The organism is Desulfobaccales bacterium, from assembly GCA_041648175.1.
GTDB lineage: Bacteria > Desulfobacterota > Desulfobaccia > Desulfobaccales > 0-14-0-80-60-11 > 0-14-0-80-60-11.
This window is the reverse complement of sequence record JBAZPO010000003.1, coordinates 115343-230685: the sequence shown is the minus strand read 5'-3', so window position 1 is coordinate 230685 and position 115343 is coordinate 115343. Positions and strand designations below refer to the sequence as shown.

The 115343-nt window shown below is 54.3% G+C and carries 85 protein-coding genes (2 of these 85 running past the window's edge); 37 read left to right on the top strand and 48 right to left on the bottom strand.

Annotated features, from left to right (window positions below; genetic code table 11):
• Window positions 1–267, top strand: partial view of an outer membrane protein transport protein gene (locus WC600_04515; protein MFA4901990.1) — the final stretch only. Its footprint begins 957 nt before the window's first position; the window shows 267 of its 1224 coding nt (coding positions 958–1224); its start codon lies beyond the left edge, outside the window; it ends in the stop codon at window positions 265–267.
• 147 nt (window positions 268–414) lie between these two features.
• Window positions 415–3183 carry a DUF362 domain-containing protein gene (locus WC600_04510; protein ID MFA4901989.1) on the top strand — a complete coding sequence of 923 codons (2769 nt, stop codon included), beginning with the start codon at window positions 415–417 and terminating at the stop codon, window positions 3181–3183.
• A 159-nt stretch (window positions 3184–3342) separates the two neighbouring features.
• Here the strand turns inward: WC600_04510 and WC600_04505 are convergent, their stop codons facing one another.
• The 23 genes from WC600_04505 to WC600_04395 form a co-directional block, all read right to left on the bottom strand.
• Window positions 3343–4659 carry a nucleotide sugar dehydrogenase gene (locus tag WC600_04505; GenBank protein MFA4901988.1) on the bottom strand — a complete coding sequence of 439 codons (1317 nt, stop codon included), beginning with the start codon at window positions 4657–4659 and terminating at the stop codon, window positions 3343–3345.
• 120 nt (window positions 4660–4779) lie between these two features.
• Window positions 4780–6954, bottom strand: a complete 2175-nt coding sequence (locus WC600_04500) for a bi-domain-containing oxidoreductase (GenBank protein MFA4901987.1) — start codon at window positions 6952–6954, stop codon at window positions 4780–4782.
• 80 nt (window positions 6955–7034) lie between these two features.
• Window positions 7035–7889, bottom strand: coding sequence for an XrtA system polysaccharide deacetylase (locus WC600_04495; protein MFA4901986.1), 855 nt, complete (start codon window positions 7887–7889; stop codon window positions 7035–7037).
• A 60-nt stretch (window positions 7890–7949) separates the two neighbouring features.
• Complete coding sequence (locus tag WC600_04490; protein MFA4901985.1) at window positions 7950–9146, bottom strand: ATP-grasp domain-containing protein; 1197 nt, start codon at window positions 9144–9146, stop codon at window positions 7950–7952.
• Window position 9147: 1 nt separating this feature from the next.
• Complete coding sequence (locus WC600_04485; GenBank protein ID MFA4901984.1) at window positions 9148–10074, bottom strand: hypothetical protein; 927 nt, start codon at window positions 10072–10074, stop codon at window positions 9148–9150.
• Window positions 10075–10260: 186 nt separating this feature from the next.
• Window positions 10261–11493, bottom strand: a complete 1233-nt coding sequence (locus WC600_04480; protein MFA4901983.1) for a glycosyltransferase family 4 protein — start codon at window positions 11491–11493, stop codon at window positions 10261–10263.
• Window positions 11494–11584: 91 nt separating this feature from the next.
• Window positions 11585–12733 carry a glycosyltransferase family 1 protein gene (locus WC600_04475; protein MFA4901982.1) on the bottom strand — a complete coding sequence of 383 codons (1149 nt, stop codon included), beginning with the start codon at window positions 12731–12733 and terminating at the stop codon, window positions 11585–11587.
• Window positions 12734–12811: 78 nt separating this feature from the next.
• Window positions 12812–13984, bottom strand: a complete 1173-nt coding sequence (locus WC600_04470; GenBank protein MFA4901981.1) for a glycosyltransferase family 4 protein — start codon at window positions 13982–13984, stop codon at window positions 12812–12814.
• A complete protein-coding gene (locus WC600_04465; GenBank protein ID MFA4901980.1) occupies window positions 13981–15000 on the bottom strand; it encodes a glycosyltransferase family 4 protein in 1020 nt (339 codons plus the stop codon). Before WC600_04465 ends, WC600_04470 begins: the two co-directional genes overlap by 4 nt.
• Window positions 15001–15136: 136 nt before the next feature.
• Window positions 15137–16450 (bottom strand): glycosyltransferase, encoded by a 1314-nt coding sequence (locus WC600_04460; protein MFA4901979.1) that lies wholly within the window; start codon window positions 16448–16450, stop codon window positions 15137–15139.
• Window positions 16451–16475: 25 nt separating this feature from the next.
• Entirely contained in the window at window positions 16476–17309 is an 834-nt protein-coding gene (locus WC600_04455; GenBank protein ID MFA4901978.1) for a hypothetical protein, read from the bottom strand.
• Window positions 17303–18079 carry a hypothetical protein gene (locus WC600_04450; protein ID MFA4901977.1) on the bottom strand — a complete coding sequence of 259 codons (777 nt, stop codon included), beginning with the start codon at window positions 18077–18079 and terminating at the stop codon, window positions 17303–17305. The genes WC600_04455 and WC600_04450 overlap by 7 nt, the downstream gene beginning before the upstream one ends.
• Before the next feature lie 769 nt (window positions 18080–18848).
• Window positions 18849–20177 carry an O-antigen ligase family protein gene (locus tag WC600_04445; GenBank protein ID MFA4901976.1) on the bottom strand — a complete coding sequence of 443 codons (1329 nt, stop codon included), beginning with the start codon at window positions 20175–20177 and terminating at the stop codon, window positions 18849–18851.
• Window positions 20178–20500: 323 nt separating this feature from the next.
• Window positions 20501–21256 (bottom strand): class I SAM-dependent methyltransferase, encoded by a 756-nt coding sequence (locus WC600_04440; GenBank protein MFA4901975.1) that lies wholly within the window; start codon window positions 21254–21256, stop codon window positions 20501–20503.
• A gap of 219 nt (window positions 21257–21475) precedes the next feature.
• Window positions 21476–22333, bottom strand: a complete 858-nt coding sequence (locus tag WC600_04435; protein ID MFA4901974.1) for an FkbM family methyltransferase — start codon at window positions 22331–22333, stop codon at window positions 21476–21478.
• Window positions 22305–23204 (bottom strand): glycosyltransferase, encoded by a 900-nt coding sequence (locus tag WC600_04430; protein ID MFA4901973.1) that lies wholly within the window; start codon window positions 23202–23204, stop codon window positions 22305–22307. Before WC600_04430 ends, WC600_04435 begins: the two co-directional genes overlap by 29 nt.
• A 44-nt stretch (window positions 23205–23248) precedes the next feature.
• Window positions 23249–23968 (bottom strand): FkbM family methyltransferase, encoded by a 720-nt coding sequence (locus tag WC600_04425; protein MFA4901972.1) that lies wholly within the window; start codon window positions 23966–23968, stop codon window positions 23249–23251.
• Window positions 23955–25262, bottom strand: a complete 1308-nt coding sequence (locus WC600_04420) for a flippase (GenBank protein MFA4901971.1) — start codon at window positions 25260–25262, stop codon at window positions 23955–23957. The genes WC600_04425 and WC600_04420 overlap by 14 nt, the downstream gene beginning before the upstream one ends.
• Before the next feature lie 241 nt (window positions 25263–25503).
• The gene (locus WC600_04415; protein ID MFA4901970.1) at window positions 25504–28365 is read right to left on the bottom strand and encodes a hypothetical protein; all 2862 of its coding nucleotides are present in this window, start codon (window positions 28363–28365) and stop codon (window positions 25504–25506) included.
• Between the two features lie 89 nt (window positions 28366–28454).
• A complete protein-coding gene (locus tag WC600_04410) occupies window positions 28455–29246 on the bottom strand; it encodes a class I SAM-dependent methyltransferase (protein ID MFA4901969.1) in 792 nt (263 codons plus the stop codon).
• Window positions 29218–30177, bottom strand: a complete 960-nt coding sequence (locus WC600_04405; protein MFA4901968.1) for a glycosyltransferase family 2 protein — start codon at window positions 30175–30177, stop codon at window positions 29218–29220. The genes WC600_04410 and WC600_04405 overlap by 29 nt, the downstream gene beginning before the upstream one ends.
• 47 nt (window positions 30178–30224) lie before the next feature.
• Entirely contained in the window at window positions 30225–31532 is a 1308-nt protein-coding gene (locus WC600_04400) for a hypothetical protein (protein MFA4901967.1), read from the bottom strand.
• Between the two features lie 162 nt (window positions 31533–31694).
• Window positions 31695–33218, bottom strand: a complete 1524-nt coding sequence (locus tag WC600_04395) for an exosortase C-terminal domain/associated protein EpsI (protein MFA4901966.1) — start codon at window positions 33216–33218, stop codon at window positions 31695–31697.
• 1088 nt (window positions 33219–34306) lie between these two features.
• On the opposite strand from WC600_04395, the gene WC600_04390 reads away from it, so the two are divergent.
• Both WC600_04390 and WC600_04385 read left to right on the top strand, forming a co-directional pair.
• Entirely contained in the window at window positions 34307–34711 is a 405-nt protein-coding gene (locus tag WC600_04390) for a hypothetical protein (GenBank protein ID MFA4901965.1), read from the top strand.
• A gap of 9 nt (window positions 34712–34720) precedes the next feature.
• A complete protein-coding gene (locus tag WC600_04385; GenBank protein ID MFA4901964.1) occupies window positions 34721–39223 on the top strand; it encodes a hypothetical protein in 4503 nt (1500 codons plus the stop codon).
• Window positions 39224–39553: 330 nt separating this feature from the next.
• On the opposite strand, the gene WC600_04380 is transcribed toward WC600_04385, so the two are convergent.
• The 9 genes from WC600_04380 to WC600_04340 form a co-directional block, all read right to left on the bottom strand.
• Complete coding sequence (locus WC600_04380; protein ID MFA4901963.1) at window positions 39554–40708, bottom strand: AAA family ATPase; 1155 nt, start codon at window positions 40706–40708, stop codon at window positions 39554–39556.
• Window positions 40709–40712: 4 nt separating this feature from the next.
• A complete protein-coding gene (locus WC600_04375; protein ID MFA4901962.1) occupies window positions 40713–41618 on the bottom strand; it encodes a CpsD/CapB family tyrosine-protein kinase in 906 nt (301 codons plus the stop codon).
• 69 nt (window positions 41619–41687) lie between these two features.
• Window positions 41688–43439: a GNVR domain-containing protein gene (locus tag WC600_04370; GenBank protein ID MFA4901961.1), complete on the bottom strand. Its 1752-nt coding sequence runs from the start codon at window positions 43437–43439 to the stop codon at window positions 41688–41690.
• A gap of 69 nt (window positions 43440–43508) precedes the next feature.
• The gene (locus WC600_04365) at window positions 43509–44513 is read right to left on the bottom strand and encodes a KpsF/GutQ family sugar-phosphate isomerase (protein MFA4901960.1); all 1005 of its coding nucleotides are present in this window, start codon (window positions 44511–44513) and stop codon (window positions 43509–43511) included.
• Window positions 44514–44588: 75 nt separating this feature from the next.
• Window positions 44589–45800 (bottom strand): outer membrane beta-barrel protein, encoded by a 1212-nt coding sequence (locus tag WC600_04360; GenBank protein MFA4901959.1) that lies wholly within the window; start codon window positions 45798–45800, stop codon window positions 44589–44591.
• A gap of 24 nt (window positions 45801–45824) precedes the next feature.
• A complete protein-coding gene (locus WC600_04355) occupies window positions 45825–46478 on the bottom strand; it encodes a polysaccharide biosynthesis/export family protein (GenBank protein ID MFA4901958.1) in 654 nt (217 codons plus the stop codon).
• Window positions 46479–46976: 498 nt separating this feature from the next.
• Window positions 46977–47261, bottom strand: coding sequence for a hypothetical protein (locus tag WC600_04350; protein MFA4901957.1), 285 nt, complete (start codon window positions 47259–47261; stop codon window positions 46977–46979).
• 277 nt (window positions 47262–47538) lie between these two features.
• Complete coding sequence (locus WC600_04345) at window positions 47539–48129, bottom strand: ABC transporter substrate-binding protein (protein MFA4901956.1); 591 nt, start codon at window positions 48127–48129, stop codon at window positions 47539–47541.
• Entirely contained in the window at window positions 48104–50869 is a 2766-nt protein-coding gene (locus tag WC600_04340) for an MMPL family transporter (protein ID MFA4901955.1), read from the bottom strand. The genes WC600_04345 and WC600_04340 overlap by 26 nt, the downstream gene beginning before the upstream one ends.
• Before the next feature lie 476 nt (window positions 50870–51345).
• Here WC600_04340 and WC600_04335 point away from each other — a divergent pair, with 476 nt between their 5' ends.
• From WC600_04335 to WC600_04230, 22 genes are all read left to right on the top strand, one after another.
• Complete coding sequence (locus WC600_04335; GenBank protein ID MFA4901954.1) at window positions 51346–51729, top strand: LysR family transcriptional regulator; 384 nt, start codon at window positions 51346–51348, stop codon at window positions 51727–51729.
• A 90-nt stretch (window positions 51730–51819) separates the two neighbouring features.
• Window positions 51820–52686 (top strand): substrate-binding domain-containing protein, encoded by an 867-nt coding sequence (locus WC600_04330; protein MFA4901953.1) that lies wholly within the window; start codon window positions 51820–51822, stop codon window positions 52684–52686.
• Window positions 52687–52746: 60 nt separating this feature from the next.
• A complete protein-coding gene (locus tag WC600_04325) occupies window positions 52747–54840 on the top strand; it encodes a molybdopterin-dependent oxidoreductase (GenBank protein MFA4901952.1) in 2094 nt (697 codons plus the stop codon).
• 72 nt (window positions 54841–54912) lie between these two features.
• Window positions 54913–55728 carry an extracellular solute-binding protein gene (locus WC600_04320; GenBank protein MFA4901951.1) on the top strand — a complete coding sequence of 272 codons (816 nt, stop codon included), beginning with the start codon at window positions 54913–54915 and terminating at the stop codon, window positions 55726–55728.
• A 56-nt stretch (window positions 55729–55784) separates the two neighbouring features.
• The gene (locus WC600_04315; protein ID MFA4901950.1) at window positions 55785–56504 is read left to right on the top strand and encodes an ABC transporter permease; all 720 of its coding nucleotides are present in this window, start codon (window positions 55785–55787) and stop codon (window positions 56502–56504) included.
• Window positions 56495–57148, top strand: coding sequence for an ATP-binding cassette domain-containing protein (locus WC600_04310; protein MFA4901949.1), 654 nt, complete (start codon window positions 56495–56497; stop codon window positions 57146–57148). Before WC600_04315 ends, WC600_04310 begins: the two co-directional genes overlap by 10 nt.
• Window positions 57126–58064: a phosphatidylglycerol lysyltransferase domain-containing protein gene (locus WC600_04305; GenBank protein ID MFA4901948.1), complete on the top strand. Its 939-nt coding sequence runs from the start codon at window positions 57126–57128 to the stop codon at window positions 58062–58064. Before WC600_04310 ends, WC600_04305 begins: the two co-directional genes overlap by 23 nt.
• A 98-nt stretch (window positions 58065–58162) precedes the next feature.
• The gene (locus tag WC600_04300) at window positions 58163–60319 is read left to right on the top strand and encodes an adenylate/guanylate cyclase domain-containing protein (GenBank protein ID MFA4901947.1); all 2157 of its coding nucleotides are present in this window, start codon (window positions 58163–58165) and stop codon (window positions 60317–60319) included.
• A 68-nt stretch (window positions 60320–60387) separates the two neighbouring features.
• Window positions 60388–62070: a PAS domain-containing protein gene (locus tag WC600_04295; GenBank protein MFA4901946.1), complete on the top strand. Its 1683-nt coding sequence runs from the start codon at window positions 60388–60390 to the stop codon at window positions 62068–62070.
• Window positions 62071–62074: 4 nt separating this feature from the next.
• Window positions 62075–62713: a response regulator transcription factor gene (locus WC600_04290; protein MFA4901945.1), complete on the top strand. Its 639-nt coding sequence runs from the start codon at window positions 62075–62077 to the stop codon at window positions 62711–62713.
• Window positions 62714–63169: 456 nt separating this feature from the next.
• Window positions 63170–63841: a CerR family C-terminal domain-containing protein gene (locus WC600_04285; GenBank protein MFA4901944.1), complete on the top strand. Its 672-nt coding sequence runs from the start codon at window positions 63170–63172 to the stop codon at window positions 63839–63841.
• Between the two features lie 195 nt (window positions 63842–64036).
• Window positions 64037–65203 (top strand): ABC transporter permease, encoded by a 1167-nt coding sequence (locus tag WC600_04280; GenBank protein MFA4901943.1) that lies wholly within the window; start codon window positions 64037–64039, stop codon window positions 65201–65203.
• Window positions 65203–65490, top strand: a complete 288-nt coding sequence (locus WC600_04275; protein MFA4901942.1) for an ATP-binding cassette domain-containing protein — start codon at window positions 65203–65205, stop codon at window positions 65488–65490. The genes WC600_04280 and WC600_04275 overlap by 1 nt, the downstream gene beginning before the upstream one ends.
• Window positions 65491–66154: 664 nt before the next feature.
• Window positions 66155–66718 (top strand): hypothetical protein, encoded by a 564-nt coding sequence (locus WC600_04270; protein ID MFA4901941.1) that lies wholly within the window; start codon window positions 66155–66157, stop codon window positions 66716–66718.
• Between the two features lie 61 nt (window positions 66719–66779).
• The gene (locus WC600_04265) at window positions 66780–67988 is read left to right on the top strand and encodes a hypothetical protein (protein ID MFA4901940.1); all 1209 of its coding nucleotides are present in this window, start codon (window positions 66780–66782) and stop codon (window positions 67986–67988) included.
• Between the two features lie 112 nt (window positions 67989–68100).
• Complete coding sequence (locus tag WC600_04260; GenBank protein MFA4901939.1) at window positions 68101–68493, top strand: hypothetical protein; 393 nt, start codon at window positions 68101–68103, stop codon at window positions 68491–68493.
• Between the two features lie 57 nt (window positions 68494–68550).
• On the top strand, window positions 68551–70173 hold the full coding sequence (locus tag WC600_04255) for a GMC family oxidoreductase (protein MFA4901938.1): 1623 nt from the start codon (window positions 68551–68553) through the stop codon (window positions 70171–70173).
• Between the two features lie 82 nt (window positions 70174–70255).
• Complete coding sequence (locus WC600_04250) at window positions 70256–73657, top strand: alpha/beta fold hydrolase (GenBank protein MFA4901937.1); 3402 nt, start codon at window positions 70256–70258, stop codon at window positions 73655–73657.
• A 101-nt stretch (window positions 73658–73758) separates the two neighbouring features.
• On the top strand, window positions 73759–75198 hold the full coding sequence (locus WC600_04245; protein MFA4901936.1) for a hypothetical protein: 1440 nt from the start codon (window positions 73759–73761) through the stop codon (window positions 75196–75198).
• A gap of 526 nt (window positions 75199–75724) precedes the next feature.
• Window positions 75725–77278, top strand: coding sequence for a carboxyl transferase domain-containing protein (locus WC600_04240; GenBank protein ID MFA4901935.1), 1554 nt, complete (start codon window positions 75725–75727; stop codon window positions 77276–77278).
• A gap of 52 nt (window positions 77279–77330) precedes the next feature.
• Entirely contained in the window at window positions 77331–77531 is a 201-nt protein-coding gene (locus tag WC600_04235; GenBank protein ID MFA4901934.1) for a hypothetical protein, read from the top strand.
• 102 nt (window positions 77532–77633) lie between these two features.
• Window positions 77634–79577, top strand: coding sequence for a pyruvate carboxylase subunit B (locus tag WC600_04230; protein ID MFA4901933.1), 1944 nt, complete (start codon window positions 77634–77636; stop codon window positions 79575–79577).
• 291 nt (window positions 79578–79868) lie between these two features.
• Here WC600_04230 and WC600_04225 read toward each other — a convergent pair whose 3' ends face one another.
• Complete coding sequence (locus WC600_04225; GenBank protein MFA4901932.1) at window positions 79869–80774, bottom strand: hypothetical protein; 906 nt, start codon at window positions 80772–80774, stop codon at window positions 79869–79871.
• An 11-nt stretch (window positions 80775–80785) separates the two neighbouring features.
• Entirely contained in the window at window positions 80786–81508 is a 723-nt protein-coding gene (pyrF, locus tag WC600_04220) for an orotidine-5'-phosphate decarboxylase (GenBank protein MFA4901931.1), read from the bottom strand.
• Between the two features lie 345 nt (window positions 81509–81853).
• Between pyrF and WC600_04215 the strand changes: the two genes are divergently transcribed.
• Window positions 81854–82936 (top strand): SGNH/GDSL hydrolase family protein, encoded by a 1083-nt coding sequence (locus WC600_04215; protein ID MFA4901930.1) that lies wholly within the window; start codon window positions 81854–81856, stop codon window positions 82934–82936.
• A gap of 106 nt (window positions 82937–83042) precedes the next feature.
• Here WC600_04215 and kdsB read toward each other — a convergent pair whose 3' ends face one another.
• Window positions 83043–83774, bottom strand: coding sequence for a 3-deoxy-manno-octulosonate cytidylyltransferase (kdsB, locus tag WC600_04210; protein ID MFA4901929.1), 732 nt, complete (start codon window positions 83772–83774; stop codon window positions 83043–83045).
• A 146-nt stretch (window positions 83775–83920) separates the two neighbouring features.
• Between kdsB and clpB the strand changes: the two genes are divergently transcribed.
• Window positions 83921–86524 (top strand): ATP-dependent chaperone ClpB, encoded by a 2604-nt coding sequence (gene clpB / locus WC600_04205; GenBank protein MFA4901928.1) that lies wholly within the window; start codon window positions 83921–83923, stop codon window positions 86522–86524.
• Between the two features lie 202 nt (window positions 86525–86726).
• Here the strand turns inward: clpB and WC600_04200 are convergent, their stop codons facing one another.
• The 6 genes from WC600_04200 to WC600_04175 form a co-directional block, all read right to left on the bottom strand.
• The gene (locus tag WC600_04200; GenBank protein ID MFA4901927.1) at window positions 86727–87335 is read right to left on the bottom strand and encodes an adenylate/guanylate cyclase domain-containing protein; all 609 of its coding nucleotides are present in this window, start codon (window positions 87333–87335) and stop codon (window positions 86727–86729) included.
• 248 nt (window positions 87336–87583) lie between these two features.
• Window positions 87584–88534 carry an aldose 1-epimerase gene (locus WC600_04195; GenBank protein ID MFA4901926.1) on the bottom strand — a complete coding sequence of 317 codons (951 nt, stop codon included), beginning with the start codon at window positions 88532–88534 and terminating at the stop codon, window positions 87584–87586.
• A 123-nt stretch (window positions 88535–88657) separates the two neighbouring features.
• Window positions 88658–89677, bottom strand: a complete 1020-nt coding sequence (gnd, locus tag WC600_04190; GenBank protein MFA4901925.1) for a decarboxylating 6-phosphogluconate dehydrogenase — start codon at window positions 89675–89677, stop codon at window positions 88658–88660.
• Between the two features lie 20 nt (window positions 89678–89697).
• Entirely contained in the window at window positions 89698–91341 is a 1644-nt protein-coding gene (gene pgi, locus WC600_04185; GenBank protein ID MFA4901924.1) for a glucose-6-phosphate isomerase, read from the bottom strand.
• 66 nt (window positions 91342–91407) lie between these two features.
• Complete coding sequence (pgm, locus tag WC600_04180; protein ID MFA4901923.1) at window positions 91408–93054, bottom strand: phosphoglucomutase (alpha-D-glucose-1,6-bisphosphate-dependent); 1647 nt, start codon at window positions 93052–93054, stop codon at window positions 91408–91410.
• 37 nt (window positions 93055–93091) lie between these two features.
• The gene (locus WC600_04175) at window positions 93092–95608 is read right to left on the bottom strand and encodes a glycogen/starch/alpha-glucan phosphorylase (GenBank protein ID MFA4901922.1); all 2517 of its coding nucleotides are present in this window, start codon (window positions 95606–95608) and stop codon (window positions 93092–93094) included.
• Window positions 95609–95958: 350 nt separating this feature from the next.
• Here WC600_04175 and WC600_04170 point away from each other — a divergent pair, with 350 nt between their 5' ends.
• Both WC600_04170 and WC600_04165 read left to right on the top strand, forming a co-directional pair.
• Complete coding sequence (locus WC600_04170) at window positions 95959–96093, top strand: thioredoxin family protein (GenBank protein ID MFA4901921.1); 135 nt, start codon at window positions 95959–95961, stop codon at window positions 96091–96093.
• Window positions 96094–96114: 21 nt separating this feature from the next.
• A complete protein-coding gene (locus tag WC600_04165; GenBank protein ID MFA4901920.1) occupies window positions 96115–96528 on the top strand; it encodes an arsenate reductase ArsC in 414 nt (137 codons plus the stop codon).
• Between the two features lie 107 nt (window positions 96529–96635).
• On the opposite strand, the gene WC600_04160 is transcribed toward WC600_04165, so the two are convergent.
• Entirely contained in the window at window positions 96636–99017 is a 2382-nt protein-coding gene (locus WC600_04160; GenBank protein ID MFA4901919.1) for a VIT domain-containing protein, read from the bottom strand.
• A 221-nt stretch (window positions 99018–99238) separates the two neighbouring features.
• Here WC600_04160 and WC600_04155 point away from each other — a divergent pair, with 221 nt between their 5' ends.
• Both WC600_04155 and WC600_04150 read left to right on the top strand, forming a co-directional pair.
• On the top strand, window positions 99239–101179 hold the full coding sequence (locus tag WC600_04155) for an adenylate/guanylate cyclase domain-containing protein (protein ID MFA4901918.1): 1941 nt from the start codon (window positions 99239–99241) through the stop codon (window positions 101177–101179).
• Window positions 101180–101192: 13 nt separating this feature from the next.
• Window positions 101193–101558 carry a hypothetical protein gene (locus WC600_04150; protein MFA4901917.1) on the top strand — a complete coding sequence of 122 codons (366 nt, stop codon included), beginning with the start codon at window positions 101193–101195 and terminating at the stop codon, window positions 101556–101558.
• A 76-nt stretch (window positions 101559–101634) separates the two neighbouring features.
• Here WC600_04150 and WC600_04145 read toward each other — a convergent pair whose 3' ends face one another.
• Window positions 101635–102111 carry a transglycosylase SLT domain-containing protein gene (locus WC600_04145; protein MFA4901916.1) on the bottom strand — a complete coding sequence of 159 codons (477 nt, stop codon included), beginning with the start codon at window positions 102109–102111 and terminating at the stop codon, window positions 101635–101637.
• A gap of 437 nt (window positions 102112–102548) precedes the next feature.
• On the opposite strand from WC600_04145, the gene WC600_04140 reads away from it, so the two are divergent.
• Entirely contained in the window at window positions 102549–103823 is a 1275-nt protein-coding gene (locus WC600_04140; GenBank protein MFA4901915.1) for a hypothetical protein, read from the top strand.
• A gap of 137 nt (window positions 103824–103960) precedes the next feature.
• Here the strand turns inward: WC600_04140 and WC600_04135 are convergent, their stop codons facing one another.
• Entirely contained in the window at window positions 103961–106705 is a 2745-nt protein-coding gene (locus tag WC600_04135; protein ID MFA4901914.1) for a tetratricopeptide repeat protein, read from the bottom strand.
• Between the two features lie 389 nt (window positions 106706–107094).
• On the opposite strand from WC600_04135, the gene WC600_04130 reads away from it, so the two are divergent.
• Window positions 107095–107379 carry a hypothetical protein gene (locus tag WC600_04130; GenBank protein MFA4901913.1) on the top strand — a complete coding sequence of 95 codons (285 nt, stop codon included), beginning with the start codon at window positions 107095–107097 and terminating at the stop codon, window positions 107377–107379.
• A 75-nt stretch (window positions 107380–107454) separates the two neighbouring features.
• On the opposite strand, the gene WC600_04125 is transcribed toward WC600_04130, so the two are convergent.
• The 4 genes from WC600_04125 to WC600_04110 all read right to left on the bottom strand — a co-directional run bounded on the left by WC600_04125 (window position 107455) and on the right by WC600_04110 (window position 111801).
• A complete protein-coding gene (locus tag WC600_04125) occupies window positions 107455–107850 on the bottom strand; it encodes a hypothetical protein (GenBank protein ID MFA4901912.1) in 396 nt (131 codons plus the stop codon).
• A 241-nt stretch (window positions 107851–108091) separates the two neighbouring features.
• Complete coding sequence (locus tag WC600_04120; protein MFA4901911.1) at window positions 108092–109399, bottom strand: (Fe-S)-binding protein; 1308 nt, start codon at window positions 109397–109399, stop codon at window positions 108092–108094.
• Window positions 109400–109506: 107 nt separating this feature from the next.
• Window positions 109507–110889 carry an FAD-linked oxidase C-terminal domain-containing protein gene (locus WC600_04115; protein ID MFA4901910.1) on the bottom strand — a complete coding sequence of 461 codons (1383 nt, stop codon included), beginning with the start codon at window positions 110887–110889 and terminating at the stop codon, window positions 109507–109509.
• Between the two features lie 153 nt (window positions 110890–111042).
• Window positions 111043–111801, bottom strand: a complete 759-nt coding sequence (locus WC600_04110) for a FadR/GntR family transcriptional regulator (GenBank protein ID MFA4901909.1) — start codon at window positions 111799–111801, stop codon at window positions 111043–111045.
• A gap of 203 nt (window positions 111802–112004) precedes the next feature.
• On the opposite strand from WC600_04110, the gene WC600_04105 reads away from it, so the two are divergent.
• The 3 genes from WC600_04105 to WC600_04095 all read left to right on the top strand — a co-directional run.
• Entirely contained in the window at window positions 112005–112562 is a 558-nt protein-coding gene (locus WC600_04105) for a lactate utilization protein (protein ID MFA4901908.1), read from the top strand.
• Window positions 112559–114724: an L-lactate dehydrogenase (quinone) large subunit LdhH gene (gene ldhH, locus WC600_04100; GenBank protein MFA4901907.1), complete on the top strand. Its 2166-nt coding sequence runs from the start codon at window positions 112559–112561 to the stop codon at window positions 114722–114724. Before WC600_04105 ends, ldhH begins: the two co-directional genes overlap by 4 nt.
• Before the next feature lie 82 nt (window positions 114725–114806).
• On the top strand, window positions 114807–115343 hold the start of the coding sequence (locus WC600_04095; GenBank protein ID MFA4901906.1) for a lactate permease LctP family transporter. The gene runs 1089 nt beyond the window's last position; only the first 537 of its 1626 coding nucleotides appear in the window; the start codon lies at window positions 114807–114809; its stop codon lies beyond the right edge, outside the window.

Here is a 115343-nt window from a genome sequence, read left to right as displayed (position 1 = left end):
TTGGATCTAAGGGCCGGCTATGCCTTTGAGAACGAGCCCATGCCGGATAGATTCGCCGATTACCTCGTGCCCTCCACCGACCGGCGTCATAATTTTTCCTGCGGCACCGGATTCCATTGGCGCGCCATGACCTTGGACCTGGCCTATACCATGGTCCTCATGATGGACCGCCCCGTTGACAACTCCCGGGCCACCGGGGTGCTGCCCTCGGACTTTCAGGGCAGGCTGTCGCACGTGGTTGTCATGAGTGTGGGGTATAAGTTCTAGACAGCGCCATGGCGGCAGGAATTGTTGGATGGAACTGGCGCTGCGCGGTTGAAGGCAGTGATAATACCCGTAAAGGGAACCCAATAACGCGCTGGTGTCAGTTATCCAAGCGCAGGCTCGCTTGATGATTGCCAGAAGGAGACTCCGATGAGCAGCTTACAAGGTCTTGGCTTGAAATTCGACGAAACTATGTCAGGTTGGATCGGCATCGGCGCCAAGGAATATGTGGAGGGCAGGGTTTCCGGTCAACAACAAAACACTCCCTTACACTTTGACGCGCAGATCATCATTGAGGATTTGGATCCTTTCATGCAACTCGGCGACCATCGAGCCCGCCTGGAAGGTACGGTTTCCTTCGACGCCCTCGGCGGTACGTTCCCCATGGAAGACGGTTTCTTTAAATTGTTTTCCGTCGATCCAGGCACCGGTATTCGTCAAATGATCTATGCCTTTCGGTTTACGGCCAAAAACCGCAAGAAATATTACCTGCGGGGGGAAAAGTGGCTCAAGGATGACCCGGGCTTCGACCTGGTCGAAGATATAACCACCCTCTTTACCACTATCTACGACGGCCCTGATGAACATGCGCCCCTCTATGGTTCCGGGCAGCTCTACTTTGCTCTCAATGATGCCCCCGCTCTCATTAATTCAATGGAGGTGACCGGGGTTAAGTGGTGGGAGTTTTACAAGTGGCACAAAAAGGCCCAAGGCAAGCTTGCCTTCTTGGATTTCGCCTGGGGAGAGATCAGAAAGACCTATCTCAGCGACGTTAATCCCCTCTATGAAACCGATTATGAGAACCTGATCCTTTCCGGCCAGGTGGTGCAAGACGGCGCGGAAAAAGAATTTTTTCTGGTCTCCGGCAAACATGATAAGGGCTTCCCTTGGGGAGACGACGAAATCTTTTGGGATGTCCTCCTGGTCATTGGGCACCAGGCCGGCGGTTACCAGAAATACTGCATTACCGATAGGGTGTTGTCAGGGATGCAACTTAACGTCAAAGATGGCAGCTACCGCTATCAAGGACCCATCTTTGCACTGCCCCAGGGCTATGCGACCCGATTCTCCCATATGCGCGCTAAAGATGCATCGCTCACTGAATGTCAGGCGGACTTCACAATCAACTTTACGGCCAAATCTTATGAGGTCACTCCCTTTCCCTTTCCCATTGCCAACAATGTCTTGGCCCAGATCGCTACAGGCTTGAAATGGGTGATCCAGGGTATCTTGCCGTCGGAGTACTTGCTGGGGATATTCATTACCCCCCATACGGTCACGGTAAATTCCGGCGCCTTGACGATCAATCAAGGGGGCCAGACAACCGAATACCTTCTGGTGCCGGAGAAAACTTTTGGCGAGGCCGAAAGATCCACGTTCAAAAACATCAGACAACCCACGATGCTGTATGGCTACATCTGTGCAGTCCGGCCGCTGGACCACTTGGCCCGGGTCCAGATCCAATCAAATTCTCTGCGCACCGCTCGCCAAAGGCTGGTGAAAGACCAGGTGGATGCCCTCCTGGGCGCTCTTATTTCACGTGTCGCCTCCAAAGAGATGCTTATGGCCGGCGGCACTTTAAGTGTCCAGGATCTTGGCCCCAAAGATGCCCCCTCAGGGAACGGCGCCCCTCTTTTTATCAAACTTGGGACGCCTCTCTTGGAAGTCAACAACGACCATTTCCCTACCGCTGTTTTTCAGAGGCGCATTATCCTGGTGCAGGATCCTTCAGGCGAGACGTGCCTGGCCATGGAAGAAGACATGGATTTGATGCGGGTGGAAGCGGAAAACTCCACCAAAAAAGTTACCGTGGCTGCAATAAAGCATCCGAATAAAATAAATGCGCTGGATTCAGTCCTTGAAACTACCGGTTTTCTTGATTTGGTAAACGCTGCCTGGCAGGGCTCGGGAAAATCCAAAGCTGAATTTGCCATCGTGATCAAGCCAAACTTTATGTTCTCCTACAACAAGAGTGATCACACGACCTTTACTGATCCGGAGTTGGTGGCTCATTTGGTGCAGATGTTGAGAACCTCAGGCGGCTTTGACAACCTGACCGTGGTCGAGGCCCAAAGCACCTATGGCCAGTATTTTAACAATCGCAGGGTCCTGGAGGTCGCCGAATATCTCGGCTACGCCATTGATGGCAGCGCGGGCTACAAGCTGGTTGACCTTACCGAGGATCGCTTTGAGGAGCAAAATTTAGGGAGCTATCTGGGCCGCCATCCAGTCCCGCTGACCTGGAAGGATGCCGATTTCCGGATCTCTTTTGCCAAGAATAAGACGCACGCCTATGCTTATTACAGCCTCAACCTCAAGAACATCTATGGCGCGCTGCCCCTGGCCGACAAGTTCTCGGAGTATCACACCGGCAGAGACATCTATCACACGACGATGGAATATCTTCGGGCCTTCCCGGTGCATTACGGACTTATCGACGCCCATCTGAGCGCCGATGGTCCCTTTGGGGTTTTCGCCGACCCTGAACCGAATGTTACGGAAACGATCGTTGGCGGTGAAAATCTGGTTGCCGTGGATTGGGTGGGAGCGACCAAGATGGGCCTTGATCCGAAAATCAGCCAGTACATGGAACTGGCGGTGAAAGCTTTCGGAAAACCTGAAATCAACCTGGTGGGGGATCGGAATCCTTACCGCCCCTGGCTCAATGTGCCTGTGGTCTTGAGCCTTTTCACTCATTATGGACTGGATGCGAATGACTATTTCGGCAACCTGATATACATGGCGGGGGCTTATATGGACGAAAGCCATTTCACCCACAAATCCAAATCTGCATTCATGCAGGCGGCCCGAGCGGCGCTCAAGCCTTTGCAGGAAGCCATTTTCTTGCAAGCGGGTGGTGAACGAACCTTAGCCAATAAGCTGGTGAGCAAGTTTTTCACCTGGCTCGGAAGCCATTGACCGGCTGTCTCGACCTGCTGCTTCTATCAGGGACGAAAATGAAAAACTATCTGTCAATCCTTTGATTATTGGTGTTCGCGACGTGACCGCCAAGGAAAACCGAACATACCCCTAACCCAAAAGAGGGAGACCATGAGCACGGAAATCCCTGACGCACCGTCAGGCAGGGTAAATATGCCCTCCCGGCAGCCCCTGGAAGGCGTTACGGGTATCGACAATGAGAGGGGCTTGGGAGGCAATCCAGGCATAATCATAGGCGGAATGGTCCGTGATAAGTAACACCAGGTCCGCCTCCTGCAGGACGGTTTCATCCAGGGGAATGGACTTCATATTGAAAAGAGGGTAATGCCGCAACCCGGAGCATTGTGGGATATGGGGGTCATTATAGCTGACTTCCGCCCCCTCCCGGGTAAGAAGATCCATGATTTTGAGGGCCGGAGACTCACGCTTATCATCTACATCTTTCTTGTAGGCGATCCCCAAAACCAGAATTTTGGCGCCATTCAGGGGTTTGAATTGATCACTCAAGGCCTTGGCCACCCGATCCACCACGAAGTAGGGCATATCAGTGTTGATATCGCCGGCCAGTTCGATAAAACGGGTGGAGAAATCGTATTCCCGGGCCTTCCAGGTCAGATAAAAAGGGTCGATGGGGATGCAATGGCCCCCCAGGCCGGGCCCGGGATAAAAGGCCTGAAATCCGAAGGGCTTCGTCTTGGAGGCTTCGATGACTTCAAAGATATCAATGCCCATGCGCAGGCACAGCATTTTAAGTTCATTGACCAGAGCGATATTTACCGACCGGTAGATGTTTTCCAGGAGCTTGCTCATTTCGGCCACCTGGGTGGACGATACCGGAATCACGCGTTCGATCACTTGGCCATAAAGCGCCACTCCATGCTCCAGGCATGCGGGGGTCACCCCCCCCACCACCTTGGGAATGGTGTTCACCTGAAAGTGGGGGTTACCCGGATCTTCCCGTTCGGGAGAAAAGACGAGATAAAAATCTTTCCCGACCTGGACCCGTGCGTTGAGGATGGGTAAAAGCAATTCTATCGTGGTGCCGGGGTAAGTAGTGGATTCCAGGGAGACCAACTGGCCGGGGCGCAGGCTGGCGGCAATTTGGCGCGTGGTGTTCTCTACGTATTGGAGGTCCGGCTCTCGTTTGGTAGTGAGCGGCGTGGGCACGCAAATAATCAGGACATCCGGTTCACCAAGGCGACCCAGGTCATGCGTGGCGGAAAACCGCCCAGCGCCCTCTTGGGGATGAAGCAGCGCCGCCAACTGGGAGGATGGTATATGTTTGATATAGGATTCGCCGCGGTTTAAGAGCTCCACTTTTTTGGCATCCGTATCAAAGCCCAGGACCTTAAAGCCCACCGCACCAAAGCGCAGCACCAGGGGAAGCCCCACATAGCCTAAACCAATAATCCCTATTAATGCCTGTTTGTTTTTGATCTTAGTAAGTAAATCCATAAGTTCCATCCAAAGCGTCAAGCGTCCGTAGTTTATTCAGGGGTAATTAACGTCAATTATGTTTGCGGAAGCAAGAAGACCAGTGGGCCGAAGCCCAAACCAGCCAGAACCGGTATCTGTCTAGAGCTTCACAGTTTCTCCGGTTCTCAGGGCTTCCACGGCCTTGAGAGTCAAACGGGTTGAGGCCAGATAGCTGTTAAACCACTGCTGATAGTGAGCAGAGGCCGGGGCCCCGCGGAGAAAGACCTCCATTTCAGCCTGATAGCCCATGTCCCTGGAGAACTTTTTAAGCTGCCGGGTGCGGCCGCCTTGAATCAACTGCCCTCGCCGAAAATCTTCGATGATCCCCACCGAGTCTTCACAGAACACCTCGAAGCGTTCCCGGGAAAAGGATTTGGAACCTTTGGCGGTATAGATGACGGTGCCCACCGAGCCGTCCTTTAAGGTCAGGGTGAGGGACAGGTTATCATCAGGGCGATACTTCCCCAGGCTGCCACTGATAGCGGTGGCGTGGACCTGCACCGGTTCGGAGTCGGCCATATACAACAGAAAATCCAAGAAATGGCAGACCTCACCGTGAATCCGGCCGCCCCCCACCTCCGGGTCATGCACCCAGCTCTCGTTGGGAATATAGCCGGCATTGACTCGGTAAATCATGACCAGGGGTGTAACCCGGCCTTTCAAGAAAGACTTAACCTCCTGGGCCAGGGGGGCAAACCGGCGGTTAAAGCCCACCATGAGGAACCGAGAGGGGTCATAGATCGCCTCGATGTCTGCCAGTTCGTCCTCGGTGAGACAGAGCGGCTTTTCCACGAACACGTCTTTACCGGCGGCCAAGGCTTCAGCCACCAGGCGGCCATGGAGGTTATGCCGGGTAGTGATCATCACCCGGCCGATGGTTTCATCCCGCAGGAGCTCCTGGTAATCCGTCGTGGCGTAGCCAAACCCGAATTTATTGGCAATATGGCGAGCCGAGACGCCGGTGGTCGTTGCTACTCCCCGCCGGGATACGCCGGAGATCTTGGTCAGGGCTGGCAGCAGAATGTTTTTGGTGAACATGCCGCCGCCAATCAAGCCAAGCCCCTGGGCTGGGGCGGCCCCGGAAGTGGTTGGGGCGGTTTTAAGCCAAACCTTGCGCCCTGTAGTGGCCTCCTGGGCGGTTGCCAACTCGCTTTGGGGATACGATAAAATCACGCCGATATAGGGCTCGCGATTTTCCAAGATCAGCTCATAGGCCTTTAGCGCATCCTGGATGGGAAAGCGATGGGTGATAAGGGGTTGGACCCGCATGTGGCCCTGGGCGATTAAATCGAGAAAGGCCTCCAGGTTGCGGCGCTCAGTCCATCGGACATAGGCTATTGGGTAGTCGAAGCCTTTAGCTTCGTAAAGGGGTGCGATACTGCCCGGGCCCGAGGCTTTGGACACCGAAAACCGCAATTCTTTGGTCCAAAAGGTTTTCCGGGTTAAGGTCAAGTCCGCCACCCCTACGAGGACCAGCCGGGCCCGCTCCCGGGCCACGGCCTCAGCCAGGAGAAGTGGCCGATTGTCTTTGCTGGCCGCGGTGATGATGACCGCATCGGCGCCAAAGCCCCGGGTGAGATTGGCCACCGCCTCCTCGACGTCATGCTGGCCGGGAATCAAGGTCAAGTCGGCCCCCAGGTTTCCGGCCAACTTGCATTTTTGGCGGTCCAGATCGATACCGATGACGCGGCACCCTTGAGCCTTCAAGAATTGGACGCTGAGCAAGCCCAAAAGCCCCAAGCCCACTACCACCGCGGTCTCGCCCAAAGTCAGGGCCGCTTCCCGGACACCATGCAGCGCAATCCCGCCCAACATGACAAAGGCCGCGTCTTCAAACTCCACCCCCGCGGGGATGGGCACGCAGAGGTTTTCGGGAATCCAGACCATCTCGGCATGGGAAGCATACCCGGCCCCGGCCACCGCCACGCGGTCGCCCGGTTTAAAACCCTGAACGCCATGCCCAACTTCCTGAACAATACCCGCGGCACTGTATCCCAAGGGAATCGGCTCATCGAGGCGATTGAGCGCTTCTTTATAAACGCTTAAAAAACCTTCCTTTTTGGCTTTGGCCAAGGCCTGGCGCACCAGGTCCGGCCGGGCCCGGGCCTTACCCAGGAGGCTTTTCTGGCCCATTTCAATCATGAGCTTTTCAGTACCCACACTGATCAAGGAGGCCGCATTGCGGACCAGGACACCACCGCTCTTGCAGGCTGGCGCAGGAAGATCTTCTAAGGTGATTTTGCCGTTTTTATAGCTTTGGATTATTTGTTTCAAGGTCAAACGCTCCGCTTTGTCAGGCTGTAAAGTAAAGTTAAATTGAATATATCAAGAGTTACTTGATCAACGTTTAGAAATTAATTAACGTTAAATTTTAATAAATCGTCTTGCATTTTATCAACATATGGCTGGATTGGACTCCAACGAAATTCCGACAACAACCGGTGAAGCCGGCCTGCAGTCTTGGTCAGGTTAACGTATTGGCGAAAACGTGTGCGCCTGTCAGCGTGCTTGATCCGGGGGCAATGCGGGTCTAATTCCCAGGGGTGAAGATAAACCATGGCAGGGTAGCCTTCCCGGTTGATCCGGCGAATGCCTTGCGCAGTCAGCCGGTATGGATACAGGCGAAAATAGCCGCCACCGCCAACCGGGAAATTCTTCCCGAAGAACGTTACCGTGGACGGAGGTATTTCCAGCAGGCCGTTGGCATGCCGAAAGGGGAAACGGGGGACCCCAGGCAGGCCGTAGAGATCATGGTGACCGACCGGGAAGATACTGGAGTCATACATAAAGCCAGCCTCTTGAATGGCATCCAAGGCCCACAGGGTCTTTTTGACGATGGAAAAGCTGGTGGCCCGATATCCCTGCACAGGCTTGCCTAACAAATCTTCCAAGATCTGTTTGGATCGGTTCAGGAAAGCTTTAAATTGGGCCGGGGTCAGGTCATAAATCAGTCGATGCCGGTACCCATGGCTGCACATTTCATGCCCCATGGCGTCTATTTCTTTCACCAGGCGCGGGTAGCGCTCGGCCACCCAACCTAAAATAAAAAACGTGGCCCGGGTCTTATGGGTCGCGAGGATTTCCAGAAGCCGGTGGACATTGAGTTCCACGCGGGACTCCAACGATTCCCATCGGTCCGGACCTAAGTAGGGATCCAAAGCGGAGGTGTGGAACCAATCCTCCACATCAATGGTCAAGAGATTGAGCATTAGCGGTTAGGAGTATTTTTGATGAGTTCTTATGAGATCGGCAGATGCAAGACAGGTGCCTTAACCCAGGTAGCTTCTTTGAAACTTATAGCGCCGTAGCTCCACGGAGAATAAGTCTCTTATGTTAGCCAGTACGTACGCCAGGAATGGAGCCGGGTCCGTTAGGCTCCACACATCATATTTCAGATTCTTTCCGAAGCAGCGGAACCAGTTCGGGTCGGCCTTGAAGCGATTTGGAGATTTAAAGAACCAGACGAGGTCCAGGCCTGGATGCCGCAAGAAAAGCCCTTCCTGATAACCGTTTATAGGGGCTACTTCTCTATTCATAGCCAACGCTACCATCATATTGGCAAAATCTACGCCGGCCTCAAAGCAAATTTTAACACTTCCGGTTATCCGAGGATTGACTTCCATGATCTTGATCCGGCCATCCCGGGGGTCGGTGATCAGATCAATATCCGCATAGGAATACCAGTCCATGGCCTGCAGTAATTGCCTGCCAACCGCCGCGATATCTTCTCGGGCAACCGTGCGGTTCAGGGTGCTCACCCCGCCTTCCAGGGGAAAATGGCGAATTTTGCTATACACCACCCAAGTCTTGACCTTACCGGATTTGTCGAGCAAAAATTCCGCCTTGTACTGGAGGTCGGTTTGGGGAATAAACTCTTGTATGGTGCTGGGCCCGTAACGGGCTACGACCAGGGGATATAATTCTTTAAGCTCCTGGGCGTCCTTGACCTTCGTGAGGCCCCGGGCTCCCACACTGATGTTGGGCTTGATCAGCACGGGGTAATCCACCGTTCCGGCGATCTCGTCGATGGTCATTTCATCGGGAAAATAGGTCTTGGGGATGGGTAATCCATGGATTTGGGCGATTTTCATGGTCTGAGATTTATCCCGAGCCCGCATGAAGATCGGATAATCCACTAAGGGAATCCGGACAAACCGTTCTAATTCGGGTTTGTGCCGGGAGACCAGCTCCGCGGTAACGTCCAGGATGGGGATCAGGACATCATACTCGCCTGTGGCTAGATGGCTTTTGAGGTCTGCGAGGAAACCCTCGGGGTCGACGCGGGGGTCGCGATGACGGATGCGCCGGTGGGGATAGCGGGAAAAAAATCCGACGCAGAGAGGGTCGGATTCGGCAATGGTGACCTGGTGCCCGGCCTGACGCAAGGCTTTAATCACGGGCAGACACGATTGAATTCTGCCATCCATCACCAGAACCCGGACGGGGCTATACGATGGTACGGTCATCTTATCCTTCTTGGGCCAAAAGAAACGGCTGCAGAACTTCGGGTTTAAGGACAAAGGTGGAAAGATCGCTTCTCTTTACCGCCACCGAGGAAAATGCCAGAGAAGGACACGCTCCCTGGACATGGGGCAGGATGACACGGCCAAACCCGAAATATTCCCCGGGCCACCAATCCTTTTGAAATTCAACCAGTTTTCTCCAGTGCTGCAGATCCTTGGAAAACCAGAGGGCCGGTTTCCGCTCAAGATTGATCTTACTGGGTTCCACCGCGGTGGAGAGCCAATAACGGTCCGCCAGGCGCGCCGCATAGATGCAGCTTCCCGGGAGAGGCTGAATCTTATGGAGCTGCCCGGTCTCAACGTCCAGGTGAACAAACCAGTTGGAGGCCTTTTCGGTATCGGTGCCGTAATACAAGCCCTCGGGCCGGCAAAAGACGTGACAGGCGCGGACCATTTGGCCCCCCCGCACTACTTCGCTGATGGTCCTGAATTCATCGGGGGTAAATAACAGAGCGCACTCACCCTCTCCGTCGCCTGTTAAGACCCACAAACCCTGCCGGTATTCGTCCCATATGAGGTTATGCATATGTTTGGCGAAGCCGGCGGGCAAGGTATAGGCCAGTTCCCAGGATGCGCCGTTATCGGTGCTGGCCCAAATGCGCAGGGGTTGGCGGTTGGGGTTGCCCCAATATTCTCCCACAAAGAGGTGTCCCGAGGCGGCCATGGCAAAGCCCCGAGGTCGACCGCCTTCCGGCACCCGGAAAACCGCGCGAATCTCCTGGGTACCCCGATCGATGGCGATGACTTGTTTTTGAAAAATCCCCAGAAGACCGCCTCCGGGAACCGCGATCAACTCCCGCACATCTAACCGCCCCAGACGGCGCAGATGGCGCCAATGCATTGCCTGGCGGTGGAGCCATGGTACTGGCAAAGAAGCTACAAGTTTTATACCAAGGCCATCCAAGTCAGCTTTCCAGAGTGATGCCGGTCCGGAGAGATATAGGGTGGTGTCCGTGCACAGGAGAGCAATCATGGACGGATAGCGGGCGGCCGAGTCCAGGATGGAGTTATTCAAAGGGCCAGACTCGGCTGGAGAAGGTATGGCCTGGACCTTCAATTAATTTCCGGCGAGCTTGTTGAAGCTGGCCTCCATGGCCGCAAGCACCAGGGGACCGGCAAAATGTTGTTCCGCGGCCCGGCGACCCTGGACTCCCATTTCCTCAATCTCATGGCGCCGGCGCGAGAGGGCCAGGATCGCCTGGGCCAGGGCCTGCGGGTCATCAGGCGGTATTGCTACCCCGCAGGAATGCTCCCGGACTACATCTGCCGCGGCGCCCTGCTGGGCCGCCATGAGCACCGGGCGGCCGCAGGCCATGTAAGCCAGGAGTTTTTCCGGGACCGTCCCTACGCGGTGGGGGGCGGCTTTCAAATGAGCGAACAGGAGGTCTGCGGCGGAAAAGTAGGCCAGAACCTGGTCCTTGGGTTGATGGCCGATGAACTCCAAGTTCGTCAAGCCATACGAACGGGCCAGGCCTTCCAGGTTTTCCTTTTCCACCCCGCTACCCACCATCACAAAGTGGATATCCGGGGTTTCCCGGAGCAGGCGGGCGGCTTCCACAAAGACATCCAGCCCCTGAGCCAAGCCGATATTGCCGCCATACAGGATGATGAATTTATCTCCCCAGCCATATTGTCCCCGGATTCTCGCCGCACCGGCCGGGTCGGGATGGAAGACCTCGGTATCGATCCACAAAGGATGGTACTCGATCTTTCCCCGTTCTCCCCCATCCGCCACCACTTCCTCCAGCATCCTCTGAGAATAGACGAAAATCCGCGCCGCATGGCGGTAAACAAAACGTTCCAGGGCACTGGCTGCCCGGTACAGGGGGCCTTCTTGCATAAACCCCAAATGCAGGGCTGCCCGAGGCCACAAGTCATTCACCCAGAAAACGAAAGGAGTTCGCCAGACTTTACTGACCAGGGCCGCGGTTAACCCAAGCATAAGCGGAGGAGAATACACCAAGGTGACATCCGGGCGCGGACCACTGAAGATTCCGGCCAGGGCGGTCGCCATAAAAGTGGCATAATTCAACAGGCGAGGCTTAAATCTGCTGCGTTCTGGCGAGGCATAGGACCAGGTCCGGGTTATGCGGACGCCATCGTGCCGTTCGCGGCGGAACCAGGCACCCTCGTAACCGGGGTATTCCACGCCAGCGGGATAACAGGGTACCTGCGAGACTATCGAGACTTGGTGGCCCCGGCCGACGAGATAATGGGCCATTTCCGCTATCTTGGCCGCCGCTGACCCGGCTTCCGGAGGGAAATACTGGGATAGTAATAGAATGCGCAAGCCAGTTATTCCTTTGGTCTATTTACCGTCTAACATTCAGGCCTGAGTGAGTTAGTTGCCCGATCATTGATAACATAACAACATTGGGCCACTATTCAGCATGCTTCTTTGAGTAGGCTTCCGAAAATAGCGTTAGCATCTTCAGAGCCGTATCTTCCCACGTAAAAGTCTTGGCAATGTTTACCCCTTTTTCCACAAGAGATTTTCTTAGATCGTTATCTTGCATTACATTAAGCATCAACGAGGCTAGTTTCTCAGGATCATTCGGCGGAAAATAGAGTGAGGCTTCTCCACATAATTCATGGGCGATTGGAATATCTGAGGCTATAAGAGGAACCTGACAAGCCATGGCTTCAATCATCGGGAACCCGAAAGTTTCTAAGACCGATGGAAAAACAAAAAGTTTAGCTGACCTGTATATTAATGGTAAATTATCGTAATTAATTTCTCCTAAGAAAATTACATAGTCTTTAATTAATAACTTTTCGACTAATAAATTTAATTCATTCATATAATCATCTTCCATTAATCTGCCAGCAATCACTAAATAAGGAATGCTTCCTTTAATTTTATCCTTCATAATACTATAAGCTTTAATCAGGTCGATAATATTTTTATGTCTGAAAATATTTCCTACGAATAATATAAATTCTTTATTATGCAAATTTATTGTTCTTAGGTACTCTTCTAAAAATAGGGAATCATGGATTTTAAAGAAAATATTTCCTATGCCAAAGTGAATAATCTTTGCCTTTTTTTGATCGATGTTTAAGCCAAGACGGATATGTTCTTGGAAAGCTGAAAAAGATGCAAAGTGGATTAAAGTTGCTAGTTGTGATGATTTATTAATATATTTTTTTCTTAAGTATTTCAAAATTTTTATGGGTAAGGCAGCTTCATTTGAGAGGAAGGGCCATAAATTTTGCAGCGTTAAGATACTGGGGCACGTTAATGTTAGTGGGCTAATACCGGTAGATCCATAGAACAAATCAATATTTTCTTTAAGTATAAAATTTTTAATTGTGATCTGATACCAGAGTATTTTCCATATTTCATAAGGAAACCTTGCTTGAACTGGGATTACTGTAAAATTAGCGGGCAAACTATAGGATAACGGTGCAGGCGTAAATAAATAGAAAAGATGATCAGTTCTCAATTTAGCCAGGTTGGGGATAAAATTATTTAAGAAGGTTACGCCTCCGCCTGCAGCTCTTGAAGTGAAATCTAATAATATTTTCATCTGAAGTTAATTGTTATAGTTAGTTTTAGGTAATGTTGTGGCTGTTCTCTCGGTCAACAAGATTCCGCCAGTGGTCTTTCACTCTTTGACTGCCGCAAGTAAACCTTGAGCAAAGGTATCCAGGGACCAGTTGGCAATTATGCGGCGAGAGGCTTCCCCCATGGACTGGAGGTCCAGCCCGCCGGAGGACATCTTGAGCAGTAACTGCGCCAGGCCTTTTACATCATAGGGGTTAAAGGTGTACCCATTTACCCCTTCCTGGACCAGATCCGGGGCGCAGCCACAGGCTTGACTTACCAGTACCGGTAGTCCCGCAGCCATAGCTTCATTGACAACCAGGCCCCATTGCTCACTATGCGAACTGGGCAAGATAAAACAGCGGGCCAGCCCGTAGTACACCGGTAAGGTGTCAACCTGGGCAAAACCGGAAAACCGCACGTGATCCAAGGCCAATTGACGAGCCGTGTCTTTCAATTCCTGCTCCAGTGGACCGGAACCGCAAATGACCAAACCCCAAGGCTGTTGCGGAGCATTGCGGTAATAATCGTTGTAGGCTTCTAACAAACGGAACAGGTTTTTCTTCTCACTGAGCCGGCTGACGCAGAGAAAATAATTCTTTGGCAAGTGGTATTGTTCCCTTAAAGAGCTGGCCTGACCCCGGGAATAATCGGCCAGTTGCGCAAAGTGGTCATTATCTACCACGTCGCAGCCAACAAATATTTTGGCAGGGGCAATTCCCAGGAATTCTGCATAGTGTCTGCTCTGTGTCCCTCCTACCAGGGCGGCATGGAAGCATGAATAGATCCTTTTTTTGACCCATTCTTTGATGGGATGCCGGGGGGCATCATCAAACTTGCTATCCATCATAACCACCGTCAGGCACTTTTTTAATCGAGCCCAAAGTAAGGCCGTAAGTAAGGCATAAATCGTATTTTTTGAAAGGCCGATGGCCATGGCTTGGGGATTCAGGGAATTGAGCGTGAACCAGGTACCGAGAACCAGCTTCCAAGAGGAAATTTTCTCAATAGCCTGGTTGGCAAAGATCGTAACCTGGTTAATTTCTGCCGGAGCTTTATCAGCCGACCAGGGGTGAATAGTTTCGTGGGAAGCAAGCTCAATACCCACGACATTTAAGCCTTTCTCTTTGGAAAGCTTGGTGGTAACTGCCAGCCTCGCCAAATGGTATGGTCCGAAGTTATTGTACATCACCGCTAAAGCAGTCACACGTTTGGTTAAATCAGTTCGCATCATTGTTTTAGAATGGTCTGATAAACTTCAAGATGGTTTTTGGCAATAACCGGCCAACTAAAGTTCTTTTCCCATACTTGGCGCCCTGACTGTCCCAAGACCTCGGCGCGCTGAGGATCCTTTAAAACCGAGTCAATCTGTTGAGCAAGAGTCGTTGGGTTTTGGGGGGGGACTCGCACTACCGCCTCGTTCAAGCAACCCAAATCATCGAGGGATGAGGCCAATACCACCGGGGCGCCGGCCCGTAAAGCTGCCATCAGGCTGCTGCGTCCCAAGGAATTGTGGCGATAGGGCAAGGCCACAAGATCGGCGGCTCGCAGCAGGCCGGCGGCCTCCTCATCCGGAGCGTATGGGGTCATAATAACGATGTCTTCTATATGTTCCCGTTCAATTGACTGTTGCATGGCAAGAAATCGGGGATTCTGGCGATGCCGTTGCCAGCCGATGAGCAGGAGACGCAGGCGGTGATGGCCATCTTCCCGGAGCCGGCGCACCGCCTGGCATAGATCAACGACACCCATGCTCTGATCAAAGCCGCCGAAATAGCCGATGTATTGCTTATCCAGATCAAGGTTATAACGCTGCCGCAGCTCAGGCCGGGAAGCCTGCAAAACTGCCGCCGAGGGGAGAATATTACTGCCCACCGGCAGAAAATGCATCTGTCGCATTCCCAGACAGAGTCTGCGCATATCCGCCATGAGCTTGAAATCATGGGAGGCTAAAGCCTGAGAGCCCCAAAGTAACCAAAGCACCAGGGCTCGAGTTAGCCACGTGGCGCCGTGTCCCATATTGAATCCCCAAAAAGTTGCGACAACGGGGTACTCCCTCCAGATAACCGGCAAGGCATGAATATTTCCGTTGGCCCCGTAGTAGGCGGAAGGATGAATGATATGCACGACATCCGGCTTAAGCTCATGAAGAGCTGACCTTAACTGATTCTGGGTCTGGCGTTGCGCTGCCCCAAAACCCAGGCTCCAATCGCCATTAAGATGGATTTCCTGGTCAACGGCCTCTCCCATTAAAACTTCGTGGGCTTCCCCCAGTATCGTGAAACACGTGTGGCCCCATGATCGGAGTTGAGAGCACAAAATCCGCAAAAATCCGATGCCGCCATCTGTGGCATGGACACCACCATATAGGTAACAGATCCGCATTTTACTTGGGAGTTTCCGCCACTACTTTATCCAGAACCGCTGCCACTTGTCGAGCTATGTTGCGTCGATCATATGGCAGAGCATACGGAGGCAATGAATCTTCCCTCGGCGTCTGGTTTGACCGTCGTGCTTTTGCGATGATTTCGGCTAAGGCGGCCTTTCCTGACTTTTCGTCGCGATAATCTGCTATGACAGCCAAGTCCTTTAAACCTGCCAGTATGGTTTTAGCTGAACCTTCAGCCACCATTGCAAAAACATATTTCCCGCCTGCCAAGTAATAATATAATTTGGCTGGAACACATCCACCATAATTGCCAGGGGGTAATAGGAGCACATAGATATCCGCCTCGGCCAAGGGTCGTCCGACAGCATCGGCAGGAACAATACCGTGAGCCTGGCAGATATCGTTAAGACCGAAATGTTTGGTCAATGCATCTATCTGGGCTGATGTCCCACCGACAAAATGAATTTTTAAAAGATTGCGTTCTTCCGGGTGTTCCCTCAGAAATTCGGCCAGGACTTTAAAAAATTGATCTTCGAATCCTCTGCCCCTGATGCCTCCCAAATAAAGCAAATGAATGGCCTGGTTCGACTCTCCGTTGCCCCTGAGCTGAGGGCCTCGCTGGCAATTCAAGTCTTCAGGATCAAATCCGTTGGGAATCATCTCAATTTTTTCGCAATATTGAGGATAACGGCGTTTTAAATCCAGTTTGTTACCCGGGGTGTTAGTGATGATTGCAGACGATGCTTGATAGATCTTCCCTTCCATTAATCCGGTTGGGCGGTTAAGCCAAGACTTAAACCAGTGCTGTTTTCCCCAATCCCGACTCCAGGGATCACGCATATCTATAACCAAAGGTATATTCCAGCGTTGGCTGAGGCGGGCGCCGACGACATAGACACTGTTAGGCGGTCCAGATGCCAGAATAACTTTAAGGCCTTTGCCACCTGGAAACTTTTTCTCCGCTGCAGCAATCGCAGCCTCGATCCAATCCCCAAAGGCATCGGGCTTAACGGTTAACTTCCGCCAAAGCGTTATGGGTTTTTGAAGATGCCAGGCTTTTAACCTACGGGCTAGGGTAGACGATAGATAACTTCCAACCCGTTCGATGCCGACAATTTCTGGAAGTTCAGATAGCAAGGTGTTATCCAAACCAGGCACATCCAGGGCTAACTCCCCACAAATTACCTGGGGAATCCAGCCGGTCTCCCCCGGCAAGTATTTGGATAACTTGGCAACACGTTGTGCAAAGGCCAGGGGCGCCGGAGGAAAATAGTAACAGAGGAGTAATAAATTCTTTTCCATTTCTCGCATCGGCTATTAGCAATCTCTGGTTAATTTATAAAGAAGCTTCAACCTCGACAGTGATATTGAAACTTTCTTTGGGCCTAAGCGGCCATACCCCGAATAAAGACCATCTTTGTCCCGGTCGCCATTCCCCAGCCCGCCAAAGATTTGTCAGCCGTCCCGGGGAGAGCACATAACGCCCGATAATGCCGCGACTCCACAAGATCAGCGGATTTCGCCAGAGGCGAAATACTAAGGCCCCAGGATAATCCACCAAGCATCGGGCATGAACCACCCAGGCGGGGGTGGCGCAATGGTCATGGGGGTACTGGGGCATAGCAGGTTGATCGCGGACATAAAGATAGGGGGTCAAACCCGGCGGGACATTGGGGTAGCCATTCCTGCTGACCGTCAAGCGCCGCCCATCAGGCCATCGCAAGGCCACCTCCAGCTCTTCAGTATCATGGTAAAAATTTGAATTATTATGGGTAATCTCTCTGTGTTCGACTTCAGCTACGAGCCCCTCTTCCCAGGGTATAACCATCCGAAGCACGGCATCACCAAGCCAGCCCACGTGTTTCTCCGAAAGGTTGGTAATGGCAAGCGTCCGCACAAGCTTAGTAGGCGCAACTAATTCATCTGTCAATTGAGCCTGCATTGTGGCCTTAGGGAATTTGATGTCCCAAGTGCTGACGAGTTTCGTCGATCCGAAGGTGGAGAGTTCACAATTGATGATCTGGCAGGCTAGACCCCCCAGACGCTCGTGGCCAAAAAAGCCGAACCAATTGCCGAACTCGAATCCCCAACCGGAAAAGCGCAGCGGTTGAGGCCACTTGGGCACCTGCCATTCGGTAATGCAATTTGTTCTTGGATCCCATTTCAACATTGCCGCAACCCCTTTCTCCCCGCAATGGCGGCACCCTCATCCCATTGGCAGACTTGGCGGAAGGGGCGGCCCCAACGCTGAGATTTCTTAAGCCTCCAGACTTCTTCGCCGGTGTCCCTCACCAGATGCAATTCAGTTAAAGTTTCCACGAGACTTGTATTTCCTGATAGTCTTACTATATCCTGGGCACCTTCAGGCGGTTTTTGAGGTTTAAGAACGGGAGCCCCGGACGCCAGTTCATGGAGAAATTGGATTGCGTAGGAATTCCAGCGTGGAATAGCGGCTACATCCTGCCATACCTGACCAACGCCATCTGGATCTTCTCCGAAAAAGCCCAGCGTGTTTCTGATTCCCCCGAGGGGTGACCTGTATTCCAAGGCTTTCTCAAGCATGGCCAGCCCTACTTTGATATACCTATCTTCTTTAAGAGCTAGCCCCAGATGATAGAGTCCCCGCGCCGTATCTAGTCCCCGGGCTATCCATCTAGGCCAGGGGCTGAATTCCCATTGTTCGATCCTTCTTTGGCGATGCCTCCTGAGGTGAGGTTCTAGGAAGGGGAAGAGGCGCCGCGCCCGGTACAAACGCCGGGCGTGCTTCAGACCCGCACCCACAGGGAGGTATCTGCTCCCAAGCAAAGGACCGGATTCATCAGCCTCCATATTTTTTACAATAAAATCAGCCAAGCGTTGAGCAATGTCGAGGTAAAGAGAATCATCTAAAACTTCAGATAACATTATCAAGGGTTTTAGGCACTTACCCTGATAGGGCATGATAATATCATCATTGGGTAAAGCCTGAGGCAGGGCCCCTGCGACCCGAGAATTAGCGGCCCATTGGGATTCCGCCACCAAGCGGCCAACGCGCCGAAGAAGAGCCTTTTCTCTGGAATTGGGCCGGTCATCCCCCCTCGCCTGAATGCCCAGGATTAGAGCTTCACAGGCGCGCAGGGCCTGATTGTGAACCGGCCACATGGACCGCAAATGCCGGTCTTGCAGACAGGCATCCCAACCCCGGAGAGCCGATTTGGCGACCTCTCTATTGGGCCAGGCCCCTTGCAGATCCCATAAGGCTGCAACCACCGACGCTTGTTGAATCAGGCCGTTAGATACCAAAGGGGTTTCCCCCCAAGAACAGATATAAACTCCTGAGGTGGGGTCTTGGGACCGCAGATAATAGAGAGCCAAATTTTCGGCTCTCAGCCTAGCCTCACTGGCGTTTTCATCTCTGGCGCGGGCGCATAAGCCACGGATGAGGCCATAAGAATTCATCACATAAGGACCTGCCATATACGGTGAAGAGGCCCAGTACGTAGCGATAGGTCCCCCTATTCCCCCCGAGCCGTTAAAGGGAGGGTGAAAATAAGTGGACATCCAGTCTTCGATCTGCGAGGCGCAGCAATTCAGTTCATCTTTATCAATGGAAAAATCGTTCCCCTTAATTGTTATTCTATGGTTCATTGAATTAGTGGTCATAGTTATAAAATCCTATAATAATAATTACATGACTGCTAAACATTCATAGTTTATCTTTATGTTATGCTTATTGACGTTGTAATCCCTGGTGTTCATTTATTGATTTTTCCCGAAGCTGGGCTCGCTTCCCTGAAAGAATCTCCGTGGCATCGGCCATCGCCATCCCAAAAATAAATGCCTCCATTATATTATTTTTGAGAAAAATAAACATACCCCCAGCAAACCCGGCCATCACCATTAACATCATTACCAGCAAAGCCCCATGGAGCCGCACTTTCGTGTAAATATCGAGATCGCTACCTCGGGAGCGCCGCAGAGCCGCAAAACAAGTAAATCCGATAACTATATAAAGCAGGAGTTGCACCACTAATCCCACTAAGCCGCAATATAATAATCTTGCCGCATAATCGTTGTGTGGGGCATTGGCCATATAGCCACCGGGTAACTCGGGTTCCCGACCCATGCTCAGTGTGTATATGGGCTTCCAAGGTATTCCATACCCCTTGCCAAAAATCAGGGTCGCCCAATTCTTACGCACAATGTTGACGGTGCTGAGGGCTTCATCCACCCGGGCCATCGTACTGTTATCCGTCCCGCCTGCGGCACTCGAGAACCGGTCAGCCATTCGGTCATAGACTGGGGTATTAATGAGAACCGTTCCGACCATGAGGACGAACAGCAAAAAGAACAGCCGGTAGGAGAAACGCTTTTGAATAAAGAATAAGGTATATAAGATTCCCGCTCCCATAATTAAATAAGCTCCCCGAGAAGCACTGAGGAACAACAAAAACATGTTCGCTATCAAAAAGAATAACAGCCACTTTTTCTTTGCCAAAACGGTTCCCAAAACCGGAAGAATCAACATGAAGGCGATTATAGTGAAACCTTGCCCTCCGGCGGCGCGGTCTTCAAAGGCTCCAGCCAATCCATATCTAGTCACAGCGATAAAATCCAAAAGACTAGCTAATGAACCGAAAATAACCAATAATTTCCACATCTGATCTCGCCGGTAAGGCGTATTGATTTTATCCACGATAAAAAAGAACATAGACGCAAATACATAGGAGCAGAAAGCGATACGCATCCAACGTAAAATCGGCGCACCATAAACCAGGGCATTAAAAAAATTCAAGACAGTTATCAACAGAAATGCCAGGAAAACTCCCCGGCCTGCTACCCTAATCTTACCCGTCAATGCCCCCAAAACTGCAGTTAAGGTAAGGCAGGAGTATAAAATAGCTATTGGAATTTTTGTAATAGCTAAACCTGGGATGTCAGGGAGCATACAAAGCAAGAGAATGATACAAGGCATCGTGAGAAAGCCCCGATCAACCTTCTCAGGAGTTTCATATGTTGTTACGCCATTAATCTTATAATCGGCTGAATAGGTTCTCATTAACCTCTCCTTTAATAACGCCAAATTTCTCTTAATAAACTCAACATATAATTATTAATTAAATGAATTTTATAAGCAATTAAACTCAAATAAATCTATTTCACATTGAAAATGCTTCCTGAACCAGGACTTGGGAAGGGATAATCGGGGCCTGATCAGTCTATTGGCCAAGGTTACGAATATTATTTGACAAGTTGTTCTATGAGTCGATGGCCATAACGTTGCCATCTCTTTCGCACGAGTTACCTTTATCTCCGGTAGCCGCTTTTCCCCCGCTAAGTTAGAGCCAGGAAGGATTAACTTCATGAGGGACATTATTAACTTCATTTTGAATACTCATCCTCTGCCGTGCCCCCCAAGTAAAATTGGTGTCCCATTCCTTGTGTGACCGGATAGTCTAAGAATTCCCGGTAATATTTTTTCGTCTTACGCAAAAGGAAATAGATACAGAAAGAACAATTCGGCAGAAAAAGGGACAACCGCCGGGCCATGAACCCAGGGAAGGGATAAAACTGGCTCCCCCGAAAAGACTCAATTTCATACCCGCCTGGCCAGACTCGGCTAAGGAAATTTACAAAATCGTTTTTGGTGAAAGCTCGCACGTGCTCCCCATAGTTGCGCGCCTGGGTAGGCTGGATCCCCATGAGCAACAGGAATCTATTGTGCAAGCTTGCTATGTTGGGTATTCCCACAATGAAATGGCCGCCAACCCGCAGACAGCGGGTGACTTCATGGAAAATAAAATAAATTTCTTTGGTGTGTTCGAGCACTTGGTTGGCAATGAAAACATCTATTGATTCCGATGCAAACGGGTATTTATCTTTTTCAATACTCATAAGGAAGGCATTGAAACCCTGATCCTTCAAGCCCCGGACTCTTTCGGAATTGCTGTCCAGCCCGGTCAGGATTGCATTTCCGCTAAATTTTTTTGCTGTCGACAGGTCGTGTCCTCTGCCTGCTCCGATATCTACCACGGAATCAAATGGAGATACCGTCTGTAGGAACTCGCAAATGGTCGGCCGGCCACAATCCAAGTCGTAATCAATCCCTCGTTCAATCCACTTCAGCGCCCTTTTCATTCTGTCTCGCCTCTATAAGCCGAAATTATGGGGCTGTCTTGACTTTTCTGCCCCAAGCCGGTTTTTGCGATTTCTTTGCCCGGACAAATTCTCCAAAGTTACCGTTATTGAAGCCGAATCCTCTTTGCCGTCAGCATGAAGGAACATAATTTCTCTGAAAAAATAACTTTGCCCTAACTTTTTGGCATGCCTGGCCCATGGGATCCACCAGAATTCGCTTTATAACCCAGAATTATTAATTAGTTCTTCGTTTTGAAATATGCCATCAACTACTAATGTCTTACCAGACTTGCCTTTAAGTAAACTATCTAGACCTATCAATCTAAATCCTAATTTTTTCATTAATTGGTAAATATCATCAAATAAAGGACTTCCTATATAAAGTTGCTCAAGGCTCATCTCCAGTGAACATAATTTCGCCTTACAAATAGTCGCAATTCCACCCTCGATAACTTTTTCTTCGAAACCTTGCACATCCATTTTAACTAGATGCGGAACTGGCAAATTATTTTCCAATACATAATCATCCAGTTTAACTACCGTTAAGGTTTCTTTATGGGACTCACATGCACCCGAAAATTCTTGCTTGTGAATTTCATCCATCGTTAAAAAAGAACTCGTGGCCAGGTCCTGGTCCATAATAAGCATTTCCATTTTGCTGTTGGAATCCCCTAAGCCCACGTTGTGACAAACAACCTGCGGATACCTCTCCACTCTTTCAGATAGCCTTTTAAAAACCGAGGGAATTGGCTCGAAAGCATCAACGCGCGAAACTGTTGAGATTTTGGCGAGACAGCCGCACAAAGTTCCGGTGCTGGCTCCGATATCAAAAACCACCAAATTATTTCCCTGCAAATAAGGATAAAATTGGAGAAAAAATGGGCGCTCCTGGGCGGTTAATGGTTCTCTTAAAGCCAACCCGGCTTCGCGGACTTTCCAGTAAGAATAAGCCCGGTCATGCAGCAGGTGAACGTTTAATCCTATTTTTTTGATTATTTTTTTAGTTATCATGGCCATTTGATATTTGATATTTGATTTTATTTTATAATCAACAATACTTTCGATAATATTTAACAATACTTCGAAAGATTTTATCTTTAATACTACTTTTGGCTAATAAATAGTTTATAATCTCATTGAGAATATAACTATTTTCGATGACTGGTATATCCTTAACGGAAATCGGCAGTTTCGATAATTTCGTATAAAATTGACTACTTTTCCCAGAATGAATTCCAGTGCCATCAGTTCCTATGTTATAAACTAACGAAGTTCCAGGAAAAAGACTTACCTTATTATTCACAAAAGCGGCGGCTTGCCATCTGATGTCCCACGAATCATTCCTCCCTGCTACTTGACTTTCTAGCATCCCCAAGCAACCACCAGCCATATTCATATTAAATTTCTGTTCGAGGTTTCTTTCCTTCAACTCCTGCAATAATTTGCTGCCATCTGGTTCAAACAGATTCCACCCTCGTTTCCAGGTTCCCCAGCCCCACCAATATGTTCCTGGTAAAAAGAATATTTCGGGCAAATTATCTAATGGATGCATATAGCCACCGAGCGAAATAACCTTATCTGAGTCCTGATATAATTCCAGACCATCATTCATAAATTTAAGAAAATATGGAGACGTTATAAGATCATCCTCCAAGACAATAATTTTCCCATAAGAATCTACAACTTCGGTAACGCCACTAATGATAGACTTTGCCAGACCAAAATTACTATTTCTCTCTATGATGGTTACCTTTTTGAACCCCGTTATTCTTTTTAGATAATTCCTTACTTTTAATACTTTTATTGCTGCTGCATCATTCTTAGAGCCATCTGAAAATACGAAAAGCTCGCTTTGGTCCGCATGGACATTCCTTTTCAAGGCTTCCACTGTCTTATAGGTATGCCAGGGGCGATTGTAAACAAACAATGTAATGGGAGCGAATGCCATGAAACCTCCAGCCAAATTAATTATGTTAGTATTCGTTACGTAGCCTAAAATTCAGTTTCATAAATTAATGTATTCACCGTTTTTGCAATTAGTTTATAATTAATTGAGCTTAAAAACTTATAGATATCATTGCTTACTAAGTCACTTAGTGTTAAATCTAAATCTTCCACAAGTACAATGCGAGGGCGATATTTATGCCAATCATTTGAATTTAGTACCTTAATGTCCAAACCTTCCACATCTATCGAGATAAAATCTATGGCTTGGTTAGGTGGAAGGTATTTGTCTAGTATATTTTTTAAAGGAACTGCCTCTATTTCCAGTTCTGTAATTATAGATCGCTTATTTATAAGAACCGATTCTTCGCTGAGTTTTTTATTAAAAGTATTTACTGCGGGGTCTTTAAACATATGATATGTCAAAACTTCTTTACGGTCTGAAATAGCTTTTTCAATATTTATATCGTTTGGTCTAACCCTATTGAATAACTTCATACTACCTGGCATTGCGTCAATATTTATCCCTTTCCAACCTCGTTTATAAAAATAATAAGTATTAGAAAAACGTTTGGGATGATGTGCACCTACGTCCACATAGAAACCGGTTTTCTGGTTGTCAAATAGTCGTCTTAAGATCATATCCTCCCCTTCCTGCGAATAAGATTTTAAGGCATATCCATCAAAATATTTATTATTTATATTTCCTAACCAGCTTATAACGTTATTAGGAAAGACTCTTTTCATTAAATACTTAATTGATATCATTTTGTAGCCACACTCCTTTCGTAGGGATAAAGGATTTAACCATCATAATAAAACAGTGTTTTGTTCTGGAGTCAAATATTAAAGAAAAAATAGCAACAGCATAGGAGAGAAGCGTAGCCCACGCCGCCCCATTTATCCCAAATTTAGGTATCCACCAAAAATTTAAGCCTACATTTACGATACATCCAATGAATGTTCGCATAAAATCTGTTTTAGTTAAATTTTCCACCAATAAGAAATTAGAGCTGGCCACACCCAAGAATACAAAAATACCCGCCCAAATGTTTATCGCAAGAACCCCACCTGCCGTACTATACTGTGGTCCCAAAAGGATATTTATTATGTATCCGGAAAATAATGTGGTAGGCAAGGCAATGGCGATAGCCATCCAGGTCATGAGATTAAAAAATACCTGGAATCTGTGAAGATAAACCTCTTGACTAATTTGTTTGGCCTTTTGGAGTGCGGGTAAGAGAGAACTGCTGATGGCCGTAGGAATAAAATACCAGGCCTCGGAAAGACGGACGGCGACAGCATAATTTCCCACGGCCTCATTGTTGAGCATCGACTTAATCATAATTTGGTCAATACGCATATAAACCATGATTGCAAGACTGGAAAGAATGAGAGGCCACGAATCTTTTAAAAGTTTAAAGGCTGTTTGTCGGTCAAATCGCCACGGAGATATTTTTAACCCCTGCAGGTGATAAACAATCACATAGAATAAAGCTATCAAAATAGTTTCTAGTAAAGTTACGCAGGCAAACCAAATAAGGGGCGCCTTGAGAATGATAAGAAGGAACTTTACAGCCGAAGTGATCAATAAAGAACAGAGCCGAGATAAGGTTATAAATCGAGCCAGAACCTGGGATTTGAAATAGCAGTCAATAACTCCAAAGGATTGAAAAACCGACCCTGCGGCAATGATTAAGACCAGGATTTTGGTAAAGCGATCATTAGAGGTCAGCTGCAATGCCCCAAAGACCATGATGAGAACCAGCCCGGCGCCAATGATCTTGAGGCAGAAGGCAGTGCCTATCAATCTATCTCTGCCTGCAGGGTCCTGAACCAGATTGCGAATAACAATTGTATCTAAGCCCAGGGATGCAAAGACGGAAAAAATCGCGGCAAAGCTCACGGCATAACTCAAAAGCCCATATCGCTCCGGCTCTAGATACCTGGCCACTGCCACCGCTACAATGAGGATCACGGCCATACGGATAACATTTTCTGCTGCTATCCATGCGGTATTGAAAAAGTATCGTTTAAAGCCCTGGGAGCGAAAGTCTAACATAGGAAGCCCCCAATTGGCGTCAGTATCAAGGTTAAGGCCAAAGTCGCTAATCCTTGGATGATATTGGCAAAGGTGGGACGCCGGGTGAGCCCTTTGGCCATGAGATGCCTCTCAGAAAGGGAGGAAGTATCAGCAAAAAAGAAATGGAACAGGCACCAAACCATTATCGAGCCCCACAAGCCTATGGAGAACGGAAGACCTCTGCTCGCAAAACCACCGTCGCAGGACAATACTGATCCCATTACAGCAACCTTCTGCCGACCTCAAGCCAAGAGTGGTTATGATAAATAAGATTCAAAATGGCCTTGAGTGGCGGATTGAAGGTTTCAGTGGCCAGCCGAATATTGCATTTCTTGATGGCATGGGCGTCGTTGCTCCCGCCATTGGTTCCTCCGGTCACCCCGCTCAACCGGCACCGCAACCAGAATTTTGTGCCACCGGGAAAGGTGCTGCCGGTAACATCTTTAGGGTTTACCGGTATCCAGCAGGTCGAGGGCGGTGGGGTCAACAATACTTCCACCGTACCGGGCCCACTGGCCTGCAAAGCATCCGAGTTGGCCACTTTGAGGGGATAAAACGGGCGCCAGCCTATTTCAAGGTCGGAGATAATGGCATATAGATCATACTCACCTTGGGCAACCTTTTTCCAATTGGGTTCCGTTCGACCCGATGTACCGCGCTTTTGACTGATGTACACCAGAGGAGTGGTTCCCGAACCGGGTTTAACTACGCTGCCGGCAGGATAAAGAGTATCGGGCTTCCACGTTTGAACCTGCTCCATGGTGGGAATCCAGCCCCACTGAGTGCCATATTCCCAGTTAAACGCCAGGGTTTTGGCAGCCACCTTATCCTTGATATGAAACAGGAGGCTGTTAAACCTGGTGTAGTCTCCGAAATAAATGATTTCATCATCCTTAGGACCCTGGAAATAGCTGAAATCTTTTTGGCCACTAAAGTTGTGGTTGTTCCCGGCAGTTGTCCGGAAAGTTGCATTATTATCAGAAGTGAGATAGATGTCCGAGGGCTCCCAATATTTCTGCAGCGTGGTGTTTTTATCTACGATAAGAGTGATCTTGTGCCCTTCCGCTGCGGATTTGATGGCAGTAATGTTGGTGGGAGAGCTGTTTTGGGTTTCCCATAGATCGCCAGCATAAACTTCTGGCATATCGCCAGAAATTAGTGACGACACGGTGCCGGAGTCCGTGGCTCGATCAATCCCCAAGTTGTCGTGGCATTCCAAAGGAACTCGGGTCGTATCGCACCAGAGATTACGGTCGTTATTCAAAAATTTATTATAGGCCAGCAGGCCACCGGAGCCGCGAAAGGAAACGGCGCAGCCGTTGCCCCCACTTCTGCTTGACCCCAAAATATTACCTATAATGGTGGGAGAACCTACGGCTGCATCGATAACGATAATTGCGGTGCCCATCCGATTGCCGATAATTTGCGCGCTTAAGGTTGCTCCTCCGGACTCAATGCTATGGCGATAATTGAACCAAAGTTTCTTTCCCGCTTCAGCTTTATTAAAGGAATAAGTTCCTCCATAAGGGGCATCCTTCACCGTGTATTGCCCAGGCCCAGGATTGGCGGGGACCCTGGTCAAATGGATACTGTCGTCGGTGAAGAAATCTTTTTGCCGCATCACTCCATAGTCCTTGAAGGCCCAATCGTGGGGTTCCACGGTCAAGGTATACGGCGGGCTTGCCGGCACGGTGTATGGCACACCGCTCAAGATATTCTCTTTCCCGCTGCCGATGCAGATAGTACACTGGTCTATGCGGTTGCCATAGATAAGCATCAGTCTACCAGCGTCAATGCCTCGGGCAAATCCGTAGATGATGCAGTCTTGGATGAGAGGGCTTTCTACCGCCTTGATCCCCACATTGCTGGAGCCATATCCCGGTCCGCGGATTTCGCAACTCCTGATCCACCCGTCCATATTGCCCCCATAGATCCCGTTGCCGGCTAATATTCGGCAATTTTCGACCGCCATTTGGTTTTGTGGGGCCATTTTAATGGCATAGCGGGTTTTACCTAACCCTGTACCCTGCAAGAAACAGTTCTTAATCTCCCCGTAGTGCCCGCCGTGAATATAGATGCAGTCGGCATCATTGTACCCTCCAGATATAAAGAGGTTCTCCAGCACCGGGCCGTCAATGTGGTCCCCTTCAAAAAAATATTTGTTGGTGCCACTGACCAACTGCAACCTTGTCCCTTCGTAACCCGAACTTGAGAAATTATTCTGCCCCTTGAGATGGCAATGTGGGGTAAGTTTAATAGTGTCATTAAAAAAGAATTGCCCCGGACTAAACAGCACGGTTATTTCGGCCTTGGCTGTAGTGCTGCAATTGAGCGCCTTGGTCAGAGCCTTCCAGTTGGCCGCACCATTAGCATTGGCTATATTATTTGCACTTTTCAGGCCCCACCATTCGGGGCGCACATAGGTAACGGAGTGACGGGCCAGTTTAACCCCTTTGGTCAGATCAGTATTTTCGTCATTAAAAATCTGCCATAGACAATCGACCAGGGGTCCATTAATTAAAAGAGTCGCTCCCGGTGCGATAGAAAGCGTAGCCCCGTTTTCGATTTTTATCGCCACACGCTCAGGAATATTCAAATTACTACCGACGCGCCAGGTGCCTGAAGAGAAATACAGGGTGCATTTCCCCTGATTAGTATCAATAGCCTTCTTAATAGCTGCTTCAGTAAAACCATAAGTGCGAACATCTACCAGACCTGAGGTTTTGGATGGCGTATCGTGGGAACTTGGAGGCTCAACCCGAGGCGGTTCAGATATCTTAGCGGCAGGAGGAGGAAGCTGTGTCTCCAACGTTTTTTGGCTCTTAAATCGGGGGCCTTCAGGTAACTTTGCGAACAACTTAAAAAGATCAAGTTTATTAACCAATGCGGTTGGGGGCTCAGGCAAAGGCTCCATTGAGGAAAAAGCCCGAGGTGTCTCATTTGAACCTTCGAAATTGTCAGCAGCTTGAGCAAAAATATTTTGGAAGTCATGAACTATATGTACCGGAGAAATAAGCAATAGAGCACAGGTCAATATTATTGAGACCAGCGCCTTGTCAATTGTTTCCCGGTAAGTTTTCATGCGTTCCTTTGTTTCAAATTCCATAGATCACGGACTTATTGGGGGCAACTCGCCACCAGATTTTCCTAACCCATTGACTCGTAGAGGAATTAAATCCCGGTCTTCACTTCTTCTGGCTGAGGTTTGAATCCTCGTCGTGCCAAAACAAGTAAAGATGTCCCAAAAGGGAGCGATACTAAATTTAGTAAATGACGTTCTATGGCAAATATTTTATACAATAAATTATTTAATATATTCGGTGGCATGAATAAATCATCACTGCCATGGGAGCGTTTTATCATTCTTAATGAGGCTATTATCGGAAAAAGTATAGTGTTCATATAACTATGAAATACTATATTATAATGAGCTTCATTTAGGATAGGGACTAACGTTTTAAAGATATATCTGCGTTTATGGTGATGTGATTCATCATGAGCGCTCCACAAGGCGGGGAATGCCGGCACGGTAATCAATAGATAGCCTCCGGGGTTTTGCTTCTTAAAAAGTTGCGCTACAGACAGGCCATCTTCCTCCACATGTTCTAAGACATCCAGGAGCACGATAAGGTCAAAGAGATCATCTTGATAAGGTATATCATGCGGCAGGCTACCCGGGAGGATAGACCCGATATGTCGATTCAAGGCAACATTTCGGGCAAATGCATCTAATTCTACACCAAAAACTTCGCCATATTGCGATAAAAGCGACAAATTACCACCGGTCCCACACCCTACTTCCAAGATTCTCGCTTTATTGGGAAGTGATAAATCATCAAGAACCTTCTTTATGATAGATCGACGGCCTAAAAACCACCAATGGCGATCTTCGTAAGCAGCGTTTTTATGATAAATTGCTTCTTCCATAATTTTATTAAGCTTCGGCTTTTCTCTCAAGCCCATATAATTCATTGATTATATAAAGTGGTCTTCTCTTGGTTTCGGCATAAATCCGCCCGAGATATTCCCCGATGATCCCCAAACTGATAAGCTGCAAGCCACCGAGGAATAAAACCGCAACCATGATAGAAGCATAACCAGGAACATCTTTCCCAAGAATTATGGTTCGCAAAATTAAAAACGATCCATAACCGAAAGACAATAATGAAATGATTATCCCTATGTAACTCCATAATTTAAGTGGGATTGTGCTAAATAAGGTTATGCCATCTAAAGCAAAGTTCCAAAGTTTCCAGTAATTCCACTTCGTTTTACCCCGGTACCTTGGCTGCCGGTCATATTCGATCCCCACCTGCTTGAATCCGACCCAGGCAAACAGCCCCTTCATGAATCGAGTCCGCTCGGGTATCCGGTTTAATTCTTTCACCACCTTACGGTCAAAGAGACGAAAGTCCCCGGTATCTCTGGGTATAGGGGTATCACTGATAGCGTTGATGAACCGGTAGAAAGCGTTGGCGGTGAAGCGCTTGAACGAACTCTCCCCCAGTCGCTGCCTCCGCACAGCATAGACCACATCATAACCCTCTCGCCATTTCTCTACCAATTCTGTAATTAATTCCGGTGGATCTTGCAAGTCAGTATCTATGGGAATAATCGCCTGGCCGCTGGAATGGTGCAAACCGGCGGTCATGGCAACTTCTTTACCAAAGTTGCGAGAAAAGTTAATAATTTTAATCTGAGGATTATTCTGATGATAGTTGAGAAGCTTTTCTAAAGTACAATCTTTGCTACCGTCATTTATGCAGATGATCTCATATTCCAAATTTAAGCGGGTTAGAACTGGAATGAGAGTATCAAAAAAATAATCAATATTCGACTCTTCATTATACATCGGAGCGACTATTGATAAATCAATTGGTTTTACAGCAGACATACGCCTTAAACTCCATTAACAATAGGCTTACAATTAATTGTTGTTAATCAGGCGAAATTCAAACTCTCCTGACGACGATGATTTACAGTTCTGACCGCCAAAAAATGGAGAATCATACTGCCGAAAATCGCAACCAAAAAAGGTATGGGCGAGTCCATAGCGACCTTGTCCACGAACCAGGGAATCCCCAAAATCCAGGGGAGCCAACACGCAACTACCTGATAGCAAAGTAATTTTGCCAATGAACTCAGGCTGAAGGTGGAATACCTCAGCAAGAGAGCGGGCAGTGCTAACCAGAACGCCGGGAAAGCATAGCCAAGCAATCTTATAACGTCATAGGATACCGCGATCCCGACCAGGAAGGAACTGACCCCATAGATGATGGCGACTTGTAGCCAAAATTGGTCTTCCGCAAAAATCTGTTTCCAATGTTTCGCCAATTCCAGCCCGAGCAGTGAAGGAGCAACCCCAAAAGTCGTAAGTAGGAGCATGATAGTGTTTAAGGTGACCAGAGGTTGCATGGGGGTAATCCCGATGGTATGGAGTTTACCCAAAGGCAGCCAGCCGGGGAGCGTAATTAAGAAGTAGGGATGACCCACATCGGGATAAACATTGGTCCAAATCAATATGCCAGAAAGATTGTAGAGGAGATTTTTCGGGAGCTTGAGCGCCAGATACAGCAGAAAATTCATCTGATACTCTTGAGGTAGGCCATGCCGCCCAGCCCAGGATGTAATAACTATGCCCATGAGCAAAACCGCAATGCCGGCCACAGCCCATCGCAGTCGGTATTTGCAGAGGCCCATTGCCGCCAAAGACAGGCAGAGGAAAATGGCGTTCTCGCGAGCGAGATATATCAGGAGCAAGATTGACAGGCTGGGCCAGAAGTAAGACCGATAGAGTAAATAAAAGAATAACCCCGTGAGCCCTGCGGAAAAGAGGTCGGGCAAAAATACCAACGATAAAGACCGAATTAAAAAAGGCGTAAATAAAAGGGGGATGGCAATTACCGCATAAGAAGTGATTGATTTTATAATTGCAGTGACCGTTAATAATAACATAAGCAAGCCAATGCTATTAGCTAAAACAAATGCATGATCCAATGATAATCCACTTAATCTTTGTAACAGATGAGCAATTGTTGGATAGAAAATCCTTCCGGAGAAAGGTTTCTTAACGGCTTCTCCTTTGGCCAACGCATTATAAAAAAAACTATCAATGTGATAATCATAAATATATTGCCAGGCGATTGCCAAGATTAAAGAAAATATCACTAATGAAATAAATAATGGTGTATCCAATAATGGTCGGATTTCCGGCAAAACATCATTGCCAACACCAGCCCTACCCTTCATAACGTAACCTCCAGAAATCCGTCGAAAATTCTTTTGTTCCCGGTTGGTTTTAGTTTGCCTGAGAACAGACCCCTCGAGATGCTACTCTGATTTTAGACGTTTCTATCACTTAATAGTTATGAGAAATATGATTGTTTTTAATTAGAAGCGTCGCCGGTTGGTTTACTGCCGGATGAATTGAGGCAGTAAGGGAACGATCTGTTGTCCAAAGGCAGCCAGCCGGTCGCGAGCCGCTTGTTCATCATTGTTTACGGGGGTGATGAGGCGAACGAGGGCCCAATCCGACCGATGCCGCCGTAACCCATTAATAATGGTGTGCAATTTATATACTCTGGCCGAACTCAGAGCCCCCCATTGACCTTGCTGAATGTTCCAGTAGTAGACCAGAAGGCGGGCTCCTTGCCTGTCCAAGAGCAAATAGTTTACCGGCAAATTAGGAGCAATCTGAGTAGTGCCGGATTCTAAGGTCTTCCAGCCGGTTCCGGTCATGCAATTGCCAGGATTATGACCTAAACCTCCCGCACTCACCTGGGTCTCATAATGGGCGATATAGAGGGAAACAGGTTCCTTTTTCGGAGAAGAAAAATCCGCATTAAGGTATGAGTCGGCGTCGGTCTTCTCGAATATTTGGGGATCCATGTAGGTCCGTTGGCCTTGCCAGGGACCCACGTGGAGAGGGAAGTGGTCAAAACTCTGGAGCAAAGGCACCCGCTGGGGTGAACCGACGGTATATATGAGAGTACTGCCGAGAACTATCATAGCCAGGCCGGCAATCAAAAACGGCAGGTAAGAAGCAGGAACGCGTGATGGCGGTCCTTCGTCTTTGACAGGCGCAGTTTCAGCAGGCGCAGCTTCGGTCGAGGGCTCCAGATAATTGAGGAACCAGTTGAGCAGGGCCAAAAACCCGAAACAAAAGATGAAGATCAGCCAGCCGCTGAAACTATGCAAAAACCCTTCCTGTAAGGCGGGATAGACCCCCATGGCCGCTACCCGCAAGGCGTTGGCCAGAATGGCGGCAGGGATCAGGGAGATAAGCAGGAGGGCGCCTTTCCAGAGCCGCCGTTGATAAAAATAGCAATAGATAACTCCCAGGGCCAGGAGGGAAAGGATATAGCGTAAGCCGCTGCAGGCGGCCACCACCTGGAGTTGCCTCACCCCCAGGTCGATGACATTGCCTTGCAGGAGCAAGGGGTAACCTAAGGCTCGCAAAAATATGGCGGCCAGGCGCGAGGAAATTAATTGCAACGGGAGGGTTAAGGCGCCCATGATAATGCCTGGAAGGGGCAACATGAGTATTAAGAGGAGAAGCGGAAAGGCCAAGAGGCGCAAGATTTTCCACCCTCCGGTGAGGAGCAGAATCCCGGAGATAAAAATAGGGAAGGAAACCCGGGTGCTATAATACTCTGCGGCAAGTTTGCCGGCCAAGAATAGGCCGAGCCCCAGCGCCATGATCACTAACCCCAGCCAGTTGGGCTGCCAGGGAGTGCGCCTAAGTTCCGGCCATTTTAAGTAGACCAGGTAAGCGCTCACAAAGGGCAGGAGCAAGCCGTACGAAAAGTCTTCGTCGGTAGCCAATTCTTGCGCGAGTTTGACCAAGACCGGCCAATAGAGAACACAAACCCCCAGGGCCAAGATCACCCCGGCGCCCAAATAAAAATTTGATATGGAGTTAGTTTCTGATTTCATATGGTCTGAGAATCGTCAATTTAGGTCAAGTAGTTAATAATAGCGAAAATAATTGTGAAAGCCGACACCGGAAACCACGTTTGCAGTGCCAGGTTTTGAGGTTGATATATTGACCACCAAGCTTATCGTAAGGCGTTCAGAACTCCTGGTGGACCTGTCCAGACAACCGGCCTGACCTAAGTCATTGCCATAACACAGCTCTTTATGGTTGGGCTAACTCCCCAGCCGAGGCTCTCTCAGGACCTCGAAGGTGTAGCTCATTGAATTCACACCGAGTCAGCTTAGGCAGACTCAACATTGAGTTTGCAATTTTAAGGCCATGTATATAACTAGTTAAAATATTAAATTATTTCAGATAACCCACGATTGGCTAACTGCAGGAGGTTTCATAGAATGAAAAATTATGTGAACATTTAATCGCTAAGTTTCAGAAATTAAACATTTTGTCCACTTGCACTCATGTCTTGTCGAAGCCAATCCAGGCTTTGTTATAATAAAACATTTAATAATTAATATCTACAATATATTATAGAAAAATTTATAATATGGCAAACTAATCTAAGCAACGTGTTGATAAAATAGATAATTGCGAAGACGTGCCTCTAACAACGTCAGCTATCCCCCATTCTAGTTAACTAATGCGTAAGAGACAACTAAATAGTGCATGTCATGCCCCCGGGAGGGGCAAAGAGCATCGTCCGCCTTATTGAGCCTGCCCGCTGAATGTTCCCAAGTTTTAACGAATGGCCGTCATCTGTCCTATATGTTTTTGAAAAATAAAAGCATTTTTAATAAGGTTACCTTCAATCAATAAGAGCCAAGGTGGGCTGAGTAATGCCAAATTTGATTGAGGAAGGTGACACATGACGCGGGTTCCCAAATCTGCCGACGGCAACCAGGCGTCAGAGTGGCCGGCAGGGGACTAATCTGCAAGCCGGTCAGATAAGGCCGAAACTTAAAATCCAAGCAGCCAACGGGAGCCGCGTGGACTCCGCGCTTTCGGCTGGCTTAGAGGGGTCGGCAAGGCCTGCAGTATACAGGCCGAGCAAAGCAGAGCTGGACTCCAAGAGACCTGAGGCGCAAAACAATTGGCTCAGTCTGCTGGCGGATTTGCCAGGGCCAAACAGCCAACCGAGCAGCCTAAAATTTCTTTAAGAGAGGTGCAGATCGTGGACTTTGAAAATCTAAAAGTTGGTGACAGGATCCAGTTGGATGTCGGCGACGTCATCCAAAGCCTTACTTCCGAACAGATTAAGCCAACAACAGGTCTTCTGACGGGATGGACCATGGAAGTTGCCCGAGTGTTTGTCGATGGTGGAGCGGTAAGGTTCCGCGATGATCAGGGGGGCGATCCCACTGCGACCGACGGTGATGTCTTAAACGACGGGGACTATTGGCATCTGGTAGGAGCAAGTGTTTCTCAATTCAAGGTAATTAGCCAAAGTGGAACGGTGAAGGTAAACGTTACCCCGTTTTATAAATTTGGAAGCTGAGGTGATAGCATGGAAATTCCTTCAATAGTAAAAAATTCCAGTCTAAAAATTTGTTTGAAGAAGAAAGGTGACCTTGCGACAGCTAAGGATGACGGTCAATTGGACACGGTATCGGTAGGGGTGGATGGGACCGTGTTAACGGCTGACTCATCGCATCCCTCTGGATTTAAATGGGTAGCCGGAACTGGTTCGAGTGGTTCAAGCAACTGGGGCGGCATTTTGGGGAACCTCAACAATCAGACTGACCTGGTGAATGCCTTAAACGGCAAAGAGCCAGCCAATACCAATATTCAGGCACATATTGCCACCCCCGGGAATCCGCATGGGACGACTAAAACTGAGATCGGTTTAGGTAGTGTTACCGATGAGGCCCAGATTCCCAAAAGTGTCGGCACTAGTAAAGGGAGCCTTATTGCCTTTTCTGGTTCCGCCACGCCGGTGGAAGTTCCGGTAGGGGCCGATACCAAAGTCCTCACGGCGGATGCCACCCAGCCGGCAGGAGTGGCCTGGAAGGATGCCCCGGCAGGGACTGCCGCATGGGGCAGCATTGCGGGGACCCTCAGTACCCAGGGGGACTTACAAACGGCTTTGAACAGCAAGGAGCCGGCTAACGCCAATATTCAGTCGCACATCAGCAGCACCGTCAATCCCCACAATGTTACCGCAGCCCAGGTGCTTCCAGACCAGACCGGGAAGAATGGCAAGTTCCTGACCTCCGACGGCAGCGCGGTCTCATGGGGCGATCCCTCGAGCGGAACCCCGCCGACCGGTAGCGGCTTCCGTCACGTGACCGCTGGCGTTGAAGACTCCACTGCCATGCTGGTGGCGGACGTCGACGTGGCCCCTGCCGCGGCTATAACTGAAAGCAAGCTGAGCCTCAATTACCCCACCCACTCCAACGCCAACGACCCAACAGTCGACCAGAAAGTAGCTCTGGGCGGGACCAGCGGCACCCCCGGGGTCGGAAACCTCTACGTGACAGATGCCGATCCGCGCAATACCAACGCCCGGACCCCCATGGTCCATGGCTCTTCGGTCCACACTGGCACTATCGGGACTCCGTCTCAAGTGGGCCTGGGCAATGTCACTAATGACGCGCAAATCCCCAAGAGCCTCGGTACCGGGAAAGGGAGCCTCGTCGGATTTTCCGCTTCCGGCACGCCGATAGAGGTTGGCCCGGGGACTGACGGCATGGTATTAAGCGCAAACTCAGCGCTGGGAGCGGGTCTTGGATGGGTGAATTCAGCGATACCGGCATGGTCAACAATTACCGGCAAGCCGCACAAAACCATAGGCGATCCGGCACCGTATAACACCTTGGATGCAGCTCTGGCCGCGATACCGCCAGCAGGCACCACGATCATCGTCCCGGCAGGTCTCGATGCATCAGCTCGCACCTTGTCTGTTAATCGCACACTGCCTGCCGGTGTTACCTTACAGGTGATGCCGGGAGCGCCGATTATTATTAATTCCCAGGTGCGCCTTACAATTTATGGCACTGTCCAAGACTGCAACTACCAAATCTTCGTTGATAATAACATCTATGATTACACCCCCAAAGTCGTAACTGGCGGGACCTTTACCAGTGGGGTGCCACTTGTCGTAACTATACCGGGTCATGGTTTTCGGGACGGAGAATTTGTTTTTGTTGCATCCACTAACGGCTGTGGAATCTGGAAAACAACTGGCCTTTCCCATAACTACTGGTTTGTCAGTTTAATTGCAGGCCAACCAGACTCATTCAACCTTAAAGGACCAGACGGAAATTTCGTAAATGGAAATGGTAGTAGTCTGAACCTTAATATCGATACTATCCTTGCGCGTGAAGCCTGGGGAGTTAAGTTCATAAATAGTACTCAGGGTTATGTGAGACCGGAATGGTGGGGCGCTATTGCTAATGGTGGTGAGGGGAATTACACGAATAATAACAGAGCTATTAACCATGCCATCAATAACGGCATTTATCTTGAAGTCGATGGTTGGAATGTAGGACCACATTTGGCCGTACAGTTTGCTTCTGGAAATTATTTTGTAGACGGCACACTTTATTTGCAAGATGGAAGTATCTTGCGGGGTGTAGGCATGGGTTGGCAAAGCGCCCTTGCAAATGGCACCTTAATCACCTCAAAAGGAAGCGGCACAAGGTTCATATATATTGACAGTGCCACAGGTTGCCAAATTTACGATCTTAATATTTCTGGCAATGTCGACTACCAGAATACAATCGAAGTTGGTACTTCTGGAAATTGGAAGTCTAATAATACGCGTATCTCTCGGGTGCATGTTGGCAGTGGATCGGCTTGGGCTATCTATTGCAGCGACCATGGCATGATGACCTACATTGATAATATCGAGGCAAATCCAAGTTCAGGTGCTGGAGGCGTCCATATTTGCTCGGATTCAAAATTTGTCAATAGTCGTATCACTGGTCCAGATATGATTGGTGTTTATACAGATGGTAGTGTTGGAGTTTGGTCATCTTCTGCAATGTTACAAAACAATATCATTGAATGTTGCGCTATCGGCGTAACGTTAGATGACGGCATTTGTAATCATGTACAAGGCAACTGGATAAGACAGTGTGGAACTGCCATTAGCACAACCCCCACTGGGAATGTGAGAATGATGATTATTGGCAACCAAATTGGCGGCGATGTACTTGGTATTTATGCTCCCAGCCGGGTATTGAACAAATGCCTCATAATCGGTAACAAAATGTCTTCTCCTACTGCGTTTGACACGCAGGGATTCACGGACAGCATTATAACCGGTAATGATTTTTCTCTTAATACTAAAGCTATCTTTAACCCTGCCAGCCTTTCCGCATCCGGCCCTGGGCAATTTTATAATAATATCGGCATAGATGTTGGGGCGATCCCATATCTACTGACTGGGGCTTTCCCCTATAGAGCAGTAGCTCTTACTGCGGATAAATTTACGACCAAGAATACCGCAACCACCAATTACCAATGGTTTGAAAACTCCATCGCTCCTGGCCGCAAGTTGGAAATTATGCTCGGAGATACTTATACAACCTTTTTGCAATTTGCGGCTCGTCAAGCAGGGCAAGCACAGATAGTTTATGGTTACACGACCGCGGCTGGATTTTCGGCCAACAATTACAACTCGGCGTCATTTACAGCGTTTTCAAGCACTGCGGCTGTAGGGGATTGCCTCTATGTGGGAGATCTGAATCCTCTAGTTGGAGTAAAGTTTTGGGTAAACACCCCATCCATCGGCAATGGCATCGTGGCCGAATACTATGATGGGTATGAATGGGTGACACTCACTACCCTCGGAGCGAACATTTTCGACAAACCCGGATATCAGGTATGCACATGGTATCCGCCGCAGAAAAATTATTTCTCGCTGCTTCCGACCAACCCTGGTGTGACAGTTGATGCCGCCGCAAAAACTTTTACCTTGCTTGGGTTGAGTTCTTGGTTACAAGCCCAATACCCCCTAAAAGTTGGGGATTACGTCATCACCTCTGGTTTTGCCGCTGCTGGAAAAATTAGAAAGGTTTCCGGAGCCCCCACTGCGACTGGGACTGGTTACAGTGTTGGAGACATCTTAACCATCAACACTGCTGGAAGTAGTAGTGACGGGACCGTCAGAGTTGACGCCGTTGATGGCAGCGGTGGGGTGAAGGCTGTTAGCTTAGTGTCGGCCGGCACTTCCTATACAATAGCCAGTAACCACACCACTACCTATGGTGGGGCTGGAACGGGCTGCCAGATAAACATTCTGAACTCTGGCAACAACGGCAAATTCAAAGTCACGGCAATCACCAACAATGTTCTCACTACGGATGATGCGAATTTGGTTGGTGAGACAAAAACCGGCACGACTTTCGCGCAAGCTGGTTGGAAGGCTGAAAACAATTTTAATGCAATTGGTTTGCCTTGGAATCCATCGAGTTATGCTCTAGCTTATCTAATGCGGTTCAGAGTGACCGCAGGTGGTGGCGGACAATGCGTTATCGGAGACGGAGCTAAGACCCCGCAGTATAGTTACCTCTATTTGAAAAATGGCGACTTTGGACCGACCACCGATCCTGCTAAAAAAGAGACCATCACCTTTAAGGAGCAAAATGGAGTTTTTGTGGAGCAGAGTCGGACAACTGTACCGTCTCCTGGGATTCTGCTTTCATCCCTCACCATCGCAGCCGGCACAACTAATGGCAAGATGAAATCCACGGTGGCAGGATGGCTGGCAATTAATGGCGTGACGTATCAAAAAGCCATTTCTGATCCCGCTGGCCTCTGGGACTTGACCGCCTTGAGAACGGGAGCGGGGGAGTACTGCAAGGTAGCCCTTTGCCTGGACATCAATGGGGCCGCCTCTGTGGTAAAAGGTAACGTGGCCGCTTCTCAGGCAACAGCTTTGGTTCCCAAAGCAGGTTCCTCAGTCATTATCTGCGGGATTGTAGAATTGGGGCCTAATTATACGGGAGGGGCCTTGGCTGGAAATGTTTTTTATGATACCCCAGGTTTATCATTGTGCATATAACCATAAGGGTTTGTTAGCATTATTGTGCCGCCGGACCAGCAACTGGAGGGGCCACGACGCGTGGCCCCTCCAGTTGCTGGTGTTATGGGTTTGGTATAGGAGCGGCGTATTCCGGTCTTGGCTGATCTACCGGTTTTATTCGGCTTCCCCCGTTAGGAGATCCCTGGATTGCTCCGCTATCCTTTTGTGACCAGAATCCGCATCGTGGGTATTACTTACAGAGATGCTTTTCAGCCAGAAATCGGTACAACACCCCTTTTTGTTCTTAGGTGTGATGCTTCGTAGGAAAAAGGAGTGTGGTGCAGATATCATGATTTCCTGAATTCAGAATCATTGACCATATTTTAAAAACCTGGACCACCACCCTTTTCTGGGTTGCGCCAGACTTTCCGGGGAAAGTGAAGCTTCAGGGGCGGGCGCCAGGGCTTCGCCGGAGTCTTCCGGAAGCTGGAATGGCTCGGCCCGCATTGGCGAGGTCATGAATTTGGTTAGCACCGGAACCAGCTGGCAGGTCATTTCCAAGACCAACCCTTCCAATCGAGTTACCCGTCCAGACAAGTCGGACACGGTCGCGTGCAGCCCATTGGACTGACCGGGAGTGACGGCTTCGACTCTTTCCGAAGTGACTTCCGGAGTCAAAGACGGCGACGATTCCTCTGACGATTCTCCCCCAATATCCTCCAGGCTACCTCCCTGGGCGGTAATAACCAGGTCGATAAACTCCCCATCAATTTCGTGTCTGCCCTCGGCGAATCCGGCCACCAGAGCCAGATCACACCAGGCATTGATCCGGCGTGGCACGCCTTGAGTATAATCATAGAGTTTATCTAACGCCGAGGCGGTAAATATGCCACTGCCTCCGGCCCGAGCCAGGCGGTACCGAATATACTCTTTGGTTTCATCCTCATCCAAAGGTCGGAGATGATAATGAATGGCTACCCGTTGAGCCAGTTGCCGGAGGGACGGGTGCCTCAAGCGATCTCTCAGCCCGGGTTGCCCCACCAGGATCACCTGGAGCAGGGGCTCTTTCTCAGTTTGCAAGTTTGACAGAAGGCGCAACTCCTCCAAGGCCTTGGGGCCCAGGTTCTGGGCCTCATCAACCAGAAGCACGACGCGTTCACCGCGGGCGTAAGCCGAAAGGAGGAATTGATTAAAGGCACTGAGACGTGCGGCGCGACCGGCGCCGAGAGGGTTGCGAATCTCAAATTCCTTCAGAAGCACATCAAGGAGATCTTCAGCTTCCACTGAAGTCTGATACAGGACTCCCACCCTCTGGCTGGCCTCTTTTTCCCGTAATAAGGATTTTATCAAGGTGGTCTTGCCGGTGCCCACTTCTCCTGTGAGCACCACAAACCCCATCCGTTCCTTGATGCCGTATTCCAGGTAAGCCCTGGCCAGTTTATGCTGGGACCCCAGGAACAAATAACTGGGATCCGGTACCAGGGTGAAGGGGCGTTCCTTCAGTCCGTAATATTCTTCGTACATAGGCTCATTTCTGCCAGGGTAGAGTGAGGGGTTTTTGAGAGTCCTGATCCCGATAGTATTTGGGATAATAGTCGTAGGACATTGGCATGGTGTCGATTTTATTGAGCACAAAGCCCAGTACCGGAAATTCTTTGAGCAGGTCCATGGCGTGGGCGATTTCTTCCCGAGGCGTTTTGCCGGACTCCACCACCAAAATGATGCCATCCACCAGTGGGGCGAAGGCCAAGGAATCGGCGTAGAGCAAAGGGGGCAAATCAAAGAGAACGTAGCGGTCCGGATAAAAATGTTTCAGTTCCCGAACCAAATCCAACATCCGGGGAGAACTAAGGAGTTCGGCGGAATCGTGGGTCGCGCTGCCCGCAGGGAGCACCACCAGATTGGCCAGGCCCTCCGGATGCACCAGGGAGTCTGCGATAGGGTAGCCTGAAATCAAGAAATCCATGAGCCCCGGGCCCGAGGGCAGATCCAGGTAGCGGTGAATAGACGGATTGCGCAAATCACCATCCACCAGCAGCACGGTCTGTCCCACTTTTTGGGAAATGGCTATGGCCAGATTGATTGCGGTAAGAGATTTGCCCTCGTTGGGCAAAGGGCCGGTAAACATCAGGGTATTCCGATGTTCTTTCTTGGTGCGATGCAAGACGTGGGTTCGCAACAGCTTATAGGCTTCCAACAGAGTCTTATCACTGCCGTTAACAATTAAGCGATTTTGGCGAAGCATCTCCATACTAACGGCTATCTTGCGGGTATAAGTGTAATGGATTTCTCCTTGAGTCTCGCCAAACCCCGCCATCTCTTCCAGATCAGGGAAAGGCGCCTGTGGCAGCTCTTGACCGGTGGGGAGTTGAGGCTCCACTGTTTTGTGATGCAAGGACTTGGCTTTTTCTAAGGCTTTATTTATAAAACTCACGGTCGTATCTTCCCTGGATTAAGGTTAGCTAAAGAATTCAACTCCATGCCCCTACCAAGATCGTGCCGGTCAGGTGTATTTTCCAGCCAGCCGCAAAAGTCTGGCAGTGAGTATCCAGAGGTCCATGTAAAGAAGATGAAACAAGACCAGTCCGATGATCAAGGAAGAGCAGGAAGCCATCCAGATCAATTTGCGTTTCCGACGCGCCTGGACGATGTCTTCCTCGGTCTGAATCCGGATAATGGATCCCAATACGGGTAGGCCGGTGAGTCGAACCAAATCATCGCTGTCTTTTACCGAGTGGTCCAAATGCTCCACCAGGGCGACACTTCCAGCCCCCACTCCCAGGCTACAGAAGATTCCGGCCAAAAGGATTAACAGACGGTTGGGGGAAACCGGTTTCTCGGGGTAACTCGCCGGGTCAATGAGGGTAAACTTCTCCCCCTTCTGATGCTCTTCCATACCTTCGGCGATGCGGGCCTCCAGGATTTTGTTCATGACCTCCTGGTGTTTGGCATGGGCATTTTGATAATCCCGCATGAGGGCCATATACCCCTGTTCCACCTTCGGAGCATCCTCGAGACGCTGCCGATACATCCGGATTTTGCTTTGCAAGGCGGCTTGCTGGTTGCGAAACGCGCTGATATCGATCTCGGCGGCCTTGGCCTGGGTGGTGAGACTGATGAACGCCGGATTCTCCGGTTCGGTGGTGAATTGAGAAGCACTGGGCTTGCTAGGTAATTGTTCAAGATTGGCGATTTCGGCATTCAGCTTTTTTACTTCAGGATGCTGGTCGGAGTACTTCCCCTGTTTCTCGGCTAATTCGTTTTTAAGGTGGGCAAGTTTCTTGCGGCGCGCCACGGCGCTCCCGGAAGTTGCTCCGGGTAATTTCTTGAGTTCGCCAATTTCCCGAAGCACCTTGCGGATATCAGGATGGTCGGGAGAAAACTTCGACCGGAGGTCGGCCAAGACAACTTCCAGGGCCTTGAGGCGCTCGGACGGCGACAAAAGCTTTTCCCCGGAGCCGCCGGTGTAAGTAGTATCCGGACTCACTGTGGCGAGTTGCCCTTCTATGTAGGTTTTCCGCTCCTCAGCGTTGCGAATATTGTTTTCCAGTTGCTTTATCTCGGTATCCATGCGTGCAACTTGTTCCTGGTTAAAGCGTTGCTGCTCAGGCAGCAAGCCCTCATTTTGCTCTTTGAAGGCGGTAATTTTCTTCCCCAGATTCTGTATGCGCTCATGCAATTCCTTCAGTTCCGCTTCCAAGAATTTGGTGGTGGATTGGGCTTGGGCTTCCCGGGTCTTGAGATTTTGTTCAAGATAAAGGGATGCTAACGTTCCGGCCACCTTTTGCACCATCCCGGGGTTATCTCCCTTGTAGGCAATGGAGAAGGCGATGGTCACGGCGGGTTGCCCCCCCCGTCGTTTTTTCTGATCTCCCACCTCGGCGCTGATGGTTTCGAGCCTGATATTATCGCGCATCTTTTCCAGAATCTCTTCCCGGGTATATTTTTCTTGGAGTTGAGGATAGAGCTTGAACTGTTGAATAATCTCCCAGAGTTTGACGCGAGACAGGATCTGCTGGGTCAGGCTCTGGATCCGCTGATCCGCAAAGCCTGTCACCGTGGACCTGACAAACTCCTGAGGAATTTGCTGTTCCTCGATTAAAATGGTCGAGCTCGATTGATAGGTGGCAGGCCAGAGGTAAGCGAACAGGGCGGCTACCACAAAAATCGTCAAGGCAGGGATGATAAAATACTTTTTCCTGCTTTTAAAAATCGCTACATACTGTCCGAAATCGGCTGCTTCATTTGGCATCATACTTTGTTCCTCTCGGGTGCCGAGGGTACCTAATTATTCTTGACAAATAGGCTATGCAATAATCATTCCCTAGATCAGTTCCGGTTGATAAATATCATGGATCCGTATTAAGCCCAAACAGCGTTGGCTCAGCGGATCCACCACGGGTAAGACAGAAATCTGCGAGGGGCGATCTTCCATCAGCCGGGTGGCCTCTTTTAAACTGGCCTGGGGGGAAATAGTGGTGGGTTGGCGCGTCATGCATTCTGCGGCCCGCAAGCCTTGGATCTCTTCGTGGGTTAGGAGAACTCGCCGCAGGTCGCCGTCAGTGACTATCCCCAGGAGCAGATGCTCCTTATCCACCACGCACGCCGCTCCCAGGGGGTGATGGGACATGGCGATAATTACCTGGCGCAAGGGGGTTTCCGGTTTCACCCAGGCGACGGCTTCATCCTGGTGCATCACATCCGCCACTTTCAGCCAGAGATTCCGGCCCAATTGGCCGGCGGGGTGGAAGCGGGCAAAATCTTGATCAGTAAATCGACGAGCCTGCATCAACGCCACTGCTAAGGCATCCCCCAGGGCTAATGCCGCAGTTGTGCTGCAGGTCGGCGCCAGGTTGAGGGGATCGGCTTCTCTTTCCACCCGGGCATCCAGGACCACATCGGCCTGTTTGGCCATAGGAGCGTTGAGGTTGCCCACGATGGCGATTAAGGGAGAGCAGAATTGTCGCAAGATGGGGATTAGCCGAAGCAATTCCGCGGTGCTGCCGCTTTTGGAAATCAGGATGCTGGGGTCCCCAGGGGTATAGATCCCCAAATCGCCGTGGACCGCCTCGGCAGCATGGAGAAAGACCGCCGGGGTTCCGGTGCTTGCAAGCGTAGCAGCAATTTTCTGGCCAATATGGCCAGATTTTCCAATCCCACTCACAACTACTTTGCCCTCATGTCGGAGCAAAAGCTCTACTGCTTCGGTCAAACTATGATTCAGCCGAGCCGCGACCGCAGCTAAGGCCTTGGCTTCGTTTTCCAAAACAGTCCGGGCGATTTCTAGCCAATCCGGCGTTGGAGAGTTTGTTGGAAATTTTTTTAGCATAAGGCACTCGGAGTTAGGTGTCCCTCTTGCAAAGATACTTTTGCAGGTTATGGCTAATTAATAATTAATCTAGCGTTATTTCTGATAATGAATGGGGTAAGTGTAAGAAAATTGGATCCAGGCAACATGATTATGTGCCGATGAACCGGTGTCGGTCAGGCTCGCGTTATTCGAAAAACTGTATCCGGGTGATACTGAAAAACGTTCAGTGATCCTATAACTAAGCGAGGGGCTGACATTATAGTAATTCCATTCGCTGCTGATATCTTGACTCGACTGATTGCTAAGAGAATAACTCCCGCTCAAGCCGGCGCTCAATTTCTCTGTAATATTATAACCTATAGCCGCGAATAATCTGTTCACCTGATAAACCGCCCCATAGGCCGAAGCTTGTTGACTCATGCTACCGCCACCGGTCACGGTCAAATTGGTCCAGCGGTAACTGGTAGAGAAATTAACATACGGGGACACACCTGAACTATTAAGTCTTTTAGTCTTCACTGAAGTAAAGAACGGGAACTGCGAAGAATCCAACACCTGGGTATCAAAGCTGTAGAAATTTATATTTGCTCCAGACATGAGGTTGGCATCCCAGCGTTCGGAAAACTTATGATTTACGCCTCCATAAATCCCTATGGATTTACTGTAATTACCGCCGGGATAGAGCGTTTCACTGACGTTATTATTGCTAATGAGTGAGGTCTTCTCATTTTTTAATAAATAAGTAAAGTTCAGACCCGCTTGGTGGCTGGTATAATCGGTAAATTGGGACGCCTGGTAAAGCACCCGGTTAAAGCTGTAGTTGGCCGTGGCAGAAAGGCGTTCCGTGACATTGTAGGTGACTCCCGGACCGGCATAGAAAGATTGACGCGGGGTGCGGCCGATTACCAGCCCGGAAGTCTCTAATTCCTGAACCAAAGTCGAATCATTGATATAGGTGGTATTCAATGACAGATTCACCTTGGGAGTCGCCTGATATCGCCCATTGATTTGGTAATTTTGGTCGATATGGTCGATGTCACTATGGCTGATGTAATGCTGGCCCAGTAGTCCCAAATGTCCCTGTAACTGACTGATTTCCGTAGTGTAGTTAAAGTCAACGGCTGGCTGCAGGGAGAAAACATAATCGCTAAGCACGTTAGTAGGCGACAGATTCAAGTTGCTGTTAAATTCGGACCGCTGAGTGACTGAAGGCACGATGGACCAATCAGCTGATACGGCCATATTAACCATTCCCATGCTCATGATGATTACCAGTCCCGCCAGCCCCCAAGTTTTAGTCCCCATATCCCCCCAATCTCTCCCTTTCCGTTAAGGGACGACCACCACGTCCCCCGGTAAAAGCGTTCGATTCTGCTCCAACATGAACCCCCGCGCCACGTCTTTATAATTGAACGGATAAGTCTCTTCTTTACCGCCCACTGACCTAATTACCATGATCGAGCCGGGCGAGGCGAAAGGCGTCAAGCCGCCCGCCATGGAGATGGCCTGCATGACATTGACAGGCTTGCCTGTCATGAAATCCCCCGGCTTGTTGACCTTACCGGTCACGTAGATCTTATAATTCTGAGCTTTGAGGAGAATGACGGTTACGTGAGCATCCGTCACATACTTTTCGAGGCGTTTGAGGATGTCTTCCTGGAGCTGCTTGACGGTACGCCCGGAGGCCTGAACCTCACCGATCAAGGGGTAGGTGATCTTACCGTCGGGCCGCACGACCAGCTGCTTGGTCAGGTCGGGTTCTTTCCAGACGGAAATTTCAATGGCATCTTCCGGACCCAAAAGATATTTGTCCTGATCCGGATCGGCCACCGTAGCGGCCGCAGCCTGAGCATCGGTGAGGTGGCTTGTTGCCGGCGGGGTGCAGCCGGATATGGCCACCAAGCCGAGTACCACCACAACTGCACTTAAGAACCATTGCCAGCTGTGCTGTGAAGAGAGCCCCATCAATCTTAGACCTAACATGTTAGGCCTCCTATTTTGCCCGCCATCGAGGCTATTATAATTGATCATAAGAAACTCTCAATCCTTTTTTGTAAAAATTTTGTTCAGATTGATGATAAATCAACCGTATTTTCCGGCCCCGCCATTCTGACGCTTGCAGAAGGGAACCAGCACGTTACTGCCAAGATTGCAATTTGAGGGCCAATTTTGGAACTGTTTAAAATTGTTAATTTAAATTGAATCAACCGGTAATTGCGAGTTAGGTAATGTCTCAAAAAGTGAACAACTGTCCGAACAGTTGATCATCATTGTTCTCAAGTGAAACATGGTATTGGAAAAGGCATGAAAGCCTCGGTGGCGCGAGATCCGTCGGGGAGTCCGCCGAATGGCGGTCTGTTGAGAGAACCTCACGGCTTGACAGGAGGAAGGCCGCAAGCCGTTCGGCCTTGCTTCGAGAGATCATCAGCGGGTGAAGGGCAGCCGCCTGGGGCCGCTCTCTCCTTCACCCGGCTTTTTCCACTACCTTGAAGGCGGCGACGTAGCAATCTGTTCCAGGTTGCCCTGTAAGTCGGTGATAATCAACCGCCCGGAAGGCAGACGCCAGGCCCGGACATCCCCTTCGCTCTGGGCGTACAGGGACGGCACAGGAAAGACCTCCGGCAGATTAGCCTGGATTTCCAGCAACGGACTGCCCAATTCTCGATCTTGGCCTGCAGGGCACTGCTGGTAGGTCACTCCTTCTTTCACCAGAACTTCCTCGAGTTCCTTGCGCTCTGAACCGGCTTGGGTGACATATATAACCATCTCTCTTCCTCCTTCAGTCAATAGCCCGGCATTGCCATCAACTTCTTAGGGTGGTGAAGGCACCTGCAGCTTCAAGGGGATTCCTGATCCGCTGAACCGGGATTTGTCTTGAAAGGTAAGAAAAATTTGAGCGATGTCAATGCCGCCCGTAGCAAAGCGCAACTTACTTAGTAAAGAATAAAAAGCGCTAGACGTGGCTGATGCGGGCAATATTTCCGTGGTGCGGCAGACAGAGCAAAGGGGATGGAGCACAAGGGCCGGCAGCCGGCTCATGCAGTTATTGAAGGGCGCGGCGCTGTTCTTCCATTTTATTCAGGAGAAATCCGAAAGACTTGGTGCGGATGGCCTGTCCGAACTGTGTCTGGTAATTATGCAGAATGCTGACCCCATCCACAATGACATCATAGAGAATCCATCCTTGACCGGTCGCGTGCATCAGATAGGTTACCGGAATGTTCTCATTGGGGCGTACGATGGTGGTGGCTACCTGGGCTCTATCGCCTTCCCGGCGTTCGGCGCCATACTGGATGTTTTCCTTTTTGAGGAAGTTGAGGACCAGGCGAGTGTAAGAATCCTGGAACAGGTAGCTGAAGGTGCTGGTGAAGTCCTGGCGCTGGCCCGCGCTGATGCTGTCATAGGTTGAGCCCAGCGAATTTTTGGCCATCATGGCAAAATCGAAGCTGCGCTCAATAATGCCGTGAATGGCGTTCGCCCTGGCCTGGCTGGACAGGGCGGCGCCATTTTGCAGGCTCATGACCTTATCCAGGATGCCCCGCGCGTAAGCCGTGGGACTTTCCGCCCGGGCGGGCATGGTCCAAACCCAGAAAACAGCCAGAGCCAGGCTAAAGATCCAGAGCGGTCTTCTCATCGGTTTTCTTCCTTATCATTCGATGCAACCAGCGTCCCAGGCCCAGAGAGGGCTTAACCGAGGGTTGGAGGTTGTAACCCTTTTCCACCAGGCGGAGGAAAGCCGGCAAGATACTCAAAGAGGCCACAAGCACACTCAGGCTGCCCACGGTTGCCAACAGCCCCAAGCTGAAGGTGCCCCGGTGCCCTGAAACCATCAGACTCCCGAACCCCAAGGTCGTGGTCAAGGCCGCCAGGGCCACCCCTTTGGCGGTGCTGGCGGGCAGAGTAATGGCCCTGGCCGATTCTTCCAACCGCCACCGGGCCAAAATAATGATCCCGAATTCAATCCCCTCCCCCAGAACCAACGGCACGAAAAGGACATTGGCCTGGTTGAACGGGAGGTTGAGCAGCCACATCAAGTTAATGGTGAGGCCCGTGCCCACCAGCAAAGGAATCAGCGCCAGCAGGGCCATTGTCAGGCTGCGGAAGAGCAGCACCAGCATGACGGCAATGGCCAATAAGGCCATGCCCGCAGCCCAGAGGATGGAATTTCGGAACCCCAGAGTGAAGTTATACAGGAGCACCGGGTCCCCGACGGAATTAGGGTCAACACTCCAGAGACTTTTAACAAACCGTTTCAGGGGGCCAAAATTCCAGGTATCTTCCGAAGGAAAAACCCGGATGAGGTACAAGCCATCAGGGCTGACGAAGCGTTGTCGGACTGGCCGGGGCAAGTCCGCCAGAGTGGGGACCGGGGCATTCAACCCCGATATGACGTAGTCCCGGAACTGGTCCCAGGTGTCTCTCAGATCCGAGAAAAAATACTTCCCATAGTCTGCCAGGCGGCGGTTCAATTGAGGATCGTCGGCCAAAAGCCGCGGCACAATCTGATTAATGAGCCGATGGGTCTCCACAAACTGCTCCTTGGTGGCCGCTTGCTCCTTTTCAAGGTTCTTGACGGCTTCAGCCATTTTAAAATTGAGCCGGCTCAAAATCCCGGCCAACTTCTGGGGATCGGAGGATCCCGCCGGGGCCCCGGGGAAGTTGATGCTGCGGATGACCGGCAGCATCTCCCTGAGGATCTGACGTTTTTCCGTTACCTGATGAGGCAGAAAAGAGAGCACTGACTCTACGTGAGAGACCGTGGGCAGCTTTTTCAGGGCCTCGCTCCGGGCCTGAAGTTCCTTGAGAGAGGCTGTGGCCAGGGCGCCATATGAGGTGGAGTATTTGGAATCCTCGATGAGCTTGTATTCCCACACCACTGATTCGGCAGAAGGATTCTGCAGGTGCAGGGGGTTCAGATCGAATGGAACATAGTGTAGAGCAACCCCCCCAAGGGCCGTAATCATCACCCCCAGAGCGACCATGAGACCAGGCCGACGCCAATGCAGATGCAGAAACGGTATGGGTTGCGGCGGACATTCCTGGGGGAAGTCCCCCGGAGTGCATTTTTCCGTAATAATCACCAGGGATGGCACCAGGACCAGGGTGGCGATCAGCATCACCAGGATGCCCATAGCGAGGATGATGCCCAATTCCGCCAGCCCCTTAAAGCCCACAAAAGCCAGAGGCACAAAGGAAACAACGGCAGCCAAACCGGCGTAGACGATCCCCGGGGCCGAGCGCTGAAACGTGCAGGCTAATACCTCGGTGCTGCAATGGCCCGCGGCGCCTTCCTCTTCTTCCAGGCGGCAAAACCAGTGAATGCCGTAGTCAATGGTGAGTCCCAACATTAACGGCGCAAAAATCAGAGAGAGGAGGTTGAGGTGGCCCACCACCAGGGTGACTAGCCCAAAAGTCCAACACAGACCCAGGATGAGCACAAACCCCTCCACCAGGGTGCGCCTCAGACTCCAGAAAAACAGTATCATCAGACATAACTGGCCGGCCAGGGATAGCCAAGTGGCCAGGGTGATGTCTTGCATGGAACTGTGCATCTCGTCGGCTTCCAGGGCGTCAGGACCGGTCACCCCCGCCTGCAAGCCGGGATACCGGGCTTGGACCCGATGCACCACGTCGCGCAGGAGAGCCAGGTCTAAACTGCGGGAAGCATAACCGTCACCTTTGGGCGTCACCAGGAACAAAAGGAATTTGTCATTATCGGTGAAAAAGTAGCCCGCGTCGCCTAAGTCGCTCAGTTCCTTTGGGAAAAAGCTGCTGAACAGGGAATTCTGGGGTTTTTTACCCTCCAGGCTGGCAACCAGGCCCCGGAGAGAGGCATTCAGCAGGGACACATCCGGTAGTTCCTTTTTCTCCTTTTCACCCAAAAAGCCAGTGAAGAGTTCCCCGATCATGGCCCGGGCCATCTGGTCATTCACTAACTGGTAGAAGGTGAGCAGGCTCGGGTTGGCGGCCAGGCCCGACAGCAGACTTTGCTGCCCCAGAAGACTATCTTTGATCTTGGTGAGATCTTTGTCGTCCAGATAGAGGAGGGCCGAATGCTTGAAGCTCTCTGGGTTGATATGATAGAAAAGTTCAGGAAAATGCTCAGGATAGCGCCGCAACTCCGTGGCCAAGTCTTCGGCGAACTTAATGGCCCGGCGGGGATGCCCGTTCTCTACCACCACCACCATGCCGTCACGGCCCCCAAAGGCCTTGTCCATCTTCTCGCTCTGTTGGATAAGGCGCTGGTTACTGGCCACCAGGTCGTTGCGGCTGGTGCGGACCGTCAGGTGGGTAAAAGTATAATAGACTGAAGCCACGGCCAGAACCACGGCCACAATCAGGATGGGCCAGGCGCACAGTCTAAACCCGCGCATTAACGAGGCGCAGGATGATTTTTCATGCTTGCGAAGAGGCAAAGTCTTCCTCAACTCTTGAGGCGAATTTTTTGGGGATTAGGGTACAGCTGAAGTAACGCTTGCGGCAGCGCGTCCGTGTGTTCCCAGGCCCGGGAAGGCCTCCCTCCCCCAAGGATAGACTCCGGACCAGGGCTCATCCCAAAATCTTTTGATATTGCTCATATATTCAGCTTATAGTAAAAATAAAGTCAAGTAATATTTTCCCTCGTTCCCGGCTCCTGGCGGAATAAAGAGCGCCACGACTACAGCACCGTATACCTTAAGATTTAATGGCCCAGAAGGTGTGATCGAGAAGATGCCAATGCAGTGCTTGGGACTGTTAGTAGAGTTAGGATATATATAAAACTATCTGAAATCTTGCGGCTTGGCAACCGGGAAGAAAAAATCCTTGGTTTTTAATGGATTTTTGGCTATTTTCTAAAAAGAATAAGGCCATGGCAAGAAAAAGAACCGATCATGGCCGGGGCACTGCCCTGGCCGAAAGTCCCGCCCCCACCGGGTTTAAGATCAAGGGCCGCCTTTGGCTGGAAAAAGACGGCGAGGCTTTCCTGAGTTGGGGACGGGTGGTGCTCCTGGAACGCATCCGGGAGCTGGGCTCCATTGCGGCTGCAGCCCGGTCCATGGATATGGCCTACAGCCATGCCTGGTCGCTGGTAGCCGAAATGAACCGGCTCGCGGGCGAAGAACTGGTGTCCCGGAGCTTTGGCGGGAAAAATGGCGGCCGGGCCTGGCTCACCCCTGCCGGTGAGGAAATCGTGGCCCAGTTCTGGCGTCTGGTGGACACCTTCCGGGAGTGGATTCAGACCCAGAAGCTTTAAGTACGGACAAAATTTTTTTGGACATGGATATTCCCTGAAAAGAATAGCCATATCAGAAACTCAAAAATTTTCTATAACGGGAGGTGGGGCATGGTGAAAAAATTTCTGGCAGCGGTAGCGGGTCTCATTTTATTACTGGCGTCTCTCGCAGCGCTGGCAGCCCCGGCTCCATTTAACGGCGTATATGGCAGCGGTCCCGAAAAATTTACGCTCGCCACCGGCAGCCCCGGGGAGTTGGGGCTGCTCAAGGCCCTGGGGGAAGGGTTTGATAAGGCCATGCAGGGGAAGATTACCCTCCAGTGGCTTAAGGCCGGTTCGGGAAAATCGCTCCAGTTGCTCAAAGAAAAGCAAGTCGACATGATCATGGTGCATGCCCCGGCCGCCGAAAAGCAGGCGGTGCAGGAGGGCTGGGCCATTGACCGCACTCTTATCGGCTCCAACGAATTCTATATAGTCGGCCCGGCCAACGATCCGGCCAAAATCGCTGAAGCCAAGAGTGCCCTGGACGCCTATCGCCGCATTGCCGCGGCCAAAGCAAAATTTTTCTCCCGGGGCGACAATTCCGGCACCCATAAGAAAGAATTGGCCATCTGGAAAGAGGCCGGCGTCAAGCCGGAGGGACCCTGGTATATCGTCACCAAAGATTTTATGACCGCCACCCTGAAGCGAGCCGACCAGGAGAAGGGCTACTTCATGGTGGACAGCAGCACCTGGGCGGCCGAGAAAAAGAATATGCCCAATCTCAAGGTGCTTTACAAGGGCGACAAGCTGTTGATAAACACCTACCATGCCCTCTGCCAGCCCCAGGGCGCTACCCCGCAAGCGGCGCTGGCGGCCAAGTTTATCGCATTTGTGGCCTCTCCGGCGGGCCAGCAGATCATCAAAGATTATGGCAAAGACCGGTACGGCGAGGGACTCTATAATGATGCCGCTTACGCCCGTCAGTATGTGCATTAACCGGCTGCCGAGTGGCAAGCTAAGGAGGACTGAGCACAATTTAGCCCAGGGAGAATAATTTTGGCCGGCAAGCAAGTTTATAGTATCTGTGGCATGTGTACGGTGCGGTGTCCCATTCAGGTTGAGGTGAGGGAAAACCGTATCAGCTTTATTCAAGGCAATCCTCATGCGGCCGGAATGGAAGGCGCCCTCTGCGCCCGGGGGGGAGCAGGCATTGCCCTCATCGAGGATCGGGAACGTCCACAGTATCCGATGATTCGCACTGGCGCCCGGGGCGAGGGCAAGTGGCGCCAGGTAAGTTGGGATGAGGCCCTGGATTATACTGCGGAGCGGCTCAAGGACGTCATGGACAAATACGGGGCGAAAACGGTGCTCTTCTCCGACCGTGGTGGCCCCTTCCGGGACCTGTACCAGGCCTTCATGCGGGGCCTGGGGTCACCTAATTACTGCAACCACGATTCGGCCTGCGCCCGTAATGTGCAACATGCGGCGCTCTCGGTCATCGGGGGCGGCCGTAAAGAAGTGGGCTACGACTATAAGAATGCCCGCCACGTGGTCCTCCAGACCCGCAATATCTTTGAGGCCATCAACGTCAAAGAAGTAAATGACCTGTTGGAAGGCATGGCCAAAGGCTGCAAACTGACGGTCATCGACATCCGGGCCAATATCTCCGCCGCCAAGGCGGACCGGTTTCTCCTCGTCCGTCCCGGCACAGACTATGCCTTAAACCTGGCGATCATCCATGAACTCCTGGCCCACAAGCTCTACGATGTGGACTTTGCCCAACGCTGGATCCACGATCTGGATAAGTTGGCGGCCTTTGTCAAAGACTACACCCCGGAATGGGCCGCGGCGGAAACCGGCGTTGACGCCGCCGAAATCAGTGTCTTCGCCCAGGACTTGGCCAAGGCCAGCCCCGCGGTCATCTGGCACCCCGGCTGGATGAACGCCCGGTATAAGAACTCCTTTTACCAGTCCCGGACCGCCTACCTGATCAACGCCCTGTTGGGCAGTATCGGGGCCAAGGGCGGGCTGCCGGTGGCTAACAAGCCCAGCGACGTGGGGCGCAAGGGCCTTAAAAAGCTGGTGGATTTGGTCCCCAAACCGAAAGACCAGCGCTCCGATGGCGTGGGATGGCGGTATTCCCATTTTGACAGCGGCCCGGGTTTGCTGCATCTGGCCTTTCAGGCCATCGCCACCGAAGACCCTTACCCAGTCAAGGCGTACATCGCCTATCGTCATGACCCCCTCATGGCCTACCCGGATTCGGCCGCCTTGAAAAATATTTTTGATAAACTGGATTTCCTGGTATCCGTCACCTTCAGTTGGTCCGATACGGCCTGGTACTCCGACGTGGTGCTACCCCTGTCCCCCTACCTGGAGCGGGAAAGCATCCTGGCTTGTAAAAACGGCCTCAAGCCATACTTCTTTCTGCGTCAGCGGGCCGTGGACCCCGCGTTCGACACGAAGGCTGATTGGGAGATTTTAAGCGGGCTGGCCCGGCGCCTGGATCTTGCTCCCCTGGTCTTCGACAGCATCAATGATATCTGGGACTATCAGCTCCAGGGCACTGGGGTCACCATGGCGGATTTCGAGGCCACGGGGATGGTGTCGCTGGCCGAAAAACCGAAGTATCGCTCCCGGGAGGAACTCAGCTTCAAGACCCCTTCCGGCAAAATCGAGATCATCACCGACCGTCTGGAGAAGGCCGGGGTTCCGTCCTTGCTGCCGTATGAATCTCCAGCCACACCAGGTCCGGGGCAATTCCGCCTGACCTTCGGGCGCTGCGCGGTGCACACCCAGGGGCATACCGTCAATAATCCCCTGTTGTCGGAGCAGATGCCGGAAAACGTGCTGTGGATCAACCGGCAACGAGCGGATGAACTGAAAATCGCTGACGGCGAGGTGGTGGAACTGGCCAGCAACGGCCACCGAGGTAGAATCAAGACCAAGGTGACGGATATGATTCACCCCGACGCGGTCTTCATGGTCCACGGTTTCGGGCATACCCTGCCCGTCGAAAGCCGAGCCCGGGGCAAAGGAGTGGCCGATAACGATTTTATGGTCGGAGGGCTAGCTATGTGGGATCAGGCTGGCGGCGCCATGGCCTTACAGGAGCATTTCGTCACGGTCCATAAGCTTGAGAAGGCCTAGTCTTCCAAACTTTAAGAATAGAAATGATCAGCGACATTTCTCGGGAAATCGTCTAATTAAGGAGGATCGAAGATGTTGAAGGGTCTCTGCGTATTCACAGTATTAGCGGTGGTCGTGGCGGCGGGAAGCGTGTCGGCTGAAACCCGGATCAAATGCGCCTCCACCACCAGCACCCAGAATTCGGGCTTGTTTGATTACATCCTGCCCATTTTCGCCAAAAAGACCGGTATCCAGGTTGACGTGGTGGCGGTGGGCACCGGGGCCGCCATCGAAATCGGCAAGAGAGGTGACGCAGATGTCGTCTTCGTCCATGCCAAGTCTCTGGAATTAAAGGCCGTCGAAGAGGGTTACTTCGTGAATCGCCACGACGTCATGTACAACGATTTCGTCATCATCGGTCCTACCAATGACCCGGCCAAAATCAAGGGTCTGAAGTCCGCCGCCGAGGCCTTCAAGAAGATTGCGGCCAGTGGTTCCCCGTTTGTCTCCCGGGGTGACAAATCCGGCACCAATATCAAAGAGCTGGCCGTCTGGAAGGGCGCGGGGATTGACCCAAAAGGCCAAAAATGGTATCTGGAAGCCGGCCAGGGCATGGAAAAGACCCAGCGGGTGGCCAATGAAAAGCAGGCCTATACCTTAAGCGACCGCGGCACTTGGCTGGCCACCAAGGACAAGGACAAGCTGGACATGGTGGTGGTCCTGGAAGGCGACCCCGTGCTGTTCAATCAGTACGGCGTGATGGCCGTCAACCCGGAAAAGCATAAAAACGTCAAAAACAAAGAGGCCATGGTGTTCATCAACTGGCTCATCTCCCCGGAAGGCCAGGATGCCATCAAGTCTTTCAAAGACAAGCACGGGAATGCCCTGTTTGTTCCCAATGCCAAATAATTAAGGCTTAAGGGCAGGTCAAGGGTCACGGCCTTTGACCTGCCCGCCATCTCCTTATGCACTCCATCCTCTACGGGTTTATCGGCGCCTTCAAGCTCATCTTCACGATCAACGCCGAGCTCTTCAAGATCATCCTCCTCTCCGTGCAGGTCTCGGGTTCGGCCCTGGTGATCGCTACGCTCCTGGGTCTGCCCTTGGGGGTTGCCTTGGCCTGGCGGCGAGTGCCCTTCAGGGGCCTGGTGATGAGCCTGCTGAATACCGGCATGGGCCTGCCTCCAGTGGTGGTCGGGCTCTTCCTTTACCTGATCCTGTCCCGGAGTGGCCCGCTGGGATTTTTCGGCCTGCTCTATACCCCCAGCGCCATGATTATCGCTCAAGCTATCCTGGTCTTTCCCATTGTGGCTTCCCTCTCCCATGCCGCCATCGTCAAGGTGGACCCGGTGATCCGCCAGGCTGCCATCACCCTGGGGGCCACGCCCTTCCAAGAGGTCATGGCAGTGGTACGGGAGGCCCGTTACGGCATCATGGCGGGCGTGATGGCTGGATTGGGCCGGGTCATGGCTGAGGTGGGGGCCATCCTCATTGTCGGGGGCAACATTGCCGGTTATACCCGGGTCATGACCACGACCATCGCTTTAGAGACCGATAAAGGCGAATTTGAGCTGGCTATCGCCCTGGGAATTATCCTTCTGCTCATTGCCCTGGGGATCAACGTGGGCCTGAGGTTTTTCCAGCGGCACGGCCGGGTCAGGTCGGGAGTCATCCTATGGGATTGAGCCTGGATGTCTTCGGCATCTCTAAGAGCTACCACGGCCAGGCCATTTTGCGGGACTGCTCGTTCTCTTTTGACCCTGGCCGGACCTACGCCTTGCTGGGGCCCAACGGCAGCGGCAAATCCACCTTTTTGCGGATCGCCGCCCTCCTGGAGCCTCCCGATGCCGGGCAGGTGCGCTATCTTGACCAGGGTGTCTTGCTCCCCCCTGATCTCTCCTTACGCCGCCGGATCACCTTATTGCTCCCCAAAATCGGGGTCTTCAACACCTCGGTGTTCAATAACGTGGCTTATGGCTTGAAGATCCGGGGTCGGCATGCCTCTGAGGTCGAGGCCCGGGTTAATGTGGTTTTAGAGCGCGTCGGCCTGTTCCACAAACGGCGGCAAAATGGCCCGGACCTTTCCAGCGGCGAGACCAAGCGCCTTGGGCTGGCCCGTGCCCTGATCCTCGAGCCCGAGGTCTTTTGGCTGGATGAGCCCACTGCCAATATCGACCCAAAAAATACCGAAATTATTGAACAAATCATGTTAGACATGAAATCTGGGGGAAAATCCACCATAATAGTAGTGACGCACGATCCCGCTCAGGCTCGACGGCTGGGCGATCACTTACTGGTTATGGAGCATGGCAGAATTGTCCCCCTCTAGCGACTCCACTTCGGCGCCGCCGGCTTTCCCCAGGTTCAAGCCTCTTGTCCTGGAAGATCGAGACATTATCCGCAACCTCCTCTGGGCCTATCAGCCCGAGACCTCCGAGCTGACCTTCACCAATTGCTTCATGTGGCAGTCCCATTATGGCTACCAGTGGTCCCTGGATCAGGACCGACTTCTGGTAGTGAGCTTAGCTGCCGATAACCAAGCCTGGGCCCTGCCGCCCGTGGGTCCTCCGCCCCGGGCCGGCCTCTGCCGCCGGCTTTTGGAGTGGCTGAGGGATGCACACGGAGTGGCTAACCCCGCCATCGAGCGGGCCGACCCTAAGCTTGCGGCCGAACTCGAAGGCCAGCCCGGCTTCGTGGTGGAGCCGGTGCGAGATCATTTCGATTACGTCTACTCAACCGCTGATCTTATTGAGTTAGCCGGGGGCAAATACCATGCCCAGCGCAACCACATCAATAGCCTGGGCCGGGCTTACCGCTACCGCTATGCACCCCTTCGGGAGGAATACCTCTCTGCCTGTTTGTACCTGTGCGCCCGCTGGTGCCAGGTAAAAAAGTGTGATGAGGATATGTCTCTGATGGGGGAGTGGGAAGCCATCGGTGCGGTTCTGGCCAATTACCAGGCCTTGGGCCTTCAGGGCGGGGTGATCCTCATCGATGACCGGGTACAGGCCTTTTCCTGTGGCGAACTGCTGAATCAGGACACTGCGGTGATCCATTTGGAAAAAGCCGACCCCGAGTTGCGAAGCCTTTATGCGGTCATCAATCAGCAGTTCACCCGCGAGGTCTGGGCCGGGGTGCCGTTCATCAACCGGGAGCAGGACCTGGGGGAGCCGGGCTTGAGAAAGGCGAAATTATCATACCACCCCCACCGCCTGGTAGAGAAATATCGTATCCGCCTGGCGTGAGGCAGTAGGATATTGTGGTATCCGTTCCGCTTTTCATGTAGGGTGGGCATTGCCCACCGTAATCACCTAAACCTGTATGTATATGACGCAACAATAATATGAGACGCAACCTCGCCCTTACCACCGCTTCCCGGCAGGCCAAATGGCTGGCGGCCGGAGCAATTATCCTGGCGGTCCTGGTGCTGTCCTTAATCCTGGAATTTTCCGGGGCCATCCAGCCCTATCGCCTCAAGACCTTGGATACGCTCTTCCGTCAGGTGCCCTTGCCGGCCGCCTCACCCGACGTAGTGGTGGTGACGGTGGATCAGCCCGACCTGGATTTCTTTAAAAACCAGGGTATTACCTGGCCCTGGCCCCGGCAGGTCTACGCCCCGCTCATCGATTATTGCCGGTGGGCCGGGGCCAAAGCGGTGATCTTCGACATTCTGTACACCGAGGCCTCGTCTTATGGCCCCGAAGACGACCAGCGTCTCGCCCAGGCTACGGCCGCGGCCGGTAACGTGGCGCTGCCGTTCTTTCTATCCCGGGATACCAAGCCGCCCAACCCAACGGAGGCGGACCTGCTCCAAAAAGCCGGCCTTACCATCCCCGGTCCCCCGCCCCGAGATCAGACGAGCTATCGCTCTGTGGTCACGCCCATCCCGCCCCTGCTTAAGGCCGCTGCCGCCCTGGGCAATGTCGAGTCCCGCCCGGATGCGGACGGGATCTTTCGCCGGGTGCCCCTGGTGGTGCCCTTTCAGGATAAATGGCTGCCTACCCTGGGGTTCGCGGCATTTCAGCGCTTCGGGACCCTGGACGCAATGCGGTTTACTCCCGGCGCCCTGCTGGTGGGCAAGAACCCCATCCCGGTGGACCCCCAGGGGCTCTTCCTCCTCAAGTTCCGGGGCCCGAGCCGCAGCCATAAACGTTTTTCCGCGGCCAACGTCATCGCCTCGGAGTCCCGGCGCCAACACGGCCTCCCCCCGGTCTACCCCCCGCAAGCCTTCGCGGGCAAGTGGGTCCTGGTGGGCCTCACTGCGCCGGGTCTCCTGGATATGAAGGCCTGCCCCGTGGCCTCCATTTATCCCGGAGTGGAGGTGCACGCCACCCTGCTGGATAATCTCTTGCGGCGCGACTTCCTTCGGCCAGTCCCTGCTTGGCTGCTTTGGGCCGGGATCCTTATCCTCTCCAGCGCCATGGTCCTGGTGGTCCTGTGGTTTTCAGGACTTGCGGCCACCCTGGCCGGGTTCGCGGTGCTGGCCTTGGGTTACCTGGCCCTGGTTGTGGCGGCCTTTCATTTTAGCTGGTGGGCCGACCCGGTGCTACCCGGCATCGCCCTGAGCTTGAGCTTCGCCCTGGCCGCAGCCTTCAGTTATGCAACCGAAGGGCGCCAAAAATTGTATATCCGGCGCATGTTCGGCCAGTATATGTCGGATGCCGTCATCAACCATTTGCTGGAGCATCCGGAAAAGCTGCAACTGGGGGGCGAGCGTCGCCGGGTCACCCTGTTTTTCTCGGACCTGGCCGGGTTTACCACCATCTCAGAACGCCTCAGCCCCGAAACCGTGGTGGGACTCTTGAACGATTACCTGTCTTCCATGACCGAGATCATCCTGGCAGAGGAAGGCACGGTGGATAAGTTCGAAGGGGATGCCATCATGGCCTTCTGGGGCGCGCCTCTGGACCAGCCGGACCAGGCCCGGCGCGCCTGCCGGGCCGCGCTCAAGCAGCAGGCGGCCCTGAAGGAGTTGAACCGCCAGTTTGCCAGCCTGAACCTGCCCCCTCTAGCCATGCGCATTGGCCTGCATACCGGTGATGCCATCGTGGGCAATCTGGGTTCCGAGAAGCGCTTCGACTACACGGTCATCGGCGACACCGTCAACCTGGCTTCCCGCCTGGAAGGCGTGAACAAATTTTACGGCTCCCATGTCATGGCCAGTGAAGTTACTGTGGCCGCGTGTGACGGCGGAGTGGAGTTCAGGGAACTGGACCTGGTGGCGGTGAAGGGCAAGGAGCGGGCGGTCCGGGTCTTCGAGGTCCTGGGCCTCACGGGAGAGTTGGCCCCTGAGGTCATCCGGCGGCGCCAGGATTTTGCCCAAGGGTTAGAGCTTTACCGGCAGGGCCGCTTCCCCGAAGCTCAGGCCGCCTTCGATTCCATCCTGACAGAGGACCCCGAAGATGGTCCCGCCAAAATCTTTCTGGCGCGCTGTCGGCACTTCCAGTCCACGCCGCCTCCGGCCCCATGGGATACGGTCTTCCGGCCCGACGCCAAATAAGATATAATATAAAGAATTTTGAACCCTTACTTTAAGCCGGAACTGCCGGAAGTTGAAACCCACATAAGATGCGCGACTTCGATAAGACCAAATCCCAGCTGATTGAAGAGCTGACCACCTTGCGGCGGCGCAACGCCGAATTGGAGATCATTAAGGATTACCGGAAGCTCGCCGAAGAGGCCCGGCGTCGAGCTCTGGGTGAACTGGAATACCGCATCGCCGAGCGCACCACCGAACTCCTCAAAGCCAACCAGCAATTGACCCAAGAGATCGAAGACCGCAAGCGCACCGAGGCCGAACTCCAACGGACCACGGAATACCTCGAAAATGTCATTGACAACTCGGTGGATGCCATCGGCATCGTTGACCGGCATGGCAAATTCATCCTGTGGAACCGACGGTCGGTGGAAATCTATGGCTACACCCGGGAGGAATTGGCCGACAAGACGGCCTTCGAGCTCTATGCTGATCCCGCCGAATTGGACTGCATGCTCCAAACACTCCGCCGCGACGGTGTCGTCAGAGAATTTGAGATCCCCATGCAGAAAAAGGACGGCGCCATCGTCCCCATGGATATTTCCATCAGTTTGCTTAAGGATAATGCAGGCCGCACCATCGGCAGCGTCTGTCTGGCCCGGGACCTTTCGGAGCGCAAGCAGGCGGAGGCCGCGCTTAAAAATGCCCAGGAAGAGTTGAGCCGGCACTCCCGGGACCTGGAACGCCAGGTGCGGGAGCGGACCCAGGAAATTAACAGTATTCTGCGGTATACTCCTTCCGTGGTGTATATCAAAGACCGCGCGGGGCGCTACACTCTGGTCAATTCCCGCTATGAAGAGGTGTTCGGCATCCGCAATGAGCAGATTCGCGGCAAAACCGACCACGAAATCTTTCCCGGGACGATAGCTGACCAGTTCCGCGCCTCCGACCTGCGGGTACTCACCCACCGGGAGTCTTACCAGGTGGAGGAAGTCATCCCGCAACCGGACGGCACGCGCACCTATCTGTCCGTTAAATTTCCCATATATGATGAACAAGAAGTCCCCATCGGTCTGTGCGGGATTGCCACGGACATCACCGAACTGAAAAGGGCCCAGGATCAATTACGGCGTCTCTCCGGCAGCATCATGGCCAACCAGGAGAAGGAGCGCAAAGCCATCGCCAGGGAGCTGCACGATGAGCTGGGGCAGGTTCTGACCGCCTTGCGTATGGATGCGGTGTGGCTCAGCGCCCGTCTGCGGCGAGAGGACCCCAAGGCCGGCGACCGTGCCCTGGCGATGTGCCAACTCATTGATAAAACTATTGATGAAGTCAGGAGCCTGGCCACCCGCTTGCGCCCTGGAGTCTTGGACGATTTAGGGCTCCTCGATGCGCTGGATTGGTTTATCACGGATTTTGAAAAGCGTACCGGGATTACCTGCATCTTTAAGCACCGCAACGTGCCCGAAGTCGATGGTATCGGGGCCACGGCTGCGTACCGCATCGCCCAGGAGGCCTTGACCAACGTCACCCGCCACGCCGCGGCCACCGAGGTCAGGGTGAGTCTCCAGCCCGAAAAAGGCGCTCTGACCCTGGCGGTGACTGACAATGGCCAAGGTTTCGACCTTAAGGAGATTGAGGCCTCGGAGTGCCTGGGGCTGGCCGGTATGCGGGAGCGCGCCGGTCTGCTGGGCGGCAGCTTGGAGATCCGGTCCCAACCTGGGAAGGGAACGAAGGTCTGTTTCAGATTACCCGTCCATGGCAGCGGAGGATAGCTCAATGATCCGGGTCCTGTTGGCCGATGATCATGATATTGTGCGGGCCGGCCTGCGCCGCATTGTGGAAGACTGCGGCGACTTCGAAGTGGTGGCCGAAGCCGCCGACGGCCAGGAGGCCATTCTCAAGGTGCAGGAGACCTCGCCGGAGGTGGCGGTCATCGATATTTCCATGCCCGGCCTGGACGGTCTGGAAGTTGTCAGCCGGCTGCGCCTCTCCCACCCGAAACTGCCCATCCTCATCCTTACCATGCACGAGGAAGAGCAGTATGTGGTCCGGGCCATCGAGGCGGGCGCCATGGGTTACATCACCAAGCGCTCGGCCCCGGAATTGCTGGTGAAAGCCCTCCGCAAAGTCCACGCCGGCGGGCGCTTTCTGACCGACGCCGCGGCCGAAGCCCTGGCCCTGCGGCTGGCTCGCGGAACCCAGGGCGGCTCTCCCTTGGATTCCCTCTCCACCCGGGAAATCCAGGTCCTCCGTCACCTGGCCCTGGGTAAGACGGTCCGGGAGATTGCTGAAGATTACAATCTGAGCACCAAGACCGTGGATACCTACCGGGCCCGCCTGCTGAAAAAACTCAACCTGCGGAACAATGCCGAACTGTCGCGCTTCGCGATTCAGAACCGGGTGGTGGATCTGTAAGAAGTGAGGATAGTTAAAGAGTATGTGACCCTCATATAATTTGTGATGACCAAGAGTTATGGGACTCATCCTACCAGATTAAACCTGACAGCTATGGCCCGAATTTACAATTTGGTTAGGTGTAAATATAATCTGAATATAGAAGACGCTAAGTTCGCTTAGAAAGTTTTCAAAAATAGCAGTTAGCGTCAATTTATGGCTCTGGGTCTTTCCCCTTGGATGAGCAAATTTCTGGGAAAGAATTTAGCCCTAAGCCCCTCCTCGAAAAATTACCTCTATCAAATCTGAAGCCCGGCTTGGATCAGATCTAAGAAACTGCGAGCAGCCTGCCAGCCAGGCCATGCTGATTTTTTTAATCCTGCAGGGCCCAAGCTCCATCAATCAGACTTCTAAAAACCTCTTGACATTAAAACATTTGTATAATACATACGTTTATATAATTTTATGAGGGACGCCATGAGTCAAAGAGATAGGGATGCAAGCACCAGAGAGCGTTTGTTGGACGAGGCCGAAGCCCTGTTTGCCGAAAAGGGCTATAACGCCGTGAGCGTCCGGGAAATCATTACCGCCGCCAACTGCAACCTGGCTGCCATCAACTACTATTTCGGCACCAAGAAAAATCTCTACCTGGAGGTGTTCCGGTCGCGTTGGATTTCCAGAGCGCGACGCGTGCAAGAACATTTCTGGAGGTTATTGGAAGACCAAAAACCTTTGTCATTAACCGTGGTGGTTAAGTGCCTGGCTCAGACATTCTTGGAGGGACCGTTTTCGGATGAAGAGAATCGAAGGCAGCATCAACTCATGGGCCGGGAGATGGATCGTCCCACGGAGGCCTCTGACCTGGTGCATGAGCAAGCAATGAAACCGTTTTTTGCCAAACTGGCGGGAATCATGCGCCCCCTCTTACCTGAGAAACTCACGGAAGAGCAGTTAATGCTCAATATTATGAGCATCTTCGCCCTGGTGCTCCATTTTTATCTCGCTCGGAATGGGATAAGCCGGATAACAGGCCGGCAATATGATACCGCGCTCAAGGCCCAGTTGGTCGAACATATCATTAGATTTTCCTTAACCGGCCTTGGCCAAGGCTTCACGCCGGAAGCGGAGACCAACCAGGAAAGGAACTGAGCCACGCTGAGAATCAAGGCCGGGGAATTCTTGGGGATCATCCAAGCGATGGGGAAAGTCGCAGCAAAACTGGGAGCCGCCAGGGGCATCGGTCGCCGCCCCTGGGGAATTTCCGGTCACATCCAGCCGATCAGGAAGCTGCTTTAAGCACTCTAACTGTTATGACCCGCCGCCGCAGAACAGGAGCCAGTTTCCATGCTTAACATCGCTTTGAAGATGCTCTTTGGTGATCGAGGCAAATATCTCGGCATCATCACCGGCATTGCCCTGGCCTCCCTCATCATGATTCAGCAACCGGGCATTCTGATTTCCATCTTAGGTCACACCTACGGCTTCATTTCCGATATCAATCTGCCCGACATCTGGGTCATGGACCCCAAGGTACAGTTTATTGACGACTCCAAGCCTTTGCAGGACACCCAGCTCTATCGGGTGCGAGGGGTGATAGGAGTCGAGTGGGCCATGCCGCTCTATAAGGGCAGTCAGCGGGTGCGTCTGGACAACGGGGAACTGGTGGGTTCCATCCTGCTGGGACTGGATGACGCCACGCTCATCGGCGCGCCCGCAATCATGCTTGAAGGGAGGCTGGCCGATTTGTGCCTGCCGGATAGCGTCATCGTGGACGAAGCCGGCGCCAAGGGCCGGTTGGCCAAACAGTCGGCCACCCTGGGGGGCAAGGCCATTCCCCTCAAGGTCGGCGACGTGGTGGAGCTGAACGACAAGCGGGCCACGGTGGTGGGCATCGCCCGGGGGACCCCGACCTTTCAGTCTCAACCTATCATCTATACCACCTACAGCCGGGCCAAGAACTACGCCCTGAGCGAACGCAAGATGCTCTCTTATATTCTGGTCAAGCCCAAGTTCGATGAGTCACCCCAGGCCGTGGCCCGCCGCATCACCCGGCAGACCGGCCTGGCGGCTTATACGGCAGAAGAGTTTAAGTCGATGTCGTTGAGCTATTTCATAAAAAACACCAGCATTCTCACTAACTTTGGCTTCATGGTCCTCGTCGGCTTTATTGTCGGCGCCGCGGTCACCGGGCAGATTTTCTACAACTTTACCCTGGACAACTTGCGCTACTTCGGGGTCTTCAAGGCCATGGGAACCACGGACCGGATGTTGCGGCGAATGATTCTGCTGCAGGCGCTGCTGGTGGGCTTCGTGGGCTTCGGCCTCGGGGCCGGCATTTGCGGCGTCTTCACGGTCGCAACCCAGGGCAGCAGTGATCTCACCATGAACCTCAACTGGCAGTTACTGCTGGGGAGCGGCATGGCCGTGCTGCTCATTGTGGTGGTCGCCGCCCTGATCAGCGTCCGCAAGGTCCTGAAGCTGGAACCGGCCGTGGTCTTCAAGGGGTGGTGATGAATAACCAGGATATACTGGCCGTCTCCTGTCGTGGCCTTACCAAGACTTACGGCACCGGCGAGACGCAGGTGAAAGCCCTGCGGGGGGTCGACCTGGAGGTGCATCCCGGTGAACTGCTCATGCTGGTGGGTCCCTCCGGCTGCGGCAAAACGACGCTCATCTCCGTCATTGCAGGCATTCTCGACGCCGACGACGGCGATCAAGGTCCTCAAGGCCAAAATTCAGGAAAAATCCTTACCCTGATGAACTGCCCTCACGGGTTAGCCCAGACCAGAACTATATAAGTTAGAGTTGAGGCTAAGTTGGCTTAGATTTCCCGCCAATCAAGTGCTGGTACGAATAAAAGATCACTTGCCACCTGCAAAACTTATCAAAAATTTCATAGAGTTGCGGATATGATTGTCGTATCTGGCGTGGTCATTGTGGGGACTATTCAAGCAGGCCGTGTTCAGTTACCTCTCATCTGAAGCTCGAGTTCTCCAAGACCATCCGCTCCGGCCGATTCGGAAAATGGTGAACCAAGCTTTTGCGGACTTATCCGGAGAGTTTCGTTCCACGTATTTTCGGGAGTGACGCCCTTCCGCTGCTCCGGAGAAGTCGTTGCAGATCGCTTACTATGTCAATTATTCCGATATCCTTTTCAAATTTTGGTCTAAACGAAGCTACTATCATCCATCACCCGCTATTGACAAGCCTCTTGTGCCACCTTACCTTTCCCAATAAACAAGAGATAATGATGTAAACCTAGGCTGATATTTCAGCAAGTTTTTTAGGAAGACTTCGTATCAAGACAATTTTAAAAATCTCATAAGATACCTTAGTCGGAGATAATGACCGACGCACAAATCACTTTTATGGAACTCAGGAAAACCGCATTGAGCCAAAAAAAGGTTGTGGAAACGCAGCTTAGAAGAGGAATGATGTTATTCATTTCCAGGAGGTGTCATCATGGTACAGGTCGATGTTCCCGTGGCCTTTGCGATCGGGACGATATTTGCGGATGCAGCCCACAAACAGCTGCAGACGGGGCGACCCGAATACTTCTGGCGCACTTTGTTGCTGAACAACATTTACCAAATCTTTTTCTTTAGCTGGATCCCTGTTTATTTCATTCTCAATTACTTTGGGTGGGAAACCACCCACATGTGGTGGCATGAAGATTCGGTAATGGCCTATCCCTTCTTCATCCCCATCTTCATGGTGATCTTTTTCTCTGCAGTCAATGGCGGTTTCTTGTTGGGGAATCGGCTTGTCAAACAAGGACAAGTCAAGACCAATCGCATAGTTTACCTGGTCATTCTTATCTATTCGGGCATCTGGATTTTCGGCCAGGTAGGAAGTACTTTCCGCCTGGGAACCTTTAAGCAATGGCAAGCCGGAGCCGCCCCCTGGTTTTATGAAGACCCAACCTTTCTCGCCATGCTAATTTTTAGTCTGCTGATTTGGGGCGTCCCTTTGGCCATTTTTGTCCGCAAGCTCGTAAAGGAAGGCAGCCGTTTGGCAACCCGGTAAGGTTGAGAATGAGATTATAGGTGCAATGAGCCCTTCCTCCAGCAGACGGGTGGTTGGATAAATGACGATGTTTGTTCTTGTCATGGGAGCCCTGGTTTTGGGATACCTGATTCTCAGAGCTAATTCCCTTTGGGTCTACAAAGTCTTAGACCGGGCTTTGAGAAACGACAGAAATATCCTGCCTAAAAGTTATGAGTTACCCAAGTATTATAAGTTGAAAGCAGGGGGTGAAATAGACGTATCCAGCCGTTGGCCCGGTTGGGATGGATGGTACTTCTTCATGGTACCGGATGATAAGAACCTGCCTGTCAAGATGGTGCGCGCCAGCCTCATGACCGGTCTATATGGCTTGAAGGGCATTGATAATTACGAGAACCTGCCGCCGGGATTGTCAGCCTTCGATGTGGTGGAGTACTTAACCCTCATCCCCATGGAGGATGGAGCCGGAGGTACCAGCACAAAGGAGAACCATTTAAGCCAACATTATCTGCCCAAAGGAACCAGCTTGGCCATGAACCCAAATGAGCTGGAAATAACGGTGGCCGAGGGCCAGAGGGGACGATACGGCCAGATCTCGGGAAGCTGGCCAACCTATGAATTTCAATTTATCACCCCCGAAACCGGGATCAATTTCAGCCTCAGTTATACAGGAGAGAAACTCGTCTGGTGGACGGATATGCCTCAGGTCTTCACTTACTTTGCCGCGTTCGGTAGGTTTTCCGGAAGCCTCACCTACAAGCGGGAGACAGGAGTGGAGCAGGTATATGCCCTGGAGGGCAGCGGCTTTTTTGAACACGGTTTTGCCCGCAAACCAGGCAATTTTGACAACCTATGGGCCCCCATCAGATGGTTAAAGAAGCTCCTGCCTTCCCTGAGGCCGGTGCGCTACCACTATGAGTTGCTGTTGGGCGATCAGCCACATCAAGGCGGTTTTATGTATGTCAGAGCCTTGGGGATTACCTGGCGTAATCGTGGCGGGCTTTATGTGGATAACTCTTATCGGGAAGTCAACCACGTGCAAGTAGAATATCTCCAGGACCCGGCGCCTGACTTGCTGCCTATTCGAGAAGGGGAACCACCACTCCCCTTTTACCGGAGTTGGAAAGTAAAGGCAGAAACCGGGGAGGGAATTTTAGAATATGTGGGAATAAGGCAATGGCCGCCGGCGCTCATTGCCAGCAACATGATTTATTATAACTTTTCCTATGAAGGGACCTATAGGGGGGAAGTGATCAGCGGCCGAGGCTATGGCGAGTATGTCCATATTTAGCGTGGGCGTAAACGCAGGTTTAGCCCTGCGCCCTGGGCGTCGCTGAGGTTAACCATTCTTCACTGCAGAGGCGCTGAGAACGCGGAGAGGGCTTCCCGCGCGGAGAAGAGAAATGAGCAAGAGTTTTTATAAAAAAGTATTTCTTATCGGGGCCTTATGGAACATCGGAGGCGGGGTGGTCATTGTGCTGTTCACCGGATGGATATTTGCTTCAGCCAATCTTACCCCGCCTCAACCCTCGGTTTATTACTATTCCTGGATTGCCCTGTTTGTCACCTTTGGTATTGGTTACTACATGGTTTACCAGGATATGTATGCCAACAAGAACCTGGTGATTCTGGGCATGATCGGCAAGTCAAGTTTTGCCGCCATTTTTCTTGCCGGCTTCGCAGCTATGCCGGGACAGATTCCTGGCGTTTTTCTTATCGCAGTCATCGGTGATCTGATTTTTGTGGTGTTATATGGGATGTTCTTAAATTTTGCCAAAAAAAGGGTAGACGAATGATAAGTTGCCGACCAGCTTAGTGGCCTGCGTTCTGAGAAAAGCCGAAGGTTTACAGTCATGAGAGACTTATACGATGTGGTGATTATCGGCTCGGGATTTGGCGGCGCCATTACCGGCTGTCGGTTGGCCCAAGCCGGACGCTCGGTCTGTATCCTGGAACGGGGCAAAAGATGGAGAAGAGAAGAATTCCCCAGAACCACCGGCGAGATCGCCGGGGCTTTCTGGCATAAAGACGAAAACCCTGGCTTTATAGACTACCGGGTCTTTAAAAATATCGATGTTATCCAGGGCAGTGGTGTAGGTGGAGGCTCCCTGCACTACTTCAATGTTCATATCAGAACCCCTGAGGAGATCTTTGAGAAGCAGGGCTGGCCGGCTCAGATCAACCGCAGGGTCCTTTCGCCCTACTATGATCTAGTGCAAGATATGTTGGATGCGGTTCCTTTAAGTCCGCCGGCAGGGCTTGAAATGCCCCCCAGAACCAAGGCGTTTTTGGCCGCGGCAGAACGCAGCGGGCGCCAGGCCGAACTGCTTCATATTGCTGTTTATACCGGCCCGGATCGGGACAACCCCCATAGCGGGGCACCGCAGCGGGCCTGTGATTACTCGGGCAACTGCCTGTTAGGTTGCCAGGTTCATGCCAAGAACACCCTGGATCTTAATTATATACCACTAGCAGAGAAACATGGCGCCGAAGTCTGTCAACTGCATCTGGTGGATAAAATAGAGCCACTGGAAGGCGGAGGCTATAGGGTGCATTTTGACCGAAGCGAGCCCGGCGGCATCGATCATGGCGAGCCTGGGTCGGTCATCGGCAAAAAGGTCATCCTGGCGGCGGGGACTCTGGGAACCACTGAACTCCTGCTGCGCAGCCGGGACGTGCATAAGACTTTGCCTAATCTCAGTCCGGCTCTGGGGACCAGGTTTTCCGGCAATGGCGACTTTCTTCTGGCTGGAACTATGGAGGCCGACCGCCTGGTGGATCCCAGTCAGGGCCCCAGCATTACTGCCGTGGCAGATTTTTCCACCGGCACCAACCAGATCCATATCGAAGATCTGGGCTTTCCCGATGCCGTCACGTGGATGCTGGAAGGCGCCATGCCCAGCCCCAACCGGATTAAGAATCTGTTCATTTCCCTGAGGAATTATCTGTGGTCAACTTTCGGATTTTACCGGGGAGCAAGCCGGCTCAGTTTCGAGTTGGAGAAATTGTTTTCCGGAGGAGCAACCTCCAGATTTTTGCCTTATCTGGGGATGGGAAGCGATGCGGCGGACGGGCGGCTGCGGTTGACAGATGGATGGATCGATATCAGCTGGAGCCATCGCCGGAGCCGGAAGATGTTTAAAGAAATGGAAAAGGCCCTTCGGGCCTTGAGCCGGGGCCTCGGCGGCAGGTATGTCACCAGCCTGCTATGGCGCTGGCCATTCCGAAAGCTGCTCACTGCCCATCCGTTAGGAGGATGTACTATGGCGGATAGCCAAGCCCAAGGTGTAGTCAATCAATTCGGCGAAGTCTGGGGATACCCGGACCTTTATGTGGCTGACGGGTCCATTATCCCGACCGCACTGTCGGTTAACCCTTCCATGACCATCAGCGCCCTGGCAGAAAGGATCGCTTTTTGGTTGATCCATGGTAGGGAGATGGAGCCGGGAGATATGAGAACACCGGAGAATAGGTGAACTTATCTATGAGGCGCTACCTGGTAGCATACCCATCTTTATTGCAGGATCACGCGTTTCCCGATCAAAAAGGAGTCAGAGCATGGCCCGATTAGCCTCACCCATTGAGAATATTAAAGACTACTATACTGTGGTGGTGATCGGTTCCGGGTATGGCGGCGCCATCGCCGCCTCCCGCTTGGCGCGGGCCGGGCAACAGGTTTGCATCCTGGAACGGGGGAAAGAATTCCAACCGGGCGAATATCCGGACACCGAAGCCGAAGCCCTGTCTGAAATGCAAACCGATCTCCCCCAGAAGCATATCGGCCCCAAGACCGGCCTCTACGATTTCCGGGTCAATGAAGATATCAATGTGGTGCTGGGGTGCGGATTGGGGGGCACATCCCTGATCAATGCCAACGTTTGCCTGCCTCCCGAGCCTCGCATCTTTGATGATCCTTGCTGGCCTCAAGAGCTGCGCAATGATCTGGCAACTTTGGTGATGGATGGGCTCCGGCGCGCTGAGGAAATGCTTAAACCCACGCCATTCCCCGACGATTTCCCCAAGTTGAACAAGTTGCAGGCCTTGGAAAAATCGGCTGCTCATCTGAAGGAGAAATTCTATCGCCCGCCCATCAAAGTAACCTTCAAAGACGGCATCAATCATGTGGGGGTGGAGCAACAGGCCTGCAAGGTGTGCGGCGACTGCGTCTCGGGCTGTAACTACGCCGCCAAAAACACCTTGATCATGAATTACTTGCCTGATGCCAAAAATCATGGCGCCGAAATTTACACCCAGGTGGCGGTACGGCGCCTTGAGCGCCAAAATGGGCGTTGGCTGGTGCATTATCGGGTGCTGGAAGCAGGGCGGGAGATATTTGATGCCCCTGACATGTTTGTGAGCGCCGACCTGGTGATCTTGGGCGCCGGCGCCCTGGGTTCCACCGAAATCCTCCTGCGTTCGCGAGGCGCCGGCTTATCCCTGTCTGATCAGTTGGGGCAGCATTTCACCGGCAACGGTGATGTGTTGGGTTTCAGCTATAACGCCGACGTCGAGATCGACGGGGTCGGCTGGGGCCCCCGCCCGCCAGGGGAATTGCCGCCGGTGGGACCGACCATCACCGGCATCATCGATAAACGTCAATCGCCTCAATTGGAAGAAGGCCTGGTGATCGAGGAAGGAGCCATCCCCGGGGTGCTGGCAAAATTTATCCCCCAAACCATGGCCCTGGCGGCAAAATTAATGGGCCAGGACACCGACGCCGGCTTGCTGGACCTGGTCAGAGAAAAGGCCCGGGAACTGGACAGCCTGGTGCGGGGCCCTTATCACGGCGCTATCCGCAACACCCAAACCTACCTGGTTATGACCCATGACAATGCCGGCGGCCGCATGTATCTGGAAGATGACCGTCTGCGCATCGATTGGCCCGGGGTGGGTAGTCAACCCATCTTTGCGCGGGTCAATGACCTCCTGAAACAGGCAACCGTTCCCCTGGGCGGCACCTATCTGACCAACCCCATTTGGAGTCAGCTTTTCAAGCATGATCTGATCACCGTCCATCCATTGGGCGGCTGCCGCATGGCCGAAAATGCGGCCGATGGAGTGGTCAACCACAAGGGCCAGGTCTTCTCAGGCCAGACTGGCGCCGCAGTCTACGACAGCCTGTACGTGTGTGATGGCTCCATCATGCCCCGGTCACTGGGGGTGAACCCCCTGCTGACGATTTGCGCCCTGGCCGAGCGTTGCCTGGCGCGGTTGGCCCAGGACCGGGGCTGGACCATTAACTACCAGCTCCCTTCAGCTCCCAGCCAGGCGGCGGCGCCGGCCCGCCTGGGCCTGCAATTCACCGAAACCATGAAGGGTTATTTCTCCACCAAAGTTAAGGATGATTATGCCCAGGGAGCTCAGCAAGGCAAGGAGGACGGCTCCCCTTGCGAATTCACCCTCACTATCATCTCTGAGGATTCAGAGGACATGATTGCCAACCCCCAACACCGGGCCCGCATGCTGGGCACTCTTACTGGACCGGCCCTTTCGTCTCAACCCCTCACGGTTACCCAGGGAGAATTTAACCTGTTTATCGAGGACCCGGACCGTCCCGATACCCGGCAGATGCGTTATGGCATGAAGCTGGCCAGTACCGAGGGCAGGCAGTATTATTTTTACGGTTTCAAGGTGATCCACAACGATCCGGGATATGATGTGTGGGCGGATACTACTACCTTATATATCACCCTCTACGATGGCGACAGCCGCCAAAGCCCGGTCCTCGGAAAAGGCGTCTTGATCATTCAACCGGAAGATTTCCTGAGGCAAATGACCACCATGCAGGTGACCAACGCGGTGACCTCCACCCAGAGGTTGGAAGCTCTGGCCCGCTTCGGCCACTTCTTTGCGGGGGTATTGTATGACACTTATGGCGGCATTTTCGCCAACCCCATGGCGTTCAATCCGGAAGCCCCACCCCGGAAGAAAAGGCCCCTGCGGGTCGGGGCTCCCCAGGTCCATTCTTTCCCCACCCAAGACGGGGTGCAGCTTAAGCTCACCCGCTATCAGGGGGGAGATAAAGGTCCGGTGATTCTGTCCCACGGCCTGGGGGTATCCAGCTTAATTTTCTCGATGGACACCATCGACACCAATTTATTGGAGTATCTCTGGTCCCACGGCTATGATGTCTGGCTGCTGGATTACCGGGCCAGCATCGATCTGCCCGCGGCCGCGACTCAATTCACGGCTGACGATATTGCCACTTACGATTACCCCGCCGCGGTGGCCAAAGTCCAAGAATTGACCGGCGCCGACACGGTGCAGATGGTGGTCCATTGCTTCGGCTCCACCACCTTTTTCATGGCCATGCTCGCCGGACTCAAAGGGGTCCGGTCGGCGGTGTGTTCCCAAGTCGCCACCCATATGCAGGCCCCCATTTTGACGCGGCTCAAGACCGGTTTACACCTGCCCTCTTTTTTGGAAGCTCTGGGCGTGCCATCCCTGACCGCTTATACCGATACTCATGCCAACTGGCAGGATCGGCTTTATGACAAGTTCCTGCAGCTCTATCCGGTGGAAGCCGAAGAACGCTGCGACAGCGCCGTCTGTCATCGCATCACTTTTATGTATGGCCAGCTGTTCGAACATGACCAACTGAACAGTGCCACCCATAATGCTTTGCACGAAATGTTTGGCGTGGCCAACATCAGAGCCTTCGAGCATCTGGCCTTGATGACCCGCCAGGGGCATTTGGTGAGGGCTGACGGGGCCGAGATCTACCTCCCTCATTTGGAACGCCTGGCCCTTCCCATTACTTTTATTCATGGGGCGGAAAACCAGGTCTTTTTGCCGGAAAGCACGGAAATCACTTATAACCTGCTGCGGGAGCAAAATGGCAGCAATCTATACCAGCGCTATGTCATCCCCCATTACGGCCATATTGATTGCATCTTTGGGAAAAATGCCGTAGTGGATGTTTACCCGTTAGTTTTGCAACACTTGGAAGCTACGAAATAGCGGCCCGGGCAGGATGGTTGAATTGCGGCAATCTGACTGGCTTAATATCAAGTTACTCTTTATTTAAACCGCGAGGCAATCGTTATCAAAGGAGGAGGAAAATGCCTGACATTCGTTATGTCTGTCTGTCTGACATGCATCTTGGAGCCGAAACCAGTCTTTTAACCAATCTAAAAGTGGCGCAAAGTGAAGTCGACCCCTTGAGCCCAAGCCCGGTTCTGGCAAAACTGGTGGAATGCCTGCAATACCTCATCTCGCAAAACGAAGATAAAAGTAAAAAACCGATATTGGTTTTAAATGGAGATATTCTGGAACTTGCTTTAGCTGCAGAGCACAATGCCGCCATGACTTTCGAGCGCTTCATTGATCTGACCATGGACCAGGGCAAGGAACTTTTTGAAGAAATTATTTATAACCCCGGCAATCATGATCACCACCTGTGGGAGTCGGCTCGGGAAACGCAGTATGTCGATCATATCACTGCCACCAAGCCCTGGGGCGCAGAACTACCCTATCCCTGGCATGTTACCAATATTTTTAGCAACCCGGTTCCGGCCTACTTTTTGACCAGATTGATTCAGAGACGTCCCAACTTGAACAAGATGATTATCCAGACGGCCTTTCCGAACTTTGGGTTATTAAATCAGGATAGAACCAGGTGCGTCATCTTTCACCATGGCCATTTCATTGAATCGGTTTACCTGTTGATGAGCATTTTGAAGACGATGTTCTTTCCGGGTAGCGAAATACCTAAGGATATTTGGGGCATACAGAAAGAAAATTTTGCCTGGATCGATTTTCTCTGGTCGACTCTGGGTCGCTCCGGCGATGTGGGCAAGGGAGTAGGGCGGATTTATGAAAAACTGCGAAACCCGAAGCAAACCAGGAGACTCTTGACGAATCTGGCTAACGGTTTGGCCGCGAGATACGATCTTCCCGGTTGGGGAGACCGTATGGAGGCAAAGCTGCTTGAACTGGCCTTCAACATGGTGGCAGGTGCCATCGAAAACCTGGAACGAAGCATATCCGATACGGTATTAAGTGAGGATGCCGAGAAGGGGTTATGGGCTTATGTGGAAGGGCCTCTGTTGAAACAACTAAGCGAAGAATGGCAACGGATAACCGGAGAAGTCGACATCTCCAGGCTTAATAAACTAGCCTTCATCTTCGGACATACCCACAAGCCTTTCCAAGAAGACCTGAATTTTTCAGGATATCCCGGCTGGGTGGATGTCTATAACAGCGGGGGCTGGGTCGTGGATACGGTGGATAGTCAACCCCTGCATGGTGGGGCCGTTATCCTGATCGACGAGAACCTCGAGGCCACCTCTTTGCGGATGTACAATGAGACCAACGATAAATACGCGGTCAGTGTTCAAGAAGCACGCCATCCCGGGGATCAGCCTGGCGGTTTTCATACCCGGATGGCTCGGCTGGTCAATGGATCCCCTTCCCTCTGGCAGGCCTTTTCCGATACGGTGGCGCGGGCAGTGAACGTCAGGGAGCAGAATTTACGGGCCAGAATCAACAGTCCGAGCTAGCAAAAATCTCATGTCCGATTTCGCTTAAACATCCTGGACACCACTGCCACGTTTTGGCGCGACAAGAAGAGTTCCCGAGAGGAATTCTCGCAAATTCCGACAACAGCGGTTCCCCTGGAAGCCATTTGGTTTCAAGCGAAGGAAGAATAGCTGATCACTTGCCAAAGCCTTTCCTTATCACCCAACCAGCAAGAACCACATGAATGATCTACATAGTGCAATGCGGTTCTGGTGGGGGGTAAAATTCAAAAAATCTGCACCTAAAAATGAACTTTCTCAGCAGGACGAATTTTTTTGCTCCGCCCCCTTGTAAGAAAATTTCTGACAAAAGAATCAAAGAATACCCGATTTGCAATCTTGCCCTATTCCGATATCCTTTTCCATTATTGATTCCCTCCTTAGTTTGGCTGGAAAAATCGGTGGAATAATGACCGGGCCGCGGTATCCGGGTGTCTACCCTTGGAACCAGGCCCGTGTATGCGCTTTAAAACCCTGAACATAATCTTGGTTGAAGAGGAATCGCCATATGAAGACCGTATCGGAGAAGATCCGGGAGTTAAAGGAGAAAGAGGGGCAGATCAAGGCCATGGGTGGGGCCAAGGGCGTGGAGAAGCAGCACACCAGCGGCAAACTCACCGCTCGGGAGCGCCTCGACCTCTTTTTTGACCCGGGGACCTTCCGGGAGACCGATATCTTTGTGAAGCACCGCTGCGTCAATTTCGGCATGGAGAAGGTGGAGATCCCCGCTGACGGCGTGGTCACCGGCTTCGGCCAGGTGAACGGCCGCCCGGTCTTTGCCTTTGCCCAGGACTTTACCTCTCGCGCCGGTTCGCTGGGCGAGATGCACAGCAAAAAGATCTGCAAGATCATGGACCTGGCTTTGAAGTCCGGGGTGCCCTTCGTGGGCTTCAACGACTCAGGCGGAGCCCGTATCCAGGAAGGCGTGGACTCACTTTCCGCCTACGGCCAGATCTTCTACCGGAACGCTATCGCCAGCGGCGTCATTCCTCAGATATCCGCCATCATGGGACCCACCGCCGGAGGCGCAGTCTATTCCCCGGCCATGACCGATTTTATCTTCATGGTGAAGAACACTTCCTATATGTTCATCACCGGCCCCGACGTCATCAAGAGCGTCACCGGCGAGGAGATCACCTTTGAGGACTTAGGCGGCGCCATGGCCCACAACGCCAAGAGCGGTGTGGCCCAATTCGCCTGCGAGTCCGACGCTGACGCCATCGACCAAATCAAGCGTCTGCTCAGCTTTTTGCCCAGCAATAACATGGAAGACCCGCCCATCGCGGCGTGCACCGACCCCGCGGGCCGGGAGGATGCGGCCCTGGATAGCATTGTTCCGGACAGTGCCGGCCAATCCTACGACATGCATGACGTGATTGCCGCCATCGTGGACAATGGCGACTTCTTTGAGCCGCACCACTACTTTGCTCAAAACATCATTACCGCCTTTGCCCGTCTGAACGGCAGGCCTATCGGCATTATCGCCAATAACCCGCAGGTCATGGCGGGCTGCCTGGACGTGGACGCCGCGGACAAGGCCACACGCTTTATCCGCTTCTGCGATGCCTTCAATATCCCGCTTTTGACCATCGCCGACGTACCCGGATACCTGCCCGGCAGCGACCAGGAGTGGCAGGGCATTATCCGCCACGGCGCCAAGCTCCTGTGGTGCTACTCCGAGGCCACGGTGCCCAAAATCACCCTGGTGACCCGCAAGGACTACGGCGGCTCGTATCTGGCCATGTGTTCCCGGGATTTGGGCGCTGACATGGTAATCGCCTGGCCAACCGCCGAGATCGCGGTCATGGGGGCCTCGGGCGCGGCCAATGTCATCTTCCGCAAAGAGATTAAGGAAGCCGCGGACCCCAAGGCCAAGCGCCAGGAAATCATCGATAATTACGAAAACCTGCTCTATAACCCTTACATTGCCGCATCCCGGGGGTTTGTGGACCAGGTGATCGCCCCCCGGGAGACCCGGCCCCGGCTCATCGAGGCCTTGGAAATTCTCAGCACCAAGCGGGAGACCCTGCCAGCCAAGAAGCACGGCAATATCCCGGTCTAATGGGCAGTAGGGGCGAGCCCATAGGGTCGCCCAATTAAACAGGAGATTGGCAATGCCCTCAATCAAACCCCAAATCCTGGCCGCCATCAGCGGGGCCATATCGGCCTATATCGCCGACGAGGAGGCCTGTCAGGCTGCCGCGTTGGGACAGGCGGCACGGCCTATGGGCCCGCCGGTAAACCTCTGGGCCTTGGCGGGACGTCAGGAGGCCATGCAGCTCAGGCTCCTGATGCAGCGCCGGAGTTTGCGATAGTGTAGGGCGCGCCCTACGTTGACCGTTATAGGGCGGCCCGTGGCCGCCATCAAGGTGCGTGCGTGGCACGCCCTATAAGCTGAATGCTTTAAAGGAGCACATATGGCCGGAAAACACCCCATCAAATTTACAGACACTACCTTTCGTGACGGGCACCAGTCGCTGTTGGCGACTCGCATGCGGTCTGAAGACATCATTCCCTTCATGGAGCGCATGGACCAGATGGGCTACTTTGCCATCGAGGTCTGGGGCGGCGCCACCTTCGACACCACCCACCGTTTTCTGGGCGACGACCCCTGGGAGCGGATCCGCACCATCAAGGGGATTCTCAAAAAGACCCCCACCATGATGCTCCTGCGGGGCCAGAACCTGGTGGGCTACCGCAACTACGCCGACGATCTCACCTACCGTTTCGTGCGCTACACCGCCGAAGCCGGGGTGGACATCTTCCGGGTCTTCGACGCCTTGAACGACATGCGCAACTGGGAAGTGGCGGTCAAGGCCCTCATGGACGCCAAAAAGACCGGCCTCATGGCCCACTTCCAGGCCGCGGTGTGCTACAGCCTGACCCAGCGCCGCATGGGCGGCCCCATCTTCAACCTGGACTATTACGTCAACTTCGCCAAAAAGTCCGAGGACATGGGGGCCGACTCCTTTGTCCTCAAGGACATGGCCGGCATGTGTTCCCCCAACGACGCCTACGCCATCATCAAGGCGATCAAAGAGACCGTCAAGATCCCGATTGAGTTCCACACCCACTACACCAGCGGTTCCGGTTCCATGAGCTATTTAAAAGCCATTGAGGCCGGGGTGGACGTGGTGGATACCTGCCTGTCGCCCTTTGCTCTGCGCACTTCCCAGCCGGCCATCGAGCCGCTGGTGGTGGCGGTGGAAGGCACCGACCGTGAAACCGACATGAATCTACCCAAACTCATCGAGATCGGCTACGATCTGGAGAATGTGGCCAAGAAATATCGGGACCTGTTGGATACCTCTAAGATGGCCCCGATCGACACCGGCGTGCTGCTCCACCAGATTCCCGGCGGCATGTACTCCAACCTGGTGAACCAGCTCAAGGAGTTGGACGCCCTGGATCGCATCCACGAAGTCATGGATGAACTGCCCCAGACCCGGAAAGAGCTGGGTTACCCGCCGCTCGTGACCCCCACCAGCCAGATCGTGGGCATCCAGGCGGTGATGAACGTCTTGTTCGGGCGCTATAACAAGGTGACCGCCGAGACCCAGGGTCTGGCCTACGGCCTCTACGGCAAGACTCCGGCCCCCATGGACCTCGACGTGCAGAAGCTGATCCTCAAAGGCTACGAGCGGGGCGAAACCCCCACCACCGGACGCCCCGGGGACATCCTGGAGCCCGAGTGGGATAAGGCGGTGGCGGATACCAAGAGCATCGCCAAAAGCGAGGGCGACATCCTGATCTACGCCCTGTACCCCACCACCGGCATGCGCTTCCTGAAGTGGAAGTACGGGCTGGAGCCTATCCCCGCCGACGTTAAGGGGAAGACCCTGGAGCAGATTGCCTTGGAAGACGCAGTCTACACCAAGATCAAGCAGAAGAAGCTCTTCGCCAAGGTCAAGGAGTATCTGGATTCCCTGGAACAGGCCGCGCCGGAGAAGGGCTCGGGCCTCAGGAGCTTCAACGTCTTCGTGGACAATCAGTACTACCAGGTGGAGGTGGAGTGCACCTCAGGCGCCCCGGTGATCACCGGTGTGGCCCCCATGGCGGCACCGCGGCCTGCGGCCGCACCTGCGCCCGCAGCGGCTCCCAGACCCGCGGCGGCAGCTCCGGCGGCAGAAACTCTGGCCGCGGGGGACGTGCCGCTCAAGGCCCCCATGCCCGGGATGATCATCAGCTACAGTGTCAAGGTGGGCGATAAGGTCAACAACGGCGACCTGATCTGCGTGCTCGAAGCTATGAAGATGCAAAACTCGCTGCCGGCCCCGGCCAGCGGCGTGGTCAAGGCCATCAACTTCGAACCTGGCGCCTCCGTTGCCAAAGACGCCACCATTATGGTGATCGGAAAGTAGGATTTTCCGTTGGGCGGACTTATTCCGCCTCAACGCGCAGTTCCTCCAGTCCTGGTAAGGGGGGTCGGGAACAGCCGGCCCCCATCTCTAAACCGCAAGCTTAAGAAGAGACCTGTAGGGGCGGGTTTGAAACCTGCCCCTACGTGCTCACGACAACCATCACCAGACTGCCGGTGTCACCATCGAAGGCGGCCCAGTGGCCCCCCTAGTTTGATGCCTCCCGACCCGCCGCTGTTCAGCTCCCGTAGGGCGGGAAAGCGCAGCGCATCCCGCCTTTAGGACAGCATCCCCTCAGCTATTGTAGGTAAGCACTACCCGGGTGGCCTCACGGGGGTGCCGCAGGGCCAGGGTGCACAGGCTGACTGCATCAGCGCCGAGGTCGAAGTAGCGCCGGACGGCGTCCCTGCTGGTGACGCCGCCGCCCATGATCAAAAACAAGCTAACCTTGGGACGCAATTCCTGGTTGTACTTATAGGCCAGATCGAAGGCCGGGCCTCCGGAGACTCCACCTCCGCCCACTGCATCCAGGGGGGAGCATTGGAATGGAAAGACGATACAATAGGGAATGGTGTTCACGGCATGGAGGGCGTTGACCCCGATGTGTTCCAACTCCTGGGCGAACTCGTAGGGGTGGCAGATGCTGAGCTTGGCGATCAAAAACAGGGCGGGATAGAGGCTACGCACTTTCCGAGTGCACTGGATGGCCTGGACCACATTTTTAGCAATGGCTTCCTCGGAGTTGGGGCAGGAATAGTTGAGTTCCAGGGCCTTAAATAGAGGACCCAGACCGCGCTGATAGATTTCCACGGCCTCCAGGGTCTCTCGGATGGCCGTATCCGTGCCCTTGATGAACTCCGGATAGAGGTTGGGGATCACCATGAGCCCCCCATCGCAGGCCCGCCGGACATCCGCGGCGCAGGTTTCCGCCCCCTTGTTGGTAAGGCCATAGGCGTTGACCATGCCCATATCCGGGAGGCGCCGGATGTGTTTCCAGGTGAGGGGGTTGCCGGGGATAAAGTTCCCGCGGCGGGCAAAGCGCGTGGCGGATTTGGTGAACACCGTGGTGCCGGTATCCATAACCGTCTTGAGCAACTGACGGTACCCGGGCAGCAAGGTGTAGGGGAAGATACCGCGGCCGTCATGCCCCAGGGCGGTGGAGATGACCACGGGAGATATGGGGTTTTTGCCGGATTGCATGGTCGTGGGATTTATGTGGGCTGCGCCATGGCAATTTCTTCCACCACTTGACGGGCCGCGGCCACTTGAACATGAGCCTGACGGATGGGGCGGCCCACCACGATGTAGTCGGCGCCATTGCTGATGGCCTCAAAAGGCGTGACAATGCGCTTTTGGTCGTCTCCAGGTACCTCGGACCAGGCCGGGCGGATACCGGGGCAAACCGCCAGAAAATTTCGCCCACAGGCCTCCTTCACGGCCTTGACCTCCCGCCCCGAACAGACCACGCCGTGGCAGCCGGCCGCTTGGGCCATTTTGGCCTTGCGCACTACCAGGCTGGTGGGGTCCTGGGCAAACTGAACCTCAAAGCCCAGGGCCAGAAGGTCATCTGCAGTTATGCTGGTGAGAACGGTAACTGCCAATATTTTTGCGCCACCCGACGACTCCACAATTTTTTTCAACCCCGTAGGCCCTAGGTCGCTGGGGACTGTGAACAGTGCCAATCCGTGCACAATGGTGTGAAAGGCCCCCAAAACGGTAGCGGGGATATCGTATAACTTCAGGTCTAGAAAAATCCGATGACCGCCTACGATCTCAGCCAATTCCTGGAGCAAGCCCTGTCCCTCGGCCAAAAACAGCTCAAGCCCCACCTTGAAGAGCCCTACGTGATCACGAAGTTCGTGTACGCAGCTTAAGGCAGTCGCTTTATCTGGCACATCCAGAGCAAAAATCAACTGTTCTCGGGGAGTTAGCATGGTCGATAACTTCCTGTTCGGGTCAACTTGAGGGCAGTTTCCCCCCCTTTTTCAAAAACTATAGTCTAATCCGGTGCCTCTGGCAAGGCCTTAGGACTCAACACTTCGCTATCGACTATTGTTGATCGATCATGAGGCGCTGTTAGCAACCTCACAGATGACAAGGCTGGAATCCCCTTGACAATTTAAGGTGTTATGATAAAAACAAGTAATCGGGAGCGAAAAGTAATGGTAGTAAACGAAGTATCTAAAACAACACTGAGTGGTAACTTAGGTAACCTCGGCAAAAATCTCTTTGTTTTATTGATAAGTCTGATTCTGGTATTAAGTTTCTGTGAATTGGTCTTGCGAATTTATAATCCTCTGGGCTTCAGGATCAAAGGCAACAAACTTATCCTACCCATTAATAAAAAAGAAACCATCCATCATGAACACGGCTTGGGGAAACTGGACCAGGTCGTTATTCATCAGAGAAATTCTCTGGGCTTCCGCGGCCCGGAGCCGCCCGCGGATTTTGCCAAAGATCTGACCATAATCACTGTGGGGGGTAGTACCACCGAATGTTTCGATCTAGCCGAGGATAAGACTTGGCCTCATGATCTAGGCGTGCAGCTTAAGCGGGATTTCACCCATCTTTGGCTCAACAACGCCGGACTGAGCGGCAATTCCACCTTCGGGCATTACATCTTAATGCAGGATTACCTGGTGAAGTTGCAGCCCAAGGTGGCGCTCTTCCTGGTGGGAATTAACGACGTGGGGCTTCAGAGTGAACGCGATTTTGACGAGAGGATTCATGAGCTTAATTTCCGTTCCCTGGAACGCTTTCTGGCTTCCGCGGCGGTGCATAGCGAACTGGCCACCGCGGCCTTGAACCTGTACCGCTTCTATTTTCCCAAATCAGTTATGATTAACAACCAGAACGATCCCCAGGAGACCGATTTGAGGAAGCTTGCGCCATTTGAGGTCTCGAAAGAAGCGCAAGCCGCCATCATTAAAGATCATCAGGATCATTACGTGGGTCCGTATCGGCAGAGACTGGAAAAGCTCCTCGCTATTTGCCGAGAGCATAATATCATTCCGGTGTTGCTGACCCAGCCGGTGCTCTATGGCAAAAGTGTTGACCCAACCACCGGCGTCAATCTGGGGCACAAGTTTGTGGCCAAGGATATGGATGGCGCGACGGGCTGGCAGGTCTTGGAGTTATATAACGACGTTACCCGTCAGGTGGGGCGTGACCAAGGGGTCCTGGTGATCGATCTGGCCCGGGAGATGCCCAAGGATTCCCGCTACTATTACGACTTGATGCACTATACCAATGCCGGGGCAGATAAAATGGCGGATCTCATTGCCGGTCAACTAACACCGTTTTTGGCCCGGAAGTTCCCCCAGTATTATAAAGGTCCGGCTGCTCCCCACGCCGCCCCTTAGTCTTCTGACCTCGTCCTCATTTTCTTCTCTTGCAGGCAGGGCCCCCTTACGAAAATACGAAAATACGAAAAAGTCCCTGGCCCCTTTCCCCAAGGTCTTGTCTGTCTTATCGCCGCAGAAACTCCTCCACCTTCCGCAGATCTTCCGGGCTATCCACTTCCTGGGTATCCTTGTCCGTCTCCACGATGTGAATGGGGTAACCGTGCTCCAGGGCCCGAAGCTGCTCCAGCTTCTCGGCCTCTTCCCAGCGGCCGGCCGGCAGGTGTACGAATTCTTTGAGGAACTGCACCCGGTAGGCGTAGATGCCGATATGTTTGTAAAAATAGGCCTGTCCGCCGTCTCGCCAAAAAGGCAGGGGGCTCCGGGAGAAGTATAAAGCGCGGCCGGCCCGGTCGAAGACTGCCTTGACCACGTTGGGATTGGCCGCAGCCACAGCATCATTTATCTGCCGCACCGGCGTGACCATGACCACTTCCGGGTCCCGGTTGAGGACTTCGGCTAATCGGGAAATGAGATCCGGGGGAAAAACCGGCTGGTCCCCCTGGATATTGATGACGAGGTCATTGGGCGCCAGGTCAAGAAGCGTGGCGGCTTCGGCCAGGCGGTCGCTCCCTGAAGGGTGATCATCCCGGGTCATAACCACGTGCCCGCCGAAGGCCTCCACGCACCCCTTGATGCGCTTATCATCCGTGGCCACCCAGACCCCGTCTAATTCCTTCACCTGCATCGCCTGCTCATAAGTCCACTGAATCAAAGGCTTTCCCAGGATCGGCGCCAGGGGCTTCCCCGGAAAGCGCGTGGAGCCGAAGCGGGCAGGAATGATGGCCACCGTGGGCATCGGGTTTAACCTCCATTTTTTTCCCATCATAGTACCGTATTTGATGCAAACTAACCGAGAGATATTCTTGACTTCATAATTTCCATGCTTATTTTAAATACTTACAGAATTCCAATTCTTGGAACTATATTCGGAGGCAGAATACTTTGATACCCATCGATAAGTTAACCTACAAAGCCCAGGAGGTCCTGCAAGGGGGCCAGGAGCTGGCTCGGCAGTTGGGGAACCCCCAGATTGAGCCGGCCCACCTGCTCCGCACCCTCCTGGCCCAGGAAGAGGGCCTGATTCGGCCCCTCCTGAAGAAACTGGAGATCGACCCCGGAAAAGTCATCCAGGACGTGGATGACCTGCTGACCCGGCTGCCCAAAGTGAGCGGCGAGGCCCAGGTCTACCTTTCCCCTGGTTTGAATAAGGCCCTGGACGATGCGCTTAAACAGGCCGGCCAGATGAAAGATGAATATGTTTCCACCGAGCACCTCTTTTGGGCGTTGGCCGCGGACAAGGCCGGCGACGTGGGACGGCTGCTCCAGGCCCAAAAGGTCACCCCAGAAGCCATCCTCAAGGCCCTGGCTGACCTTCGGGGGTCCCAGCGCGTTACCGACCAGTCCCCGGAGGAGAAATTCCAGGCCCTGGAGAAATACGGCCGGGATTTGACCGAGATGGCCCGGACTGGCAAGCTGGACCCGGTCATCGGCCGGGACAGCGAAATCCGGCGGATTGTGCAGGTGCTCTCCCGGCGCACCAAGAACAACCCGGTGCTCATCGGCGAAGCCGGGGTGGGCAAAACCGCTATCGTGGAGGGTCTGGCCCAACGCATCGTCAACGGTGACGTGCCCGAAAGCCTGAAAGACAAGCGCTTGGTGGCCCTGGATTTAGGGGCGCTCATTGCCGGAGCCAAATTCCGGGGCGAATTCGAAGACCGTCTCAAGGCGGTGCTCAAGGAAGTCACCGAATCCAGCGGTCAGATCATCATGTTCATCGATGAGCTGCACACCCTGGTGGGCGCCGGGGCCGCGGAGGGGGCGATGGACGCCTCTAATATGCTCAAGCCCGCCCTGGCCCGGGGCGAGCTGCGCTGCGTGGGCGCCACTACCATCAACGAGTACCGCAAGTACATTGAAAAGGACGCGGCCCTGGAGCGCCGTTTCCAGCCCATCATGGTGGCCGAGCCCTCGGTGGAGGATACCATCGCCATCCTTAGGGGCCTGAAGGAAAAATACGAAGTGCACCACGGGGTGCGCATCAAGGATAGCGCCATCGTGGCCGCAGCCACGTTAAGTGACCGCTATATCACCGACCGGCAGTTGCCGGACAAGGCCGTGGACTCAATTGACGAGGCTGCGTCCAAATTGCGCATGGAGATCGACAGCCGGCCAGCAGAGATTGACGAGGTTGAGCGCAGAATCACCCAGGAGGAGATCGAGCGGGAGGCGTTGCGTAAGGAGCAAGACCCGGCTTCCAAAGACCGCCTGGAGAAGATCGAAAAATCGCTGGCCGACCTCAAGGAGAAGAGTGCGGCCCTGAAGGCCCGTTGGCAGCAGGAAAAAGAGGTCATCACCAAGATCCAGGCCATCAAGGAGCAGATCGAAAAGGCCAAGATCGACGCGGCCCACGCCGAGCGCATCGGCGATTTGGCCCGGGCCGCGGAGTTGACCTACGGCACGCTCCTCAACCTCCAGAAAGAGTTGGAGGAAGAGAACCGGAAGTTGACGGATATGCAGGCAAAAGGGGCCATGCTCAAAGAAGAGGTGGACGCCGAGGACGTGGCCGAAGTGGTGGCCAAGTGGTCCGGTATCCCTGTCACCCGGCTCCTGGAGGGTGAGAAGCAGAAGCTTCTGCACATGGAAGAGCGCCTGGCGGCCCGGGTGGTGGGTCAGGCGGAAGCGGTCCGGGCCGTGTCCAATGCGGTGCGCCGGGCTCGCTCCGGCCTGCAAGACCCCAACCGGCCCTTGGGCTCCTTTATCTTCCTGGGCCCCACCGGCGTGGGTAAGACCGAACTGGCCCGGGCGCTGGCCGAGTTCCTGTTCGACTCGGAAGCGGCCATGATCCGCCTGGACATGAGCGAATACATGGAGAAGCATACGGTCTCGCGCCTCATTGGCGCCCCGCCGGGCTACGTGGGCTACGATGAAGGAGGCCAGCTCACGGAAGCGGTGCGCCGCCGGCCCTACTCGGTGGTGTTGTTCGACGAGATCGAAAAGGCCCACCCGGAGGTGTTTAACTCGCTCCTCCAGATCCTGGACGACGGGCGGCTCACCGACGGCCACGGCCGTACCGTGGACTTTAAAAACACTATCGTTATCATGACCTCGAACATCGGCAGCCAGTATATCGCCGAGATTGCCGACGAAAAAGCCATGCGGGAGCGGGTTACGGATGCCCTGCGGCTCCATTTCAAGCCGGAGTTCCTGAACCGGGTGGACGATATTCTCATCTTTCACCGCCTCACCAAAGCGCAGCTGCGGAAGATCGTGGAGCTGCAAATGGTCCGTTTAACCAAGCGCTTGGAAGAGCGGCACCTCGCCCTGGAACTCACTGAGAAGGCGAAAGATTTCCTGGCCGACGCGGGCTACGACCCGGTCTACGGGGCGCGTCCCCTGCGGCGGGCCATCCAGCATTATCTGCAAGATAAGCTGGCGCCCATGCTGTTGTCCGGGGAATTCAAGGAAGGCGACACCGTCAAGGTGGACGCCGACCAAGACGGCCTGACCTTTGAGCAGCAGGAGGAGCTTAAGGTCGCAGCTAACTGACGAGCATCATTCAGGGGCGGGATTACCAGCCCTTGGGGCAACAATATACGGCCAGGGGCGGGTTTTGAAACCCGCCCCTACGTTTTTATAAGCACTCATTTTTGGCTCTTTTTTCTGTTCTATTTGTCTTTTGCTGGCGCTGGCCGTGTCGGAAGGGGTTGGCGCGCCGCATGTCGCGCCGCATCCTGATCGGAGGCAGGCACTACCCGTTCTCATGCTCTATGGAGTAAACCTCAATCGGGACACCGGCAACGGCGAGTTCCAATTTGCGACCCCGGATGCCGGCAGTTGGGGGAATCTGTTTGAATGCAGTGGCAGTGACCAGGATTTCCCCAGGGCCCGCGATGTCTTCGCCTATTTTACAGGCGCAGTTGACCGAATTACCGAAATAGTCGGGGCCGCCGATGAGCAGGACGTCGCCATAGTCAATGCCGATGGAGACGCGAATGTCGAACTCGTCTGCGGTCAAGATGTTCAGGGCAAAGAAGGCCGTATTCAAGGCAATGGCGGCGCGCACCGCCGAGAGCGGGTCGTCGAACATGGCGAAGCAGTTGTCCGCCTCGAATTTGACCACCTGGCCGCGGTATTTCTCAACAATGGGCATTGTCGTCAACTGCATGCGGCGCACTATGGAAAGGTAATGCACAATCCCGTGCCGGGCAGACAGCAGGGAAAACCCCGACATGTCCATTACGAACACTGCCTTGATCTTTCCGAACTCTTGCCACAGCGTAGCTTCGATCTTCTGCCGTTTGTCCCGCTCGTTTTCCTGGGCATAAAGCAGGAGTAAATCTTTAAAACGCGTGTCCATAACATGCCTCGCATTCCAGACGCCGGGTTGGGCAGCGCCTGCTGCGGGCGTCAACGGCTCATGACAACTCTTCTGAACCGAGATTATGCCACATCCTCAACTATATCTGTCATACAAAGTTCTCGTTCTTGAAAATAGAAAGCTCTTGTAAACGCATCAAGGTGTAGGCCCTCTTGGGGACGGACACATGGGTCCGCCCCTAAAAATTAAATACGGTAAACTGTGGGGGGCCGCCGAGAATGGGGACGTTAGGGGAGCGCTTCGACACGGATCTTAAACGACGCTTCAAACTGCCCACCCGGCGGGACCAGCGTGAGACCGTGGCCACTCGTAAGGGCGCTGGTTGGTGCGGTCATGGGCTCAAGCGCAACGTAATCTTGGTCCTTGGGCCCATAGACCTGGGCGTACCGGTAGCCTGCCAGCAGCTCCACGGTGATGCGGCGGCCGGCCCCGGCGAGGGAGAACGCGGGGCGGTCCTCGAGCACAGCAAAGCCATTGTCGAAGTCAAGCTCCCCGAGTTCGGCATCAAACCCGCCAAAGGGCTCCTCTGAACCGGTGGGTATGCCGCGCGGGTCGAGCCCCAGCCTCCGCATGGGAGGCAGTTTCAAACGCCACTCGGCCCGGGGCAGCCCGGGAAGCACGAAGTAGGGGTGGAAGCCAAAGCTCACCGGCACCGGGCCGTCGAGACCGGCGGAAAGCTGCGTTTTAAGGGTCAGGCCAACGGGTGAGAGCGTCACCGCCATCTCGAGCCGGTGGGGAAACGGGAAGACCGCCAGGAGCTCGCCTTGGGTCCAGGCGAGCCGGGCCGTCAGACCGTTTGGGCTGGATTCAGTCAGCTCCCAGGCGAGGCGGGACCAGGGCACCCCGTGAATCGGCAGGCCGTGGGCGTCGAAGTGCAGGAAGGGCGAGGCCGGGTCTAGCGCCAATTCCCGCCCGGCGGCGTGATAGCGGGGGCCTGCCAGGCGGTTCGCCCAGGGATGGAGAAGCGGGATACCGGCGGTGCTCCCCTCTGCGGCTGCGGTCGTAAGGTCTTGGACGCGTCCCAGGAGCTCGACGCCGCGGTGGCGCAACGAGGCACCGAGCATCCCATAGCCGGGAAGGAAGACGGCTTCCAGATCGCCCGCGTTGAGGGTGCGGGCGGCTGTATCGTTTAAGAGGTTTGGGTGGCCGGCGTTATGGCCTCCAGTTCCCACGTGCATGGCTGATTTCCCCGGTCAGTGAGATCGCCGGTGACTCCGAAGTTGGCTTGTACTCGCTCACCCCTCACCCTCTCCCACAAGGGGAGAGAGGATAAGGAAGGAACTTTGGGCAAGCCCTCTGCCTCACTTCGCCGGTTTCTCCAAGTGTCCACCGAACTCGAAGCGCATCGCGGACATTATTTTATCCGCAAAGTCTGCCTCACCCCGGGAGCTAAAGCGTTCGTAAAGCGCCGTGGTGAGCACCGGCGCGGGCACGGCCTCATCGATGGCCGCCTTGATCGTCCAGCGTCCTTCGCCCGAATCCGAGACCCGGCCGGCGAACTGGGACAGATCCGGGTCCTTAAGCAGGGCGGCCGCCGTCAGGTCCAACAGCCACGAAGCGATCACACTGCCACGCCGCCAGACTTCGGCGATATCCCGCAGGTTGAGATCGTACTGGTAGTTTTCGGGGTTGCGGAGCGGGGTGGTTTCGGCATCGACGGCCTGCTGCTGCTTGCCGGCGTTGGCATGATGCAGAATGTTAAGTCCCTCGGCATAGGCCGCCATGATGCCGTACTCAATGCCGTTATGCACCATTTTGACAAAGTGGCCGGCGCCGTTGGGTCCGCAATGGAGGTAGCCGTGCTCCGCGGTGCCGCCGATTTTCTCCCGGCCCGGAAGGCGAGGGGCCTCTTTCACGCCGGGCGCCAGGACGGCAAAGATGGGATCGAGGTGCTGGACAACCGCAGGCTCGCCGCCGATCATCAGGCAATAACCGCGTTCTAAGCCCCAGACGCCGCCGCTGGTGCCGCAATCGACGTAATGAATCCCTTTGGGAGCAAGCATTTGGGCTCGCCGGATATCATCGATGTAGTAAGAATTGCCCCCATCGACAAGGATATCATCTTTCTGCATCCGCGCCGCCAGATCGTCCAAGGTTTGATCCACCACCGCGGCAGGCACCATCAGCCAGATTACCCGCGGCGGCTTGAGCTTGGCCACCATTTCGTCAAGGGAGGAGGCCGCAAACGCGCCGGTCTGCTTCGCAAAGGGTTCCCTCGTGGAGGCATGGGCGGAATAAACGATCACTTCGTGTCCTGCGGCCATCAAGCGGCGCACCATATTCCCGCCCATTCTGCCAAGGCCAATCATCCCGAGTTGCATAGGCGTCTCCTTTTGAGTCGTCAAATTGCCGCCTTAAGCTTCCGGTAGCGGCGGATCAGGGTGTTCGTGGAACTATCATGGCCAAGTTGGGGTTCCGCCGGGCTCTCCAGTTCGGGAATAATGCGCTGGGCCAACGCCTTGCCCAGCTCAACGCCCCATTGGTCGAACGAGTTAATGTTCCAGATGGCGCCCTGGGTAAAGACGCAGTGCTCATAGAGCGCGACGAGTTTGCCCAGGTTTGAAGGGGTTAACTGCGCTGCGAGGATAGTGTTGGAAGGGCGGTTGCCCTGAAAGACCCGGTGGGGCACGAGCCAATCCGGCGTTCCCTCAGCTTTGACCTGCTCAGGCGTCTTGCCGAAAGCCAACGCCTCGGTCTGGGCGAAGACGTTGGCCAGGAGTATGTCGTGGTGCCGGCCCAGGGCGTTGAGCGGCCGGCCGAAGGCGATGAAATCACAGGGAATGAGCCTGGTGCCTTGATGGATCAACTGGTAGAAGGAGTGTTGGCCGTTGGTCCCCGGTTCACCCCAGTAGATGGGGCCAGTCTGGTAGGTGACCTCAGTTCCCTGAAGGATGACGTGTTTGCCGTTGCTCTCCATGGTGAGCTGCTGCAGATAGGCCGGAAAGCGCTTCAGGTACTGCTCATACGGCAGGACCGCCACGGTCTGGGCGCCGAAAAAATTATTGTACCAGATGGACAAAAGGCCCATGAGCACGGGCAGATTGCGTTCGAACGGGGTGGTGCGGAAATGCTCATCCATCTGATGGAAGCCGTCCAACATACTGTTGAAGTTATCCGGGCCGATGGCCAGCATGGTGGACAGGCCGATAGCGGAGTCCATGGAATAGCGCCCGCCGACCCAATCCCAGAACTCGAACATGTTGGCGGTATCGATGCCGAACTCCTGCACTTTCTCCGTGTTCGTCGAGACCGCGACAAAGTGCTTGGCCACTGATTTTTCGTCGCCCCCAAGACCAGCCAGGGACCAGTCGCGGGCTGTGTGGGCGTTGGTCATGGTCTCCAGGGTGGTAAAGGTTTTGGACGAGATAATAAAGAGAGTTTCCGACGGGTCAAGATCCTGGACCGCTTCCGCAAAGTCAGTGCCATCGACATTTGAAACGAACCGGAAGGTCATGGCGCGCTCGCTGTAATGCTTGAGCGCCTCGTAGGTCATCACCGGCCCGAGGTCGGAGCCCCCGATGCCGATGTTGATGACGTTTTTAATCCGCTTACCGGTGTAGCCGAGCCACTCGCCGCTCCGGACGCGGTTGGCAAAGCCGGCCATTTTGTCCAGCACGGCATGGACCTGGGGCACCACGTTTTCGCCGTCGACGATGATGGACGCGCCTTTCGGGGCGCGTAGGGCCACGTGCAGGACGGCGCGTTTTTCCGTAATATTGATCTTGTCGCCGTGAAACATGGCGTCGAGGCGCGCTCGCAGGCCGGACTCTTCAGCCAGTTGCAGGAGCAGCTTGAGGGTTTCGCCGGTGACCCGATTCTTGGAGTAATCCAGGTAGAGGCCCGCGGCCTCGACGGTCAGACGCTCGCCGCGCTGGAGATCGTCAGCAAAAAGCTGCTTGAGATGCACCTCCCGGACCTGCTGATAATGGGCTTGAAGGGCCTTCCAGGCCGGGCGGTCCAAGAGTGGGGCGCTTGCCGCGTTCATGTTCGTGCTCCTTTCGTTTCCTCACGGGCTGGAATGCCTGTGCTCCCGGCGATTTAAAGTAGCCTTCTAAGAATCTGCCAGGGCGTTGTTGACGATCCTCTGAGCCTCAGCCACCATGGCGTCCAGATGGGCCTGGTCCTTGAAGCTTTCGGCGTAGATTTTGTAGATGTTCTCCGTGCCCGACGGCCGGGCTGCGAACCAGCCATGCGCGGCCATGACCTTGAGGCCGCCGATGGGGGCGTTGTTGCCCGGCGCGTTGGTCAGCTTGGCCGTGATGAGCTCGCCGGCCAGCTCTGAATCCTTGACGGCTTCGGGGGACAACTTCGCCAGCTTCGCCTTTTGCGCCGGGGTGGCGGGCGCGTCAATCCGCGTGTAGTATGGCGTGCCGAACTCCGCGGTCAGCTTCTGGTAATGCTCGCCCGGGTCAAGGCCTGTGCGGGCGGTAATCTCCGCGGCCAAGAGGTTTGGGATCAGCCCATCTTTATCCGTCGTCCAGACAGAGCCGTCCCGACGCAAAAAGGTCGCACCCGCGCTCTCCTCGCCGCCGAAGCCCAGCGACCCGTCGATAAGTCCTTCCACGAACCACTTGAAGCCTACCGGCACTTCAACCAACCGCCGGTTTAAACGGGCGGCTACCCGATCAATCATGCTGCTGCTCACCAGGGTCTTGCCCACGGCCACTGTTTTCGGCCACTGGGGCCGGTTGGCGAACAAGTAGGCTATGGCCACGGCAAGGTAATGGTTGGGGGGCAGCAAGCCCTGGCTGTGGCTGACGATCCCGTGGCGATCGGCATCGGTGTCGCTGGCAAAGGCCACCGCAAACCGGTCCTTGAGGCCGATCAGGCTCGCCATGGCGTAAACCGAGGATGGGTCCATACGGATTTGACCGTCCCAGTCAACGGTCATGAACCGGAACGTAGGGTCGACGCTATGATTCACGACCTCCATATTAAGGTGGTAACGTTCGGCAATGGCATCATAATAGGCCACGCTGGCGCCGCCCAACGGATCGGCCCCCAGATGCACCTTGCTGTCTTGAATTATCTGCATATCCACCACTGCGGGCAGATCATTCACATAGGCGTCAAGGAAGCGATGCGGATGCGTAGTAGCGGCTTTGCGGGCGCGCTCAAACGGGACTCTCGCCACCCCTTTCAGGCCATCGGCGAGGAAGGTGTTGGCCTGCTGTTCGATCCATTGGGTCACCTGGGTTTCCGCAGGCCCGCCGTTAGGCGGATTGTATTTGAAGCCGCCGTAGCGCGGCGGGTTGTGCGAAGGCGTGATGACGATGCCGTCGGCCAGGCTAAACTTTCGCCCGCGGTTGTAGGTGAGAATGGCATGGGACACCACGGGCGTCGGTGTGTAGCCCCCGTCTGCGTCGACCATGACAGTGACGCCGTTGGCCGCCAGGACTTCAAGCGCGCTGGCAAAGGCCGGCTCGGAAAGGGCGTGGGTATCGATGCCCATGAACAGCGGCCCATCGATATTCTGCTGCTTGCGGTAGAGACAGATGGCCTGGGTGATCGCCAGAATATGCGCCTCGTTGAAGGCGTTGTCCAAAGATGAGCCGCGATGTCCGGAGGTTCCGAAGGCAACGCGTTGTGCCGGCACCGTCGGGTCTGGCTGCTCCGTATAGTAGGCCGTCACCAGCCTGGGAGTGTTGATCAAGATCGCAGGTTCGGCAGGCTTGCCGGCGAGCGGGCTGACTTCCATAATCGGTCCTCCGTAAATATGGGCGCGAAAATACTCCCTAATCTACCGGGCACGGCTTGACGTTCCAGATGTCGGCGGCGTACTCGGCGATGGTGCGATCGCTGGAAAATTTTCCGGAGCTGGCCACGTTCAAGATAGCCATGCGGGCCCAGGCGTCCGGATTTGTATACAACTCGCCCAGGCGCTGGTGCGCTTCGCCATAGGACTTCAGGTCCGCCAGATGCATGTAGTAGTCCCCGTGCGTCAAGAGCGTATCGATAAGGGGTGCAAAAACGCCTCGTTCATGGGGGCTGAAGTGGTTGAAGATGATCAGATCCAGCGCTCCCCGGGTCTCAGGCTCGTGGTCATAGTGCCAGTGGGGATTATACCAGCCGCGGCTGTCGGCCACCTGCTGGGCGGTCAGGCCAAACAGGAAGAAGTTTTCCTCGCCCGCCTCGGCGGCCATCTCGATGGTGGCGCCGTCCCGGGTGCCGATGGTAATGGCCCCGTTCATCATGAACTTCATGTTGCTCGTGCCGCTGGCTTCAAAACCGGCGGTGGAGATTTGTTCGGAGACGTCGCTGGCGGGGATCAGGCGCTCGGCCAGGGAAACGTCGTACTCAGGCACGAAGAGGACCTTGAGGCGGCCGGCCATGACCGGGTCGCTGTCGATGGTGTCGGCCAGGTTGTTGATGAACTTGATGATAACTTTGGCCAGTTGGTAGGCCGGCGCGGCCTTGCCGGCGAAGAAGAAGGTCCGGGGCGGCATCTTAAGGTTCGGGTTCTCCCGCAGGCGGTTATAGAGCACCAGGATGTGCAGGGCGTTGAGCAGTTGCCGCTTGTATTCGTGGATGCGCTTGACCTGGCAATCGAAGATGGTGTCCGGGTCTACCGTCTGGCCCGTGGATGATTTGAGCCAAGCTGCGAACTGCAACTTGGCCTCGCGCTTGGCCTGGTGGAAGGCGTCGCGGAAGCCCGCATCTTCGGCGAGCGGTTTGAGCTTGCTTAATTGTGCAAGGTCGGTGATCCAACCGTCGCCGATGGCCTCGGTGATAGTGCGAGCCAGCGCCGGGTTGGCCAGCAGCAACCAGCGGCGCGGGGTGACCCCGTTGGTTTTGTTGCTGAAACGCTCGGGAAACACCTCGGCCAAATCCTTAACGGTCTTGGTGCGCAGCAGCTCGGAATGGATGGCGGCCACGCCGTTGGTGCTATGGGTGCCGACGATGGCCAGGTTGGCCATGCGAATCTTCTGCACCGCGCCCTCCTCGACGAGGCTCACGCGCTCCGCCCGCCCCTCATCATCGGGGAAGCGGGTCCGCACGTCATCAAGCAGACGCCGGTTGATCTCATAGATGATTTCCAAAAGCCGCGGCTGCAAGGTTTCAAACCAGGCCAGCGGCCATTTCTCCAGGGCTTCGGGCAAGAGCGTATGGTTGGTGTAGGCCAGGGTCCGTTGGGTGAGGTCCCAGGCTTCTTCCCACTTCAGGTGGGCATCGTCCAAGAGAATCCGCATCAACTCGGGGACGGCCAGAGAGGGGTGGGTGTCGTTAAGCTGTATAGCCACTTTTTCGGGGAGCGTGCTCCAATCGGAGTTGGTGCGCTGGAAACGGCGGATGAGATCGGCCAGGGAGCAGGCCACCAAAAAATACTCCTGCACAAAGCGCAATCCCTGCCCCATGCTGGTGGAGTCGTCGGGATAGAGCACCCGGGTGAGAGATTCGGCTTCCAGGCTTTCGGCCAGGGCACTGACGAATTCGCCGTGGCTGAATTGCTCAAAATTGAAGAAATCGGGCGCCGCGGCGGCCCAGAGGCGCAGCGTATTAATGGTCTTGCCGCCGTAGCCCACTATGGGGCGATCGTACGGGATACCGTACAGACTGGAGGTCTGGCCGGGGATGGCGCACAAGGTCCCGGAGCAGACCTCGAAGGAGCTGTTGAGCTTCACCTCCACCTGCTCATGCGGACGGGCGATCTCCCAGGGGTCCGGATTGCGGAGCCAGTTGTCAGGCTTTTCCTGTTGCCAGCCATCTTTGATGGACTGTTTGAAGATGCCGTATTCGTAGCGCAGGCCATACCCCATAGCCGGGAGCTGCATGGTGGCCATAGAGTCCAGGAAGCAGGCCGCCAGGCGTCCGAGCCCCCCATTCCCCAGACCGGCATCAGGCTCTTCTTCCAGTAATTCATACCAATCGATGTTCCGCCGCTGGGCGATTTTTTTCACCCAGGGATCGAGCAGGAGGTTCGTGACGTTGTTGGCCAGGGAGCGCCCGATGAGGAACTCCATGGACAGATAGTAAATCCGTTTGGGGTTGACCCTCTCGTAGGTGTCCCTGGTGAGCACCCAGCGCTGGGAGAGGACATCGCGCACCGCCCGGGCCGCGGCTTCAAAACGCTCCCGGTGGCCGGCAGTCGCCACATCTATAACGTTGTCGAAGAGGAGATGCCGCTCATAGAGCCCGTCCTTCCCCGTAAACTGAATCAGGCCGCAACCGTATTGCCCTAAAAGTCTTGCCAGCGCCTCGTCGGGTTCCGTTGAGGCCCGGAGGGGCTCCACGTTCTTTTCCTTTTCGCTCATCGTCGCATCCTTTCCGGACTCAAGCTAATAAATAAACATAAGATCAACTGTCGGCACTTTAAAGTGATAATGTGGCTTGCAGGTTAGAAAAATTATTGTTTCGCATTTTTTTCGGGTCGGCGGGATGCAGAAATATTTTGACAATACTCGTATAAACGGTTGCTGAAGCCCGGCTCTTCAAATCACTGGCGGACTGCGGTTGAATAAGAAAAAACTTTTTCACAATCAGGATAAAATCAAATCCTAGTGAGGATACATTAGTTTACAAGTAAGTGCCCGGTTGCCCCAAATGCGTGGAGTTGGCCAAGCGTACGGAAGCTGCGGCCCAGGCCTAGGCCGGGGATTTTGAAGTGGAGAAGGTCTCCGAGCTCAGCAAAATTATGGCCTTCGGGATCTTCACCACCCCGGCCCTGGTGATGGATGGGGAAGTGAAAGTGGTGGGTCAGGTGCCTAGCGTGGACCAGATAAAAAAAATTATCGGCTAACGAAGTTAAGGGGCGCAGCTCATGCTCAAAGTCTTATTTCTCTGTACGGAAAACGCCTGCCGCAGTCAGATGGCGGAGGGTCTGGTTAACCATGATCTGGCCGGTCGCGTGCAGGCCTGGTCCGCAGGGGTGCAGCCCGGCCGGGTCAACCCCCGGGCCATCCAGGTCATGGCGGAACTGGGCATCGATATCAGCCAACACCGTTCCAAGTCGGTGGCTGAACTGGCAGGGGAGCAGTTTGACCTGGTCATCACGCTGTGCGACCAGGCCCAGCAACAATGCCCAATTTTCCCCGGTGACACTGAGATCATGCATGTAGGTTTCCCGGACCCGGCGGAAGCCACCGGCACCGAAGCAGAGATCATGGTGGTCTTCCGGCAGGTGCGGGACGCCTTGCGGGGTCGGTTGGTGCCGCTTCTCAAAGAAAAATCATGAGCCCCCGCGGGGTTACTGCCCCAGGTTGATTACTCCGAGCAAAATGAAAAGGACCGGAGGATTCGCCTGCCCTCCGGTCCTGGTTTAAAACTCGGGAACCTGAGCCCCTATTTGACCTTGAGGGCAAGGGTCACGGTGACCTGGGTTGCATCCTTCTGGGACCCAGGGAATTGCAGGCTCCGGAAAGCCGCAGCCAGGCAGCTTTCCAGCCCTTGGCTCGCCAGAGGCGGCTTACCGATCGGGTCAGCGCTTACCTTGCCGTCGGTCCCCACCGTAAACACCAGGGTGATGGTCGCCGGGAGCATCAAGCCGCTCTTGACCGTATCCTGACAGCACCGTTCCAGCTTGGCCACCTCATTTTCCAGGACCTTTTTCACCGCCGCCGGGGGCAAATCTCCCTTGGTCTGGATATCTTGGAGGGTGACGGTCACGCTTGTTTCGGAGGCGGCCACGTCATGACTGGGCTTGGTAGCCTTCGATTTTCTTACAAAGGCTTCTTCGGGCAACCGGCTTGCCATCATGCCTTTGGTTCCCCAGGGGGCGCCGGGCGCCATGGCCGGCATGGCCTGCCCAACGGCTGAGTCCGAGACTCCTTCCGGCAGGGGCAAGGGTTGCTTCACCGTGACCACCTGGCCGTCGGCCCGCTTGAGCTTATCCACCGCCACAAACGAAGTATAGGGGGTCATCAGGCTATATTTCAGGCCCAAAGCCGTAACTTCCTTCACCACCTCTTGATTATCCCGTTCCAGGGAGGCGAAATCCACCAGATTCATGATACGCTGCCGGGCCCAGAGGAACCGCAGGGCGGCGTTTTCCGGGGACGCCTTGGCTTCCGCCAGGTTGATCTTGCGCTCAAAGGCGCCCTGGGCCGTCTTGCCCTTAACCACAATGGCTCCCGTGGGGCTGCCCCGGTATTTGCCCAAGATGGTGATGGGCCTTAAGGCGAACAGGTCCGGCACTGCTTTCGGTTCCACGTCGAAGGCATCGAAGCCTTCGAAGGCGATCCTGATGTCCGTCAGCACCGGGTTGGCAATATAGTTACGGAACCTGGCGGCCTGTTTGGCGGCCTCGCCGCCATTGAGGACCACGAAAGATTCCCCCATACCGGCCCGGGCCATGCCTTCAATGAGGTGACGGTTGACCGAGGTGCCGATGCCGAAGGCAAACAGGTTGGCGGCGCCCAAATTATCGCGAATCAGTTGAAAGACTTGGGGTTCAACGTCCACATAGCCGTCGGTGGCCACCGTCACTATCCGGGAAACTCCCGGGGTGCGGGGCAGAGCCAGGGCCTGCTGCATGGCCGGGACGATGTTGGTGCCTCCCCCGCCAGATTGAGCCTTGATGAAATCCAGGGCCTTTTGTTTGTTAGCCTCCGTGGCCGGCAGTGAACCGGAAGGCGATAAGGTCGCCGAACCGCCGGCAAACAGGAGAACGTTCATGGAATCTTTGGGCGTAAGTCCCTTAATGATGTCTTGCATCAGGGCCTTGGTGGTCTCCAGGGGGAAGCCGTACATGGACCCGGAGACGTCGACGATGAAAATATATTCCCGGGGCAGCACTGCCTGAGACGCCACCTTGGCCGGCGGCTCCATCATCAACAGGAAAAAGTTTTCATCCTGGCCGGGGTAAAGGAGCAGGCCGGTGTCGATTTTTCCGCCGGCCAGGCCGTAGCGCAGCACAAAATCCTTATTGCCCGCGGTCTTCTCATCCTTGATTTTAATCTTAGCCGCAGTTTTGCCGGAGTAGCTGATCTCCACATCATGGCTGGGGCTGGCCAGTTTGTCGATGGGCACCGGGCTCAACAGTTCTACGTTGAGGCCAAAGGTATAAGGCGGCGGCTGCCCTGCGTGGAGATAAGGATTCTTGACCCACTTGTCGGAATCCGGGGCTCCCGCCGCCGTTTTGGTGGTATACCGGGGCCCCACCACCGTGGGGTAGACAAACTCATAGACCTTGTCCTCCGGCTGCAGGAGTTCCATGTAGGTGAGTTCCACCTTGATCTCATCATTCGGCAAGATATTGGCCACATTCATCTGAAAGACGTTGGGCCGCTGCTGTTCCAACAGCGAGGCGGTCTTCCCCTCTTTTTTAGCCGTTTGGTAAGTTTCCCGGGCCTTTTGCCGCTCCATGATCTCGGCTTGAATCACCCGCTCCCCGATGGTCATACGCATGGCATGCACCGCGGCCCGGGTCGACCCCGGGAAAACATAGAGGGCCTCCAGGGTTTTCTTGCCGGTATTGCGGTAAACCTGGGTGATCTTGACTTCCGCCACCGTTCCGGCGATCCTCACGTCGGCTTGGGTGCTTTTTAAAGGCATGACGTCTTTTTCCGGATCGTCGCTGACGACCATAAAGTAGGGCGACAGCGTCTTATCCGGGTCTGATTGGGCAGATGTTCCGGTTTCTCCCAGAGGCCGTGAGGCGATGGCGGTGAGGCAGCCCACAAGTAACACCAGTATGGCGACGAGGGTACGCGAGGTTTTGAGCATGGCTAACTCCTGTGCAGGTAAGTGTGCTATAGTGCTTGATCCGTGCGGTTAATGAAAATCGGTAACTTCCATTTGTTGAATTAGATCAGGCAAGCGAAAATTTGTTAATTTTATTATCTTAAAGAAATATTGCTTTCAAATTCGGACAGAGTCAATAATCGAATCGGGTGCATCCAACCCCTGAAGCTTAGTTCAGCGGCCCAGAGAGCTTGGCGAAAGATATGGCCACAAAAATCCGAAAAGATACCCTGCTCTTGGTTGCGATGCTGATGCTCCTGGTTTACGGAGCGGTGGCGACAATGACCTGGGCCGGGTGGCTGGAGAGACCGGAAGAGATTTATTACGATCTCTGGCACCAGTTGGCCGGGCTGCGCTATCAGCCTCAGCATGTGGTGATCGTGGCCTTGGATGAGGCAACCCTGCAGGAACATCCGACTGAGCCGCTGGTGTCTTGGACGCCCCATTTTGCCCGGGTGATAGAGGTCTTGCGCCGGGCGGGGGCCAAAGTTATCGGCATGGACTATCTCTTTCAGGTCAGCATTACCCCCTGGCTCCAGACCCTGGATTTACCGGCAAACCACCGCAGCCTGAATTATGACGGCCCCTTCAAAACACAGCTCGCGTCGGGCCAGGTCGTCCTGGCTGGAAATCTATCTGTCGATGAACATCAGAAGAGCACCATTACCCTGCCCATAAAGGAGTACCTGCTCTCCCTGCCCCGGCAGAGGCTGGACGTGGGGTTGATCAATTTTTACAATGATGACGACGGGGCGATCCGGCGTTTCGTGCCGGCGCTGGCCGATGACTACGGCCAGGTCGGGCTCACGTTCGGAAACCTGCTGGCCCTGCGAGCCGCAAATCGGGACCCGGCCGCCACCATCGCACTCCTGACCCATGATCCCGTCCTGAAGCTTTGGTCGGGCGTGGACCCTCAGGGGATTAATGCCACCACCTTTCCCATTATCGGCTTTGCTGGTCCGCCGGGCACCTTTTCCCGCCTCTCCATGCAGCGGTTTCTGGCCTCCGGCGCCGAGGACGACCCGGCTATCAAGGCTCTCAAAGACAAAATCGTCATTATCGCCTATGAACCGGCGGCGCTGCAGGATAGCCATCCCACCCCGTATTCCCTGAGCCTGTGGACGTGGCAGGGCAATGACATGAGCGGTCCTGAAATTCACGCCAATATCATTGAAACCCTGCTCACGGGGAGATTCCCCCGGCCGATACCCGGGTATCTTGCCGCATTTTATCTTTTCGGCATGGTGGTGTGCGGCAGTATGTTATTTTATCGGCTGTCCCCCCGGGGTGGGCTGGCGGCAGGGTTAGCGTTATGCATCCTGGCCGCGTGCGCGGCCTACCTGCTGTTTCGCCAGTATTGGCTGCTGCCCACGGCTAACGCTCAAGTGGGGGTCATGGTCAGCTATATGGGTATTTTGGGGATAAAACTGACGGGAGAGGAGCGGGAGCGGGCCCGTATCCGGAAGATCTTTTCCCGGTATGTCGCGGATGAGGTGGTGGAGAAACTGCTGGCCTCGGGCAAGTTGCCGGACTTGGGGGGCGAGGTATTTCAGGTAACGGTACTTTTTTCCGATATAAGAAATTTTACGACGATTTCCGAGAGTCTGGGGCCCCGCCAGGTGGTGGAGATGCTCAACACGTATTTAAGTCAGGCCTGTGAGCCCATTTTGGCCCAAGGCGGCACGGTGGATAAATTTATCGGCGATGCCGTGATGGCGGTATTTGGCGCACCGGTGCCTTATCCGGACCATGCCCGGCGGGCCCTTAAAGCCGCTTTGGAACTGGCCCGAACAGCCCAGGAGTTTCGCACCTGGATGAAGCAGCGTTTTGGCGATCTTTCGCTGCCCGAGTTTGCCATCGGCATCGGCCTGCATACCGGCGAAGCCATTGTCGGCAATATCGGCTCCCCCAAGCGTTTGGAGTATACCTCCATCGGCGATACGGTTAACGCCGCGTCGCGCCTGGAGTCTTTAACTAAAGAATTTGGCTGGACCATCGTTGCCAGCCACAGTACCATCGAGGCAGCCCCGGGGGTGGTGACCGGCAGGCAAGAGATCCGTACGGTGAAGGGACGCCAGGCGCCCCTGGAAGTCTTTGAGGTCCTCGGCTTGAAAAGCCCCGATAGCAATGATGAGATTAATTGAAGGAGGCCTTATTATGCGACATTTCATGGGAATTTTCTTCAAGGGAGCGGTGGGCCTGACGGCAGCCCTTATCATGGCGGCAGCCCTTCCGGTCCAGGCGGCATCAACCCCGGATCAGGCGTCTCTTTCATTTGGGGTCAATGCCGCGGAATCCGGGTTAGTGCTCCTGGCTCAAAACACCGAGCCGCCTAAAGAGAAGCAACCCTCTCCGCCCCCGCCTCCGAAAGAACAAAAAGAATTAAAAACCATGGGAACGCCGCCATGCCCTCAAATGGAGCGCATGGAGAAGCGCGGCTTACCCGATGATCCGGAAAAAGCCGGAACCAAGAAAATCGGTGGTCAATCCATCAGGGCCAAGGAAACTCCCGGAGGGGAATGAGGCGCGGCACAAGGTCTATGCCGTAACTCATCAAACCTAAAGGGAATTCCCTGAAGCCTAAGGAAAAGACGCTAGCCTAATTGCGGCGCTTTTTTGAGGGCACGGAAAATGATGCCATAAGTTCTGCCTGCTCAAAAGCGCGGATTACCTCGCGCTCATAGGCCGTGGTGCTGGAAGCATTATACACGCGCAAAACCTTCCTGATATTCCCGTTGTATTTCTCCAACAGTCTGGCCAGGACCGCCGCCCCGCCCATGATATTCTCCCTGGGGTTATGTGCGTCCACCCCGTACTTTTTGGCGGTGTCCTTGTGCAGTTGCATCAGGCCGTAGCATCTCCCTTGCCCCGATTTCGCTTCCGGGTCATATCTCGATTCGATGGCGCAGACCGCTTGGATGAGGTAAGGTGAGATCTGGTAGCGCTGGGCGGCTTCCTTGATGTAGTTCCAGTACTCCTGCTTAAGGTACAAATTACCTATACGAGGCGGGGTCTTGGGCCAGGGTTGGGCGAAGGCGGTTGTGGTCAAAAGTAAAAATATAATTAAAGTTTTCAAACTTATTTCCTCCTGTAGTTCGGTTTAATAAATTTCGAGCGCGAGCTGGAGCAAGAGAATTGGTAAGGCTCAGGGAAGTGAAGGAAGGTCTGCCCGCTTGATAGCTGACAATGAAGCAGCTGGTATGGGAATTTAGATGTTATCTTATAGCATTAAAAATGATGCAGCGCAATATATATTGACATAGGTTCCATATCCTGAGGGTTCGCCTACTTCGGAACCGCTCCGAAATTCCGAACGGAATTCATGGCTAAGGCGCTTCATTCCTGCATGAGCGGTTATTTCGGCCCTTTCATGGACGTGCAGAAAAAAAAAGACCTTTTTCACGCGATTGTCTTTTCTCTGAGTGTTTTTATCGTTAAAATCATGCATTATAAACTGATATTGCGGCGGCAAGTCGTATTCGCCTTTGCCAAATTTTAGCCTGGAGGTCTTGATTGTCCATTCGGATATTTCCCCCCCTGCTGGCCACCGCCCTTGCGGTGGCGCTTGCCCTGACCGGCAGCACGAGCGACCGGCGCGGTGATGTGGAAGCGGCCCAAGCCGCGCCAAAAGAACCCGCGGCCGCGGTTGCCCCGGTTACCCCAGTCCCGGCCGCGCCATCTCCCACAACCCCGGCTGCACCACCTGCCGCGGCAACTCCGGCCCCTCCTGTCGCCCCAACTGCTGCGCCTGGCCCTGCCGCTCCGACGGCCGCGGTCCCTGCGGTCCCCGCAGCCCCCGTAACCCCAGCGGCCCCGGCCACTCCACCAGCGGCACCTTCAGCCCCGACCGCCACTCCCCCTATGACCGCTCCGGAGCCAGCCGGCACAAAAGAGGCGAAACCTGTCGAACCGAAGGCTCCCAAGATCGCGTACCAAGCGGGTGAGGACCCTGAGTATGCGAAACGGCAGGGCTGGCCGGTGAAAACCCCGCCAATTCCGCCGGGTGCGATCCTTCCGGAGAAGCGCATCGTCGCTTATTACGGCAACCCGCTTTCCAAGCGCATGGGGGTGCTGGGCGAGTACCCCAAGGAGGAGATGCTGCGGCGGTTGAAGGGGGAGGTGGCCAAGTGGCAGAAGGCCGATCCGTCGTTACCGGTGCAGCCCGCCTTGCACCTCGTCACGGTGGTGGCCCAGGGCGCACCGGGCAAGGCCGGCAAGTACCGGATGCTCATGCCGGACAAAGTCGTCAACGAGGTGTACGGCTGGGCTAAAGAAACGAACGCCATCATGTTCATCGACATCCAGACCGGCCATGACAACATCCGCACTATCCTGCCGCGCTTCGAGTGGCTGCTGAAGAATCCGGACGTCCACCTCGCCATAGACCCGGAGTTCAACATGGCCCAAAGCGGCAGGGTACCGGGGACCAAGATCGGCACCTATGACGCCGCAGACGTCAACTATGCTTCCGGCTACCTGCAGGAACTGGTGAAAAAGTATAATATTCCGCCCAAGGTGTTCATTGTGCACCGCTTTACCCGTAAAATGGTCACCAACGCCAATAAAATCGTGCTTCGCCCTGATGTGCAGATCATCATGAACATGGACGGCTGGGGCGCCCCCTGGCTGAAGCGGGATTCGTACAGAGATTACATCGTCAAAGAGCCGGTGGAGTATACCGGTTTCAAGCTGTTCTATCACAATGACACCAAGAAAGGCGACGCGCTGATGACGCCTCAGGAGGTGTTAAAGCTGAACCCGAAGCCGATTTACATCCAATACCAGTAAGAGCGGCGCGCACGCCGACGCCCAAGTCAAAAAAGGGGAGGCTATCTAGTCAAGATAGCCTCCCCTTTTCTGCGCGAACTCGGGCCTCGCCGCGGGATTAGGACCCGTGCGCCGCGTCGCCCTTGGTGGCGACGGCCTTACCCTTCCCCATGGAGAATGATTCCGGCCCAAAAATAGGGATGCGGCTCATGCGACCGTACTTGTTGGCGAGCCGTCTGCAGGGCCTGGAGTTTTGATTTTCCCTCTTTTAGAGATTTATAGAAGACTGTGTAGAATTTTAAGGATTCCTCCACGGGAATGTTCCATAGCGTTACCATGACGCTACGGGCTCCGGCCTGCTCAAAGGCCCGGGCAAAATTGACCACGCCTTCCCCTTGCATGACCTGACCCACCCCGGTCATGCACGCGGCCAGACTCACCAAGTCGGCATCCAACTGGAATTGCATAACTTCATTGAAGGTGAGCATGCCGTTATCCGGGGCCTTATTCTCTACCTGGGTCAAGACCAACACCGGTTCCTTGATGCCGCCCAAGTTGTTGGCCAAAAACCCGTGAGTGCCAAAGAAGAAATACCGGTACTGGTTGAGGCGGACCCGATGCAACTCCGTCTCGGTGGCTTCCACGTCCAGCAATACCTGGGGCGGCTTCGGGGCTTCGCCGAAAAGGCGGGCCAATTCGGTCACCGTCTGGCGGGTCTCCGGCAGGGGCGGGAAGGTGACCCGGCCACCGGTTGCGGACATGGTCAGGGCCTTATCGCCTTGAGACTGGATCAGCTCTCCGGCCCGGCCCTGTCCCGCTTTGAAAGCCTGATAACGGGCGCTGCCGGCATCATAGATGCAATCTCCCAAGGCAAACAGGGGCTTGGGAGCCCGGGATAAACCCAGGTGCCGGTTCAGGGCGAGAATGGCCGCGGATTGGGAGTAGGTCACCGGCCAGCGGTCTCCCACCAGCACACTCTTTGGCCAATCCCGCGCCTGCTGCACCACCAGGGCCTCCAGAGGAAATGCACCCAGAACCCCATCCGGAACGATGATCAGATGCTGGCCTGGTGAGATTCCGGACAGAGCCGGGGCCAGAAGCTGACCATACAGAGCCGCGGCTTCGGCAACCGAGAAGCGCTGCAAATCTTCCCGCTTCAGCCCGGGGTTCCGGAAGGGGGCCAAGAGGGCTCCCAGGCGTTTTTCCAGGTCTTGCCGGGTAACCGCCAGGCGGAAGATCTGGGTGCGGCCGCCGGGTTCCACCTGAAACAAATAGCTTTCTTTATCCCCCAGGACATATTCCAGCAGGACTTCTCCGGATTTTAACGGCAGTTCCTGGGACGTATACGGCTTGGGATAATACAAGGCCGCATAGCGGGGAGCGCGCCGGCGGAGTTCCTCAACCAAATCCACTTGTTTTTTCCCCAGATCTTTCTGCTCCTCCAGATACACCGCTATATCCCGCATTATGCCTACATGTGGCGAATAAACGTCATCCCATCTGCCCTTTAGGGCTTGCCACTTGCCCTGAAGCTGCTGTTCCTTGGCCGCCAAATCCGGTGGAACATCTTTGCTCAAGCCGGTCCGGGCCTTGGTCGCCATGGCCTCCAGCAGGGCGCGGCCTTTGATGGACTCGGCAAAATAAAAGGCCGCGGCTCCCGTGTCTTGGCCATAAATTCGGAAAGCCGCAGGGAGAGGCTCACCCTTTTGGGTCATCTCTGACAATAGGCCCATGAGAGCCAGGTATGATTGGTAATAGCCCTTTATTATACCGGCCTGGAAAAAGCTGGCCCGTTCTCCCGGCGTACGGGTCCGTAACTCTTCGATGGCGTTGATGGCTTCCAGGTACGCCGCTGCGGCCTCGCCCCGGCGGCCCAACCCTTGGAGCGCCTGGCCCCTTTGGGTAAAATACATGGCGAAGATTTGTGGCCGAGCCCTCGCTTTGAGGTCCATGGAATCAAGGGTTTCCAAGGCCTGGGCATAGCGTCCGGTGGAGAGATAGACTTCAACCAGTCCGCCCAGGCCTTGGCTGCCGACTTGGCCTTTGTGGAAAGAGGCCTCGGCTTGGGCGTAATCCTTGCTCCCCTGTTGCACTATGCCCAGGATGCGCTGGCTTTTGGCAGTCTCGGGATGGGTGGGTCCCAGGGCCTTTTCCTTAATTTTAATAGCCTTCTCCACCAGGGGCCGGGCCTGATCCAGGGCGCCCTGCTGTTGGTAAATCATGGCCAGGATGTCCATAGTTTCAGCGGTCCTGGGATTATCCGGGCCTAGAACTTTTTCCCTGATCTGCAAGGCCCGCTGGGCCACGGTCAAGGCCTGGGCATGGGCGCCCGTCTGGCGTTTCAAATTCGCCAAAACGGCCAGGCTGCCGGAGGTTTCCAGGGCATCCGGCCCCAGGACTTTTTCCCGAATGGCCAGGGAACGCTCCACCAGGGGCAACGCCTTGTCATAGGCCCCCACTTCAGTGTAGGCCCGCCCCAGGCGGGCCAGGGTGTCCGCGGTCTTGGGGTCCTCCGGCCCCAGGACTTTCTCCCTGATCTGTAAGGCCCGCTGATAGAGGGTAATGGCCATCAACCACCGCGGGATGAGTGTCTCAATGTTAGCCAGCCTCTGGAGGCTGCCGGCAACTTCAGGCGCCTCAGGCCCCAGGCGGCTTTCTTGCCGGTTGAGAGCCATTTGGGCAAGCTTAAGCGCCTCCTCGATTTTCCCCGCTTTGATCAGGTTATTAATCCGATCAGAAAGATTCCCATGCTCCCCTTGGGCTTCTGGAACCTCGATTCCTCTTTGGGGATCGAAATTCATGCGGTCCCCGCGGGTTCCACTCTGCCCACTCGCCGTCTCGACGTTCATGATGCCGAGACCTAAAAACATCACTGTGCAGACGAATATGGTTAGCCGACGCATAACCTCTCCCTGCTTTGCTGATGGATTAATCCTGTCAGGCCCACAAAAGGCTTTTGGGAACTGATTGTGCCATCTGCGTACTTAATATTCAATTGCTCAAAAAATTTTTCTTATTCACCCCTTACTCTGACCCTGACCCACAAGGGGAGAGGGGAATGAAGGGAAAGAACTTTTGGCAATCGCTATGTGCACTTCCACCTGACTAAAACCGACGCTTCACATGGACAAAATGATCACTCAGGGATGGCGTTTTGGTGTAGTGTCGGTTCATTAACTTTCTTAAAAAAAAGAAAACTTTTCATTGACCTTTTTCGAATGTTGATTAATAATCGCGAACACTCAGCCGATTCCATGGAGGGAATCAGGCCGCTCATTCCAAGGAGAGGATAATGCCCACCATCACCATCCGCCTCGACAACCTGCCAGCGTGTTGCCGTCAATGCCTTGAAAAGTGCCCTGAGTGCATGCTCAGGGCTGAACTATGGCGCCAAGCCACATGGCAACTCTCGCAAGAGGCGCCCCAAAAATCGCCTCGCTTTCAGGTGGAATACCAGATGGAGAATCATAGCTCTGCGCTCGCCGAATTACAACGCAGGAGACGTGAGTCTAATGAGGAAACCATCCTCCATCGTGCCCAAGGGGCGCGCCGGTCCAAAAAGTCGCGGTCAGGCTAAGGCCGGAGGAAGGCCGGATAAGTACTGGATTTCATAGAGATGCCGCCCCTGGCGTGGGCAGTTTGCGCCGTATCTTTATTGCCCCGCCAGGATCTTTTCTACTTCATCCCGGATGCGCTCCGGGAGGAGGGCTCCGGCGAAGCGTCCCTCACCGTTGATATAGATCAGCGGGCTGGGGTAGGACAGGGAGCAGAGCAGCGCCGTTTGAGGCAGGCTCGGCCCCCTAACGTCATTCAATACATTGATGTACTCCACCTGCACTTTGCCGGGGAACGCGGTGTCCAGGGTCATGGCCAGGGCCCTGGCTTGCATCTCCATGCTGACCCCGGCCAAGGGGTCGTCCGCTTCGCCATGCTGGTGGTGGCCGCCACAACCGCAGGCGCAGCTTGTGCCCTTGGCCGCGGGAGCATCATAAATAACCACCTGTATCGGGTCCAGGGGCATGCCACACTCCTTCGAAACTGCAACCATTAAAATGTCGTTCTCCGAGCCCTATGGCTGCACCGGTTATGCCCTGCAGATAACTGCGGGCCCAGCGTTCACGGATTTGCCCTTAAGTTAAGAGCGTGAGCAGCCTGCTGCCAGTCCTTGCCCCATATTTTTTCGTAGCCGCAAGCAGCCATGGAAACATGACGATCGGAAGGTGGTTGGTAAAGAGGAGAAAAGGCAGGGCGGCCTCTGACCCTGCCTTTCACGGTTTTTCATGGGGGTGTTACTTTTTTAGGGCCTCGGCGTAAATCTCCACTGCATGTTTCACCGTGATCCGCATCCCGGCCTGGGACAGCATGTCGGTGATTTGCAGCATGCAGGCGGGGCAGCCCGTGGCCACCACCCGGCTATGGGATTTAACGATGTTGTCCCGTTTACGTGTGCCGATGGCCGCCGAGGTCTCATAGTGCTGGAGATTGAAGCTGCCGCCGCAGCCGCAACACCAATCGGATTCGGACATCTCTTTCAGGACATATCCGGGGTTGGCCTGGAGCAGCACTCGGGGCTGGGCCGCCACCCCCAGGGATTTTTTCAGGTGGCAGGGATCGTGATAAGTGATGGCGATCTTGCCGTCCTCCGAGCCTGGCGCCGCGGGCGTCACCCCCACTTTATCCACCAGAAACTGGCTGATATCCAGGGTGCGGGCCGCCAGGTCGGCGACCTTTTTCTGCTCTGCTAGGCTCGCGTCCTGCATCATGAGCGGCCAGAGTTTTTTAATGGTGGAGCTGCAGGTGGCGCAGGCCGTGACCAGATAGTCGCAAGGCACGGCTGGATCATCCAGGAGTTCCAGGTTGAGGCGGACCAGTTCCTGGAAGGTTTGAGTGTCGCCGCTGGACAGGGCCGGAATGCCGCAGCATCCCTGGCTGGCCGGCAGATAGACACCCACGCCGTGGTGCTCCAATACGGTGAGCGTTGCCTCCCCCACCTGAGGAAAGATTTTGTCGATGAGGCAGCCCACAAAGAAGGCTACCTTGAGGCCTGAGGCCCCGGGCGCGGTGTCCCGCCGGGGGATCTGCCGGTGCCAGGGCACGGGGGCCAGGGCTTTAAAGTGCCGGTCGGCCAGGAGCGGCGACATGAAACGGGCGCATGATGAGCCCAGTAAGTCATCCACCGGCTTGACAAAAATTCCCTGGAACTTGGCGCCCCAGGCCAGGATGCGGTTGAACCAGTCCGGCTTGCTCAATAAACCCCGGAAGATGGCTTTCTTCACGGGAGACAACCCCAAATAGCCGGCCAGGATGGCCCGGGCCTTGATAAAAATATCCAGGACTTTGACGCCGCTGGGGCAGTTGGCGGCACAAGAGCCGCACAACAGGCAGCGGTTCAGATGATCCTGGACCCCCTGGGGATTCTTGAGGATTTCTTGGGCCAGGCCGTCCAGGAGAGCCAGCTTGCCCCGGGCCACATCGGCCTCCCGTCCGGTTTCGGCGAACAGCGGGCACACCGCCTGGCACAGGCCGCAGCGCATGCACGAAACCAGTTGGGCTTCCAATTCCTTCATGAGCCGGGCCAGCTCTTTGATGCTGGACATATTATTCTCCTCATGAGCGATCAGCCGTCAGCTGGAAAAATCCTTGGCGATGGGGATAATTTCGTTTTTTTAGCTGACTGCTGATAGCTGAAAGCTGACAGCTTCTTTTATTCTCCTATGCTCTTCCCGGGGTTGAGGATGTTCTTGGGGTCCAGGGCCGCCTTGATGCGCTTGGAGTAGAGAATGGTGCCGCGGCCCACTTCTTTTTCCATGAACCGGGATTTGGCCAGGCCGATGCCGTGTTCTCCGGAGAGCGTCCCCCCAAACCCCAGGGCCGCCTCGAAAATGGCGTCCACCGCGGCCTCCACCCGATGCCACTCGGAGACGTTCCTGCGGTCTGTCAGGATGGTGGGATGGAGATTGCCGTCCCCGGCGTGGCCGAAGGTGCCGATGGGCAGGTCAAAGCGCTGGCTGATCTCAACGATGGCCCGAATCATGGCCGGGATTTTGCTGCGCGGCACGGTGGCGTCCTCTAAGACCACGGTGGGTTTTAGCTTGGCCAGGGCCGAAAGCGCCGCGCGCCGGGCGCTCCAGACCCGGTCCCGCTCGGCGTCGTCTTTGGCGGCGTGCACTGCGGTGGCGCCGTGGCTCCGGCAGATGGCCTCCACCTTCTCGGCCTCTTCCGCCACCACCGCGGGATGGCCGTCCACCTCGATAAGCAACAGGGCCGCGGCCTCAACCGGCAGCCCGGCGTGGCTGTAATCCTCTACGGCGCGGATGGTGAAGTTATCCAGGAATTCCAGGGTGGCCGGGACGATGCGGTTGGCGATGATGGCGGCCACGGTCTCGGAGGCCTGGGCGACGTCCTCGAAGGTGGCCAGCATGGCCTTCCGGGCTTGGGGCAGGGGAATGAGCTTGAGGATAATCTCGGAGATGACCCCCAGGGTGCCCTCGGAGCCCACCAACAGGCCGGTGAGATTATAACCGGTGACGCATTTGACGGTGCGGGAGCCGGTCTTCACCACGTCGCCTGCGGCGGAGAAGAAATTGAGGCCCATGATGTAATCCAGGGTGACCCCGTATTTGAGCCCGCGCAAGCCTCCGGCATTTTCCGCCACATTGCCGCCCAGGGTGGAAACGGCCATACTGCCGGGATCGGGGGGGTAAAACAGGCCCTTGGCTTCCACGGCCTGGGCCAGCTTGGCGGTGATGACCCCGGGCTGGACCACGGCATAGAGGTCTTCGGCGTTGATCTCCAGAATCTGGTTGAGGGCATTGGTGAGCACCACCACGCCCCCGGGGAGGGGGATGGTGCCGCCGCTCAGATTCGTTCCGGCGCCCCGCACGGTCAACGGCAGGCCGTTGTCGTTGCACACCTGCACCACCTGTCCCAAAAGCTCGGTGGACTTGGGCCTGACCACCAGGGCCGGCAGGACGGGTTCCAACACCGCGGCGTCATAGGCATAGGTAAGGCGGTCGGTTTCCTGGAGAAAGACCTGGTCCTTTCCCAGGAGCCGCTGAAATTCTTTTACCAGGCTATCACTGACCATATCGGTCTCCTTGTGGGGGAGGGTAGGGCTATTACTTGTGTAAATGATATTCTCTCCCAGCGCCAATGTCAATTGGTAAGACCAATTTAATATTCGAGAATAATCATTTTCTGGCCAGGTGGTCTGATCTCTAGCGGTACGGGAAGCAGTGCGTCAATTCGATTTGCGTCCCAATGCGGCGCTTTCCGGCAGGGGGGTTTGGCTCTGCCGTTCCTGGAAGAAGTCTAGGACAAAGGTGATATGCCGTTTCATGGCGGCGTAGGCCGCCTCGGGATCGTGAGCCTTAATGCCCTGGAAGATCTCGGTATGTTGCTGCCCGATAATAATCAGATTGGCGGGGTCCTCATAGAGATAGGAGAGGTTCTCTTTGATGCCGTAATGCAGCAGGTCGTAAAACGTCTTCATGATGTGGACCTGCACCGTATTCTTGGTGGCAAAGGCGATGGCCATGTGGAAGGACACGTCTTCTTCGATACCCAGGCGCCCGGCCCGGTTTTCCTCCAGCATGTGGGCCAGAGCCTTCTCCAATACCTGGAGGTCTTCTGGAGTGGCCCGCTGGGCCGCCAGAGTTACTGCCTGGCCTTCCAGTCCCATCCTCACCTCCAGGAGTTCCTCCAGGGTGGGGCTGTGACCTTCGATCATGGCGGCTAACGGATTAAGTCCCCGCTGATCTTGAATGGAGCGCACGTAAGTGCCTTGTCCCTGGCGATGTTCCAGGAGTCCCATGGTGACGAGCTGCTTGATGGCTTCCCGCACCGTGGGGCGGCTCACCCCCAGGGCCTGGGCCAGTTCCCGTTCGGGCATGATTTGCTCCCCGGGTTTGAGTTGACCCCGAAATATGAGGTCCCGGATCTGCTCATAGGCCTGGTCCGAAACCCGCTTCACCTTGATGGGCTTAAGTAACGCCGCCATGCTCCTCCTTTGAACCTAAAAATTGCGCCCCGGCAATTTTTTCCCTTGACAACTATTTTATGGTTTCATACCATATTGTCAAGTGGTCTGACCAATGACCAAACCTCTTAGTTTAGCGCTTATTTCATGCTGGTAAGACCATAAAACAGGTGACCCCCTCCGGCCACCGCCAAACTTCCACCCACAAATAGAGGCGCTTAACTATGGGGCCACAGACTGACCTGAACCTCTTCAAGGAAAAGGCCGCGGCCGTCCAGGTAGTGATCTCCGAGATCACCGATGTGACCGCGGCCTTCGATTATGCCGCGGATCTTACCACAAAACAAGGGGGCAAATCCATGGCGGCCTTCGGTTGGGACGGCCAAGACCGGGCAGACCTGGAAAAAGCTTGCTCCCAGGCCGGAGTGAATCTGGTTATGGATAACCTGCGAGAACACGCCGCCAACCTGCACACGGCCCTCACCCTGGCCGACTGGGGCATCGCCGCCACCGGCACCCTGGTGTTGGACTCCGGCTCCGAAGACCTGCGTCTGGCCACCATGCTGGCGGAAATCCATATTGCGGTCTTACCCTTGTCTCGCCTTAGGCCTGATTCCGAGGCCTTGGAAGCGGACCTGGTCCGTTTGATGGCGTCCCCCCCCAGTTACGTGGCCTTCATAACCGGGGCCTCCCGCACCGCCGACATCGAACGGGTCCTCACCATCGGCGTCCACGGCCCTCAGGAATTACACGTACTCATTTTAAAGGACCAGGAATCATGATCGACACGGCCCAAAACCTTAAGGAATACAAAAAGCGTCTGAAGAAGGCCCTGGATAACAAATTTCTGCGCTCCGCCATGGGCACCTTTGCCTCGGCTTACAAAGAAGCCCAGGGCCGCATCTTTCAGGGAGTGGACGTGGAGGGCTTGCGCCGGGAGATCGCTAAAGGTAAGGACGAGGCCCTGCCCCACCTGGAAGAGCTTTACCAGGCCTTCAAGGCCAAGGCTGAAGCCGCCGGGGTGAAGGTCCATCTGGCCGCCACCGCCAGGGAGGCCAACGAGATCATCGCCGCCATCGCCCGGGATAACCAGGTCAAGAAGATCGTCAAATCCAAGTCCATGACCGCAGAAGAGACCTTTCTGAACGACCATCTGGAAAAAGATGGCTACGAGGTGGTGGAAACGGACCTGGGGGAGTGGATCATCCAGCTACGCCACGAAGGGCCGTCCCACATGGTCATGCCGGCCATCCACCTGTCCCGGCAGGAGGTGGCGGATTTATTCAGCAAAGTTACGGGTGAACCTCAGGAACCCGACATCGGCAATCTGGTGAAGGTGGCCCGCAAGGAGTTGCGCAAGGCCTTCCTGACCGCGGATATGGGGATTTCCGGGGCCAATTTCGCCATCGCCGCGACCGGCAGCTTGGGCATCATCAGCAACGAAGGCAACGCTCGCCTGACCACCACCCTGCCCCGGGTCCACGTGGCCCTGGTGGGGGTGGACAAGCTGGTGCCAGATCTGCATTCCGCCCTGCGGATTCTCAAGATCTTGCCGCCTCGGGCTACCGGCCAGATTATCACGTCTTACGTCTCCTGGATCACCGGGGCCAACGAGTGCCGGACCGCGACCGGCGGCCAGAAGGAGATGCACGTCGTCTTTCTGGACAACGGCCGCCTGGCCATCTCCCGGGACCCCATTTTTTCCCAGGCCCTGCGATGCGTGCGCTGCGGCTCCTGCGCCAACGTCTGCCCGATTTACAGCCTGGTGGGTGGCCACAACTACGGCCACGTCTATATCGGCGCCATCGGCCTGATCCTCACCTATTTTTACCATGGCCGCAAAAACGACCGGGCCATCGTACAGAACTGTCTCAACTGCCAGGCCTGTAAAGCGATATGCCCTGCGGGCATCGATCTTCCCCATCTTATCAAGGAAACCTATTGCCAGGTTTTGCAAGGCGAAGAGAAGCTGCCTCTGAAAAATAAACTGCTGCGCCGGGTCCTGAAGGATCGCAAACTCTTCCATTTTATCCTGCGCCGGGCCTCTCTGGCCCAGAAGCCCCTGGCCCGGGGGGATGGGTTCATCCGGCACCTGCCCTTCTTTTTCGGCAAAGAGCACGACTTCCGAAGCCTGCCGGTCATCGCCCGCACCCCCTTCCGGGACCTGTGGCCTAAGCTTTATCAGAAGGTGGACAACCCCCGTTACCGGGTGGCCCTGTTTGGCGGCTGTCTGGTGGACTTTGTTTACCCCGAACAGGGGATTGCCCTGCTCAAGGCCTTGAAGGACCAGGGGGTGCAGGTTGAGTATCCCATGGAGCAGACCTGCTGCGGCTTGCCCGCCAAGATGATGGCGGAAAAAGACGTGGCCAAGGAAGTGGCTCTCCAGAACCTCGCGGCCTTGGACCCGGCGGATTACGATTACATCCTGACCCTATGCGCCTCCTGCGGCTCCCACATCAAAGAAGCCTACCCCAAGCTGCTGGCCGGTACGCCTGCGGCCGTAAAAGCCGACCAGCTTGTGAGCAAGCTCATCGACTTCAGCTCGTTTCTGACCCAGGTCCTCAAAGTTACGCCTAAGCGCTTCAGGGGCGGCAAAAAGAAAGTGGCCTACCACTCCCCCTGCCACCTCTGCCGGGGGATGGGCGTGGTGCAGGAGCCCCGGGATTTGCTGGCCATCGCCGGCCTGGAATACCTGCCTGCCAGGGACGAAGACACCTGCTGCGGCATGGGTGGGACCTTTTCCATGGATTTCCCGGAGCTCTCCGCCGAGTTGCTCAAGAAGAAACTGGACGCGGTGGAGGAAACCGGTGCGGATTTATTGGTCACCGACTGCCCCGGCTGCGTGCTGCAACTCAAGGGTGGCATGGACAAGCGCAAAAGCCCGGTCAAGGTCAAGCACATCGCCGAAGTCGTCGCGGAGGCCCAAGAGGCTGCGCAGGATTGAGGAAGGTGGGATGAGAGCCGGCCCCGAGCCGGGTTCATCTTTTAATATTATTTAAAGCATTTCTCTATCGGAGGGTAACCTAATGACCTGGCTGCAAAATTACAACCCCCTGGGTAACCTGGGCATCTCGGCGTTGGTGGCCGCCATCCCTCTCTTCATTCTCCTTTACATGCTGGGGATCAGGCGGTCCAAAGGACACCATGCCGCCTTTTTCGGCACTTCGGCGGCCATCTTGCTGGCCATCATTATCTGGGGCATGCCCGTGCAACTCGCAGTCATGGCCACCCTTAACGGTATGTTGTTCGGCCTTTTCCCCATCGTCTGGATCGTCATTACGGCCATCTGGGTGTACAACATGTCGGTGGAGTCCGGGGAGTTTGAGATCATCAAAAATTCCCTGGCCTGCATCACCGATGACCGTCGTTTGCAGGCCTTGTTCATCGCCTTCGCGTTCGGCTCCTTCATCGAAGGAACCGCGGGTTTCGGCACCCCGGTGGCCATCACCGCGGCCATGCTGGTGGGTCTTGGATTTCAACCTGTGTACGCTGCCGGTGTCTGCCTGATCGCCAACACCGCACCGGTGGCCTTCGGCGCCATCGGCATCCCCATCGTGGTGGCC

Bases quoted from the DNA above. Each gene is read 5' to 3' on its own strand.
- WC600_04345 (MFA4901956.1), bottom strand. From the start codon at position 48,129: ATGAGAAGACCGCTCTGGATCTTTAGCCTGGCTCTGGCTGTTTTCTGG.
- WC600_04475 (MFA4901982.1), bottom strand. From the start codon at position 12,733: ATGAAAATATTATTAGATTTCACTTCAAGAGCTGCAGGCGGAGGCGTA.
- WC600_04250 (MFA4901937.1), top strand. From the start codon at position 70,256: ATGGCCCGATTAGCCTCACCCATTGAGAATATTAAAGACTACTATACT.
- WC600_04315 (MFA4901950.1), top strand. From the start codon at position 55,785: ATGCACTCCATCCTCTACGGGTTTATCGGCGCCTTCAAGCTCATCTTC.
- WC600_04130 (MFA4901913.1), top strand. From the start codon at position 107,095: ATGCCCACCATCACCATCCGCCTCGACAACCTGCCAGCGTGTTGCCGT.
- pgi (MFA4901924.1), bottom strand. From the start codon at position 91,341: ATGAACGCGGCAAGCGCCCCACTCTTGGACCGCCCGGCCTGGAAGGCC.
- WC600_04225 (MFA4901932.1), bottom strand. From the start codon at position 80,774: ATGCAATCCGGCAAAAACCCCATATCTCCCGTGGTCATCTCCACCGCC.
- WC600_04135 (MFA4901914.1), bottom strand. From the start codon at position 106,705: ATGCGTCGGCTAACCATATTCGTCTGCACAGTGATGTTTTTAGGTCTC.
- WC600_04270 (MFA4901941.1), top strand. From the start codon at position 66,155: ATGGTACAGGTCGATGTTCCCGTGGCCTTTGCGATCGGGACGATATTT.
- WC600_04420 (MFA4901971.1), bottom strand. From the start codon at position 25,262: ATGTTAGACTTTCGCTCCCAGGGCTTTAAACGATACTTTTTCAATACC.
- WC600_04160 (MFA4901919.1), bottom strand. From the start codon at position 99,017: ATGCTCAAAACCTCGCGTACCCTCGTCGCCATACTGGTGTTACTTGTG.
- WC600_04330 (MFA4901953.1), top strand. From the start codon at position 51,820: ATGGTGAAAAAATTTCTGGCAGCGGTAGCGGGTCTCATTTTATTACTG.
- WC600_04255 (MFA4901938.1), top strand. From the start codon at position 68,551: ATGAGAGACTTATACGATGTGGTGATTATCGGCTCGGGATTTGGCGGC.
- pgm (MFA4901923.1), bottom strand. From the start codon at position 93,054: ATGGAAGTCAGCCCGCTCGCCGGCAAGCCTGCCGAACCTGCGATCTTG.
- ldhH (MFA4901907.1), top strand. From the start codon at position 112,559: ATGATCGACACGGCCCAAAACCTTAAGGAATACAAAAAGCGTCTGAAG.
- WC600_04110 (MFA4901909.1), bottom strand. From the start codon at position 111,801: ATGGCGGCGTTACTTAAGCCCATCAAGGTGAAGCGGGTTTCGGACCAG.
- WC600_04265 (MFA4901940.1), top strand. From the start codon at position 66,780: ATGACGATGTTTGTTCTTGTCATGGGAGCCCTGGTTTTGGGATACCTG.
- WC600_04235 (MFA4901934.1), top strand. From the start codon at position 77,331: ATGCCCTCAATCAAACCCCAAATCCTGGCCGCCATCAGCGGGGCCATA.
- WC600_04385 (MFA4901964.1), top strand. From the start codon at position 34,721: ATGGAAATTCCTTCAATAGTAAAAAATTCCAGTCTAAAAATTTGTTTG.
- WC600_04295 (MFA4901946.1), top strand. From the start codon at position 60,388: ATGCGCGACTTCGATAAGACCAAATCCCAGCTGATTGAAGAGCTGACC.
- WC600_04285 (MFA4901944.1), top strand. From the start codon at position 63,170: ATGAGTCAAAGAGATAGGGATGCAAGCACCAGAGAGCGTTTGTTGGAC.
- WC600_04200 (MFA4901927.1), bottom strand. From the start codon at position 87,335: ATGGACACGCGTTTTAAAGATTTACTCCTGCTTTATGCCCAGGAAAAC.
- WC600_04490 (MFA4901985.1), bottom strand. From the start codon at position 9,146: ATGACCGTACCATCGTATAGCCCCGTCCGGGTTCTGGTGATGGATGGC.
- pyrF (MFA4901931.1), bottom strand. From the start codon at position 81,508: ATGCTAACTCCCCGAGAACAGTTGATTTTTGCTCTGGATGTGCCAGAT.
- WC600_04245 (MFA4901936.1), top strand. From the start codon at position 73,759: ATGCCTGACATTCGTTATGTCTGTCTGTCTGACATGCATCTTGGAGCC.
- WC600_04165 (MFA4901920.1), top strand. From the start codon at position 96,115: ATGCTCAAAGTCTTATTTCTCTGTACGGAAAACGCCTGCCGCAGTCAG.
- WC600_04510 (MFA4901989.1), top strand. From the start codon at position 415: ATGAGCAGCTTACAAGGTCTTGGCTTGAAATTCGACGAAACTATGTCA.
- WC600_04370 (MFA4901961.1), bottom strand. From the start codon at position 43,439: ATGATGCCAAATGAAGCAGCCGATTTCGGACAGTATGTAGCGATTTTT.
- WC600_04125 (MFA4901912.1), bottom strand. From the start codon at position 107,850: ATGGTTGCAGTTTCGAAGGAGTGTGGCATGCCCCTGGACCCGATACAG.
- WC600_04155 (MFA4901918.1), top strand. From the start codon at position 99,239: ATGGCCACAAAAATCCGAAAAGATACCCTGCTCTTGGTTGCGATGCTG.
- WC600_04440 (MFA4901975.1), bottom strand. From the start codon at position 21,256: ATGAAAAGGGCGCTGAAGTGGATTGAACGAGGGATTGATTACGACTTG.
- WC600_04105 (MFA4901908.1), top strand. From the start codon at position 112,005: ATGGGGCCACAGACTGACCTGAACCTCTTCAAGGAAAAGGCCGCGGCC.
- WC600_04450 (MFA4901977.1), bottom strand. From the start codon at position 18,079: ATGCCCTATCAGGGTAAGTGCCTAAAACCCTTGATAATGTTATCTGAA.
- gnd (MFA4901925.1), bottom strand. From the start codon at position 89,677: ATGCAACTCGGGATGATTGGCCTTGGCAGAATGGGCGGGAATATGGTG.
- WC600_04465 (MFA4901980.1), bottom strand. From the start codon at position 15,000: ATGGGAGAGGCCGTTGACCAGGAAATCCATCTTAATGGCGATTGGAGC.
- WC600_04115 (MFA4901910.1), bottom strand. From the start codon at position 110,889: ATGGTCAGTGATAGCCTGGTAAAAGAATTTCAGCGGCTCCTGGGAAAG.
- WC600_04360 (MFA4901959.1), bottom strand. From the start codon at position 45,800: ATGGGGACTAAAACTTGGGGGCTGGCGGGACTGGTAATCATCATGAGC.
- WC600_04455 (MFA4901978.1), bottom strand. From the start codon at position 17,309: ATGTTGAAATGGGATCCAAGAACAAATTGCATTACCGAATGGCAGGTG.
- WC600_04150 (MFA4901917.1), top strand. From the start codon at position 101,193: ATGCGACATTTCATGGGAATTTTCTTCAAGGGAGCGGTGGGCCTGACG.
- WC600_04335 (MFA4901954.1), top strand. From the start codon at position 51,346: ATGGCAAGAAAAAGAACCGATCATGGCCGGGGCACTGCCCTGGCCGAA.
- WC600_04395 (MFA4901966.1), bottom strand. From the start codon at position 33,218: ATGAAATCAGAAACTAACTCCATATCAAATTTTTATTTGGGCGCCGGG.
- WC600_04275 (MFA4901942.1), top strand. From the start codon at position 65,203: ATGAATAACCAGGATATACTGGCCGTCTCCTGTCGTGGCCTTACCAAG.
- WC600_04260 (MFA4901939.1), top strand. From the start codon at position 68,101: ATGAGCAAGAGTTTTTATAAAAAAGTATTTCTTATCGGGGCCTTATGG.
- WC600_04195 (MFA4901926.1), bottom strand. From the start codon at position 88,534: ATGCACGTGGGAACTGGAGGCCATAACGCCGGCCACCCAAACCTCTTA.
- WC600_04380 (MFA4901963.1), bottom strand. From the start codon at position 40,708: ATGTACGAAGAATATTACGGACTGAAGGAACGCCCCTTCACCCTGGTA.
- WC600_04405 (MFA4901968.1), bottom strand. From the start codon at position 30,177: ATGTCTGCTGTAAAACCAATTGATTTATCAATAGTCGCTCCGATGTAT.
- WC600_04505 (MFA4901988.1), bottom strand. From the start codon at position 4,659: ATGGATTTACTTACTAAGATCAAAAACAAACAGGCATTAATAGGGATT.
- WC600_04425 (MFA4901972.1), bottom strand. From the start codon at position 23,968: ATGATATCAATTAAGTATTTAATGAAAAGAGTCTTTCCTAATAACGTT.
- WC600_04430 (MFA4901973.1), bottom strand. From the start codon at position 23,204: ATGGCATTCGCTCCCATTACATTGTTTGTTTACAATCGCCCCTGGCAT.
- WC600_04305 (MFA4901948.1), top strand. From the start codon at position 57,126: ATGGCAGAATTGTCCCCCTCTAGCGACTCCACTTCGGCGCCGCCGGCT.
- WC600_04175 (MFA4901922.1), bottom strand. From the start codon at position 95,608: ATGAGCGAAAAGGAAAAGAACGTGGAGCCCCTCCGGGCCTCAACGGAA.
- WC600_04445 (MFA4901976.1), bottom strand. From the start codon at position 20,177: ATGAGAACCTATTCAGCCGATTATAAGATTAATGGCGTAACAACATAT.
- WC600_04340 (MFA4901955.1), bottom strand. From the start codon at position 50,869: ATGCGCGGGTTTAGACTGTGCGCCTGGCCCATCCTGATTGTGGCCGTG.
- WC600_04400 (MFA4901967.1), bottom strand. From the start codon at position 31,532: ATGAAGGGTAGGGCTGGTGTTGGCAATGATGTTTTGCCGGAAATCCGA.
- WC600_04460 (MFA4901979.1), bottom strand. From the start codon at position 16,450: ATGCGAGAAATGGAAAAGAATTTATTACTCCTCTGTTACTATTTTCCT.
- WC600_04280 (MFA4901943.1), top strand. From the start codon at position 64,037: ATGCTTAACATCGCTTTGAAGATGCTCTTTGGTGATCGAGGCAAATAT.
- WC600_04230 (MFA4901933.1), top strand. From the start codon at position 77,634: ATGGCCGGAAAACACCCCATCAAATTTACAGACACTACCTTTCGTGAC.
- WC600_04410 (MFA4901969.1), bottom strand. From the start codon at position 29,246: ATGGGCTTGAGAGAAAAGCCGAAGCTTAATAAAATTATGGAAGAAGCA.
- WC600_04470 (MFA4901981.1), bottom strand. From the start codon at position 13,984: ATGATGCGAACTGATTTAACCAAACGTGTGACTGCTTTAGCGGTGATG.
- WC600_04240 (MFA4901935.1), top strand. From the start codon at position 75,725: ATGAAGACCGTATCGGAGAAGATCCGGGAGTTAAAGGAGAAAGAGGGG.
- WC600_04310 (MFA4901949.1), top strand. From the start codon at position 56,495: ATGGGATTGAGCCTGGATGTCTTCGGCATCTCTAAGAGCTACCACGGC.
- WC600_04415 (MFA4901970.1), bottom strand. From the start codon at position 28,365: ATGAAAACTTACCGGGAAACAATTGACAAGGCGCTGGTCTCAATAATA.
- WC600_04355 (MFA4901958.1), bottom strand. From the start codon at position 46,478: ATGTTAGGTCTAAGATTGATGGGGCTCTCTTCACAGCACAGCTGGCAA.
- WC600_04320 (MFA4901951.1), top strand. From the start codon at position 54,913: ATGTTGAAGGGTCTCTGCGTATTCACAGTATTAGCGGTGGTCGTGGCG.
- WC600_04120 (MFA4901911.1), bottom strand. From the start codon at position 109,399: ATGTCCAGCATCAAAGAGCTGGCCCGGCTCATGAAGGAATTGGAAGCC.
- kdsB (MFA4901929.1), bottom strand. From the start codon at position 83,774: ATGCCCACGGTGGCCATCATTCCTGCCCGCTTCGGCTCCACGCGCTTT.
- WC600_04495 (MFA4901986.1), bottom strand. From the start codon at position 7,889: ATGCTCAATCTCTTGACCATTGATGTGGAGGATTGGTTCCACACCTCC.
- WC600_04365 (MFA4901960.1), bottom strand. From the start codon at position 44,513: ATGCTAAAAAAATTTCCAACAAACTCTCCAACGCCGGATTGGCTAGAA.
- WC600_04290 (MFA4901945.1), top strand. From the start codon at position 62,075: ATGATCCGGGTCCTGTTGGCCGATGATCATGATATTGTGCGGGCCGGC.
- WC600_04300 (MFA4901947.1), top strand. From the start codon at position 58,163: ATGAGACGCAACCTCGCCCTTACCACCGCTTCCCGGCAGGCCAAATGG.
- WC600_04350 (MFA4901957.1), bottom strand. From the start codon at position 47,261: ATGGTTATATATGTCACCCAAGCCGGTTCAGAGCGCAAGGAACTCGAG.